We start from the raw sequence: 115343 nt of genomic DNA, 5'->3' as shown, positions 1-115343 counted from the left end.
GTACGGTTCACCTTCCGCCTCTGCCATTACAATTTTTTGTAGCAGAAGCAGTTCTTCTTCGGATACTGCGTAGCGCCGGGTTGCTTTACTTTGCTGCTCCTGGCTTAATAGCTCGGTCCGAGAGAAGTACAATGTTGTGAGGGGGTTTTTCTGAGATGCTGAGGCTGTCTTAACTACAGTCTGAGCACTCTTTGTTGCTGTTTCCGCCAATTGCGTCGCTTTCTGCGCAGTTGGACTAGATTGTACTACATCAGCCTTTACCCGAACTATGGAAGCTTGCGATGTATTTTGTAGCTTTATTTTATTCTTACTAAGCCATTCTACACCCTGCTCTGGTTTCCAAGCGGAACTGAACAGGTTAACTGTGTTATAAAGCTTATTCGTTTGTGAAACTTTATTAGTGCCCCTCGTCTTACTAGCTGTTGATTCTTCTTGCAAATAACTAATTATCGATGCTCGGCTGGTGGATTGCAACTTATCCATCTGCACACTATCTATTTTCCCCTCGGCAACCTGGTTAGGTTGCATTAAGCTTATGGCAGAGAAACACACTAGTATAACGCCAACAAGCAACGCGATATAGCGGTTTTGTTTAAAGATTAACATGATATTCCTCCTATTTCACGGCACATTCCTATTGTATGTAACCGAAAACGGAAGCTTTGAAAACTAAAATACCGATTTTAAAATGTAATATTTTCAATCATTTCATACATAGGAATGGCATACATTCTGGTAGCATACAACACAAAACTATCAATCGTCCAGTCTCTATGAAAGATTTCTGATCTTTTTTCATCATCCAATTTCAGTAAGTTTTCCAGCAATTTATCATCAAATGAAATTTTTCCAAGGTACTTTCGTGCCACTGTGAGATGCGGTTTGTACTCCCTAGATTCGGCTGAAAATCCTAATGGAAGTGTCGCAGTGTGTACTCTCTCAGCTAGTAAATTCAGCTCCTCTAATTCGCCAGAAACCCCTACCCATAACACTCTTGGAGCCTTTGGAAGACCAAATGTATTCCATTTGTCCAAGGATAGTTTAAAGGGGCGGCATTGCCCTGCCATCTGCTTCAACGCCATGATTAAATCCGGGATCTTCGTCTTTGGAGTGTCTCCCAAAAATTGCAGGGTAATATGATAATCCGCTGGATGAGTCCATTTTGCAAAATGAAACTCTTGAGATAGTTTAGAGCACTCTTCCGCGACAACTTGTTGAAGTACTGAGGGTAATTTCACAGCAATAAACAACCGTTCTGAATCTTTATCCGACACGTTAGCGTTCATATCAATTTCACCTTCTCCTATAGATTTGGTATCCTTATCCTATAACATTATCCATTTTCATCAAACCGTAGAGCAGGAGGAATACATCATGACTAAGTCCATAGTATGTTTACAACCACTTACCGCCGAGCAACAAGAAAGGGTCAAAGCAGCAGCACCCGGTTATACATTCACTCAAGGAGACGGGAAAAATCCGGATTTGCAGCTGCTCGCTGATGCTGAAATCGTAATCGGTTGGGGCAAAGGCATCGCCGATACCCTTCTTCGTCCAGATTCTCCCCTTCGCTGGGTTCAATCCTGGTCTGCAGGAATTGAGAAGCTTCCGCTGGAGCGTTTTAAGGAACGTGGAATCCTGTTAACTAGCGGGAGCGGAGTGCACGCCGAACCTATTTCTGCGGTAATCTTCGGCTTCATGCTTCTCTTCACGCGTAATTTGCATACAGCTGTTCGTAATCAGATGAACCGCTACTGGAATTCTGACGGCAGTGAAAGTGAGTTATTCGGTAAGACAGCCGTTATTGTCGGGACTGGAGCCATCGGCAGCGAAACAGCCAGAATTGCTAAAGCTTTCCGGATGAAGACGATCGGAGTAAGTCGCTCAGGCAAGCCACTCGCTGATTTTGATCAAGTGTATACCACGGACCACCTGCCAGAAGCTGTGAGCCAAGGTGACTTTATTATCAATATACTCCCAATTACCGATGAAACTAAGCATTTATTCGATACTGCAATCTTCTCTGCCTTCAAACAAGGCTCCTACTACATTAACGTTGGACGTGGTGCAACTACGGATACTGAGGCTCTAATTGATGCACTGAACCGCGGGCAGCTTAGAGGTGCCGGATTAGATGTATTCGAAACCGAACCGCTTCCGCAGGATCATCCGCTTTGGACTATGGACCAGGTAGTCATCACTCCTCATTCCGCTGGCGTAACCGATCAATACGCTAATCGGATCGTAAATATTTTTACCGAAAATATGAATTCCTATTTATCTACTGGCACTCCATCCCTGAATCTCGTTGATTATGCCCGCCAATATTAAATTTAACATTTGATTTTTAAGAACACTTGTTCTATAATGAAAAAAATCCTGGGATCACACTTAAAGAGAGCTTAGCTATAAACTAACCATACGAAACAGTCCCTGCTATCCATTAGGACAATCCTAATGGATAGCAGGGACCCTTATTTCACACATAAATCGCAGTGCTCTTATTTAGAAGCTATAATCTCGTCAATATAAGCTGTAGCCGTACCAGCTGTAGAAGGTGTAACAAACTGAATGCCAATAGCGTCTACTTTTTTCAAATTCGCAAGAGATAGATTGCTGAGATCAATTGTGAACTCCGTGAATCCATCTTGAGAAGCTATCTTAGCACCCGAATCTACCCATACTGCATAGCCTCCTAATTGAAGATACAGCTTAGCTTGTACGTCAGGATGATCGGAGACGATTCTAATTTTAGCAGCAAGCTTAGAGAATGAGCTCAGATCAAGAGCAGCTGCTTTTGAGACTGCTATAAAAGGATCTTTATCCTCTCCGTTCCATGTGAAATCAAGTTTCAAAGATTGCTTCCCTTCCGCATACACATCAGAAGATACTGTAGCTGAACCAGAATTCAAGGACCAGCCTTCATTTCCTGTTTCGAAGCCATAATGAACAGCTGGGACAGCTTTCTCCAGAGATACTTCCTTCAGATATAGATTCGAAGTTCCTCCATCATTGGAAACTTCTTCAATGATAATCCCAATCGTCTTCACAGCAGCCAAGTCTACTCCTGCGGTCGGTAGTGAGATAGATAATGTCGTATAACCCGTTGAATCTACAAGAACAGGATTGCCACTATCGGTCCATTTCCAGTCCGCACCTGTCTTGATGAACAGACGCGCTTTAGCTGTACCACCCGAAAGCTTAATCTTAGCACTGATTGAATCCAACCCTGTGATATTTAGCTTCTCAGGATTAATAGCAAGTTCAAAGGATTCTTTGGAGCTGCCATTTGCATTATTACCGGTATTAATCAAATCGAATTGTACACCTACCGCTTCTTCATTGGCATCAAATACTGGAAGCTGAGCATTGGCAGACGAGTGGTCTATAACCCACCCTGCAATATCAGATTGTTTAGTGAAGGCGTATAATACGCCAGGCGCATGTCCCTGTGAGCCTCCATTTCCTTCTTCCGACATATCCGGAAGTGTCCCATCATAAACCGCTTGAATATCATCAAAGTAAAGCGAACCTTCGTGGCTCTGTCCGTCCATCGCATTCACATACAAATTGAAGCTCTGAACTTGCTTCAGTCTTTCCTGAGTAAGCTCTCCGGCTTTTCCCCAGCTCATCTCAGTCAAATTCTTCAGACTTAGTACTATTTTACCGTTCTTGTCAGGATTAATGACCGGATAAGCTTCGAAATATCCTCCATCAATGACAAGCTGTACTACTAGCTTAAGCGGCTCACCTTTCTCAGCATAAGCGTTGTCTCCATCAGAAGCTACCCACATACTGAGTGCATTATAGTCGGACCAGTCCAATGAACCAAGACTTTTACCTACTCCGGTATAACCTGCATTATTAATCGTATAGTGCAACTGCATCCCGTAATCCCCGGATGCTTTATGCTCAGTACTTAAAGATACGCTCACATCATCTCCACCAGCCTTAGGATATTTCGCTGCTAAAGCTTCATTACTGGAGCCATAAGCTTCAAAATTATCCACCAGCGCCTTATCAGCAACAGGAGCAGTATACGTATTATAAAGACCGATTTGATCTACGTAGATTGGCAATTCACCTTCGACTTCCAAACCACTGCCAACAATAGATATTGCTAGTCCTGTCGCTTCCGCTGATTTAGCGGCATTATCCAGATCAATCGAAACATCAAATTTATAATATTGTGTTCCATCTACGATAACTTTCTCTAAATCGGACAAAGATTTATAGGATGAGTCCATGCCATACTTCGTATCCCAATCTGGCGGCAACTGAATCACACTGCGTACCGCAGCATTGTTAGCGCCATTTTGTGCAGTCTCCGGAATCAACACTGTGAACTTCACACGTGTAACTTGGGAGAGATCTACTCCATCCAGCGCCAGATCATTCAATTGTAGCTTCAATTCCTGCCAAGTATCCTCGGCGGATAGCCCTTCTGTAATGTTAATAACGAGCTTACCGTCAGCATCAAGTGACGCATGTTGTAATACAGTCTTGATCGTTTCTGCGTTATTTGTAAGCCCAGACCAAGTACCATTGTTTTGGATTTGCTCCAAATCCTTCTCCGTATCAAAAGTAATCACTTTTATTGGCACTTCTTTGATTTTTAAGAATACGGAGTTAGTTTGCGTAAGAGTAGCATCTCCGGTTCCGTATGCTCTCACTGTAATCTCAGTTGAACTGCCGTTGAGACCAGCGTCTGGCTGCCATGAAGCGCTATAGTAACCATCCGCACCTAGCGTCATTTCCACCTCTACTCCAGAATCAGCCACAGTATAAGTCACTTTGCTAGGCACTGCATTTAATACCTTGGCCCGAATGACGGTTACGGCATCTGTTATTGTACTGATATTATTTGGAGTTACGATGTGCATGAAAGGTTTCTTTCCTGCTACTTCAACCTCGAGATTGTACTTATTATCATCCTTCACATCACTCGCAAATGCCGTGAAATCATCTTTATAGAAATTCACAAAATCGGGAAGCAACTCATGATCTGCTTTGTTAGGAACACTCTTATAAGGAACATACAGATTATTACCTTCACCGAAGTTTGCCCAAGTCAGCATATACGATATTTTTGCCGCATCAGGGTCAGCCTTGATCGCATTCAATACTTTAGTGAACCATTCCAGCTCATTATTGCCTGTTGTTTTCATACCAGCTGCACTATAACCATATTCAGATAGGGTAACAATCTTACCTTTGTCTTGAGCAAGCTGAGAAATCATCTTAAGGTCTTTAACAAGACCACCCAGGAAAGCTTCCGAACCGGCATTATCCTTATTGTCATACTGGTCCATTCCAAGAATATCAACAAATTGATCACCTGGATAAGTCGTTAAATATTCGCTTTCATTTCCGTTAAAAGATCCGTTTGGTGAGAAGACATAAAGGAAGTTATGAACGCCTTTAACATCACGCAGGTATTCAACTGTATATCTGTACAGTTCCGCGTATTCACTCTTCGTCGTTGTAGCCGCACCCCACCAGAACCAGCCTCCGTTTTGTTCATGGAAAGGTCGGAACAGGACTGGAATCAGGTCGCCCTCATCATCTTTTAGATTATTGGCAAAATTAGCGATACGATCGAGGTATTTATTAAGCTCTCCATTCTTATCTCCGCCCGGCAATATACGCGATACCACCGAATGACTCGCTCCCGGAGTATTACTAGTATCCTTAAAATCTCCACCCGTCACCATGTTATAAGGATGTGTACTTAGCGTAACAATACCACCCAAATCATGTGCCTGCTTCATGGCAGCGGATAGTCCTAATCTACTCGCTTCATAATCTCCGCTAACTCCAGGAGGATTCTCATATCCATCTAAGCTAAGTGTATCCCAACCAAAAACTGCAGGATAATCACCGGTGGAGCTGTATACGTCAGAAATAACATTTCCATTCTTATCCTTACCAGCAAAAGAGACAGTAGTATCATGCTGATGCCCGAACATGATCTGTTTGCCGCTCATGCTGTCCAGATAAGCAAACAGCGATTTGGTAGCGGCCGATGCATCAACGTCAACGATATGAATTCCAGCTTCCGGTGTTGCCGTTGGAGCAACTGTTGCCGTAGGTTCTGGAGTAATCGTCGGTACTGGTGTTGCTGTAGGCGCTATACCCGTACCCCCTGAGCCACCAGGTGCTGGCGTGCTTGTTCCTTGTCCAACAAGAACTCCATCCTTCACAGTGTATGTTCCCGCTACTAAAGTCACTCCATTAAAGACAACAGAGGAAGCACCTACTACAAGCTTACTAATGGTACCTTTAGTTGTAATCAATGTTCCCGTAGCAGCACTACCAATCACAAGCTGATCAATTATAGAACCTGAACCTACTTCTATAATTGAAACGCTATCAATAGTCAACTGAGTGATTACTGTCCCGCCATCTACAACGACCCGTACTTTCCCTTCAGGACGATTCACTTTTACAGAAGCCAATTTAGAGTTTTTCAAATGAATCGAATGCTCTCCACCACCAGATACAAAAACATTACCTTTCACAGTTGCATCCTCTAAAACACCCTCACCATTACCTATCCCGGAGGTTAAATAAAGATTACCTGAGACAGCCGCATTCTTAAGTTCAACCCCACTACGGTTTATGACAACATTCCCTTGGATATCTCCTCCAGTGAATGTACCCGCTGTATTGTAGTATCCGCTAACCAATCTGTCCACGATAGTAACTACCTCTGCTCTTGTAATCGAGTCGTTTGGACGAAATGTACCGTCTGGATAGCCGGATAGAATTCCGCTCAATGCCCCGATCGCATCTTTAGCATAAACGCTGATGGATGCTTGATCTGCAAATGTACTCGCTTTAGTCCCTGGCTCCAGTGAAAAAACAGAAGCAAGTAATGTTGCGGCATCTTGACGAGTGACTTCAGCATCCGCTTTCGCTTTATTGTCAGGAAAACCTTTATAATAACCAGCTTGTTTCGCAATAGATAAAGCGCTTGCATACCAAGCTTTAGCAGGCACATCCGAGAATGACGTTTCCGAAAGAGTGCTAAATCCAAATAGCTTATTAATGATACTTACAAGCTCAGCACGCGTAACTTTATGATCCGGCTTAAAAGAACCGTCCGGATAACCTTGAACAACACCGTTACCTTGCCACTTATCTACACTTTCTCCAGCCCAGTGCGTCTTGAGGTTTTCTTTTGTTTTTCCGTTAGCTAACGCAGGTGCAGCCATTGTAACAAGCATTATTGCTGTAAGAAATAGAATCAAGCTTTTTTTGAACCTCTTCATTCAATTTACCTCCTGTTTTGTAAAGGTTTTCATTTTGTTCAAGTACAAAACTCGACTTCTTTATCAACCTCCCAATTTATTTCCAATAACAATTTAGTTATTATATTAGCACCAAACACCTATATTAACAATAACTTATTCACAAAAATAATAGTTTTGTTAGAAAATAGAGTCGTTAAGCGGGTTAATTGGCATTTATACATTTAAAGAATAGCTAACAAAATACTAACAAAATATATATGGTTCACCAAAAGACAAAAAAGCAGGTCTCCAATTCATTGGAGACCTGCTTTAATCTTCACCTTTATTTAATCCAAATCATAAATCGATCCGACTTTCAATCCATATAGCTCATTATATATTTTTTCAGCAAAGGCATCCGTCATCCCTGCGATATAATCAATCACCATATGTTCCCAAGTCCAGATGGGATTGGCTTGTTTCTGATCTTTCTCGAAGCGTTGCAGCCAATCTGAGGGAATAATGGCTTTGGACGTCTGCGGATCAAGAAAAGCTCCCCATAAACGGCGTAAAATCCACTCACTACGCTTCTGTAGCCGCTGCACACGTAGATCACGAATCATCGTAACCCAAGCAAAGCTTTTCAGCACGCTTACGGTCCGCAGCATATCCTCATCTTCTTTTCCTTCCTTTATAAAGGTGACCTTCTTCCAGTCTCCATCAGGAATCACACCTAAACTTGCAACAAAGGTGCTTACCCAATAAGCCTTAACTTCACGCCGAGTTCTGGAATAGTCATTCTCGCAAGTTGGCATCTTTTCCATCCATACTCTAAGAAATGAACTAAGCACCTCTTCAACCTTAGCGCGAATACCTTCCTCCTCCCAACCCTTCCAAAAGAAATCCTCTAACGTTGTGATCTTCTCCACGATTAGTCGTTGAATATAGGAATCATGCATAAAGTGTTCATGCACTTCAATCTTTCCAGCCTTAATTCCATCCTCCAAATCATGTGCAGAATAGGCGATATCGTCGCAAAGGTCCATCAGTTGAGCTTCCAACGTTTTCTTCCCTGCCGGGATTCCCCACTCTTTGCGAATCTCCGAAATATATGCCCACTCATGAAGGTACATCCCCTTTTTTAACGAGGTGCCGGGAAAAGGATATTTGTTAACTCCGAGGAGCACGGCATCCGACAGATTTAGTCCATCAATGTTCTCACGCTTCTCTAGAAACATAATCAATCGAAAGTTATGAGCGTTGCCTTCAAAATGTTCATAGCGCTGCTTCATCTGCTCATGAATGAACAACTTATCAGCACCCGTTGCACCAGCTTGTTGTGCAGCCTCATTCGTCTTTTTTTCAATTAGCTGCTCCAGTATGCTATCTAGCACCTCTTCCCCTTTATGACCGAAGGGCGGATGACCAAAGTCGTGTGCTATGGCCGCGCATTCTACGACCTCTGGATCTATAACAAGCCCCGGATTCTCCGCCTTACTTGTCTCCACCTCTGGGTAAGATCTAAGCAGACTTTTCGCTGCCTCTCGAGCAATTTGTGCGACTTCAAGTGAATGAGTTAGGCGTGTCCGGTAATAATCACCCGTGCCAGCCCCGAACACTTGAGATTTGCCTTGCAGCCTACGAAAAGTAGGCGAATGAATCAAGCGTGAGTAATCACGCTCATAAGCAGCTCTCGACGTTTCTAGGCGGGTAATTTCCGGATACTGCCGGTGTTCTCTTTTCTCAATAAGTGTCATAATCCCACCCCTAACCAAATGTCTGTATATTGAACTTCATTATAAGGCATTTTCATAACAATTTTCACATCAAAATACAATTGCTATGCCAATCCCAAACTCCAATGGAAGTAATCCACCAATCTAAAAGCAACTGAAATGGAGATATTAATCTTCGTAGGGAAAAAACATCTAGGAGGAATCCACTAAATGATTATGAAGAAATTGTCCGTAGCTCTTTTATCCACTTGCTTAATGCTATCCGTTGCTTCTGCGGCTTCCGCTGCACCAGTCGAAACGAAACATGAGAAAAAAGTACATGCTGAGAAAATAAAGAAAGAAAAAGAACATAAAATGCATGAAAAGAAAATGAATATGAAGAGTCACTCCACTAAAGGAATTCATGCAAAGAGCATGAAGGCTAAGAGCTTAAAAGCAAAAAGCATTAAAACTAAAAGCATTCAAATGAAAGCAACTAAAATGCCAAAAACAGGCCACGGCGGTGCTAGCGAACAAACTGAATAGGGAGGATGAAAGAGGGGGAATCCCCTCTTTCTTTTCTTAAACATGAAAAAATGGATATATTCATTAATCTTGATTGTCATCACTTTAACCACTGCCAGTTGTAATGACTCACACTCACAGGAAAGCAGTCCAGAAACTAAGCCGTTGCAAACAAAGCAACAAGAAATGATAATAACTCCTACTACAGCTATTCGAAAGAATGATATTAATATTAAACCATCATTACCCAAACCTATTATGCCTACTCAGCTAAACATTCCAGCGATTAAGGTAAGCGCCAAAATAGAACCGGTTACTTTGCTCTCTGATGGACAAATGGACGTCCCTACAGACACCAATATTGCCGGAATTCTATACCCAGGAATTTTGCCAGGTGCAAAGGGCAATGTAATTATAGACGGACATGTGGACAGTTATATAGGTCCAGCTGTCTTTTTCAAACTCAAAAAGCTCAAGCATGGCGATGAAATTACCGTCTCTAATTCAGACGGACGAAAACTAACTTATATTGTAGAGTCTGTAGAAATCTTCAATACTGCTGAAGCACCCTTGGAACGAATTTTCGGAAAGTCTACTGAAGCTAGAATGAATCTTATTACTTGCACAGGCAGATATAGCAGAAAGAAGAAAGAACATGAAAAAAGGCTGATTGTCTTTGCAAAACTGAAACTATGAATATTTTGACCATTCAAAGGAGCATTCTAAAATAAAAAAAACAGGTGAATTCATGAAAACTAGCAGCAAAATTATGATGACTACCCTCTCTCTCTTGTTATGCTTCACGAACTCTGCTCTAGGTAGCCCAAGTAAAAACCGCGACTACTACGAAAAAAGAGGAGACATGATTTGGGAAGTACATACTAACCAAAAAGTGATTGCATTGACGTTTGATGACGGTCCTGACCCTTCTGAAACCGATCAAATATTAAAGGTATTGAGTCAATATCATGCAAAATGCACCTTTTTTGCTATTGGAAAAAGAATTGCAACATATCCAGATGTGGCGAAACGAGTCATTTCCGAAGGGCATGAATTAGCTAACCATACCTACAATCACGTTTATTTTAGAAAACCTATTAATAAGGCCCAGTTTGAGCGAGAGCTGAAATTAACTGAGGAAGAAATTATAAAGGTCTCTGGAAAGCATAGCTCTTTGTTCAGACCTCCAGGTGGAATGTATGATGAGACACTAGTTGATATTTCGAATAATATGGGATTAAAGCCTATTTTATGGTCCTGGCATCAGGATACACGGGACTGGAATCGCCCTGGGGTTCAGAGTATCGCGAATAAGGTTATTCGAAATGCACATAATGGCGACATCGTTCTGTTTCATGACCATGTACATGGTCAATCTCAGACCAGAGAAGCGCTTAAAATTATTTTACCGGAATTAGAAAAGCAAGGTTATCGATTTGTCACCGTATCAGAATTGATCAAATTATCCAACACACAGCAGGCGGGTAAACCACAATAGCCTAATTGCACAGGACTTCAAAATAAGGTAGTCTTGTCCTATTATGAAGTTCTGGAGGCTTTTATCATGTCTGATAATACATCCTATACGGCTGAGGAAATCGCACGCTTACTAAAGATCTCTAAATTAAAAGTATATGACCTGATCAAAAAAGGGGAGCTTCCCTCCTACCGTGTAGGAAAACAGATGCGAGTCGATCAATCCGATTTAGAAGCTTACAAACAAAATACCCGGAGTGGCATTGCCCCATCGACATTACCACTGACTTTTGCTGGGGCGAATCTAACTCAAGTTGCCTCACATTCTGGCCACGTTAACAGTAAAGCTGCAGGACAGAGCCTCGTGATTACGGGTCAGGATATGTCACTCGATATTCTAGCCACATATTTGGAACGTTCCTTGCCTACTGAGCGCCCACTTCGTTCCTACGCGGGCAGTCTCGATAGTTTAATTGCCATGTATCATGGAGAATCGGACATCGTTAGTACTCATCTGCTCGACGGCGATACTGGAGAATATAACCTTCCCTATATCCGTAAAATACTTGTGGGCTTCCCTTATGTTGTAGTCCGTCTGTTGACTCGGAGTGCAGGATTATATGTTCAAAAGGGAAACCCTAGAGGTCTCCATGAGTGGTCTCATCTCCAACAGGATGGACTTACACTGATCAATAGAGAACGAGGCGCAGGCGCACGCGTCTTATTGGATGAACAACTTCGATTGCACGGCATTCCTGCTGCAAGCCTATCTGGATATGAGCAGGAAGAGAATAGCCATTTAGCGGTCGCTGGTAAAGTGGCACGAGGAGAAGCCGATGTGGCCATCGGTACCGAAAAAGCTGCCAAAATTGTCGACGGCATTGATTTCATCCCCTTGATTCAAGAGTGTTATGATCTCGTAATGCTAAAGAAACCGGAGCATGAGCAGTGGATCACCGCCGTGATTGATATTTTGCGCTCGCCAGCCTTTCAAAGTGAGCTTGGGTCCATTCACGGATACGATCTCACGGAAACAGGGACGATTATTTACGAGACTTGATAAAAAGGGTACATCCGTTAAAAGTATAAAGGAGCTATTCTCCAAATTACCGGAGAATAGCTCCTTTATTTTTCTAATGAATGATGGATTAACAGTCCGTTCGCGGAGCCACTTCTCACGCCCCAAATTAAGTACGCCGGTTCACAAACATCAACATCACAGCAGACATAACAATGATGGAGCACACCCACATCCAAGCAAGCGTCATGTTGCCGCCATCCACCGCGACATAGATCGCTGTAGGAACAGTCTGTGTACGGCCAGGAATATTACCAGCTACCATGATCGTAGCACCGAATTCTCCTAGCCCTCTAGCAAAACCCAGCACATACCCTGCAGCTAGTGAGCGACCTGCAAGGGGCAATGTGACATATCGCAGTACCTGAAGTTCACTCGCTCCCTGTGCACGCGCCGCATCTTCAAGATCCGCTTCCACGCCTTCAAAGCCCGCCTTCACCGTACGGTAGACGAGAGGAAAGGCTACAACAACCGCGGCGATAACCGCAGCCCCCCATGTGAAGAGAATCGTATGCTCCGTCATCTGTTCATACCATCTGCCAATCCAGCTGCGTCGACCTAAAACGACCAACAGAACAAATCCTACAACGGTCGGCGGCAATACGAGAGGGAGTAGCATTACAGTCTCGACCAAGGTATAACCTGGGAATTTCCGACCTGCCATAGCCTTCGCTGCAGCTGTTGCCAGAATGAACACAATAATACTGGTAATTACTGATATTTTAACGGAAAGCCATACCGGGGCGAAGAAATCAGTCCAGTTTATTTCCATCCTTATTCACCCCGATTCTACTCATGATTTCATATTAAGGAAGCAAGAAGCCATAGCTTGTAAAAATATCACTGGCTTCCTTGCTCTGAAGATAACTGTAAAATTCCTTAGCTTCCTTCTGATTCTTCGAATTCTTCACGATACCTGCCGGATAATTAATGGCTTTGTGAACATGCGGACCCACGGTAAGAGCAATTTTCGTCTTCTTTGAAGTCAATGCATCTGTCTTATAGACAAAGCCTGCATCGACATTCCCCGTTTCGACGTAAGAAAGAACCTGACGGACATCCTTCGCGAATACAAGCTTGTTCTGCAGCGTATCCCATACCTTCTTCGCAGTTAACGATTGCTGAGCGTATTGACCTGCGGGTACAGATTCAGGCTGTCCTACCGCTATCTTCTTAAACGATTTGTCCGTAAGCTGAGTGATCGTATTTAATGAAGCTTTTGAATTCGAAGGGACGACCAGAACCAACTGATTCTTAAGCAGCACCTTATGGTCAGAGATCAGTCCAGCATCCACTAACGCATTCATCTGTTTATCCCCGGCAGAGAAGAATAGATCAGCCGGAGCACCTTGTTCAATCTGCTTCTGTAATGTGCCGGATGCAGCATAATTAAAGACCAAATCAATATCGGGATGCTTCTTCTCATAGAGAAGCGCCATTTTATCTAAACTATCCTGCAAGCTGGCTGCAGCCGATACTATAATCTCTGTCTTCTTGGCGGCTGCCTCTACCTCTACCACTGCGCTCGCAGATAAATTCACAACCAAAAAAATTGCTAATGCGCCAAAGATCCGGATTGACCATTTCTTAAACATTTCCATTCCTCCCATTTTCATATGTATATATGTAGATGCTATTCTAGCATACGTTTTTTCGATTTTCTATAGATTGAGTTGTGTTTAGTTATGTTTAGTTATATATTGTTATGATTAGAGAGTTATAAAGGTTTACATCTTCGACCTACTCGCAAAAAAAGGATGCCTCCGGCAACCATTTAAATGGTTGCACAAGCACCCCATCTTTCGAATTGAACGAAGGTCAAATGAGCGTATCACTATTTATAGTGCGAACTCCATTTTTCCAACTGCTGCCTGATTACTTCACGATAATAGTACGGTTCAATGATTTCCGCTTCCTCTTCAAATCTCTTAATCCAGCGGACAAATCCTATATCTTGTTCCACTGAAACCTTAAAGTGAAAGCATCTAGCTTGACGATCCACTTTACTTGGCTTAAAAGGCAATTCGTCCTTCTTAATTCCTTCCATTATCCGTTCTGAGAATTTCACTTTGAATTCTACCTGTAAACTATCCCGATCGAGTGACCATTTCTGCTTCATAAAGGCTTGCACATCAAATGCTTCCTTCGAAAAAAAACGATTTAATGGCTTCACATTAGAAAAATCGTTGATATGATATGTACGAATAACACCCTGGCGATGACAAAATCCTATGAGATGAAAACGACTTTCCAGCGGGACCAGACAATAAGGATCAATAGTGATCCCTTTCTCTTCTAATGCATTTTCACTATAATTCGCTTGTATACTCTTTTGCTTTAATAAAGCCTCCAGGATCGGAGTAAGAAAAGAGTGTTGTTCCATCTGCGAACTGTTCCTTTCTGCCCACCCCACCCCTACTTCTCTTCTTGCACGTTCTATTGTTTCTTCTCTTTCCGCCTTCCGTTTATATTCAGCTGCGACTACTTTTTCATACGCGCTTTCAAAATCTATAGGTAGTACCGGTTTTATATCTTTCATAATATAGCGTAATTGCGAAAATGCGGTTGCTTCTTCTTCCGACCAATCCAAGGGATAGAGTGCAAAATTCCCAATAAAAGCATAACCTTTTCCATGCCCCAGGTGGGTTATGGGAATATGCATGGCGCTAAGCGCGTCCATATCCCGGTATATCGTTCTCTCGCTGTTGCCGCAGCGTTCCGCCAATTCACGGGCTAATATCCCTGGCTTGGCTTGAACAAGTGTAATAATGCGCATCAGTCGGATTAATCGGTCTGTCATATTCAGTTCCCCTTGATTTATGGTTAAATAGACCCATTATTTTATGAAAAAAAGTAAATTGTGATAGAACTTTTTTACTATGTTACCACATTTTATATTACAATTCTTCTGAATATTTTCCGCCGAATCCGCTTGAAAATCCAATTTATGTATAGGTCTTTTTTCGTTTATGTGCATCCCCGATCAGCATGTCCTATATTAAATACCACCAACGGCTTTACTACGAAGCTGATGCTCGAAACCTATCTGCTTATACAACATTTCAGCCTCTTTCAGCAGCAAAGGATCTCCAGAGCGTACCGCGAGCAGCAAAAGCTTATCCGCATGACGATTGAGCTTCTCCCGAGCTTCACTATACTGTCCTTTATTTCGTAACGCAGCAGCCTCCTCAACCGTTTCAGACGTCTTTAGCAGTTCCAGATGCTTCTCAACATAAAAGCAGCAAGTATCGCTCAGAATGCGGGTATGATGCGCGTACTCCAGCTCAAGCACCTTCACAGGGAGTTCACGAACACGCTCTACAGTTGGCTTTTTATACTTCCACTGTAGGGAGAGCGCCTCATATTTACCGGCTACAGAACTAGAGGTACTGAACTCCAGCCCTATGAATTTGCGTTGTCCTGTTTTTATTTTGCCAAGTTTAAGCAAGAGCGAATGACCTTCTCCAGCCTCCATCTCACATCCATAACAGCGCTTAAAAGTTAGATGCGGCTCAAGCCAAACTTGTAGTTCAATATCACGTGCTACCACCTTATGGCTCATAGGTCGGCTATGTTCTGAAGGCATATTTCCTTTCCATTCGACAAGCAAAACAGCATCGCGATTGCCACCTGCAAAAATACGATCTTGACCCCACGTAAATGTAGGATGAATACTTTCCATCATATTTTCCACCTCTTTCTTTTTTTGGGTCTTCTATTAATGTACCAATAATGGCGGACAACTCCATGTCATGGAATGTATGTTCGGTTCTATATTATCGACAAAAAAAGAGCCATTCTACATACTAAGTAGACTGACTCTCACAAAAATAACCCCTTTTGTCTGTTTATGACGAAAATTTTAAGCTTTTTATCTTTAACGGCTCTGAAGTTTAGGCTGCACTCGTTCCCGCTTAAAAAATAGGCCCAGCGCCCATTTGGCGCAAAGCAGAGAAAACATAAAAAATAGGATTGCCCAAAATATGGCCGGCACCGAAGTCATCCTTGCCAGATTACTGGCATCTCCCGCGCGAGACGGGGATACAACGGCGGCGTATACCAGAAATAAACTCCCCATTACAGACTCTTCCAAGGTCAAAAAAGCTAATAACAGATAATAAAATTTGCTGGCCTTTTTCCAAACCACCAGCATTAAAACGTTCAGCGCAATAAACCCACTCAACCACATCATTCCGAAGCTTCCCCGAACGTACATTAACAGCATCATCAATGCAACCGTAGTAGCCAAGATAAGACCCCAGTCATGCCGTCCTTTACTATAGAAATAGAAGAGCAGCAATGCGAATAAGGATGCCAGCAAATAACCGGACAGCGATACCAGAATCGCTCTGCCTCCATCTTGAATAGCTGAATAAGTGACACCGCTATGGTCCGCGTATAGCTCAATCCGCAGCACACTGCCTGACAACAGTAAAGTCACCAGCGCATGACCAAATTCATGTATCATCGTGTCTAAATTCCGAAACAAAGATGAGAACGGAATCAACCTCGTCAAAAAAGCAGATCCGACCAAAAATAACATTGTCTTAAGCCATTTATTCACTTCGCAGCAGCCCCTTCCCGTCCAAAGTATACGATAAATAGTCCCTCTTCTCAATCATGAAGACTCAGCCAAATAGAGCTCTATACGGAAGTGCAAAATCATTTCTAGCAGGCAAATATTACTGACACTAGATACACCATTCACGCTTAGCGTACGCTGTCAGAAGCTGTCAAGCTGTGTTAAAATAAAAGAAATAAAAAGCCTAAATCGGGTGGTGATTATATAGATGAAACAACATAAATACCGTAAATATCTACAGCTGTTATGTTCGCTCCTGCTTCTGCTGACCGTTTCCATAGCTCTTCCAGCCCCAGTAGCAAAAGCTAATATATTCAGTGATATCTATAATGGATTCAAAAGTTTCTCTGAGCTTCCAAACGAAGTCAATGAATTGAAAGAAGGATTTCAGCAGACAGCAGAAGAGCTACAGCAAGCTAAAGATAAGCTTGCGAATACCATGCAGGAAATGGAAGCCTACCGGACACAGAACGAAGCCCTGCAGGAACAGAATCGCCAACTGACGCAGATGGTTGATGCATTGCAAAATGACCGGACCGCACGCGAAGAATATTTTCATAAAATTAAAGTGACTATTTTTACGGGGATCGGTCTGATTCTAGGGTATTTTATACTCATCCGGATTATCCGTTTCAGCATGCTTCACCGTTCTAGAAAAGGAGACCGTCTGCGCTAATCTTGAACATTTAGTAAAGCTAACGCCTACAGCATGAGGGAGATGAAATATGAACATCGATGTCCAAGATGAAAGCGACAGCGGGAGCGGACAAGCCGTAGCCTTCACTCTCGTGGAGAAGGAAGAGGTTCATGTGCTGCACCCACAGCAAATTATCGCTTATCAAGGGCCTGCCACTGGACGAGCAGACAGATTTATGGATGTGAAGGGCATCTATCGCAAGCACAAGTTAATTCGTTCAGATATGTCTGGTCCTTGCCATTTTGTCGCCGCCCTTCCACCGGGTTATCGGGTAAAGATTCTACAGCTTGATGGTAAGAGCGATTTGTTGTACGACTTTAAACATCTCTTCTTCTACAGCGAAGGAGTTACGATGAATACACGGGTACTGAGTATGAAGAATGTGCTCGTTACAAGAGATATTGTGAAGGTAAAATTTACAGGTAAAGGTATCATTGGCATACTGACTGAAGGAACGGTTTGTGAAGCTGAGCTTCATCCTTACAATCCACTCTATGTGGATGCAGGCAGCATAATTGCCTATCCTGAGAACGCGAAGCTGGAGCTTACCGTTTACGGCAACCATTTAGCTAGCCAGCATATGAGTTATCACTGGAAGATGACGGGCCATGGACCTGTGCTTTTTCAAGCTGGACGCCAGAATCGCCGATTTGAAAGAGATAATAACGATGATGGTATTATTAAACGATTCCTGCGCGAAGCCGTGCCATTTGGTGGAGTATTTATTAAATAGAAGTATTCAAAAGAAAGAGCGCCATGCGTTAACGATACGCAGGCGCTCTTTGTATGTTCTATCCCTTATAAGGATATTGTCTTAACCGATAAAAGCATTCAGCATCCAAGCATGTTTCTCAATGCTGCTTCTGATGCCAATCAACAGATCCGCAGTTGGTTGATCACCTAGTTCTTCTGCAGCTGCAATTGCTTCTTGCAGTTCTTTAGCAACCGTCTTAAAGTCTCTAACGAGCTCGAGTACCATACCCTTAGCATCTTCGCCACCGCGTGCTTCTTGTAGGTCGGACAGTTCAAGATATTGCTTCATCGTGGAGGCTGGTTGTCCACCAATAGAAAGCAAACGCTCAGCCAAATCATCCGCATAACCTGCAGCTTCATTATATAACTCTTCAAACTTCTCATGCAGTGTAAAGAATTGAGATCCGCTAACATACCAGTGATAATGATGAAGTTTTACTCCGAGCAGGAACCAGTTTGCGGTTTGGCGGTTCAATGCAGCTTGCAGTTCAGTATGGCTCTTTAGTTGTGTTGTCATTAATAAAACCTCCTATGGTTCATTTATTGTAATTGTATTTAGACTCGTTCTAAATCTATATACAATTTAACACACTCTTTTGCGTTTTGCAACTATTCTGGAGATTATATATATTGTGCCGATTCTAGCACAACTTATGTTATTAGGCCTATTATGTGTGTCACACTTTGGAAAAAAGGTCCTCTTCTTTAGATTAAAGAAACATCCTCCTCCGCGGTCTTTCCTTTTCTACTGCGGAAGAAAGCCCTCATCTCATCGCGTTTACTCTTTGGACTTAGTACATACACAGTATCCCCAGGCTCAATAACAGTACTGCCATGAGGGGTGACAATCTTTTTGTTGCGGATAATTGCCGTAAATAAGATATCGTCTGGCAGACCTATTTCTGAGATTTTCTGTCCAGCAATCGGCATATTAGGATTAATTCCAATATGATTGAACTCCGAGTCTGTCTTGCCAAGAGCAACCAGCTCCATCAGTGAAGGCTGATCTGAATCTTCTTGCCCCACAAGCTTCAATCGGGAAGCTAGCGGTGAAATACTAGTTCCCTGAATCACCGCCGAGGTCAGCACGACAAAGAATACAACATTAAAGAATAGTCGTCCGTGTGGCAGATCAGCCAGCAGCGGATAAGTCGCTAACACAATCGGAACGGCTCCACGCAGTCCGGCCCAAGAAATCAATGTCTTTTCACGAATTGAGAATTTGGTAAAATGCAGGCTTATAAATACACCGATTGGCCTTGCTACAACCATCAGAATGACGGATAACAAGATGCCTTGCCAAGCCACTTCCGCCAGTTCCTGAGGAAATACTAACAAGCCCAGCAGGATGAACATGAATATTTGCATCATCCAAGCAAAGCCGTGACTAAAATTCATAATGGTACGGTGATACATGAGCTCGGAATTGCCAAGAGTAAGGCCCATAACATAAACAGCCAGCAATCCGCTGCTGTGTACCCATGCAGATAAACCATAGGTCAGAACAGCAAAACCAATAGCCATTACCGGATAAAGACCTGTTGAATCCAGATTAATTCGATTGATGCAGTAAACTGCGATCTTACCCAGCACAAAACCCAGTACTAAGCCAATTCCCATCTCCCATATAAAAGACAACAAAAGCCCCCATATCGCAATATCCGGATGCTGTATCCATTCGATCAGCGATACGGTTAAGAAAACCGCCATTGGATCGTTACTTCCTGATTCCGCTTCTAGCGTAGAGGTCAAACGTTTATCAATGTTCTTACCGCCAAGAACCGAGAAGACTGCAGCCGCATCTGTCGATCCAACGATCGCTCCAAACAGAAAGCTTTCTGCCCATGACACATCGAGAATTAGCTTGGCGAATACCCCTACGATGACTGTCGTCATTATTACGCCTACCGTTGATAAGGATAATGCTGGACGAATAACAGGCTTAATATCCTTAATATTCGTCTGCATCCCCCCCTCGAATAGAATGACAACCAGTGCGAAGATCCCGGCCATTTGTGTTAAGGAAGCATTGTTAAAAAAAATAAATTGGCTCAGCACCATACCCGCAGCAAGGAACAGTACTAAAGCCGGCATTCCAAATTTAGTGGAGAACTTGGTGGAAAATACGCCTACAAGCAGGAGCGCAGCCAGTAATAATATAATATTATCTGCAAGTTGGGACACCGATTATTCACTTCCCTTTCACTTCTAGCTTAAAATATAAGAAGCTTCCTTATTTATGTACTTTATTACCCTTATCCATATCCTTTTGAGACATTGAATAATATAAACAAGATTGGAGATTTCATTCCCCTGGCCTTATACTTTATGTAAATGCTTTCTCCCCATCGTGTGTACATATAGGAGGCTGAATGTTATGCAATTGAGATTAATTAAACCTGCGGAGCTGGATCAAGCAGCTCTGCTTGCAGATTCCATCTTTCGTGAACCGGGTGCCATTTCAATGAAAGAACTGTTTCCACTTATTTTCCGCCCGGGACTCAGTCATTCGTATGCGGCTATTACCGAGGACGGAACGGTTGCAGCTTTCATGGGACTCGTACCCTCTACGATCAAAACTGGTGATGCTATTCTGAATGTATTTTCCATAGGTGCAGTCTGCACCGCCCCTGCATTTCGTGGACAAGGACTAGCCGGTCAGCTACTAGAGAAATGCCAGGCCCATGCTGCGGAAGCGGGCGCATCGCTGATTTTTGTCTCGGGTGATCGCTCACTGTACACCCGAGCAGGATGCGTACCGTTCGGAGGTACGCAATTTGCCGAGCTGAACGAAGGCTCGGCTCAGGCACTTGCAGCCGCAGCAGGGGAAGAATGGACCCTGCGGCCGATGCAGCCGGGCGACTTCTTCGCCGTCAACCGGCTGCTGAATGAACGCGAAACCGGACATGTGTATAGTCCGGGTGAGCTGGCGCTGCTGCTGGGGACCGAGGCTTACGCGGGTGTGCTGGGCTTAACCCAGCGCACACTAGTAGCCGTTCGGGACGGCAGCATCGAGGGGTTCGCCGCGGTGGCTGTGCCAGCGGCGGCAGATGTGCCCGCACCGAGCACGGCGACGGCGGTGGAATGGGCCGGCCAGCCGAGCGCGGTAGCGGCGCTGCTGGCTAAGGCGGCACTGTGCGGCGGCGTAGGCGCGCTGCAGGTGCCAGTGCCGTGGCAGGAGCGCGGCTTGCTCGCGCTCCTGCGTAAGGCCGGCGCCTCCTTAAGCGCCGGCGCGAACAGCGGGACGGTCTGCATCGCAGACCGGCCAGCGCTTTTGCGGCAGACCGAAGGCTGCCGCAAGGGTCACGACTTGTCGTCCGTCCAGGACGACAAGGAGCTGATATCGCTGCTCTTTGATCCAGCGAGTCCGCTTCACACCTCTGATCCCTCGGGGGAGTCAGAGGCAATTCCCTTACCTTATATGTCAGGTCTCCATTTTATTTAGAAGCAACTTAAAGCATAAAAATAACCTCTGCGAGAGAATTGTCTCGCAGAGGTTATTTAGTATGCGCTATAAATGATTACATAAATTCAAATGGTAGCCTTATTCTCTGGAATACACCTGAAGCTCTTGAATGGACCAATAATTCCCGCCAGCTCCGTTCTGTACAATCTTGATATACCTCGTCTTCACTTTAGAGAAGGATATTTTAGTAAGCTCTTTCGTGCCTTTTCCAGAGGTAAGTTTGTTCCAGTTCTGAGCATCGTCAGAAATATAGACTACATAGTCTCTTGGATAATCAAAAGGTGAAAGCGTGCTATCCAAATCTATTCTTTCAATTTCATGTGCTTCACCCAGATCAATCTGAAAATACTCTCCGGAAACCTGATGTTTCCCCGTATCCCAGCGCGTGCGCCGATCCCCATCGATGGCAAGACTCGGAGCTGAGGCTGCCGTATTCACATTTGAGGTTACCTTCCATTTCGTACGATCCAGAGGAACCAGTCCGGTGGCTGTAATCTGAACTTTATCGGACAGTAAATTGGAGCCAGATACCCTTACCGCGTAGGTATATAACGTCCCTTCACGTAAATTATGATCCGTATATTCTGTAAGCTTCACATCAGTAGCTGCCACCTTCATTTCCCCACCGCTACCTTCAGCACGAAGCAGCTCGTAGCTTGCTCCCGGTGCCTCCAGCCAATTTAATTTCACAGATAAACCTTTTGTTGCCGCGGCTTTGAATCCCTTAGGCGCCGACGGTTTTACTTCAGAGGAAGGCTGCAAAATATACTGTACAGCCTCTCCCGGAGCAAGTTTCTCCGTAAAGGTTAACGTGGGAGTAGCCTTTTTCCCTGTTACATAACTTCTTGCTTTTTCATACGTATCCCCGTTTCCAAAACGTTCCCCTTCATATATAACGTTTTTCGGCATAGTCACATTTACACTCACGGTCTGCGGAGTAGACTCAAAGTTAACGAAATTAACCAGTACCTTATTCGAGGTCGCTCCGCTTCCCGCAAGAGGCTTCAACGTGGAAGTATCCACGGCCCGAACATAAACCAACTTATCGGCTAACACATCTTTATTTGCAACTTGATAAGTTAATGGAGCTCCATGCGTAGCATAAGCAAGACTAAGCCTTCTCATGATGCTGACACGTGAATCCTCATTTTCTTTTGTATAATAAATCTCTGTGGTCGCCGGATCATGTTCTTCTAAATTAAACCCGTATTTGAATAAACTGAAATCCTTAAAAAAAGCAGCATGCTGCACAAACATATCCGCATAACCGATATGTGCACGCATGATCCGATCGAATACCGCGGCTGTCCGCTCCGTTGCCCCGTATTGATAGGCGTCCACATGACTGTCCGAGGTACCAAATTCAGTGGTCAGCATTTTTTTGCCGAGTCCATTGTCTGCGCCAGCGAAAGTCTTCAAATTCTCTGTAAAGCTTCCCCCGTTACTAAAAATATAAGAGTCGCCGTACGAGTGTCCATTGGTCAAATCCGTAACCTTCTCCAGCTCCATACGCTGCTCTGGATCACGTTCCCATCCATCCGGATCTCCACATGCCTTCTCAGTTCCCTTCTGATTACCGCAGGAGTCCTCACTGTAGCCCGGCCAATACGCCCATCCTGGAGCAACAGTTTGTAAATGGGGCGCGATTTGCTTGCCCTTTTTATTTAGCCAGTCCGCAATCGCCAAATTTACTGCCTTAGAACGATTGAATAGCCCTGGCTCATTATCTACCTCATAGTATTGAAAATAGGGGCTATATTGTTCAAAATAATCTGTCAGCTTTTTCTCCGCATCAGCAGGCAACGATCCATCTGTCTTAAGCTTAATATCACCAGTATGCAAATACAGAGCAACCGCCTGCATGTTGTAACCCTGCAATACCTTGTAATATTCCATCATATTCGAGCAGGATCTCCCGACATCACTAGCACAGCTGGTACGCATCACATTACCGCTATAAGCCATACCTAGCCATTTGATAACATAAGGCAAGTGCGTAACTGCACCTTCATCAAAATAAAACTGCTTATTATTCACTACTGTTCCGGTCAGTGTGTAGCTGCCATGAATAGGCTCGGAAATTGGAGCGTTAAGAGACTCTAAACGGAGATTATCCCATGTCCACCAGGAATATTCGTCTTCTTTGTCACTGCAATATAAACAGCGAACCGTTTGCAGCTTCAATTCGTTTGATCCTATCTTTAATTGCTCCTTGGGGATATATAATTCATAGGTCTTTTGAAAGCTATATTTACTTTCTGTGCCAGCAACGCCCGCAATTTGAATGATCCCCGACAATTGATGATTGGAAAACACACTCATTTGCGGCACAGATTTATAAGCGTCTAGAATACCTACGCTAAATAAGACCCCGTTCTCCGGGATCTTATTTAGCTGATATGTGATCGTTAATTCCGGCTGGGTCTTTCCATTCAAGCCTGCAGGCAAGCTCTGAAAAGCCGATGATTTGAGCACTGAAGAAGTAACATTAAATTCCTTCTTGCTGCCGGAAGTGCCACTCGCAGCAAATTCAGCTGCTGAGCCATCATGTTGTCCCAGATTCCAGATCACAGTACCATCCGGTATTTCTGCTGCAAGATCACTTCCTGTAGACAGTCTCGGTATATTGGCACCTACCTTATAATCATTCGTTCTATTCGTTCCGAAAACTGAGACAGACAACAGAAACAAGACGGTTAATGCGGCGAATTTTAGTAATAACAGTAATGGTTTGTTTGCTGATATCTTATTTTTTCTATTAGATATTCTCCTCGTTATTCCCATCCATAGGTCCTCTCTTTCTTTCGGAATGTCTTGCCCTATCATTTCATTAGATTAAGGAAGGTACAATGCCCCTTGTGGAATCACCTGCTGCTTCTGGCTGGAACTCTCCCATAGCAAGCGAAGATTGGCATCCCCTTCATTCTCATAATATTCAATTTGGATATCATAAAGCGTTCCTGCTGTGAGCGGGATACTACCTTTATGAAGGGTTGAACTTTGATTTTTCCAATTGTCGATAATCAGCTTTCCGTCAATCCAGACACGGACTCCATCATCAGAGGATGCCGAAATCATATATTTTTCACTGAATTTGGGTTTGAGTTTCCCTTTCCAGCGTACAGAAAAGTGATCTTCATTTATCTCTGATGCAGGTGACCCACCATGCCAATTAAAATCAATCTTACGGTCATTGCGGATAAGCACCGGTTCTCCCTCTAAATCAGTATTGTTATAGTATTCTCCAGTTAAACCCGTTGGGGTTACCGGTGCTATCGAAGGGACTTCTGTTGTGAGAACATAATCCTCTCTCGATACTATAAACGAGTTATTCATGAAGCTTTTGATGGACTGTGGCGTATTATTTTCTGTCAGCAATTTGCCCCAGGTCATCATATAAACCCATTTATTTTGTTTGTTGGTTAATACATCCGGGTTCGGCAGCTGCCCACTTTCCCCGATTCCGATAGGTTTATCTTCAGCAAGTGTGAGCAGGTCCTCATAGTAGGACTGCTTATAATCATTATTGTAGATATCCGCAGCCAGAACATCGACTTTATCTGCACTGGGATAATAGGCGGCATAAGAATCTGCCCATTCATTCGGCGCGTTTGGATTCCACACCCACAGTAGATTATTCAGTTTGTGTGTGTTTACAAAACGATCATAGACAATATTCCAAAGCGCTGAAAAATTGTCCTTTTTCCCCCACCAAAACCAACCGCCATTCATTTCATGGTAAGGTCGCCATAAGACTGGAACCCCAGCATCACGCAGCTGTTCTAAATATCCAGCGATCTCATCTAGATCAGAGATTAGACTCTTATACTGAGCCGTCCCAGGCGTAACATAAGCATTAAACTTCTCTTGACTGAGACTTCTGTTTACATTGGACCATTCTGGAGAAGTTCCTGGCAAACTCTGATGGAATGTCATGGCTACAATGCCACCCGTCTGATTCCACTCCATTGCACTGTCAATTACTGCTTGCCGCTGTTCGGCGATTGTCCTTTTGGATTGATTATTAATCGCCCCTAATTCATAACCATGTAGAACGGCATTTTGTCCCGAAGTATTCTTCAGCTTATGAACCAGTTCATCTGGACTTTCTAGATAATCATGCTGACCAGACAGGATACCTTTGCCACGTAGATTCACCAAATTACTCAACAGTTGCTTGGCTTCTTCAGAAGCTGATGGATTGCTTGGTATAGCCGGGGGAAGAGAGGAAGAAACACTCATAGCCTTCGGAAGACTCTTAACCTCTCCCCAAGGCAGCAAGGAAAAAATAATAAACACCGGTAATATAGTAAACAACAATCTGTTTTGCTTATAATATTTACGCAAATAAATCCTCCTTTCGGTAGCTGTACTGCCTCCACAGGTAATAAATAAACATACCTGTTATCGGACAATCGTCTTCTGACCTAATGAGGACTATAGCTTAGTAGCTCTGCAATAACGCAGAGCTACTAAGGATCGACCTTTAATTTTCATCAATCAGGAGACATCCGGAAGAAAAAGCGCACTTGCTGGAACTGTCTCTTTAACTTGACTAGCACTTTCCCACATCAAGCGGACTCTCGCATCGCCTTCATTTTCGTAATACTCCACCTTGATATCATATAGCTGACCAGCCTTCAGCGTAATATTGCCCTTACGCTCAGTGCCACTTTGCTTCGTCCAACTATCAATCACAGATTCCCCATTCACCCAGACACGGATGCCATCATCTGATGTAGTGTAAAATGTATATTGTTCATCATATAAGGGCTTAACTTTACCGCTCCAACGTATGGAGAAACGATCAATCCCAAGGGCGGCATCCGGCGATCCTTGCCGCCAATTGAAATCGATTATTGCATCGGTTCTAATAAGAGCTGCTGCTCCCGATAGCTGCATGTTGTTGTAATACTCTCCTGCAAGCCCCTTCGCGAGAGGAATTGCTGCCTCTCCCTCTTCTTCGGGAGGTGCCGGTGCGGCGCTAGGTGTGGGTACCAAGCTATTATTTAATTTATCTCTAGTCAGGGTATAGCTGCTATTCATAAAAGTTTTGATTGTATCTGCACTGTTATTCTCATAAAGCATTTTTCCCCAGCTCATCATATAAGTCCATTTACTTTGTGATTGTTGAAGCTTCTCCAGATTAGGCATTTCACCATTTTCCCCGATCGCAATCGGTTTGCCCGCGGCTAGACTCAACAAGCTATCATAGTATTTTTGCTGGTAATCATTTTCGTATATGTCTGCTGCCAGGATATCTACTTTATCAGCTCCTGGATAAGTTAACGCATACGGATCTGACCAAACATTGGGAGCATTCGGACTCCATACCCATAGCAAATTATTTAATTTATGAACGTTAACAAAACGGTCATACATAATATTCCAAAGTTTAGAAAAGTTATTTTTCTTCCCCCACCAGAACCAGTTCCCGTTCATTTCATGATAGGGTCTCCAAAGTACCGGGACGTTCGCATCTCGCAAGCTTTTTAGAGATACTGCCACCTTATCAAGTTCAGCAATCAGACTGTTATATTGCTTGGTACCCGGTGTAACGTAACTATCGAATTCACTTTGGCTAAGCGTTTTTTTAACATTATCCCAGTCATAAGAGGTGCCCGGCAGGTTAGCATGAAAAGTCATAGCTACGATTCCGCCCGCTTTATTCCAGTTGATGGCGCTGTTTACCACATTTTTACGCTGCCAGGACATCGTTCCTTCAGACTGGCCACTGATCGCACCCATTTCATAACCGTGAAGAGCTGCATACTGTCCGCTGGTTCCCTTCAGCATATTGTTAATTTCATCTGGACTTTCTAAATAGTCATGTTGGCCAGCAAGGATTCCTTTTCCTGAGATTGAGTAAAAATAGTTAAGCAGCTTTACGGCTTCAGGTGAGGCTCCTGGGGTAACTGGCGTTCCAGAATTTGAAGCAGCTATGACAACAGACGGCGAAATTCCAACAGTAAGCGGAAGTGCAGTCAGAAACAGGACGAGTGACAGAAATGCACCAAACAATCGATACGTACGGTAAGCTTTCAAAATAATCTCCCTTTCGGTAGCCAGGCTGCCACTCTTTCGAAGGCCCTATAGCTTTGCGTCCCTACCTTTCGATAGGTTTGCCTTTTCAATTTAAGAGAAATAATCTCTCTTACCGTAAGTATCGACGACAATTAATGATATATTTAGTGTTTTTATGACTTTTTTTGATAATTGAGTCAATTTACCTGTTTTAAGAAATTCCGAATTGGTTAAATAGATAGGTTAGACCTATGAAATGAATTGTTGTAGTTCTATATCATTCCAGTCTAAAGTAATACGAATATTATCTTCTTCTACTAATTCAGAACCCGTCTGTACCTCTATAAACTCAACATCCGTCAAAGCAAGGATTGCGTGCTTCGTTCCTTCCGGTATACGTACCACGTCCCCAGCCTTCACATTATGTTTTTTCTCATTCAGCACAATACTTGCTTCGCCGCTGACGATTGTCCAAATTTCACTACGTTTGCGATGTAACTGATAGCTGATATTATTCCCCTCGGATATAAAAATCCGTTTAGTCAGCACTTCATTGCCCTCGTCATATTTCACATAATCAATAACTTTGTAATGGCCCCAGCGGCGTTCCTCGTACATCGGTCTCTGTTCAAAGGTCTTCAGCACTTCTTTAATCCGTGGACTCTCGGCTTTATGGGTAACTAGAATCCCATCCGGGCTAGCCGCGATGATCAGATCCTTCGCACCAATTACCGTAATTGGAATATCCAGCTCATTAATCAAGCAAGTCCCCTCAGAATCCGCCGTCACAAAACCCTTGCCTACATGCTTGCTGCTCATTTCCTCTGTTAGCGTATTCCACGTTCCAAGATCCTTCCAGAATCCATCATACGGCTGTACCACAATATGTTCTTCTTTCTCCACCACTTCATAATCAAAGCTGATGGAAGACAATAGCTTATATTGCTTCTGCAATTCTTCATATCCTAAAGGCAACCCTTTACGCTGCAAAATATCTAACAAGTACCCTAGACGGAAGGCAAATACTCCGCAATTCCACAATGCATTTTGCTCGATAAGCTGTTCTGCTTGTATGCGGTCTGGCTTCTCTTGAAAGTGACTCACCTTCATAAAACCGTTCTCCCCCGCCTCTTCGGTGGTAGGAATGATATATCCGTATTTCTCTGAGGCGTGTTCAGGAATAACACCCATTAGAGCCAGATTTGCTCCACTTTCTAGCATAGTCCCTTCAAGCATAGCTATGGTATCGAAAAAGGATGCTTCTACATAAGGGTCAACAGGCAAAATCGCTACCGTCTCCGCTGGAGAAACACCTGCAACCGAATAAAGATAGGTAGCTGTTAAGGCGATAGCCGGAAAAGTATCCCGACGCTCCGGTTCAACGATAATCGGCACATGACTTCCCAGTTGGCTTTGTATCATTTCTACTTGGCCGCGGCCGGTGGCCAGATAAGATGATTCTGCCATTCCCGCTTCCTCCAGCTGTCTCCAGACACGTTGTACCATGGATTCTGGTTCACCTTGAGGGCTTTCAAGTACCTTTAGAAATTGCTTTGAACGTGAGTCGTTGGACAACGGCCATAACCGTTTACCTGAACCGCCTGATAGAAGTACCATTTTCATAGAATGAACCCTCCTTAATATATGGAAATCGAGCATAATTGAATTGTTATCAAAACGTATAGCTTCCGCTTAGCCTTAGTTCGAGCGGATGCATTTTAAAAAAATTTATTAGGTATGAACCACTCCAAGGGATTTTGGACTTCCGATCGCTGTTATCCTCAGATTTCCTGATTTGAACCGCCGCCAGCGGTAGAAATCCGAGGATAGCATATGCTTTCGAAGCTAGCTTTCCTACGGAAATCTTTCGGGCGAACACTCCGTTTCTACAGTTCCAAATTCCCTTTCCGTTCTTTACCTAACCAACTGCTTCTTAATTCTAATCCGTGCTGCACCGAGCTGTGCCAGCCGGAAGCAAGCACGTTTTTCTAAAGATTGGCTTCTGCTCCTATGGAGGCAGCAGCCAACGCAAGTACTACTACAACAACAAGGTTATCTGCTACTGCGATAAACAATCAGAGTACCTAACTTTATAAATTGCTTAGAAACTTAAGATAAGGGAATGGAGTGACGGAGGGGAATTTTGGAACTGTAAGAGCGATAGCGTCCGCCTAAAAGCTTTCCGTAGGAAAGCTCACTTCGTAAGCATAAGCTTTTCCGGATTTCTACAGCTATTAGCGGTTAGAATCAGGAAATCTGCAGACAACAGCGGCTGGAAGTCCAAACATTCACCGCAGTTGCGACTGACACTTAACACAAAAATCTCAAGTTCAATATATATAGATTAAACCGCTCCAGCCACACTAGCAGAATAACCGCTCAATCCACCCATCTGCGGGCGGCCGACAGAATGATAAACGAGGCCGGTACCCTCGATTTGCTCCTTGGAATACACATTGCGTCCATCGATCAGCACCCCATTACGCATGCTTTTCGCCAGCTGATGCAGATCAATGTCCTTGAGTAGGCTCCAATCGGTAAGCAGGCATACGGCATCGCTGCCCTCAGCCGCTTCCTCTGGCAGATTGCACCAACGAAGCTGCGGATGATCATATTGCTGCCTAAAATTTGTAGCTGCGATTGGATCATACAGTTTAACCGTAGCCCCTTCAGCCACCAGCGCCTCTACAATCTCTCTGGCGGGAGCTTCGCGGACATCATCAGTGTTAGGCTTGAAAGCAAGCCCCCAGATCCCAATCGTCGAACCGCGCAGACTGCCAAGTGATTCATGCAGCTTGGAGATGATCATAAACCGTTGTCCTTTGTTCACTTCGACTACAGATTTCAATAATTTGAATTCGTAATCGACGTTGCCCGCAATTTGAATGAGCGCATTAGTGTCTTTCGGGAAACAGGAGCCTCCATAACCGATGCCAGCCTGCAGGAAGGATGACCCGATTCTTTGGTCCATACCCATTCCTTGTGCTACTTCGGTTACATCAGCTCCCACTTTTTCGCAAATATTGGCGATCTCGTTAATAAAGGAAATCTTCGTGGCCAAAAATGCATTCGAAGCATATTTGATCATTTCAGCACTGCGTATATCTGTTACAAATACATTTACTGTGAAACCCTTATGAAGCTCGCGCATAGTTGGTTCCAGCTCTGGATTATCGAGACCAATGACAATTCTATCGGGATGGAGGGTATCGCGAATCGCTGACCCTTCACGTAAAAACTCGGGAGCAGACACGATATCAAAAGAATGATGGGTAGATTTAGAAAGTATGTTGGAGATTTTCTCATTTGTTCCTACGGGAACTGTAGATTTTGTCATTATAATTTTGTGCCCTTCCATCGCTTTAGCGATTTCAACAGCTGCATTCTCAATGTAGGTTAAGTCTGCTTCACCATTAGGCAACGATGGCGTACCTACTGCAAGGATGATAATATCTGAACGACGTACCGAATCCTGCAGATCCGCAGAAAAGGATAATCGTTCCTCACGAAGATTCAGTTCAATCAGTTCCTCAATTCCCGGCTCATAGATGGGTGATTCCATCCGTTTCAGCTTCTTAATCTTTTCCTCGTCCTTATCCACACAGATGACATGATGTCCGCCCAGTGCAAAACATACGCCAGATACAAGACCCACATACCCAGTACCGATTACTGTCAGCTTCATACAATCATCCTCCTTTTAGAAAATTGACGTAGGCCTGCTCAACATACTGCTTGAACTTAACCATAAACGCCTGCTCATCAAATTTACGTGCATGCTCCATAATTTGATCGATATCCCAAGCGTAGGACTCTACCTCGTAAATAGCCTTTAGTAGATCCTCCACTTCTTGATGCTGAAAGAACACACCATTTACATAAGGAATAATAGTATCTAGTGCACCACCTGCTTGATAAGCAATGACCGGTCTTCCCGCAGCGTTCGCTTCCAGCGGTGTGATTCCAAAGTCCTCTTCTCCCGGAAAAATAAATGCTCTACACTGTGCCATCATTCCGGTTACTTGCTCATCCTCTAGCCGGCCTAAAAACGATACATTGTCCTTAGCCATGCCTTCGAGACGTTTACGATCTGGTCCATCCCCTACGATGTACAGCTTAAGACCGTTACGGTTAAAAGCCTCTACAGCTAAATCAATCCGCTTGTAGGAAACAAGTCGAGATACTATTAAATAATAGTCACCAATGCTAGAAGAGCTTGTGAAACGGGCTGTATTAATCGGTGGAAATATGACATCTGCATCCCGGTGATAATAGTTCTGAATCCTTGTCTTCACTACTGAAGAATTGGCTACGAACTGATTCACATTTTTAGAAGTCCGCTGGTCCCACGATTTGAGCTGCTGCATGTATACCTTAAGCATTTTCTTGAACAACCCGGAATTCGACTGACGTTCCATGTAGGTGTCATAATCCCATGCAAAGCGCATAGGCGTATGGCAGTAACAAAGATGAAACGTATGTTTAGGAACTTGAATACTTTTCATAAAAGCACTGCTGGAACTCAGGACGATATCGAAACCGCGAAAGTCCAAATCACGGATGGCCATTGGGTAAAGTGGCAGCACCCCTTTAAAATTGGTCTTTACCCCCGGTATCTTTTGCAGCCAAGAGGCACGTATATCCGCATCTTTGAGATTGTCAGTAAGGCGGCTTCCGTTAAAAACCGTTGTGTAGATTGGAGCCTCGGGATACATGTGATGAAAGACTTCCACCACTCTTTCCGCGCCGCCCATTTGGATTAAGTAATCGTGCGCTATCGCAATTTTCATGTGAATCATCCTCAAAGTTTTATGGAGCATCATCTTCAGAATTACCGTGTCATCTCATCTGTCAGGTGCTCGCCAACAAACCTTTATAGTAGTCAACGATGTCCTTGACCGTATTCTCGATAACAAACTGCTCTTTCACTCGTTTCATCCCATTGTCCGCCATCCGCCGTCTTTCTTCTGGGTGATCCAGCATCCATTTAATGGAGTCTGCCAGTATCGCCGCGTTTCCAGGCTCTATCAGTAATCCTGTCTCACCTGGAACTACAATTTCTACTGGCCCGCCTTCATTGGAGGCAACAACCGGTAATCCTGCTGCCATTCCTTCAACGATCACTTGGCCAAAAGGCTCAGGAGTTACCGAAGTATGAATCAGTAAATCAGCGGTATTCATAAGGCCTTGAATATCATCCACATGCCCTAGCATGCTTACATTAGTAAGCTCGTCGTTTTTTATCTTTTGAAGCAATTCCTGCTTATAAGCCTCTTCTCCAAAGAGAGCGTCTCCGGCCAGCCAGAACTTCACGCGAGGTTCGTTCTTAAAGCTTTTTGCGGCTTCCAGCACAATATGCTGGCCCTTCCAATGCGCCAATCGACCAACTAGCAATACGTTAAATTCCTTCTGATCCCGCATGCCGATCCCATTACCAATCGCTTTAGCGAATGCGGAGTATACGACCAGCGTTTTCTTCGAACGCGGCAGCTCCAAAGCATTCAGCGTAGAATGTGAATTCGCGATGACTCCATTGGGGAGCAGGCGCGACAGTAAACGAATTCCTTTAGCAACAACAGGCTTTAAATAAGGAGCTCCAATATGGTCCCGGATGTGCCAAATCAATGGAACGCCCGCTATTTTAGCAGCGATGGCTCCGTATAATGCAGATTTCAGAGAATTGGTGTGCACGCAATCTACCTTCTCCGCTTTTAAGAGCGGAGCAAGCTTACGACCGTAAGCCAACAGCTTGAAGGCTGCAGCAGGTGCTCCCAAGTTGACTGCATTTCTACCACGACTTCTGATGCTCTCATCTAGCGGAATAATACGGACATCCATTCCCTTTTCACGTAGCCGTTCAGCCAGCGCACCATCCTCGGCCAGGATTACAAGTGGATCAATCTGTTCTCCAATATGGGTAAGGATGTTAAATAGGGCAACTTCTCCACCACTCCATTTAGCAGTGTGATCTATATAGGCCACTCTAAGCATTACGTGGTCACCTCCTCTCCTAAGGCTTGTAGGAACACGGATTCTACTTGATCCGTAACATGCTCCCAGGTATATCTCTCCAGTACATGTTCTCTACATTCATCCCGGCTCGGAAGCAGCTTTCGATTGCTAAGCATATGGATCATGCCTTCGGCCATGTGGTCACTACTTGGACTCTTAAATAGCAATTCCGGCCGGAAGCCTTGCAGGATTTCCTTATTGCCGCCAATCGGTGTAGCCATCACTGGCAATCCTGAAGATAAGGCTTCAACGGTAATCAAACCAAAGCCCTCCAATGCCTGTGAGGGAACCACGAACATGTCCGCTGCCTGATAATAAGAGGCTAGTTCATGATCGGGAATGTAGCCTAGCAGTCTTACCTTGTTGCTTAAGCCATAGTCTGCGATCTTTTCTTCAAGTTCCCCCCGCAGCGGCCCTTTGCCACCAATCAGCAGCATCGCATTCGGGAAACGCTCCGCAACTTGCTTCCAAGCTTCAAGCAGCTGGAGTAGTCCCATCCGATTGACCAACCGCCGGACAGTCAGCACGGTTGTTGCTCCCTCAGGTAAATTTAAGCTTCGGCGAATCGCCAATCGATTCGTAGCGGGAATAAAACGTTCCACATTAGCTGCTCCTGGTATCACTATAATTTTGTGTAGAGGCACTCCGTGCAGCTTATGGAGAATATCGCGGAACGTCTCACTAAGCACGATGAACTTATCCGCTAGCTTATAAGCTCTATGTTCAATGGATTTGGCGATAGTTGTCTTGACCCGGTGCTTAATGCCTTGGCCTTCAATTTTCATTTCTTCATTCCATGGACCATGAAAAGTCATCACTACAGGAATCCCACGTTTTTTTGCTTCCAGCGCTGGACCAATACCGTAAGGAGCGAAGTGAGTGTATAAAATATCTATACGACCACTGCCCTCTCCCATCAGATCAGCCGCTTTACGCTGGAAAGCATCCTTACGTTTCCAGATCCCATCCTTTGGATCTCCGGCATTGTGAATAATCAATTCCTCGGGTGTAGCAGGCGTTTCTTGACTGCAAATCAACGCATGCACCCGATTACGTGAGGAGAGTTGCTCGCAAACGGATTTGAAATACGTGTTAAGCCCACCCGGCTGTAGCGACGGCCAGCTAAGACCAGTCGTCATAATGTTCAATCCGTCACTGTACGGCATAGCTTCTCTCTCCTTTATTCTCCTTCTCAATCTGACTCTTCTTCGCATTGTGCTGAGTCAGCTTTCCCGATCTAATTAATTCGTAAAGCTTGAAGCCGACCATGAATTCATACATGACCCAGAATACGGATACACCGAAACCTGACATTCCCTTCTTGAACAACCCGTGTAAGAAATACTTTTGCAGGAACCGGGCTGGCGGTCTTACCAGCAGATGACTGACCCGAAATCGTTTGCCCTTGGCATACGCACTTTCAGCTTCCAAGTCAGTGTACTTATTGAAGCGTGCCACATGATCGTTAATACTGCGGTACCCATAATGCCAGAGCGTTCCTGTCAAACGTATAGTTCGCTCTTCAGAAACCTCGGGCATTTCGTGCACCAAGCTGTTTCGAATGCCATAAGCTTTACGGTTGTAAAGGCGCACTAGATATTCGCCACGATCCAGCCATCTGCCCATAAAGTCGCCGATCCGATAGATAGAATAGGCAACCGATTGATCGATAAGCCCCGGTTTCAGTTCAAGAATACTTGCGGCCAACTCGTCGCTCACCACTTCGTCAGTATCAATAAGGAAGACCCAATCATGAACCGCGCGTTCTACTCCGAACTCCCTCTGTTTCGCATATCCGGGCCATGGGTTGACATATACTCGACAATTTAAGCTTTCGGAAAGCTGTACTGTCCCGTCCTTGCTGCCTCCGTCAATCACAACCACTTCGTCGGCGAATAACCTGCAGGATTGTATGGCTTTAGATATTCGAACTTCGTCATCCTGAGCGATAATGACAGCCGATATTGGATAATCGCCTTGGCCGCCTACCACGCTTTTTACTGAATCCATGAAGGTTTCCTCCTTTGTCTTTCGCATTATCCATTCATATCCATCGGTTTCTTGCGAATGTAAGAATTCATCGTCGTCTTCATCCACTGGATGTCCTCCCGGGTAATGAGTAACCGTGGAAGTTTAACTTTTAAGGTGTACTTTATATTGAGAACAATGAAGAAGAATCGCAGGATTGATGATGACAACATCGCTATCCCTGCTCCGAGTAAGCCAAATTTAGGGATGAGCAGGAACAACATTGGGATAACCAAGAGTAAGCCGAAACCTTGAAGCATCGAAACAATTTTCGGCTTGCCTAGCGCCATAAAGGCCTGCGCCAGAATGATCGTCCCTCCGCTAATGGTCACTTCAAGGAGCAACAAGCGAAACACGGTTAATGCTGCATTGAAGTCTTTGCCGTACATCAGCGGAATCACTAAAGGGGCTAAGAGCATCAGGACTACTCCGCCAAACATGGTGAAGGTCGTACTTATTCGGAAGGCTTTGAATGTTAACTCAACTGCCTGTTCTTTTGACAGCTCAGAAGCCTTAGGAAACAACACGACCGTAATCGAGCTTGAGAAAAAATTAACCATTCGCGATAGACTCACAGCCACTACATACAGCCCCAGATCAGCAGGTCGTAACAAACCGGCAATTACGATCTGATCGATATAGGTAGAGAAATTACCAAGCAAGTCATTGCCGTAAGAACCCAGCCCGTAAGTGAATAATCTTTTTAAATTCTGAAAGGCCCCTCTCATCTTCACCTTATAGGTGCGAAGCAAGGAAATCGTCATTCCGATAAACAGTGGCGCTCCCGGAAGGAGATAGGCAACTGCAGTTGTAAAAGGATTCATCTGATCCAGCGCGATCAATATCCCAATCATTATCAGTGTAAGCAATGGGACTAGATAGCGAATCCAATTAAACCTCTTGTATTCTCCTCTGAATTGAAAAGCTGCATTGTTAATTTGAGAGATCACTATAATCGGACACAGAATCATAGACCACTGAGCAAAGGTCACGACCTCCGGACTGAAGGATTTCAGCCAGTAAGGCAAGACCACGATACCAATAATCATCGCTATGACCCCAAAAATGATACCAAGCAGCAATGCCATACGATAAAGCACTCCGGCATCATCCGGGTTTTTCTTAGCGTTATAGATCAGAGCTGACGGAATCCCAAAGCTCATGCTAAACGCCAGAAACTGTGACCAGTTAATCATTGCCGTCTGTTCCCCACGCCCTGTCGGCCCAAGATAACGGGCGGTCAGTACACCCGTTAACATGTTAATCAGTAGGATCATGACACTGACAAACATAGTTTTTACGGCTGCCGAGCTGTTGTCCTTACTCTTTGTGAACATTCTAAAGGATGACCAGATTGTTCTAGTGGGGAGAGACTTTGCATTCAACTGCTGCATACGGTGTTCCCTTCCTTCTACTCTGAGTAATCTCCCTTGCGCTGAGGCCAAGACCGATTAGCATCCAGATTAAGTATCCCTTGAGTCCGGGAAACCCATTATCTGACACCAGACTGACTATCGCACCGGTCCAAGTAGCTAACGCAAGTCGGGCGTATGGCTGCAATTGGTCCCTTCTGATTACTCTAGCGAATATCTGTTTGACAACTGCGCCTAAAGCTCCGAAGAAGAAAATAGCACCCAGAACACCAAAGGTTAGCAGTAAGGCGATAACTCCGTTATCCATAATTCCATACTCTCCAAGCTCACCGTCGTTACCAAGCTTAGTCCCTTGACCTACACTACCAATTCCCTGACCTACTGGATTGGCGGCGACCATCGGCAGCATGTTTTGCCATAAACTTAGTCGTTCATTATAAGAGTGATCTTCCTGAACAGAAGAAAGTGTCTCTACCCGGGCCACCAGTCCTTCGGCACCAGGCAATTTCGGTACTACCCAGAACAACGCAGCAGCCACAAAAACTAATTGGATCAAGGTTTTCCATTTTCCCTTAGAAGGAGAGGTTCCAATGTACATGAGCAACATCACCAGAAGTATCAGCCATGCCGCGCGTACTAAGGTAGTCAGAAGGCAGATTACAACCAGCAGAACACCAATCCAGCGCAATGTTCCCCGCCATTTTTTCTCCAGTATCATTGGAACTAAAGCAAATGCTAAGAATGTTGCAGCCGGACCCGGTGAGTTGAGTGTGGAGAACACTCGAATTTCCAATGGATATGGATTTCCGATGGACATCATGTCCGCATGTTTCATCCAGAACACATCCCAAGGTGGCACCGTCAAATACTGAACAATCCCGTAAATGGCAACTAGGACGGCAATATTGGAAAAAGCCTTAAGCAATCGATCGATATCCCTCGGCTTGAACTTTGTGACGGCAAAGTACGGCAATAGCAGCAGTGGCACAATATAATTTGCTAAGTCATAAACTGAGCCCATACCATTCTTGGCCAAGCCGATTAAAGCTCCATAACCCAGTGCAACTGCGAACAGTAACATGATCCGCGTGGAGGCTTTTTGAATATTGTGAATCTCCTTCAGCAGCGGAATAATCAAGGTTACACCGGTTAACAAGGGGGCTAAACTTAGCAAGGATACAGAGTGATACACTCCTTCTGACCAGTCAGCAATGCGGCGTAGCTCTGGAGCAACTGCCCAGATTAGCAAGGTATACGCAACCAGCATTTTGGGTCTAAGTATGGCTAACAAGAAGGCTGGGAATAGGATGGCTGAGAGAATGGCTCCCTGCAGACTGTTCGATGAACTCAGCATCGCACTGGAGAATCCGATGATCAGCGGAAGAGAGACACCTACAGCAACAGTTCCCCCTGTTATACCAGCTGCCTTGATAAACCTAACAGATGGGGGCGTAAATACACTCATTCCAAGCCTCCTTCCTTCACCTTATCCCGCTTACGCAGTTCCTTAAGTAATAAAAGTAGAAATTGTGCATCATCTACAAGATATCTTTTCCAGAGTCGACCCGGCTCTTGGCTAAGCCGCCAGAACCATTCGAACCCTGTTTTTTGCATGAAGCTAGGCGCTCGTTTCACTGAGCCTGATAGAAAATCAAAGGTCGCTCCCACTCCGATCGATATCGGAGCTTGATAAGAGGTATAGTGGCGATAAATCCACTTTTCCTGCTTAGGCGCTCCTACACCAACAAACACGATATCTGGTTGGCACTCAGTCAGCATCTCTATAATGCGTTCATTCTCCTCCTCATTGTGCTCGAATCCATAGGATGGAGAATAACAGCCAACCACATTTATTCCGGGATGCGCTGTTTTCAAATTCATCGCTGCCCGTTCCGCTACGCCTTCAGCTGAGCCTAAGAAGAACAGCCGGTACTTCCTTTGCTCAAAGGCGTTGCCCAATCGATTAAATAGATCCGCTCCGGATACCTTTTGCTTAAGCGGCTTGCCTAGCATTTTGGATGCCCAGATCAGTGGCATTCCGTCAGCAACAACTGCGCCTGCCTTCGAATACACCGTTTGAAATTCTTTATCCTTACGAAGCTTGATCACATGGTCTACATTGCAAGTGAGGATATAAGACTGATTCCTCTCCTGAATGGTTTTATCAATGTAATCAAGCAGATCCATAAAATCATAATTATCAAAATTGACATCGAACATATTCACTTGATTCATCGTATCACTTCTTTTTGTGGGGAATCGGTTGGCTGTGAAGATCGATACAGGCAGTTCAGGTACCAACAGAACGGAATAATAAATTGGACCGTCGACAGCGTGTTATCGGAGAATGAGTAGATTAAAAACGCTGCAATAAATAACAGATAATAAGGTTTGATCGGCGGAGCCAATGCTCTGTACACCAGAATAAATACAGCCAATAAAGAGAACATCAACAGAATAGCGCCAATATATCCCCCATCGAAGTAAAAGCGGATATACTCGTTGTGCGGAACTACAAAACCCTTGTACAACGTTCCATCATTTGCTACCGTCACTGCTCCAAGCCCTCTGCCAGACCAAGGAGAATCCGCAGCCTTATTTAAGAAATACTCCCATGCCTCCGACCTTCCTGATAAATCAACAGCCGTATCTGTCTGTCTCTCAAAGGAACGTTTCTCAAAATTATCGAGCTGCCAGAAGACAGCGACCATAATCAGGAAAAATGCACCCAACAACGGAATTAGCAGATAGGTTCTACCCTTCAAATATTGACGAAGAATATCATAGAAGTAATAGAGAACGGTAAGTCCAAGTGCCAATATAGGCCCTCTTGTTCCTGTTCCAATCAAGATAAAGAAATTTAGAACTAACATGATATAGAAAAAGCGTGCTTGCTGCGGATTCCGCTTCACCTCTATAAATGGAATCGCTACTCCCATAAAGGCCAGCATCGCTAGATGCGCAGGAATATTAGCCCCCTGAATCCGTACAGCGCCTGTATACTCGATGTTGAGAAAATTATGAACATGCGCAAGCTGCAGCAACAAACCAACCACTACGCTAACAAGGGGAAGCATACAGATAATTTTGATTTGCAGCTCGGCTACATTCTTTTTCCAGTTAATTAATAAAAATACGAATGGAATAGATAGACCGATAAAAGCTTTAACAGCAATGGATGAGGTCATTTCTGGCAGCCAAATCGAAGATCCAAAGGTAATCACTAGAAGCGCCACCATTGCCCACAAGGGGTGACTCAGACGAAACCGCAAACCATTGACCAGAATACAAGGAACAAGCAGCATCACGATAACCAATTTATAAAGTGACAGTATTTCCATTCCGAACATGCTGCCATCATATAAAAAGTTAATCGATATTGCCGTCGTTATTAAAACGAAATAACTGATCCACTCCGGCCGTGAAATCGAGATTCCCAGCAAAATAATCAGAAGCACTGCAGCTATCGCAATCATCGGCTGGTAGATGACCGCCGTTCCAAAGAACAGGGCCGACATGAGATAGAGCATCCCGTATGGCAAAACATTTAATTTGGAGCCCCACTCAAAATTAGTCATGTTAATCCCTCACCCCGCTGCGGAATGCCTCTCCCGATTGAGAATCATATGAAGCGTTCCACGAATACTCTCCAGCCTGCATTTGTTCAAAAGTCTTCTCCCTTTGCTTCGTGAAAGAATAGAATCAGCCAGGATATACACGAGCTTAGCGGCTGTTTTTCCCATTAGAAGCAGCTTGCCTTTTATTCCTTCGCTTTTCATAGCATTTGAGATTCCTTGGCTATAATACCGCCTCATGATCCAATCTTCCGTCAAACGAGCCGCTGGAACAAAATGATCAACGGCCATTTCCGGATGATAAAGAATGGAATGCCCTTCTTTTTGAATCTGTCCGAATAACCAGGTCTCTTCCCCAGAGAGGAGAGAATCTCCCTTCCTTCCTAGGTCTAAAGGAAAAAGACTGATGTCGAATACAAGCTTCCGCATTGCCATATTGGCTCCACAAGGGTGAAGCTGCTTGGGATATTCCTTAATCCGGCTGCCTAAGTCAACAATGGTGTATGGAAGTTCGAAGGGCTTAATCAACCAATCCGGACGTTTACTTTCGAAGATAGGAGAGATTTTGCCTCCCATAGCCATAACCTCCGGTTTACTCTGAAAAGTACTGACAATCGTTGTAATCCAACTCCGGCAAGGTATCGCATCATCATCTAGGAAGGCGATCAGCTGGGATTTGGAAGCCAGAATCCCTGTATTCCTAGCCGCTGACAGCCCCTGTATAGGTTCCATCATGTAGCGGATATCCACATCAGCTCCATGGGTTCTTATGAACTTTTTGACGCACGCTTCAGTATCATCCTTGGAACAGTTATCCACAACAATGATCTCCGCCTGCTCTAAGTAATCCAACTTTAAAAGTGACTGAAGCGTCTTGATCAATAAAGGTGCTCTGTTGTAGGTACAGATGATAATGGAAAGCTTAGGAACGTCTCCGTATTCACGCATCGGCATTCACCTAATTTCCACATTATTAATAAGCATCTTTTGAACCGAGTAACATCAGTCCGGTTTTAGCAATGATTTTTAGATCCAGCATGGTGCTCCGAATATGGATGTAGGTTAAGTCCAGCTGTACCATTTCGTCGAAGCCGACACTGTTTCGGGCATTCACTTGCCAATATCCGGTACAGCCTGGTGTAACCGTCAAACGCTGTTTGTCATATTCCGTATACTGAGCCACCTCTTCAGGCAGCGGAGGACGAGGACCGACCAGACTCATTTGACCTATCAGCACATTCCACAGCTGAGGCAGCTCATCGATGCTCGTCTTGCGCAGGAATCTCCCTATTTGTGTGATCCGAGGATCGTTCTTAATCTTGAACATTGCACCGCTCACTTCGTTATAGGCCATCAGGTTTTCCTTTAACTCCTCAGCGTTGCTAACCATGGATCTGAACTTATACATAGGGAACTGCTTTTCATTCTTGCCAACCCGGTTTTGCCGAAAGAACACTTTACCCTTCGGATCTTCCAGCTTGATCAGAATCGCCACGACAACAAATAATGGCATTAACACGAGAAGACCAAGAGCGGAAAAAAAGATATCGATCATCCGTTTCATTATCAGATAGGACTCCGCTTCTTTCCTTCTCTCATCGGTATGCAGCATGTAAAGTTTCGGCAGGACCGCCTCGTAGTCTTCCGGCAGTTTTTGCATGCTCATCCTCCTCATCTAAAATTTTGCGAACTCAACTTAACTACTCAAGCTGGTTTGTCCCATTTTATTCAGCCATTCCGACATTGCGTCCATTACCGGATAGCGCAAATCTTCGCTCTGCAGTGCAAATTCAAGTGTGGTCAAAATATATCCAAGCCGCTCGCCGACATCATATCTTGTTCCGTCAAAATTATAGGCATATACCCGTTCGCTCTGATTCAGCTTCTGAATAGCATCTGTCAACTGGATCTCTCCGCCAGCGCCTTCTTCCATCAAATCAAGATACTTAAAGATCTTCGGAGTAAACACATACCGGCCCATGATCGCCAGATTGGAAGGTGCCGTACCAAGTGGCGGCTTCTCTACAAAATTGTTAACCCGATACAATTTACCGTCCTGCAAATCCGGTTCAATAATACCGTAACGATTCGTGAATTCATCAGGAATCTCTTGAACTCCGATAACCGAGTTTTGTGTTTCTTCATATTGATCGATCAGCTGCTTAAGGCAAGGTACGGCTCCTGTGACGATATCATCGCCTAACATGACACCGAATGGCTCATCTCCGATAAATCGTCTTGCACACCATACGGCATGACCCAGACCCTTTGGTTCTTTCTGGCGGATATAGTGAATTTCTACTTTGGCTGAACGCTGAACCTCTTTAAGCAGATCCAGCTTTCCATCTTCCAGAAGCCTAGACTCCAGCTCAAACGCATTGTCAAAATGATCCTCAATGGCTCTTTTACCTTTACCAGTAACAATGATGATATCTTCGATACCGGAAGCAATAGCTTCCTCCACAATGTATTGAATCGTTGGTTTATTGATAATCGGAAGCATTTCTTTAGGCATGGCTTTCGTTGCAGGAAGAAAGCGCGTACCTAGTCCTGCCGCGGGTATGATTACTTTTTTTACTTTTTTCATCGCACTTTACCTCCTAAAAGTTTTGTGAGCATTAGCTTCAATGATTTCACTTCGAGCAAAACTCACTTCGAAAGCATAAACATTTACTTCGCCTGGTTCATGGCAATTCCGATTAGATTAGAGCCGGTCTGTTCAAGCAGCGTCTTCGCTTTGCGAATCGATTCCCGTTTGGACTTTCCGTATCTGGCCACTAAGATTACGCCGTCCGCTTGTGGTGCCAATATACGAGCATCACTGAAGTCGACAGCCGAAGGAGAATCCAGTAGGATCAGATCGTAGTTTTCTTTTAGTTCCTCGAGCAAAGCGGTCATTTTAGGGTTACCTAGCAAATCCGGCGGACTAACCTGAGTCTTACCCGCCGGGATGACCGAAAGATTGGCCAGATTTCCGAGGACAGCGATGTTATCCGCTTCCTCTTGCCCACTTAAATAAGCCGCAAGCCCGTCACTACCCTCTACTTCAAACACTGTATGAAGACCGGGATGTCGCAAATTGCAGTCCACCACCGCTACCTTCTTCCCATCCTGGACGAAAGACACCGCCAGATTCGACAAAATCGTTGTCTTGCCTGCTCCAGCTTCTGCTGACGTAAAGAGCAGCACTTTTCCTCCGCTATCCTGTGCTAATCCAAGGTGGCGTATATATGTGCGTAGCGATCGGAACGATTCCGAGATATGCGAGGATGGATTAACGTCCGTAACCAGACTCTTATTTAGCCGTAACATAAGCACCCTCCTTCACTCTTGTGTTGCCGCCTGCCGCCTTACCCAAATCGCGTTTACGAATGGTTGCGATCGAAGCAATTACCGGAAGACCAAGGTCATATTCCGCTTCCTTTTCAGACCTTAATGTGCCGTTAAGTGTTTCCATCAGCAAAATAATTCCTAGAGCAGCCATAAGCGATACAACAAAGCTTATAATGAGATTCATCGCAAACCCGCCGTTCGAGGGCCCTGGAACATCAGTCGGATCGGCCGGTGTCAGCAAGGTAACATTGTCTACCCTCATCAGCGATGGCAATACACGAATGAATGTCTGCGAAACCGCATTTACGATCCCGGCAGCTTTGGTGTAGTTTTCATCCTGTACATTTAGGTTGATCACCTGACTCTTCTCTGAAGTTTTAATCTCAAGCTTCTGACTTAGTTCATCAGCCGTCAGACCAAACTCCGGGTGATTTTCTATTACGCTTTTCATGATGGTCGGTGATTTCATAATTTCCTTGTAACTCTCAATTAAATTCAGGCTAAAGCTCAAATCGTTAAGATTGTTGCTCTCGGGAGCCTTGGCAATGTTGTTGACCAGCAACTGTCCGGAAGCGGAATAGACGGGTTCAACGAAGTTTTTACTAACATAGTAAGTCGTAGCACAGGAGATCAAAACGAACACCATGATGAGCCAAAACCTTTTTTTAATCAGGTTAATGTAATCCAGAATCGTCTTTTCCACAGTAACCCTCCTTCCGCATAAATTACATTCTGAAATAATTCATGAAAGTTTCAGTTGTTGCTTTAATTCTATCAATCCACATCATTCGCCACATGGGTCATATCATTACTTTCCTGTTCACTTTGGAGTAAGGTGTTTTACACCGTAAGAGGGGGTGATGGTATACTTTAGTACCATATTTAGGGCTAATTTAAGTTTTGACGCACAAAAAAACACGGACATCCTGTCCGTGTTCATGTACAATGCTTATGAATTATTTCAATTTTCACTCATAAGACATTTCATATTTGGTTAAACCGACAGCATTTGCATAAAGCGCCGCCTGTGTACGATCAGCCACCTGTAATTTTGCTAAAATCTGACTGACATGCTTCTTCACCGTAAATTCGCTAATGAAAAGGCGTGAGGCAATTTCTCTATTGCAAGCGCCCTGTCCCAACTCGATCAGAACTTCCTTCTCTTTGGGTGTCAATTCATCCGTTGGGCTGCTTCCGCTCATGCGCATTTTATCTTCCATCAGACCAGGATCGTAATACTTCCTGCCTTTGTGCACTAATTGGATAGCAAACAGTAACTCCTCCGGCAGCGCCTCTTTCAGTACATATCCATCTACCAGTACCTCTTCAGCCTTCAGGAAATCTTCTCTGCTCGCAGATGACGTCAACAGAATGAACTTACTAACGATACCACGAGCACGTGCTGTCTTGATGACATCCAACCCCGATTCATCTGCTAGCTTAAGATCAATCAGTACGAGATCAGGCTGCGTCTCCTCAATCACAAGAAGCGCTTCTTGACCATTCGTTGCCTCACCTGCAAACTGCACATTCGGTTGCATGGAAATGACAGATGCCAGTCCTCTTCTAACTAAAGGATGATCATCAACAATGACGATTTTCACAGAAACGACCTCCCGCCTAAAGTTTATGCATTCTTTAATTCAGCTACACCGACAGGAATTGAAATCATAATTCTTGTTCCTGAACTTTCATTACTGGACAACTGAAAGTCGCCACCGAGCGACTGGGTCAAATATTGCATATTCTTCATGCCTAGCCCGCTTACACTATCTTCGGATTCAATCCATAACAAATCAGTATCAAAACCAACACCATTGTCACAAATCAATAATCGGATCCAAGTCGGCTTCAGAGATAGCTCTACATCCACTCGACTGGCAGCGCCATGCCTGATGGCATTTCCAGTGGCTTCAGAGATAATCCGAAAAAGCGCCTTGTGGTAAGGATAAGGGAGACTAAAATCATCTCCCGTTATTTTTAAATCAATATCAACATCATTTAATCTGGATAAGCTCTTCAAATGTGATCTTACCATGCCCAACCATGTAGGCCCGCCGCTCTTCTTGGAGCTAAGACTGTAGATCGTGATCCGCAGTTCTTTAGCAACCTTGGTAGCAGAGTCATGAATAAGCTCAATTTGTTCTTCTAGCTCATGATCTGACATTCTCTTCCACGATTCCTTCAGCGAATGCGTCGCATACACAATGCCAAAAAGGCTCTGCGATACACTGTCATGCATTTCATCCGCAATCCGGTTCTGTTCGTTCGTGATGATCAACCGGTTCTCGATCACACCAAGCTCATGCCTTTCAAGAATATTCGCACTTAGCTCAGATAAGAATATCAATTGTTGAATATACCATCTGCGGCCTTCCAGCCCCTCTGCAGACTCCAGCCTGAGTCCAATCATCCCTACAAAACGGGTGCTCATCCGTACAGGCATCAGCAGGAAATCTCCTAATCCCGGAAGATTTCTAAAAATAGGCTCTCGCTGCAATCTCCATTCATGCTCATGTTTTCCCAGCTCTGAGAATAGGAACTGTTCCTCTTCCTGCTGCCAGCCGGTCTGCCTGCTCTGCGGAGCTGGTTCTCCGCTTTTCTTGGCGAACCAAAACAAAGCCTTGTCTAGCTTCGTTAGCTTAACAACATAATCGGTGATCACTTGACCGATATTCATGAAATCATGTTGGCTTGAGGTTTCCACGATATGGTACAGCGATTTGATATGCTCCATCGTCTCTTTCGTGCGAGCATTCGATTCTTCACGTTGCCGCTTCATCCGATTAACGATCTGCATTATTATAACCGTAAGTACCAGTGTTAGAAACAGATTCCCATTTACAAATACAATTTCTAGAAAAGTTTTGTTCGCAGAATTGATAACAAAATAACAAAGCACCGCGAAAATACTGATGTAACTTAAGAGCAGCGACCATCCAAAATAAATGGACAATGAGCCCGCAGCAATCAATACAGGGTTTAGCACATAGAGCCTAAACGAACTCTCGTATCCACCGGTAAACAAGGTCAATGCAATAATTCCCACCATCTCTACACTAACAGCCAGGACGAGACTCTTTGGCCTGCTTCGTAACCTCCGATAACAAAATGAGAACGTTTGTGCAAACAGAAAGAGTATGGCAATAACAAGGCATTTATAAATTACGGAAGGTCCCGTTTGATCTAGAAGATACATGAGCGATGTGAGGGACAAAGAGAAGTACCTGTAATACGCAATCAGTTTGTCTTCTGCAGTTGGCTTGATTCTCATCCCACCACCCTATTCTCCAGTTTTTTGGAAAATGCGAGATTGTACTGTGTTCGATAAAAGCATCATACATGAGAAAAATCACAATAACAAGTTGACATTATCCATGTTTGCGCTTCCATTTGAAAAATAGTTACAAAAAATTTATTATTTTTTTAGAAGGATTTATTCCTAAATTTTGGTATTTATTCCGTTATAGTTAATAAGAACTAACATATATATGTAAAATACATCCATTATTTTCAACATAACTTATAAAACGACACCATTATACAAATAAAAATAATTGTCAATGGGACTCTAGTAGAGTCATGTCGTTTTATATGTTGCTTCGGCAAAGTTGCGGCGCGATCCCCATATATTTTTTAAATAAACGTGAAAAATAGAACGGATCATTATAATGAAGCATACCAGAGATTTCTTTCACTTGTAATGAGGTGTTGAGAAGCAGCTTTTTAGCCTCTGCCATTTTAAGACGGTGAATAAATTCATGAAGCGGATAACCGCTACTACGACGAACAAGACGACGAAGTGTAGACATCGAAATATGATGTTTAGCCGCGATTTGTTCTAGGTCCATTTCACCATAAATGCATAAATTCAGGTCCTCACGGATTTGACGCATATAATCTGCCTGGGCATTCCAACTTTTTTCTTCTATTATAAATGAACACTCCAATAGCATTCTTTCAACGAGTAATGCGGCCCGATCCGCATCTGCAGGTTCTCCACTCTCCATACGCTCTAGCACTTCTTCAAATAAGGTCGAAAGACCCATGATCGAATTTGCTTGGAACACATTCCCGCCAGCAATTAGACCCGACTCCAGCCATTCCGATACACGTGTCCCATTAAAGTTAATATAATACTCATCCCAGCTCCCTCCAGATGGTGGACCGAAATTGTAACTGTATCCTGGGCGAAAAAAGAATAAGCTGCCTTCACGCACCTGCTGTTCTTTCCCCGAAGTTTCCATATAGGTGCCGCCACCTGATACTATGTAAACAATTGCCCAGTGTTCAAAGATTACGCCTGACCGGAATAACGTTCTTCCCGGCAAATGACCGGCTTGTCCTACTCTTATATTTTTAAGCTTCAGCCTAGAGGACTCAACCTTCGGATCAATAATTCGTATTGGATATGGACTGATCATATAATCCATGTGCTTGGACATTATAGACATTCCTCCCCTTGTTTAGTAGTGATAAGGTTATTGTGAAGTTGATCATATTCTACATGAATAAGAGGTGTCCACGCTATGCTTAATCATTCTACACTACTGCTTGTACCTAATCCGCGTGAAATCACATTGTCCCAAGGTTCATTCCGTTTCCCAATAATCGGAAGTATCGTGCTTCCTAGTACGGGAGAACAAGGTGCAATGCCGGCTGCACAAAAGCTGCAAGCTGTGATTAAACAAGCCTTGAATCTTCATTTGACCTTATCCATTGGCACACGCCCAACGGTAGTATCCGCTTGTATCTTTAGCTATGTGCCATCCTTATCTAAGCAGGCATATGAGATTGTTATTGATCAAAGCGGTATCGTTGTCTCCTATAGCTCACCTGTCGGTGCTTTCTACGCCATAGCAACCCTGAAACAAATTATTGAGCAAAGCGGAAGATCTATTCCTCATCTGCATATTCACGATGAACCTGATTTTGGAGCTCGCGGGATTACCATTGATATCAGCCGCAATAAAATTCCGAAGCAAGAAACCTTGTACCGAATCATTGACCTTATGGCCGATCTGAAGATGAACCAAGTTCAGCTATATATAGAAGGTGCTCCGTTCGCGTATGAATCTTTCCCTCAAGTGTGGGAGCTTGAAACTCCGATTACTGGCGAGGAAATCTTGCTTCTAGATGCCTATTGTAAGGCGCGATATATTGAGCTTGTTCCAAACCAGAACAGCTTTGGACATATGGAAGGCTGGCTTTCCCGTCCTGAATTCAATGCTTTGGCGGAAATTCCAGAGGGATTCATGCTTCCTAAGGAATTGTACATGGCAGATGTATATCCAGAAGGGTTATTTATGCATCCCGGTACGTTTGACACCGAAGACCCTGCCGTACTCCCTCTGCTAGAAAAAATGTTCGATGATCTGCTTCCTTACTTTACCTCTAATCAGTTTAATGTAGGCTGTGATGAGACGTATGAGCTAGGTCTTGGCAAAAGCAAAGCGCTAGCTGAATCACAAGGCAAAGGTCAGATCTATTTATCTTTTCTTCAGAAGATTTATGAACTCGTTACGAAACGCGGCAAAACGATGCAATTCTGGGGTGATATTATTATCCAGCATCCTGAGCTGATTCCTCATCTTCCTAAAGACATTATTGCAATGGAATGGGGATATAGTGCGGAACATCCTTTCGAGTCGGATACCCTCAAATTCCGTGAAGCAGGTATTCCTTTCTATGTCTGCCCAGGCACCAGCTCATGGAACTCCATTACAGGGCGTAGCGACAATATGTTTGCCAATCTGCGTAGCGCTGCTATTCATGGCAAGAATAACGGTGCCATCGGCTATCTCATTACCGATTGGGGGGATCACGGACACTGGCAGCATCTCCCAATCAGCTATACTGGATATGTTTACGGTGCTGCACTTGCCTGGAATGTAGATAACAATCTAAAAGTGGACACTGCAAAGTACCTAAATACATTCATCTTTGCCGATCGCTCCGAGGGTATTGGTCAACTACTCCTTGATCTCGGCAATTACTATCAACTTGAATCCGAGATTATTCGTTCAAATGATACGGAAATGTCCCTGCTTCTTCGCACTAATCTCGACAATTTGTTAATTGTAGAGAAACTTACCGAAGAACATTTCAACAATCTCGAAGAATACATGCTCTCTATCGAGGCACGTCTCTCGGGACTTGATCTACAATGTGATGATGCTGATCTTGTCCTAAAGGAACTGAGTAACGGAATCCATTTTGTGAAACACGCTGTGCAGCTTGGCAGAATCAAACTGCAGCTGGCATCCTCACCAGATTCGATTGACCCTAACCTGATTACGGAGCAAATCAATGATTTGAATGTTCTTCTTCATCATTATCGTCTATTGTGGACCGAGCGCAACCGACTCGGTGGCTTGGATCAAAGTATTTGGAGACTTCTACGTCTAAGAGGTCAATACGAAGCATTGAAATCGAAGTAATTTCCTCATCCTAGCTGCGCTTGGCGAGTTTAACGTTAAATCTAGCGTTTTCGACTCGCTAAGCGCAGCTCTTCATATTGATTTTCAAGCATCTCCCGCTCCCGCTCCTCATGCTTTTCTCTGCCAATTCCCTCTTTCATACTTTCCTCATCCTCATAGATTTGCCACAAATCAGAGAACAAATAATCCTTGATTTCTACTGTTTTTCCATTCAAGATCCCGTTTCTCCAAATAAGACCCGTAGAGGTACGCATCACAATGCGGCCGTCTGGCGTTTCAGCCTTTTGCCCCATTCGAATCGTCATAAGCATTTGACCCAAAGTATAGCACTCCATTTGTCCTGAAACCTCCTAAATTTTAGTTGTAATGGAATAAAGAGAAGGATATAATCAGGGCGAAAGAACCAGATTTTTGTAATTTCATTAGAGGAGAGATGCAATGGATTGGCTAAATGATTACGAAGAAGAACTCCGCTTAGTATTTCAAGAGAGCAAAAAGATCATCTCCGAATTTCCAGCGCCTCTAAATTCACAAGGCATGTCCTATCTTGAACATTTTAACGTATTTAATGCGGAAAGCCACAAAAATTACATATGTTATTTATTACCCTTTTGGCTTCAGAAAGGCTGCGGACTCTCAGCAGAAATTACCCGTCAAATGTCGATGGGCAATGTCTTCTTTATGCTATATTTTTTCATACAAGATGACCTGATGGATAGCAAAGAATCCTCTACATACGAAGGACTACCTTTGGCGAACCTGCTCTATGTTGAATTTTTGAATATCTACAGAGGTTTATTTCCGAATGACTCCTCTTTCTGGACTTCATTTAATCGCTATATTGCTCAATGGGCAGACAGTGTTAGTAATGAATCCACCAGCGATTATTTTCTTAGCGATCGAATCAAAATCTCTTATAAAGCCAGTCCGCTCAAATTATCCAGCACTGCTGCCCTTCTTCTATCTGGTAAGGATTCTCTTGTACCGCAGACTGAGGAAATGATCGACTCCGTTCTACTTACCCTACAAATGCTTGACGACTATGAAGACTGGAAAGAAGATTTAGCAGAAGGCAGCTATAATTGTATACTCTCACTTACACGGAGTAATCTATCCACTGATAAAGAAACCTCACTCACATCGAACGAGGTCGAATTTTTCCTATTCACTGCAAGCGGATTACATACCTATACCGAATTAGCGCAGGATACACATCATAAAGTGATAGCTTCCAGCTTAGATGTACCTCATCTTCTTGCATTTCATTCTATGCTAGTGACGAACTTACAACAGATCTCTGATTCAATTGAAGCAGAAAAGCAGCTATTACAAGGTGGAGGCTTATTTTATTACCTTTCAAAAAATATACAATAATTCTATTATTTTGTAGAAAAAAGAATAGTATTAGCACAATTGCTATGTTATATTATTTAAGGTAAATATATACATTTCGGAAAGGGTGATTATTATGTCAGAAGCAGTTCTTAGAAATCAAGTCATTCAAAAGGCATGGGAAGATCCAAGTTTCAAGCAAAGACTACTCGCAGATCCAAAAGCAGCTCTCCAAGAAGCGCTAGGCGTAATCATTCCCGACAGCGTTACCTTGAAAGCCGTTGAAGAAGGTTCAAATGAATTCTATCTTGTAATCCCACCAAGTCCATCATCAGATGTATTGAAAGCAACCGCAGCACCACGCGGTTCTTGGTAAGACAGCAAGATTAACCTCATAGGGAGTAGGAATCATCCGGAGCTTCTGCCAATGGCAGTATGGTGATGGATTCGGTTCCTACTCCTTTTTTGCTTGTAAATCTTACTTCGCCATGCATAGCTTCTATGATACGAAAGGTGACCATCAAGCCTAATCCTGTTCCTTTATTTTTCTTCGTGAAATACGGTTCTCCGAGTCGGTGCAGAACATCAGCGTCCATTCCCTCCCCATTGTCCTTGATGTGAATAATCACTTTATCATCTTCGCCGTACACCGACATATAAATGAACCCTTCCTCCCTGAAAGATTCAATGCTGTTCTTGATAATGTTGATGAACGCCTGTTTAAACTTCGAGGAATTTCCTTTTACCCATAATGGACCGGATACATCCAGAATCATCTTTCCTCCATTGATGTGACAAAGAGGCTGCATAATGCTCTCAATATGCTTAAATTCATCATATAAATTCAGGCTAGAGATCGTCTCAAATTCCGGTTTAGCAAAGGTCAAAAAATCGGTAATTATATTAGATGCGCGATCAAGTTCGCTTAAGGCCATTGACATATAAATTTGTTCTTCGTTAACGGACTTCTCGCTAATCAGCTGAAGGAAGCCTCGAGTTACTTGTAGTGGGTTTCGCACTTCATGGGCTACGGATGCAGCAAGCTCGCTAATGATCTCCATTTTTTCTGAACGCTCCAATTCATTATTGAAACGCTCTAATTCTCTAGAATAATTAACAACCTGTTGATGGCTATAGGCCAATCTCCGCTCCAGAATTACGATCAAGGAAATAATGAAAACAACAAGCCCCCACTTCCACAAGAACAAATCATAGTTCCCTTTTTGGATGTAATACCATAGTAGCTCTGCAACTACTGTAAACGCAGCGATCCCAAATCCAATAGCAAAAACATCAGCATCTTTATTTCCTTTAAGTGAGAACATCACCACACATACGATTAATAGGATGAATTGGAGAATGAAGATGAACCCTATAATAGTGGTAGAAACAAAATAATAGAACTCAATATAACGATTATTCGATAGGAGATTGATAAAAAGACATAGGAAACAAAAAGAGGAGTAAAGGACTTGAAATTTACGGAATTTTTGAATGATACTGAACTTACCGCAACCGAATAACTTTTCAAATAAAAAGGTGAGGGCCGGTAAAAGTGAAAAAAGGGCTAAGTCCAAGCAGACATTGCTGATTGGTCCCAATTTACTGTAAAAGGTATAAATGAAGGGGGAGTAGGTTAATGAAAGGATGCCTGTAGACGCTATAACCACTGCTAATGAGGCAACACTGGAGAAATATTCTTTGTTTATGTAAAAGGCACTTATAAATAGAACGATGGCCACCAGAAAAAAAGCGCAGCCCAGAATCACATCGCTTAGTCCATTCTCAATATATTTATTTATTAATTGACTGTGTTCACCAATCACAACACTATCTTTAATTCCGATTCTGTCTTGCATCGTTGCTGTCCAGATATATAGTGTTTTCCCGTTATCTTCTTTACTTAAAGGCAACAGCAAAGAATAATTATCCTTGATATAATTACGATCTTCCTCGAAGATCAAACGGTCCTCCACATAAACCTTCACATCAAGAGCATATAAAGTATCGATATACACCGAAGGAGATACATATGTAAGATCAGGTAAGGCAATACGGGTCCAAGATGAGGATACCCCTGAAGGTAAATCTGGGATTCCCTTCTTAGAATCTACGTTCATCCAGCTTTGCTGGCCTTCACTCCACGGAACCTCTTTTTCTGTATTTCCTGTTTCAGGCCCCCATTTCATTTGCCACTTTGTAATTTCTTGAGATGAATATGGGTTTGCCGCCGATACAATAATAGAATCTAAACCTATCCAGAGGAAAGAAAGGATGATAACAATGTGGAGTATTTTAACCATCAAGCGCATATAGGCACCTCAGAAGGAAGTTTCAGAAACAATATTCTGTGTGTACTACTTCGCTCACTACACTACCCTTTCCTCCTAAAAAACGGAATAATCATAAATTTCTCCTAAATTTTTCTATACTTTGGTAACTTAATGATAATCTCCGTCCCTTCTCCCTTCTCACTTTGAAACTCCGTTGTCCCTTCCATCGCTTCAATAATTCGGAAGGTGACCATAAGTCCAAGCCCTGTTCCTTTTGTTTTATTAGAGTAATAAGGCTCACCCAATCGGGCTAGTTCACTTCCATTCATCCCTTCCCCGTTATCACGTACACTGATCATTACATGAGCTCCGAATTCCCAGGCTGTAACTCTAATCAGTCCATTATCCTGCAAAGCTTCGATGCTATTTTTTATAATATTAATAAAGGCTTGTTTGAATTTGGCAGATGACCCAATTACGCAGAGATCTGACTGTAGGTTGAGTTCAATCACTCCCCCTTGTAAATTGGCAAGCGGAGAAAGAATACCAGAAACATGGCGTAACTCTTCGGATACATCAAGCCTTTCAATAGTCTCCAAGCCCGGCTTAGCAAAGGTAAGGAAGTCTGAAATAATAACTGTGGCTCTATCCAGTTCTGCGATGGCCATCTGCATATATTCCCTCTCCTTATGATCTGACCGTTCCCCTAGGATCTGAAGGAAACCACGGGTCACCTGCAAGGGATTTCGTACCTCATGCGCTACAGAAGCCGCTAATTCACTAATAATCTCCATCTTCTCGGAGCGCTGCAAATCATTATTGAACTTCTCAAGCCTACGAGAATATTCAACGAGTTGTTCATGGTTTCTCGTAAACCTTCTCCCTAGAATGACGATTAAAGATAATACGAAAAACATCAACCCCCACTTCCACCAATATAATTGATAGGATTCTCTGGATATGTAGTACACGACCAATTCAGTAAGAGATACAAAGGAAAATATAGTAAACCCTGTAGTGAAAACAATGGCATCTGCATTACCGCGATAAGTATGAATAAACGCCAAGCTTACCAATAATATAAATTGCAAAATCATAAAGATGCCTAGAACGTTAGTTGTCATAAATCTATAAAAGTCTTCCAGCTGATACGACAGAAGGATATTAACAACCATTAGAGAAAAACAGAATATAGAATAAACCATTTGAAATTTACGGAATCGGGTGACGATTTGTTTTTTCCCTGAACCGAAAATTTTCTCAAAATAAAATGTTAAGGATGGTAATAAGGTATACAAAGCTAAATCAAAAAATACAAGCACGATTTTCCCATAATCACCGAGGACGATCGGCAAGAACGAAGAATACGTAACCACTATTACTCCAATGGATAAAAGAATTAGCACCAGTAAAAATCCGTCTGTAAAAAATCCTTTTCTCATGAATAGCGAGCAAATCAAGAGCACAATAGCTACAAAGATAAACGTCGTCCCAATGATGATATCCAGTAAGCCCTGCTTCACATAAATGGACAACAACGTACTATAACGATCTACTCTAATTTCGCCTTCAATCCCTAAATCCTTGCTTCCTCCCTGGGTCCATATGTATAGTTTTTGCCCTCCATCTTCTTTGGATAGAGGAATTAGAATTTTGCTGCCGTTGAAATTATACTTATCCTCAGAATCGTATACTAACGCGTTATTCAGATAAGCCTTAACGCTATTTCCATATATCTTATTAATGAACAATGCTGATTTGTCACTTAATTGCGGCAAAGAAAACCGGAGCCACGCTGAGGATACACCTCTTGGTGTCTCTGGTTTATTATCTTGAGGCGTTACGCGAATCCATTCATCATCTGAAGCTGCTACAGCTTCTTCGACAGTCTCTACTTCAGTATTTCCAAATCTAATTTCCCAACACGGCAGCGCAGAGTCTGATGATCCAGCACTCACTATCGCCGCACCGTAAGGCACTATTGCTGTTAGCAATAGAAATAATAGCAAAGTAGCCGCTATCTTTGGTTTTGGCAACTTCATCGTAGCACCTCAGTAATTCATTAGTTGTTTAAATGATCATATATGATTCTTAATTTCGACAACGTTCGCACTATTCCTGCCTATTCTTGTAAATTTTCTCGAAAAAAGACGTTATTTATCAGCGTTAATTCCCTGATTATTTGTAAAACGATTCGATCATAGGCATTCGGGTAAAGATACATAAGAGAAGTCCAAATCTTATCCTACTGAGGGAGTGAACGGCTATGGAAGATACACCTAATAAAACTGAAGCCGATTTTGTATATGAGCGTTATATACAAGCAGATATTGATGTAGATGATGTTGTCAATGAAGATGCCGACCCCGTGTTGGTTGGAGATAAATATTTGGCGGCGGATATTGGTTTAAACCAACCTGAGGAAACACTCGAAAGAAATGACTTACTGGAATCCGATGCATTCCTGGCTGCTGAAACGGCAGGACTAACAAGCAGGGATATGGATGATGCTGAGGACGAGGAGCTACTAGAGATGGAAGAGGAGGATCCGCCACTGGAGGATATTCCCGATGCAGATGAGGTGTATCCTGGATCCATCATCGATCCTGCTTCACCGCCAGTGGATGGCATGCCCGGAACAGACGTCTTAAACGGATCACATGGAGATTAGAATAAATAAAGCCGCCGGGCTAGAATCCGGCGGCTTTATTTGTTTTTCAATACAAGTGCTGACCTCAGTAAGGGTTACTATTGAAGCACTATGGTTATTCTGCTGAACGTGCTGCTGCGATTTGTGCATCCAGCTTGCGGGTCTTCACCAATACCGCTGCTACAAGCAGCATCACCCCATTGATTACAAACACCCAACGAATCTGGATAAATGCCCCAAGTAAGCCGCCTATAATAGGCCCGGCCATTGTCGCGAGTTGAGATGCCGCTTGATTGAGACCAAAAGCACGTCCACGAAATCCGGGCTCAATCACTTGTACAATCATTGCATTTACAGATGGAAGTACACCGGCATAAAACAAGCCATAAGCAAAACGAAGAACGGCGAATTCCACATAACCTGTAACAAAGAACTGCAGAATATTACCGATACCTCCACCAATTAAACCAATGAACAAGATCATTCCAAAGCCCTTACGGCTTCCGATTCTACCCCACTGCGGAGCCATTAGCACAGTAGCAATACCCACAGCAGAGAATACAATTCCTGAGCTAAGCGAGGCTCTGCTTTTGGCGATTCCCATGTCTAGCAAATGTATCGGAATAAGCGGCTCCAGAATCATAACTGAAAAGGTGCTAATCCCCGCCAACAATAGCAAAGTCATAAATGCGCGATTACTTCTCGCTTCCTTGATATCATCACTTACATGGGATCTCGGAGCAGATCGATCAAAGTTCTCCTCCTTAGCAAAGAAAGTAGCGATAAGTGCCGAAACAAGCACAATACCTGCTGAGAATAAAAAAGCAACCCGATTGCTAGTGTAAAAACTCACTAAACCGCCGATCAACGGACCAATGATACTACCTGTTGCTCCGGCCGTAGACATAATACTCAGCGCGTATCCTGTCTTATCTTCAGGAGTGTTCGTGGCCACCATGGCAATCGCAGCGGGAACAAATCCAGCGAGCAGCCCTTGCAGTACGCGCACGATTAGAAAGACATAAGGATCATGCACGAAGTAATTAATCAGATATAAGGCTGCCAAACTAAAGCCCGAGCGAATAAGCATCGGCTTCCGACCGTATTTGTCGGCGAGGGAACCCCAGTAGGGAGAAATTAAAGCGCTGGCTAGAAAGGTTATGCCAAAACTAACCCCAGACCAAATTTCCAAATGATTCGTAACCCCAAGCTCGTCACTCAAAAAAATAGAGAGGAACGGAATAGAGATCGAATACGCCGTACTACAAAAAAAGACACCCACCCAAAGCACGATTAAGTTCCGTTTCCATGAAAAGCGCATGATCTACACATCCTTTCTTGATGTTCTCGCGGAAACATTCCTATTATTGTAAACCTCTTTTAAGAATGTGCCAATCCCACAAGTCACAACTGACCTTTGCATGTAAAGGGACAAAGAGGTTATTATGAGAAGTACCTACGAGATTATTCAAGAAAAAGGAGAGATTGATTAGTGAAGTTTACAAGAGCAAGATCTGCTATCCTAATGGTCATGTTATGCCTGGTGATGGTTATTGCAGCGGGTTGCGGGAATAAGCCTACCAATAACAATGCCAGCAGTAATAATGGAAGCAGCAGCGGAGCAGCAGGAAATAACACAAGCACTGAGACAAATTCCGGGGCTAACGAAGGACTTCCTTCAGCTACAGCAAGCCACCCCATAGTGACCATTGAGATGGATAACGGTGGCATCATCAAAGCCGAGCTTTATCCTGAAGTTGCCCCTAACACTGTGAACAATTTCATCTCACTGATTCAAAAAGGATTTTATGACGGCACCATATTCCATAGAGTAATTCCTGACTTCATGATTCAGGGCGGTGACCCTGATGGTACAGGTATGGGTGGCCCAGGGTATAGTATCGCTGGAGAATTCTCCGGAAACGGGTTTACTAATAACTTGTTGCATACAGAGGGCGTTCTGTCCATGGCAAGATCACAGGCTCCAGATTCTGCCGGTTCCCAGTTCTTTATTATGGATGCAGCGTATCCAAGTTTAGATGGAAGCTATGCTGCTTTTGGTAAAGTTACCGAAGGCATGGACGTGGTTAAAGCTATTGTTGGTTTGAAAACAGACAGTTCAGATCGTCCGGAAGAGCCACCGGTGATGAAGAAAGTAACCGTCGACACACTGGGCGTCACTTACCCGGAACCACAAAAGGTACAATAACGAGCAAAAACGCCTTCGGCGTCCTTAACGGACGGTAAACGTTTATGCGAGAAAAAATATAAGGATAATATATAGCGTGAAACTTATAAATTCTTATATTTAAAAAAACTCGGTATGCTCCCATCCGGAATGTGATTCGGAGGGACTACCGAGTTTTTTTTGAAAATATAAGCTTACCGTCCTTTAGGGACGACAATGGCGCTTTTATGTGAAAAGACTAATTTAAGTACCTATGCAACTTATCCCCGTAGTGATCTTCTGCTAAGAGCATGTTGGCCGTTACGCAGGAAAGTACTACGAGTATTTCTTAATAAGGATATCCGTTCCTCTGCAAGCTGATTTGCCGCGACAGAAGTTGGAATCCCATTTAGACGTGAGATTTCCAGTACGCGGGTGATGTTATCATAAATTTTCGAAACCTGCTTAAACGCACGCTCCCTATTATAACCGTTCAACTCATCCGCGATATTAATAACGCCACCGGCATTAATCACATAGTCAGGAGCATACACAATGCCCATTTCATGAAGAGTATCGCCGTGATAGGCCTCTTTTAACTGATTGTTGGCCGCACCTGCGATTACCTTCGCCTTAATTACCCGAAGAGACTCATCATTGATCGTTGCTCCGAGTGCGCATGGAGCATAAATATCACAATCTGCACTGATAATATCTGCGGGATCGACGGCTTTAGCACCATAAGCCTCTACCGCGCGCGCCACAGCTTCTTTATGAATATCGGTTACAATAAGCTGAGCGCCCTCTTCATGAAGGTGCTTGCAGAGTGAAAAAGCTACATTTCCAACGCCTTGAACAGCGACAGTCTTCCCTTCGAGTGAATCATTGCCAAATGCCGCTTTGGCCGCTGCCTTCATCCCTTGGTATACGCCATAAGCCGTAGCTGGTGACGGATTGCCCGAGGAGCCGTATGTAGGTGATGTACCTGTAACATAATCTGTCTCCTGATAGATTATGTTCATATCTTCTTCTGTTGTGCCAACATCTTCGGCAGTTATATAGCGTCCATTCAAGCCCTGTATGTATCTTCCGAAAGCACGGAACATCGCTTCGTTCTTATCCTTCTTGGGGTCTCCTATGATTACTGTCTTCCCACCGCCTAAGTTCAGACCCGATACTGCATTTTTGTATGTCATTCCTTTTGCTAATCGAAGTGCGTCAACAATTGCATCCTCTTCTGTAGCGTAGGTCCACATCCGTGTACCACCCAGTGCGGGCCCCAGTGTTGTGTCATGAATGGCAATGATAGCCTTTAACCCTGATGCTTTATCCTGACAAAACAACAGTTCTTCGTAATCGTCCCGCTCCAATGCTGCAAACAATTCCATTCTTAATATCCCCTGTCTTTTTGTTATATTCCACATGTTGGTGATTACTCTTACCTCTCAAAGTATTGTAGCAGAATGCGTCGTAAAACAAAAAGAACCGCGTCACCCTCATAACTTCTAATGGATGACGCGGCTCTTATATGAATGCTACTGCACAGAATAGAGTGCAAGGGTCAGCATGCGTTACAGCTTAGCAATGGTTTCTGTAAGAACAGGTACGATTTGCGATTTGCGGGATACTACACCTTTGAGAAGTGCCTTATTGTCATCAAGCTTCACGTTGTACGCCTGTTCTACTGCTCCTGCAACACGGCCCAGAGCCAGACCTACGGAATCGTTATTGAGGATATCTGTAACTACGAACAGGAACAGATCCAATTCTTTTTCAGCAATAATGGAAGTAAGTGCAGTTTCCAGTTCGGCTTGCTTGGAGAGAACATCATTAACATCCACCGCGTTTACTTGTGCGATTTCTACTTTGTATTCACCCATTTTAAATTCCTTTGCATCCAAGGAAATCAGTTGAGCGATACTCTTGTCGCTAAGGTCTGCGCCAGCCTTCAGCATATCAAGACCGTAGCTTTCTGCATCTACACCAGCGATTTCAGCAAGCTCGCGTGCTGCTGCTACATCTTCCGCTGTGCATGTCGGTGATTTAAACAACAAGGAATCGGAAATGATGGCAGACAGCATCAATCCAGCGATTTCTTTAGGGATAGCAACTCCGTTTTCTTTATACAACTTGTTAAGAATAGTAGCTGTACAGCCTACTGGCTCAGCACGATAGTACAACGGATGTGCAGTTTCAAAGTTTGCGATCCGGTGATGGTCGATAACTTCAACCACACGTACTTGATCAATGTCATTCGCACTTTGTTGGCGTTCGTTATGGTCAACAAGAATAACCTGATTGGCTTCACCAGCTACGTTCTCTACCAGACGAGGAGCAGCGACTCCGAAATGATCAAGCGCAAATTGCGTTTCACCACTAACGTCGCCCAGACGAACGGCCTCAGCATCCCAACCCAATTCCTTTTTGAGTGCAGCATAAGCAATTGCAGAACAAATGGTATCCGTATCCGGATTTTTGTGTCCAAAAACCAAAGTTTTTTCCATTTCCAATCTCCTTACTATGTTTTAGTGAGATTAATATACCATACATTGATAGCGGCTTCCAGATTGTCCAGTTTGAAAAAATGCTTTATGACCATTCTAAGGCTGTTCACGTCTAGTCTTTGGAAGCGGATCTGGTTTGGTTTCACCATGCAGCGGTTCATTGTCCGAGAAAAGATCTGGATTTTCCTTCAACATCTGACTCAGAATATTCGTAGTTTCTACCGTCCCGCATACCCTAACCAGCGCATCTCCAAATTTCCCCTTTCGCATGGCACCACCTTCCTCAAGCTCGCGTTCCACTTTCCAAAAATGCTCCGACCAAGAGAGACCACAATGTCTGCGGGAAGGCACCATGATTTCATCTCCATCCGGTGTCACCGTGTATAACTCCTCATGACTATCCGTCATTCTACCTGGAATATCGACCCACTCTTCAATGCCATGAATGAACGTATTCCGCCGCAGATCAACGCCCAGCAGTACAATTTCCGCCTTCCGATCAAGCAGCTTGCCCCATGCTGAGCCACGGGCACACGGCGTATCCCAGCGTTCATCCCCCGTAGTGAACTGCTCAGCATCTGCACCTAAAGCCGCTACAGAATGTGTCGGATGCCAAGAGCGAATGACATCAGGACGTTTACGAAACAGTTCCGGTAATATACCTACACAAGATGGGGAATCTAGAACTGAGAACCGCGGATTATCCGCATTAATATAAGCCCATGTATGAGTTGGCAATACGAGCAGTCCGTCCTTCATATATTCACTGAGTACATCCAGTACTGTGTTCGCACCTCCATCTACTTCGCCAACGCTTTTTAATGAAGAGTGGACCAGAATGGTTCCGTGTGGATCAAGCTTCAGCTCCTGCAATTGTTTCATCAAGCTAGTTGTTGTGTGCATTGTACGCTCTCCTTATGTATGGATTAGATTTTGCGATTCATAAATATAAACTTGCAATTGTTTTAATTTACTATTAAAATTATAGTAACTTAATAATATTCACTAATTATTGAACGATCACAATATAACTTGCTCACATTCAGCATTTACACGGAGGTAATTTCACATGACTTTAACATTAAAAGGACTGCACCACGTATCCGCAATTACAGGCAAAGCGCAGGAAAACTTCAAGTTCTACACCGAAATCCTTGGACTGCGTCTCATTAAAAAGACAGTAAATCAGGATGATATTTCAGTGTACCATTTATTCTATGGTGATGAGAAGGGTAATCCCGGAACCGAATTAACTTTCTTCGAACTCCCGATGGCGGGTCGCAACCGTGAAGGTAATAACAGCATCTCCGCGCTCTCTCTTCGAGTACCGAGCGATGCCGCACTTACCTATTGGGAGCAACGCTTCACTGAGCTTAACGTAGAGCACGGAACGATTCAAACACTCGGCGGTCGCCAGACTTTATCCTTCCGCGATCACGAAGGGCAACGTTTCATTCTCGTATCTGACGAAAATGATTACGGTGTAGCCGGCGGAACGCCTTGGGCCAAAAGCCCAGTACCTGCTGAGTACGGGATTATCGGTCTAGGTCCCGCACATCTTACTGTTGAAAGTGCAGAGCATACAGCGGTTGTACTGGAGCAATTGCTTGGCTTCCGCCGCAAAGGCACTTATCCTTCAAGCGTAGCGGGCCAGCCAGATGTGCTCGTATTCGAGACTGGAGAAGGCGGATCGGGCGCAGAAGTTCACCTGGAGGAACGTAATGATCTAGATCAGGAGCATTTAGGACGAGGTGGTGTGCACCATGTCGCATTCCGCGTGGATAATGAGGAGGAATTGAAGCAATGGGTCGAACATATACGCACAGCTCAGCTTCCTAACTCCGGATTCGTGGATCGTTTCTACTTCCGCTCCCTTTATTTCCGTGAGCCTAACGGTATTCTTTTTGAACTGGCTACTGACGGACCTGGTTTTGCTACTGATGAACCGATGGAAAGCCTTGGCGAATCCCTTGCCTTGCCACCTTTTCTTGAATCCAAACGTGAGCAAATCGAAGCTTATCTTAAACCGCTGAATACTCGGCAGTAAGATTCTTCAGTTCGTTTAACAAAAGGTGTGAGTCGCTTATGCGCTCACACCTTATTTTTCATTAATGATTAGCCATCTTCCCTACAATGTCTAATAGCTCCGACAGATCTCGAATTTCATATTTCGGTTGAACAGCCGATGTGTTCTCTTTACCCAACGGGTTAAACCAGCAAGTATCGATCCCATAATTGATTCCGCCTTGGATATCAGAGGTTAAGGAGTCACCAACAATCAGCACTTTTTCCTTATCCGAAATCCCCAATTTAGCAAAAGCATAATCAAAAATCCCTGTCTCCGGCTTCTGACAGCCAGCCTCCTCAGAAATAATGATCTGCTCAAATGTTTCACTAAGCGGCGAACCTTGAATTCTGGAGGTTTGCACTTCTTTAATTCCGTTCGTGATGATTGCTAATCGGCAGTCCGCAAGTTCCCCGCACAGCTCAATCGCTCCCTGAATCAGAAAAGTTCCCTCGCCTAAGAAACGTAGATAGGCTTCACTAAAAGCCTCAGGATTCAGCTCCAGCGCATTTGCAGCAAATAACCGATTGAACCGTTCCACACGTAATGCCGCCGAACTAATCTTCCCTTGCTCCAAATCCCGCCACAGCGCATGGTTGATCTCCTGATAACTGGCAGCATAGTCCTTAGCACCTGTTGGCAAACCAAAGTGTAAGAATGCGTTAGATAGTGCGTGGCTTTCTGCCATTCCGTAATCAAACAGTGTATCATCAGCATCGAATAAAATAACGTCGTATTTCATACAATATCCCCCAAAACTCTTTTCTCAAAAAGGTACTACAGTGATACAATCAAGTCAACTTATCAGCCAGACGACAAAAATTTACTTTTTTAAGGTAGTTTTAAGCGAACTGTGTTATTTTAAAAAGAAAACGGTGGTGAGCGTCATATTATACGTTTTATCGTTTCTAATGTCTTTTTCTATCGTATACTTTCTAATTCCGCCGCTCGGCAGACTGGCTTTCCGGCTTGATTTTGTGGACAAGCCTCGTCAAGACGTTGAGCGTAAAATCCATAGAGAACCTATACCGCTAACGGCCAGTTACGCCATATTCATCGGATTCTTTATCACTTATCTGGTATTTGCCCGTGAATTCTCCATGGAGACCGTCGCACTGTTTGCAGGAGGCGTGCTGCTGCTAACCATAGGTACCATAGATGACTGGTACAAAACAAAAGGTAAAGATTTCCCGGCACTGCCAAAAATGATTGTTCAGGTTAGTGCGGCTGTCCTTGTATATCTTTCTGGCAACGCATTTACAGGCTTCTACAACCCCTTCTCAGGGGATTATATCGTTCTACCCGTAGTATTACAGTTTCTGCTGACGATTATCTGGATCTTTGGCGTAACCACTGTCATTAATTTCTCGGACGGCATGGATGGTTTGGCTGGTGCTTTGACTGCTATTTCAGCTATAACACTATTTATTGTCGCATTAACTAAGGGGCAATCCTCTTCTGCGATTATGGCGATTGCACTCGTCGGCGTTACCATTGCTTATCTACGCTATAATAAACCGCCTGCCAAAATCTTTATGGGCGACGCCGGGGCAACCTTCCTCGGTTTCATTCTTGCGGTAATAGCACTCGACGGCGCGTTTAAGCAAGCCACAGCCCTGTCGCTATTCATCCCGATTCTGGCGCTGGGCGTTCCGATCTTCGACAATATTTTTGTCGTCGTCAAGCGCTTTATCCAAGGCAAGTCTATTTATCAGGCTGATGCTACCCAGGCTCATTACCGCCTGCTCCGTGCAGGTCTGAGCCAGAAGCAAGTCGTTGCCGTGTTATGCTTGATCAGCGTTTGTCTATCTTTATCCTCTATCATTCTGTTGTTGATCGAGACTTGATGTATTGTTAGCGAAGGAATATCGTTATAAGCAAAGTATCATCAAGAAGGCCATTGAAGGAATAAAAACGAGCAAGTTTCCAGTATGGAGACTTGCTCGTTTCTTGTTTGAAGCTATTTGAAGGTTCCGGATTATTAAGGTCCTCAGGATCTAAGTTGGGCTGTGGTGCGCACGCCGATCTAACCAAGCTTGGGGCTATCTGACCCAGGAGGCGTTATTCGTCGACGATTCCCTTCCTATAACGACACCTGAGTACGTTAGCTACACTCGCAAAGTCTCAATTCAATGATTCCACTAATCGCACCTCTACTTAGTTCACTAATCAATGTTCTCTTCAGTGTATCTACTCATATCCCAAATTTAACTCCCTGCCTACGCATCCAAACACATCACATCATCTCAGATGTCACTTTCTTGCGTAAACTCAGCCAATCTACTGTAAATGCCAATGATCTCATCCATCGGCATTCTAACCAATCCACTGGAAGAGGGGGCGACGAATTCACGTACACCATCTACCGTAGGAGACACATCTCCTTGGAATCCCCAATCGACTTTTTTCCTCCGGCTAAACTCTGTATATACACCTTTTCCAACGAAGCAAGCCACCTGTGGGCGATATAACTCCAGCTTGGAGCGAAGTAATTCGCGGCCCTCATTATATTCCTCACGAGTAATATCATCGATTCCGCGTGTAGGCCTAGCAACAATGTTCGTAAAACCATAACCCAGCTTAAGCAGCTCCCCGTCCTCAGAAGCGTCGTACAACCGAGGCGTAAGTCCCGACTGATGCAAGATTCTCCAGAAATTGTTACGCGGATTTGCGTAGTGATGCCCCACTTCACCTGAGCGGATACTCGGGTTAAAACCTATAAATACGATCTGTAGTCCGTGATCTAAATGATCTGGAATTTCATCCATGTGATTTTACCTCCTACCAAACGACGTTCTTATTTCGCTATTGGGTGTAAACACTAAGACAGGAAGGCGGAACTGGTTCCGCCAGCCAGACCTCATTGCCTGCATAATAAAAGGTTACACCCATTTGACCAGCGCTAATCGTATCAACTGTCAGCAGAATCAATTTCCCTCTACGACTTCCAGCCAGACTGGCAAAATGAGTCCCTTCGGACAAATGAACATACTGCCGTCCCATTGGTCGGAGTCCTTCCTCCATAATGACAGGAAGCGCACCAGAATGGGTTCCGTGATATAGCGTAGGTGGAGGAGTCCCCGGCTCATAAGTGATTTTCGTATGGCTATGCCCATACCGCGCTTTGATTCGTTCACCTTCAATTTCAAACCGTTGCTTCTCACAGCCTGCAACCACTTGCCGAATATCTCCCGCAGTTACCTCAGACCATCTAGGAGACTTCACAAGCACGGACATCAATTCGTCTAACGTACAGGAACCATCCTCAGGGTCCAAAATAAGGCCATACTGCTCTGGAGTATGCCGGAGCAATTTAGTCATAAATTTACTTAACGACACTTCTGTAGCGTTGCTCAACATTATATTACCACCTCTATTCACAACTCATTTCTATTCTTCTACAGCCGCATTCCGGAGCTTCTCCTCCATTTCCATTATCCACGAGGTAACATCTCGCCCTGATCTTTCAGCCTCACGCAGCTTTCCCAATAGATGTTCCCGATCTAGTAAAGCAGCTTCAGCGACATGGGCATTTTGGGAGGAAATCAGCTCGCGTGCTTTCAAGTTACACGGTACGATCTCCGCGTCTAGGAGCAGCAAATCGGTGTTATTGTTCGCAAAATAATTCGCCGTACGAGATCTTCGTTCATCCTGCGTAACACTTCCGATTCAGTATCCCTATCAAAAAAAGCTCGGCCTGTACGTGTATAAATCGTGCCTAGCGTCGGTCTGCCCATATGTTTTTTCTCCGCAATCATTGCCTTAACAACCTGCACCTGTCGCCTTGATGATCAAATGCATAAACTTCACCTCTCCTTAATTAACAATTATTGAAATTCTGATTTACCAGCTCCACTGCCCCGTTTCCCCCCAGACCTCTATCAGTGCTGATCGGAACAAGACATCTAGCGCTTCATCCATAACACCCACGCTCTGTTCAAAAGCAGAAGCAACCGCCTCATAATGAACAATTCGTTCCTCCAAGTACATGTTGATTACATCCAAGCGCGGCTCCAGATTTAGTTCCTCACCTGACATTTTGCGAGATAACAGGTTCTGTACGGTTTCCTGTAATTCAGAACCATGCGGAATCAGATCCTGTACAAGGAAGTTAAAATCGAGTGGTGGCACTTCGTTATATTTTTCAATCCAAGCGCATGCTAAGAGTGGTCTTAATACGTAAAAATATTTCTTGATTTTAACCTCACTGCCTTGCAGATAATCCCGGTAATTTCCCCGCGCCATGTTCAAATAGTGGTAAATGCATGATTTTGGTGAAAAGCTTTGTGGTGAGAGCGCACGGATCTTTTCGGCTACAGCGTATTTCTCTTCATAGCGGATAGGAGACTCTAACCATTCCAACAGAGGCGGATTAGATTTACGAAATAGATTAAGCCCCTTCTTCAAGTCCCAACCGTTAATATCAAGCATCTCATTGATCGGCCGCTCTATTACATCTCTGTGCTCAAAAATGGATAAATACACCTCAGGTCTCCGTATGTATAGGAATCTAACATCATAATCACTATCCTTGGATGGAAACCCCCAGGCCCGGCTACCCGATTCACATGCATACAGAATGCGAACATTTTCTTCAGATTCGATAGTCCGAAGCTGCTGAATGACCGATTGATGAATCCCCTTCATCTTAATTCCTCCCTTTTAACTTCTGAATATGCAAAAAAGACCACGGACTCCATCGTCCATGGTCGGGCTTCAACCTGATTACAGTTATATTTACCGAGTAATAATGAAATGTTATTTATCCGGAAATGAATACACTGGTTCTGAGGTTGACCTGTAAGCCAAGGTGAGAGATGGACGAACATATGAAAAAAAATTATACGAAAACGAAAGCTGATTATTCTTATTCTCATTCATCTGTCCTTACCCCCTGATCATTTTGTATACACTCAGTTCCATTTATTACCTAACATATCTCCAAAAGCATAATCTAACTATCCAGTTTCTGTCAACCAGTAGTCTTTTCTCTGTAGTCTTCTACTTACCACTATCCCTTACCTTATTTCAGTAATGCCTTCAATTCAGGCGTCATATCGGACGCTTTTAACATAACGAAATCACTATAACCCTCTTTATACAGCAGCTTCACAATATAGTTGCCATTCTCAACTCCATAATTGAAACGATGATCTAAAATATCCGTTAATAGCGTCTTATCCTTCGTAACAACTGTACGATTCTTTTCACGTGCAAGCACTACTCTTTGTTCAGGACTGGTAGGATTCTTAGGTGTTTGCTTATCCATAAAGTCATCTTTTATTATCTCTGCCGATTGTATATCTTCAGCGGTTGTCCGGATTTTATCCGCATATCCTTTATCAATCATCCATTTCTCTAACTCATGAAAAGATGACTTCCACGGATAATAATAACCATAACTTGAAGTTGGCTGATTACTTTCCTCTTTTACCTTTACCTCAGTTTGGATATTAGCCACATCAGGTTTTCTGTCCTTGTCTATCTGCACTTCGTAGGACATATTCAAAATTTCACGTTTAATAATCGCCTTTAGCTCTGAAATTTGTAAAGGATCAGAGACCGCCACCTTCTTATTCCTGTTGGTAATCCACATATAATCTAGATCTCTATCTAACAGAGTTAAATTATACTTTTCTTCCTTGAAGTCCTCGGTCTCCTTAATCGTCTTAAGTTCTGCTTCGAATCCCTTGTTAGGAATCCAGTATTCCCTCACTAGCTTGTCACCGTTCTCCAATTGATAGGCCAGAGTAAAATATTCATAAACGTATTGTTGTGAATTAAGCTCTGGGCGTACTGCAACTACCGCTTGATGAAGTTTACGGACAGCTTCTATATAATCTTTATTATTGGAAAATGGGTCCTGTCCCATATAGGGTGTAGTGTACAAATCATCCGTTGGGGTATACATCCGATAGTTAGATCCCATATAAACACCGCTAATCTTATCACTAGAAGGCACTCTAGCTTCATACCCGGTAACACTTGATACTGGGATATACACAAGCAGCCCTAACATTACTGCATAAACTGCAAACTCGGCTACCACTTTACGCGTCATAATCTGCCAAGTTTTCCGAATAATCATTTCTGCAGCAATATAACCAATAATGGCTCCAATGGCATATCCACTAATCACCCAGCCCATTTGCTGTTGCTTCATTTGCGCAAAATAATTACCGGAAATAAGCATGGCACATAACATAACCCCTGCTTTAAACAGCGGGTTGAAATATCCAAAAGCGATAGCCTGACCAGCTTTTTCCGTATTACGTTTACGGTATAAAAGATAGGATAGTCCAATAAACAAAAGTGACAATACACCATAAACCCATAATTCTGTATTGGTGAATGGTTTGCCGGTATAATAATATACAATATGAACAAATGGAGACCACATCTGCAAACTAGAATCACGTAAGTTTACATTTGCATTCGCATAACCATAAAGATACATGGCTAAATGACTATTGATTAATGAGATCAGTACAGCAGGTAGAATAAGCAAAATATAAATGATAATTCCCTGAAGAATAGATTGACCTGTGCATATTCCCACAAAAACACTAAAGCAGAAGAGAAACAAAGTCAGAATACTAACTGTGATACACCATTGCCAAATATCTGCGCCCTGAAAAATATAAAAATTACCACTCCATGACTTAACAACCGCAACCACCCCAGCAGTTAACCAAACCGGTAGCAACAGTAAGGTAAGTCCACTTGTCAGATGAGCTGTAAATAAATGCTCTCTGCGTAAAGGCAAGCTATGCCAAAGATCTGAGGGTGATTTCGCCTGAAGGTATCTAAATAAGAATAGTCCAGCCGCAACAGGGACCGTAATAATGAACAATGCTTGCACACTACCAGCTATTCGAAATAAATGATCAATTTCCTGCGGCTTTGCATTCGGATTATTGCTCATGAAGAGCTGCAATGGAAGTGCGAACAATAAGCCAAGTGCATATATAATCCCTATCCAGCCGTGCTGGCGGAAGTTTTGACGAAAAACACTGCTATTAAAGTAGTAACGGCTGCGCGTCATATCCGACATCCCCCATTTCATAAATAAAGATCTCTTCTAACGTCAATGGAAGCAAATCGAATACGTATGGCTCGTATACCTGAAAAGCCGCTTTGATCCGTTCACGGTCCCCTTTTACAATGAATAGGTTCACACTTCCCCGGCGCTCTTGATGCAGAATTTGCAGCTTCGCTGCTAACGGAATTTCATGCCGTTCATCTCGGAATGCCACTTGAATCTTATGTGTATCCGCCTTAAGATCATCGAGATCCTTCTCAATCAGCATTTTCCCGCCGTGCATAATTCCGACATGATCGCACAGGTCCTCAATCTCACGAAGGTTATGCGAGGATATGATTACTGTCAGCTCACGTTCAGCTACCTCCTGAAACAGCAGATTTTTGATCTGACGCCGCATGACTGGATCTAACCCGTCAATCGGTTCATCCATAATAAGCACATCCGGCATACAACTTAAACATAACCAGAATGACGCTTGCCGCTGCATTCCTTTGGAGAAACGACTAAGCTTACGCTTCTTATCGAGCTGAAATACAGTTCCCAAATCTTCAAAACGCTTCTGATTCCAACTCGGATAGATCGAGCGATAGAAGGCTGCCATTTGCAGCATTGTAGATTGCGGGAAAAAGTACGGAGAATCCGGCATAAAAATAACCCGTTGCTTAGACTTCGGGTGTTCGAACACCACTTCACCATCCACCTTCACAGTCCCTTTATCTGGAGAGTAAATGCCCGCCAAGGTCTTCAGCAGCGTAGTTTTACCCGCGCCATTAGACCCGAGCAGCCCATATATGGTTCCTTTATGTACTGTTAAAGAGATATCGTCGACTGCCTTCTCGCCTTGAAATAACTTGCTGACTCCTCGAATCTCAATCATCGCTCTTCCCTCCTTCTCTCTGCTTCCCCACTTGTTCGTACAATGAACTAATCTCAGCTGCGGTGAATCCAAGGTATACCGCTTCCGCCATCAGTCTGAGGAGCGCATCTCGGACTTCAGCTTTTTTGGCCTCATTTTGTTCTTTTTTCATTGGGGCTACAAAACTGCCTTTCCCCTGCAATGAATAGATATACCCTTCACGCTCCAATTCACGATAAGCCTTCTGAATCGTATTGGGATTCACGGTTAGCTGTTGGGATAATGTCCTTACCGAGGGCAGTTGTTCATCAGTCTGCAAAATACCATGTAAAATCATCTCCTTGACCTTGTCGGTCAGCTGCTCATAAATCGGCTTGCGACTGCGAACATCCAATTCGAACATAATCTTCCTCCTCCCACTATCTTACAATAAACCCATTATGACGTGTATTAACTGTACTACTATTATTAATACAGTTTGTTCTTTATGTCAACGCAAAAAATCCCAGCAGTTATATAGCCACTGCGGGGATTTTTTCTCATAAATAGACAATTTATCAGCTGAGGTATTCACACCCTCGATTCTTGGCTCAGAAAAACCCGGGTTCGCTCCTGCTGCGGATTGTCAAAAATCTGCTCCGGTGTTCCAGACTCCGTTATCTCACCGTTATCCATGAATATCACACGATCCGCTACGTCACGAGCAAAGTTCATCTCATGAGTGACAACAATCATCGTCATCTTCTCCTCAGCAAGCTGACGGATAACACGTAGCACCTCGCCTGTAAGCTCGGGATCAAGCGCGGAGGTGGGTTCATCAAATAATAAAATATCCGGATTCAACATTAACGCTCTCGCAATGGCAACCCTCTGCTTCTGTCCACCGGAGAGATTAGCAGGATACACATCCGCTTTTTCAACAAGACCTACCTTAGAGAGCAAGTCCTTGCTTCTAGCCGTAATCTTCTTCACGCTCTCCCGCTTCAGCATCCTTGGAGCTAGCTCTAGGTTGCCCCGCACCGTTAGGTGTGGAAATAAGTTAAAGTGCTGAAACACCATTCCCATGGACGCCGTGATCTCACGAATATTTGCTCCACTAGCGTATTTCCCATTCTCAACGAGCGGCTTGCCTTGGATCGAGATGCTTCCGCCTGTAACTTCCTCTAGATGTACTAAACTACGTAGCATCGTACTCTTACCTGAACCCGAAGGCCCGATAACAGCAATAGCTTCACCCGCCTCGATATTGAAACTAACCTTCTTCAATACATCCAAATTGCCGAAGGATTTCTGTAAATCCCTTACTTCTATCATGCTACTCATATTCGGACAGTCCTTCTACTCAAATTTAAAACGTTTCTCCAGTGCTTTGAAGAATAAAGTAAGCACTAGCGTCATCAGTAAGTAAATCACGCCCGCTACTACAAAGGGAGTTACTGTAAAGTCTCGATTTACTGCTGTTTTGGCATAGTTCAGTAGCTCAGGTACAGCAACGGCATACAGTAGTGCCGTATCTTTTACTAATGAAATTGATTCGTTGGCCACAGCTGGCAAAGCTACTCTGAACATTTGTGCCAGAATTACCTTACGCAGCGTTTGCCATTTACTCAGTCCTAGCACCTTAGCTGCTTCATGCTGCCCTTTATCAATGGAGAGCATGCCCCCACGGAAGATCTCTGCAAAATATGCTCCATAGTTAAGAATAAATCCAAGACTCGCAGCAACGAAGCGATCCATAACCAGATACTGACCAATCACCGGAATCTGTGGTAAGCCAAAGCAAAAAAATAACAATTGCAGTAAAAGAGGGGTTCCCCGCATGACATAAATATAAGTATGTGCAATCCATGCCAAGGGTTTGATCACACTCTTCGCCATCAAAGTGACTAGGAACCCGAGCGGAATCGACACTAAAATAACAATAAGGAACAATAAAACAGTTGTACGCGCGCCTTCTAACATCGGCCCGGAAATTTGTATAATATAATCCATTTTCATTTCTCCAATAAACTCTGTATATTGACCTTCTATTTCAATACCTTATTTTCACCAAACCACTTTGTGGAGATCTTCTCAGCCGTTCCATCGTTGTTCATTTCATCCAAAGCCTTTTGAAGTTCTTCTAGCAGGGCTTCATTGCCTTTCTTTATTCCAATACCGTACTGCTCAGGAGCAAGCGATTCATCTAGCAGCTTAAAGGTATTCGGCTCTTTTGACATATAATATCTAGCTACAACTTCATCAATCACAACACCGTCCAGACGCTTAGTCTTCAAGTCAGTGAGCGCTAGGACGTTATCCGGAAATTCCGACAGATTAGCAATTTGGTCTTTAATCGGATTAGCATTTAAAGCATCGGAAGCGGAGGATAGACTTTGAAGCCCTACCTCTTTACCAGCCAAATCCTCAAGCTTTGAAATAGAGGAATCCGCTAATACGACTACTACCTGACTATTCTCAAGATAAGGCTTCGTGAATAATACCTTTTCCTTGCGTTCATCTGTGATGGTATAGCCATTCCAAATCATATCAATACGACCACTATTCAGTTCTGACTCCTTAGCGGACCAGTCAATAGGCTGAAAAGTAATTTCTTTACCCATTTTTTCAGCTGCAGCTCTGGCGTAGTCGATATCAAACCCAACAATTTCATTGTTCTCATCTCTAAAGCCCATCGGAGCGAACTTATCATCAATCCCGATCACCAGCTTTCCATCCTTACTCCCAGAAGATGAGCAGCCTGATAAAGCTCCAATTACCATGATCATAAATAAGATTAGCAATGCATTTTTCTTCATCTCTTTTATCCCCCATCGTTGACACAACTGCGTGTGCTTTAGTTCGCTAATACGTTATCAGAGTATCATGATAACACGACAGATTAACTACGTCGATAGATTAGAGAAGCCTACATGTGTCAAATCTACAAAGATTCAGACAACAAAAAGAGACGACAGATTAGATCTGTCGCCTCAATGATAGGAATCATTTGATCTTAGTATCCAGAATTAACGTTTATCATTCCAGAAGTTGTTAGGTTCCATATCCGAAGTAATAATATGAAACGCATAGCCTTCTTTCTTCAGTGTCTCTAGGATGCGTGGAAGAACTTTAAGTGTAGCCTTTTGATCATGCATTAGAACCACTGGGCTGCTCTTCTTCAGATTATGAACCTCTCTCATAACCGTATTATAGATGGAGTTACTATCATTCTTAAATCTCCAATCCTCAGAGTCAACGTTCCAATCCCACAGATGATATCCTTGTGTTAGTATCTTATCTCTATAAGATTTGGTTAAATAAGGTTTACTACCATAAGGTGTGCGAATCAATGTTGTACTTTGACCCGTAATCTTCTTCAGAATGGCATTATCGTCATTCATTTCTTTTAACGCAGAAGCAGGAGAAGCATAAAATTTATCTTTCACATGTGTCATACCGTGTAAACCAGGTGCATGTCCTTCCTTCACTAATCGTTTCACTTGAGACGCATGTGCGTTCATGTTATTTCCTAGCATGAAGAACGTAGCTTTCGCATCATACTTAGCTAAGATATCAAGTAGTTGAGAGGTTGTAGCGGATGGGCCATCATCAAAGCTAAGATAAACAACTTTACCGTTCGTGCCTGTAGTTACATTTTGTTGCAAAGCTTTTTTATGTTGATTCACAAATGCAGCGTCGTCTAATTTAGCCCCGGAATTATGAACTCTTAATAAAGATTGAGCTGGTTTAAACGAAATTGAGAATCCAAGATAAGTTGTCATTTTCACCGGAACCATAGTTCTTCCATTTTTAATAAATGTATTCAGGGCGATTGTCTTTCCATTAGGAAGAAGAGCTGTTGCGTGATCATTCAGCAGTTTAATAGATCCATTATTTCCCTTAACATTAATGCCATCGCCCTGAGCGATTAGATGAAGATTCAGTTCCACAGACAAATCACGTAACGGAACAAAATATGTATCTTTTATCGACACTGCATCAATGTCAGTTAATTTATCATTTACACCTAATTTCAGGGATCCTGCACCAGCAGCATCTACTGAATCTATTTCTCGTACCAAACCAGTACATACGAACAATACTATAAATAATAGCCACACTTTCTTTTTAAACATCTCAAAAAATCTCCCATCTCGTATATTTATCTATAACATTACCATAGATTAATAGAAAGAAATTTGAGAGATTGTAACTTAATACATAATAATTTGTTACCCTTTTTGACACTCACAGATATTTCGACATTTTTCGCAAATGACGTATTCTAACTAATTCCTAACACACCAACAAAAAATGGTTAAATTCCAGTCCTTTTGCGCAAAATAGATGTGTCCAAATTAGCAACTTTAGTAAATTATTGAACAAAGTTTGAACGGATTTAAATAACCAGCAAACGCCGTGGCTACAGTGATCTTTATCATATCATTAGGAACTTGTAACAAATTGATCACACATATTTAACTTGATCGCCATTTTTAAGGACTATTGTGGCTAAAATGGCAAAATAAGTCTTTTGCTTTCTTTCTCATTAATTCTTACTATATATGAAGGTAATGATGAGGGTTAATTAATAGAAGTATTGAAGGAAGGAGCTTAAGCATGAAGAAAAAGGGACCGTTATACGCTTTATTTCTCAGCCTAATTTTACTCTTGCCAGGATGCAGTTCAATCGCTGTTCTGAATCCGAAGGGGCCGGCTGCGAGAACTCTGTCTGACACGATCATCCTCTCCATTGTTGTGATGCTCGGTGTTCTAGCAGTTGTCTACATCTTATATGTCTTCGTACTATTGAAATACCGCGCTAAGAAAAGTAACGAAGATTATATTCCTCCTCACGAGGAAGGAAACAAATGGCTGGAGGCCATCTGGATTACGATTCCGATTATTATCGTGGCATTCCTCTCCGTGGTCACTGTCAAAACGACAGTAGATGTAGAAAACGTTGCAGCGGATTATAAAGATCAGAAACCGCTTGTAATCTATGCTTCCTCCTCCAACTGGAAATGGCACTTCAGCTATCCAGAGGAAGGTATTGAAACTGTAAACTACGTGAACATTCCAGTTCACCGTGCTGTCGAGTTCAGATTGTACTCTTTCGGTACGATCTCAAGTCTCTGGATCCCACAATTGGGAGGACAGAAATATGCGATGAGTGACATGCTTACAACACTGCATCTTTCAGCAGATACTGTAGGTTCTTATACCGGAAGAAATGCGAACTTTAATGGTAAGGGTTTTGCCCACATGGAGTTTGAAGCCCTTGCGATGACTGATAAGGACTATCAGGAATGGGTAAAAGACGTTAAAGAAACAGCAGGTCCATTGACCGAAGATGAATTCAAAAATCTTTTGAAAATGGAATATGTCGGACGTAAAACGTACACCAATACTCACTTATCCTTTAGCCCTCCTCCGGGAGATCATGGCGACCATATGAGTAATAATGGCACCGAAATGGATATGGATAATGGAACGACGGAACACCAGGATAATAAAGAAATTCACCCGACTCCTGCACCATCTAGCGAGACGGAATTCAACAGTGAACCTAATCCAGAACTGGATGAACAAAGCACTACACATGACGGACATTAGTCAATGTTAATTGAGCAACTTGAAAGGAGCGATTCCTAATGGATTGGGATAAATTTAAGGTCCACGGCGAACCCCTGATTTACGGGGCAATGGCAAGTATTGTTCTGGCTACAATCGGGATTATCGTCGGCCTAACCTATTTTAAAAAATGGGGATATTTATGGCGCGAATGGTTAACTACTGTTGACCACAAACGTATCGGGGTTATGTATATCCTCGCTGCGCTACTAATGCTTTTCCGCGGCGGCGTTGACGCTATTATGATGAAGCTACAAACCGCAGCCCCAGACATGAAATTTCTTGACGCACAGCATTACAACGAGGTATTTACAACACACGGCTTGATCATGATCCTCTTTATGGCCATGCCGTTTATTATCGGTCTGATGAACGTTATCGTACCGCTACAAATCGGTGCCAGAGACGTTGCCTTCCCACGTCTTAACGCCGTCAGCTTCTGGCTCTTCTTCTTCGGAGCAATGCTGCTTAACATCTCTTTTGTTATCGGGGGATCACCAGATGCTGGTTGGTCTGCGTACTTCCCGCTGGCAAGTATAGAGTTCAGTCCAACGGTGGGTAACAACTACTACTCGCTCGCGCTGCAAATATCAGGTATCGGTACACTCATCACAGGCGTTAACTTTATTGTAACGATTCTGAAGATGCGTGCTCCTGGCATGAAGCTGATGAAAATGCCAATGTTTACATGGTCCGTACTAATCACGAACGTAATTATCGTATTCGCATTCCCAGTGCTTACGGTAGCGCTCGCTTTGATGATGTTCGACCGGTTATTCGGCTCTCAATTCTTCACGATGGCCAACGGCGGTATGGATATGTTATGGGCCAACCTTTTCTGGGTATGGGGACATCCAGAAGTATATATCGTTGTACTACCTGCCTTCGGTATTTATAGTGAAATTATCGCCACCTTCTCCAAAAAGAACCTGTATGGATATACATCCATGGTCTTTAGTATGTTGATCATCTCCCTCTTGTCCTTCTTAGTATGGGCTCACCATTTCTATACAATGGGTCAAGGCGCTATGGTTAACAGCTTCTTCTCGATTACTACCATGGCCATTGCTGTTCCAACAGGTGTGAAAATATTTAACTGGCTATTCACCTTACGAAAAGGGCGAATATCATTTACGACGCCGATGCTATATTCGCTCGCCTTTATCCCGATCTTTACGATCGGTGGGGTAACAGGTGTCATGCTGGCCATGGCCAGCGCCGATTATCAGTACCATAATACAATGTTCCTAGTAGCGCATTTCCACTACGTTCTCATTCCAGGTGCTGTATTCGCCGTAATCGCAGGTTTCCACTACTGGTTCCCTAAAGTATTCGGCTTCCGTCTAAACGAACGTCTTGGTAAACATGCCTTCTGGTGGATTATTATTTCCTTTAACGTATCGTTCTTCCCACTGTTCCTTCTCGGACTTAAGGGAATGACACGTCGACAATACACTTATTCTGCGGATACCGGATTTGGTCCGCTCAGTATGGTCTCGTTCATAGGGGCGATAGGTCTTACAGTCGGATTTGTAATTCTGGTGTATAACATCTACTGGAGTACACGTTATGAACCAAGAGATACAAATGGAGATCCATGGGATGCACGTACACTGGAGTGGGCAACGAAAAGTCCGATTCCAGCTTACAACTTCGCAGTGGTTCCAACCGTAAAAACACGCGATGCCTACTGGTTCTCTAAACAAGATAAAGTACCTCTATACGAAGACAAGATTACTAAGATTCATATGCCAAGCAATACAGGAAAACCATTTATTCTGGGTGTTATCTTCTTCGTTGCAGGATTCTCTCTGGTATTCAGTCTCTGGATTCCAGCCATTATCTCCGGAGTTGGTATCCTCATCGTTCTAGCTGCTATGTCCTTTGATCGGGATCACGGATTCTACATCCCAGCAGAAGAAGTTATTGCTACTGAAAAGAAATTGCGGGGTGAGACAGTATGAAAATAGATGCGTCTAAGCCGCTTGAGTACTCAACAGAGGAGAATAGTAATAAAATCTTTGGCTTCTGGGTCTTTCTAGGAGCAGAGATTGCACTGTTCGCTACGTTGTTCACTGTTTACTTTGTAATGGTAGACCGCTTCGCTAGCGGCCCTAGCGGGCCGGACCTCTTTGAAATTGGTCCAGTGATGATCGAAACATTGCTGCTCTTGACAAGCTCGTTTACAATCGGTCTTGCAGTACATGCCATGCGGCATGGCTACCAAAAAGCCATGATGGTCTTCTTCGGACTAACCCTGTTAATGGGTCTCGGCTTCCTTGGTATTGAAATCACGGAGTTTGTCACTTATGTTCACGAAGGGGCTACACTTCAAACCAGTGGTTTCCTATCCAGTCTCTTTGTACTGCTGGGAACACACGGAGCTCACGTATCGTTCGGGTTCCTGTGGGGTGCGGCTATTCTAATCCAGTTGAAGCGTCAAGGTATTAATCCGGCTACGGCCAATAAATCCTTTATCTTCTCGCTGTACTGGCATTTCTTGGACGTTGTCTGGATCTTTATTTTCAGCTTCGTCTATCTGAAAGGACTGATGTAGCATGATGAAGCAACTGTTTCCAATTCGCCATGTGATGGGTTTCTTAGCCTCTCTTGTCCTTTCTGTGGCTGCACTTGCCGTAATCTATCTGGATCTATCCAATACTGCAAACATGGCTATCCTGCTTGTTACAGCCCTCATTCAGGCTTCCCTGCAGCTCTTCCTGTTCATGCATATTGGAGAATCAGCGGATACCAAGAAAGAACTTTATATCAATATCGCCTATGCCTTATTCGTTGGCTTAGTTACGATCTTTGGTACGCTCTTCATCTTCGTATGGGGCTGGTATGCTTAATTCCATTCATTAACACACAAAAGGACGTCTCCAAAGCCTAAATGGCTCTGGGACGTCCTTTTTTTTTCATTTCGCGTTATAATCTAAATCGTGCTAAAGTCTTCTGCAGATCTTCCGCCAGCACCGCTAAATACTGAGCTGATGCGGACATTTCCTCCATAGCAGACAGTTGCTGCTGACTAGCTGCACTGGTGTCCTGAACACCCACTGCCCCTCTATTGGATATAGCATTGACCTGTTCCATTGCTGCCGCTACACCTTGTGACTCTAAAGAGACATGCGCAACCGCCTCTCTAATCTCTTCCGTCTGCAGCGTAGCCTCTTTAATGGAACTTTGAATCTCATGAAACGCTTGAGATACGAACTGACTTTGAACTACGCCGTTAGAGACTAGTTCAGAGCCTGAAGCCATTGATTCTACTGCTTTTTCAGTTTGCTTTTGAATATGCGTAATAATATCTGTTACTTTCAGTGAACTGTTTCGCGTCGCTTCTGCAAGCCCCCGAATTTCTCCAGCAACTACAGCAAAGCCACGTCCATGTTCTCCAGCTCTCGCTGCCTCGATAGAAGCATTAAGCGCCAGCAAGTTTGTCTGTGTTGCAATTCCGTTAATCGTAGTAATTATTGTATTTATATCCTGAGACAGCTCCCCAAGGTTACTAATAATCTCTTGGCTCTGAGTTACGCTGGAGTCGATTTCCTTCATCTGTTCAATAATGTTATCTACGGCGATTACCCCTCGATCTGTTGAACCAGAAGCAACTCCCATAAGGTCGGACATTTCAAAACTGCTACTTTCTACGGCCGAAATATTATTAGTCATAGCTTGTATAGACTGAGAGGTACGATTAATGCTTTCCGTCTGTTCATCAAAGCCCGCTGCAATCTCACCTGAAGATTCGGCGATCATTTGCGAAGCCAGCGAGGTCTGCTCAGCACTAGCGCTCATCTCTTGCGATGAGGCTGATAACAACTCTGCACTCTCCGCGATACCTTGCATCATCTTTCGTAAGCTCTCCAGCATATTGTTAAATGAGCTATTAATTTGGCCGATTTCATCCTTAGCGGTATACGTTGCTATGACGGTTAAATCTCCATTTTCCGCCCGCTTCATTAAACCTTGCAGTTCCTTGAGAGGTTTCGTAATCAGTCGAATGATTGCTACACTAAGCACGATACAAATAATCCAAGAGAACGATATCAATACTATACTTTTAGTCCTCATTCTTTCAGCGGAAGCAGTGGACTCTAAGTTATATTCTCCAGCTCCCTTTAGCAACGAATCGCTTATTCCTTTAAGCATATTGATCATTTTCTCACGAGAAATACTAAAATCCCCCGTGAATACTTGAAAGGCCTCTTGTCTACCTTTGCTATCGGCAATCTGAATAATACTGTCCCTTTGTGCACGATAGTCTGTTAGGGAGGACTCATATTCCTTTATTTTGCTCAAAATGGCACTATCATTGTACTGGACGGTCTTCAGCTTGTTCAATAGATCATTATTTTCCTGAACTTTTCCCTTAATGCTCTCTAACAAGTCTTTGTTCTTGTTTGCATCAACGCTAATCAAACGCTCCAAAAGAAAGGCTTCAATGGCCCGATTATTTGTACGCATTTGCCCCACGTAAGAAATTGGCAACAAGTTTTCATTGTACGTCTCTTTTGTTTTTTGGGTCATTTTGTCCATGGTGGTAAAGCCAGTTACCCCCACGATGTTCAACATGACTACTGAAAATACTAAAAGAATTCCAATCTTGAACTTCACTTTCATATTCTTCATCTACATTCCGCCTTCACATAATCTAACTCACTATCTATTTTTATCGGTTAAAGAAGTGAATTGTTTGATGATTTTAAATAAAATTATGAATGAAATTGTCGAAAAAAAGTGTCTGTTGTCAAATATTGCAACGAACAAAAATAAAAACGGACACTCGATCCGCTAATACTCCGAATCGCAGTGCCCGTCTTACGAATAATCAAACGTACTTATTCACCCGATGAATAGTACCAATATACCGTATCACCGTTCTCTAAAATGTAGCTGTCTGCACTTATACTTGGATCAGCATCTCTATTCGTCTTGTACTTCCATCCACTGCTAGGTCCGCCATCAAATTCGGCCAAACCATCTATAGATTTCACGTATTTACTACCAGCGTTTCCGGATGATACTACCTTATCCCCTAATTGACTGATCAGTAAGCTATAAGCTGTCTCACCTTCTTTTAGAGCTACTGTAGTATTGTTAAGGATCGTTCCCTTCTTGCTATCCCCAATGACTGACAGGGTGGCCGTAGCTTTAGCAGGAGTAACAACACCTGAAGTCATGTTTAGTGACTGAGTATAACGCGCCACACTAGGCACACTATCTTTAGCATATCCGGTAACAATGATCGTATAGGTATTCGCTGGTAGACCTTGGTCAAATGCAGCTACACCCTTAGCATTTGTGATCGCCTTCTGATCACCGATCAAGACCTGCACGCCAGCGGCTGGAGAAATCACTGGATCGGAAGTAAAGGTATCCTTATTCCACACCCATTTTTTCTGAGAAACTGTTACTGTGAAAGCTTCACCCGGCTTCGGCTGTGCGGGAGATACAACAGCAGTATCAACAACCTGTGTGGTTTCTCCGGCATAATAGACAAGAACACGGTCGGATTCCTGTAATTCAAAGCTGTCCATGCCCACACTAGGATAGATCCATTCTCCGCTGCGCCATACAACGAAGCTCCACCAACCGTCATAAAGACCTTGCGTAATGCCATGAATGCCAGATACAAAATTACCATACGACGATTTCGTGATATCTACTTTAAAATCCTTAGACGCCGCCAATTGCTGCAGTGCTTCAAGCGCATTGGAAGCCTTTAAAGTCCCCTCACCGATCAGGCCTTGCGGACCTTCAACGGTAAGTGAAGCCGTTACATTCTTTGGAATCACCTTTAGATCTTGAGTATATTTAGCAATCGATGGTGCTTTTCCTTCACGATAGCCTGTTACAGTCAGCTTGTAGTCACCTGCTGGAACATTCCCTGAGAATAACGCTTCACCTTTTGCGTTCGTTGTTACGATGCGATTTCCAATTTGGACCTGAACGCCAGAAGCTTTGGCGATTACCGGAGAGGACGTATTCGTTACAGCGTCCCATTTCCATGTCTTACTAGTCACTATTACAGTAAAAGAATCGCCCTCTTTGAGGCTTGGCTTGGACACCGTTACCGAATCAACAAGTTTAGTATCATCTCCGGCATAATAGACCAGAACCTGATCTGAATCTTTAAGCACAAAATCGTTCATTCCAACATCTGGATTAATCCATTGACCATTACGGGATACAACATACATCCAACCATCGTAACCGCCATAGGTTCCAGCCAGAATATTTCCAATTCCAGTGACATAAGCACCGGAAGGATTCGTGATTGGCAATTTCGTCTGAAGAGCCAGCTTTTCTAGTGCACCTAATACGTTGCCAGCATATCCATATCCCTGTGCTAAAGTACTCTCAGGACCCTCTACAGTAATCGGTGCATAGATAAGTGCATTCTGAACGGATGACTTAGAAAAATCGTACAGTTTACTGTTGCTGCCTTTATGGAGTAGATTGTAAGCTACAAGCGCCTGAAGGCCCTGTTCTGTAGCCAGAATATTGCTGCTTCCGCCACGGCTATGAGCGAAGCTGCCGTCAGCGAGACGGTAGCTCAGTAGATTACCGATCAAACTCACTTTATTCTTGGTATATTCTAACCCACTTGGATCTACACCAAAGGATGTGAGACCTAGAATAGCTTGTGCTGCACTTTCAGCACTATCTCCGTAACCTCCATGGCTATCCTGAGCTTTGGATAACCAAGATACGGCTTGTAGTCCTGCTGTGTAAGCTTCCGGATTACTCTTATGTGCCGATAGAGCGGTCAAAGCTATTGCTGTCATATCGGGCTCACTGGCGCCTGTAGTTAAGGCAAAGCCACCGTCTTGATTTTGCTTGGAAAGAATCTCAGCAAGAAGCTTATCCGTTGTCCATTTAGCATCTTTAGGAATATTATATTTCCCTGAGTCCAGTGCGAGCAAAGCATAAACCGGATTATTAAGCGTCTGTCCACTGATTTTGTCATGATTATAGATCTTCTCTATTAAGTTATAGCCAGGACTTGTTCCGCTTCCAGCAAAGCTGGTAGGATCGGCTCCTATTGCTCTTACTGCGAGTACGATTCTCGCGTAATCCGTTACGCTCGCGAAATTCCCCTCTGCATCTTTCACCTTTTTCTCAAGAGCTGCTCGATAACTTACTGGCAGCTTGTATCCCGCTTGAGCCAGTCCAATCGCTTGCCAATCCGACTGCACGCCACCCTTTAAAATAAATTCCGCAGCCGTATAGGTCGCATCCGCAACATTAATCCGTTCTACATTAGCAGCAGAATCGCCAGATGCTTCCTGCCCGGAGCTAACGCCCGCCTCCGCAAAGATGGTTCCTGCCGGAGCAAGAGATGTTCCAAGAATCGATATGACCATGAATACGGCCAGTCCAAGTACAAAAAACCTGGAGGAGAATATTTTCTTCATTGTTCAGCCTCTTTCTTTAAAGGAATGGATACTACACAAAATAAGAGCGCACAACATAAAGACCGCCCCTATGAAGGGCGGCCCGGGAAGATAACAAATCGAGGCTGGGGCGCGTGAACCTCTACGACCACACAGTCTATCTGTATATGTTCCACATTCTTACCCCACGAAGAATAGAAACGCTCACGAAAAAGGCAGGTCTCCTGGCTAATGCTTCATTGCCGCTCTTCACCTTCCCGTCCTAACTGCTGACAGTGGTTCATAGAAGAGACGCTCCGCATTTACAGTGGCGGGACCGCGCCGGAATTTTACACCGGACTTCCCTTTTAAGCAGACTCTGATTTAGGGGAGTCTGCACCTTTTCCAATATGTATTATCTTATTTTCATAATCATATCTATTAATACACAGCATGTCTATAGAAAAGCTTTGTATGAGCAACAAAAAAAGAACAGCAGAACCAAACCTTTCGGTATCGTCCTGCTGATCAGAAATTACTTTATTCGGCTGTTCCTTCCGGACTTGCAGTCGCTGAAGGTTCAGCACTTGAGTTAACACCCGTTGTATCCTTTGGAGCGGGATCTACGATCAACGTAAATCTACCAGCCTTGATCATGCTATGATCGACGATTGTCGCACCCGGCTCCATAGTAACCTCCACCTGATAGGAAGGTTGCTCACCTTCTGTAATAGCTGTCGCGGACGGCACAACTGTGCTGCCCTCTGCATCAGAGGAAGGTGTAGGAGATGGAGAGGCCTCGTCTGCAGTATTAGTAGCATCTACGCCTTCCGCCGTCCCCGCAGTCGTATCAGCGGCGTTCGTATCGCCAGATAAGTCTCCATCCGTTGACGGCACTGAACAAGTCCCAGTGCTAGCAGCAACCTTAAAGCTCTTATCCACTACATCGGATGAAGTCATTAAACTAATCTCCGTCGGATTAAATTGCACACAATCATCCGCGTTGGCAAACGTGAACACCAATACACTGCTTCCTTTATCTCCTTCGGTACCTAGATCCTTCAGGTATACGGAAGCCGGAGGAAGCATACTGCCTGCACTCTGAACAGGTGTCGGTGCAGGGGTTGTCCCAGGCAGGGCCGTCTTTGGATCTTCCGGACGCAGCATACTGAATACGATAATTGCGATAATCACCAGAATGCCAGTGATGGAACCGGAGATCAGGAGTCGAAATCGGCTGCGGCTGATCCAGCGCGCCAGCGGGGAAGCCAGCTGGGAGCGAGCCTCATTGTAGACATTTTGTAGAGCAGGCCGAGCTGTAGCGACATAGCTTTTACGAAATTCACGATTCTTGAATGCCTCGCGGTCACTGCTCTGGAAATACTTCAGAATCGCCCGGCGGTATCCCGGGTGAAGCTTTTTATTCGATATCGTAAATAAAGAATTTCCTTGAGACCATGCGAAGAATCGATAGATCACATCCTTGTCGTTACCAGCTTTATGCTTAACTAACTCCAGCAATGCGTCATAATCCAGCGGACCACCCTCGCGTTGACTCGTGTAGTAGAAAGCTAGTGGAAGACGTTCAAACGGTTCTAACACCCGAGCTTCCTTTAGTAAACGGCGACCGAGCAGCTGTACATCATCCAGCTCCTTCGGAGACAAGCCTGCAAATATCTCTTCATTCGGCTTCTCTTCACCAAACCAGCGATAAGCAGCGCGGAGTGCATTTTCTTTCTGCTTGCTAATTCTATCTAGTGGCGGCTGCCAATCCACAACATTGCCATAACGTAAGAAAACAACCTCTAATAAGTCCTCCTGCGTCATTTCAGTAAGAGATAGCCGATTCAGCAAGAATCTGTCTGCAGATGCTGCAAGATCCTGCATGAGCGAGAGTACTTTAGGAGATACGCCTGTCCCTCTACGTCGATCTTTCTCCGCTTTATCTACAGTGCTATGAATTTCCGCCACCGCAGCAACCGGATCCGTCTCCAGTTGTAGCTTTTCCAGCAAGTAATCCCTTACTGCATCCTGAGCAAAAGGTTGCTCTAACGCAGCTGGCAGAAAACGGCCCCAATGGAGTACAAAATTCAGAATGTCCACAGATTTAGATGCAGCAATTAGTCTTGACTCCATATAAGGCTCTAATAACTGCTTGCGGAAATACGATTCAGACATTACCCGTTGAAAAAACGCAGCACTTAGCTCATCATTACTTTCAATGATCCCGTAAGCTGCATTAAGAACATCTTTGCGTCCCGCTTCCACGCTATGAAGCATTCCATTAATGAAATAATCAACGATTCTGACTTTGTAATTATGATCCTTGAGCATAAAATAATCTTTAAAGCACTCCATAATAGCAGGCTCTGGAACATTCCTTTGCCGGACTAAATCAAATTCTCGGTCGAACCGCTCCAAGAAAATATCGTTCAGTCGGATTCTGGAATGAATAGCACCCTCCGCCTTAAGGTAAGAGAGCAATCCGCTTAGCACCGCGCTCTTATTCTCTGTATATAAATGCTCATTCCCCTGCTCAATCTCATAAAATACAGCTAACTCATTATAAAAAGCGAGCGATAGCTTATGCTCAGGGCTTTCTCCACGCAGGATCTGATCAGCAAAACTTACGAAATCGTCAAGATCCCCTGGATTTAGAAGTAACAGCTTCCAAACCAAATCAGCATACGGCTGACGAGACTCTCCAAAATCCACATTCCCCATCCGACCTGAAACCAAATCAAATGTAAAATCCTTCTCGATGTTGCGATCACCGGGACGAAGCGAACCTTTTTCCACAAAGCTAAGATGAATATATTTACGGCTTTGCGGTTCATTGGCATACGTAATCACGCCTAATCTACGGCGGAATTCATACGGCAGCACGCTATATAAAATCTCTGTAAGCTCCACCGCACGTGCGGACAACTCCGTGATAGATACATTAAGGGCAATATAGATTTTTTTCTTACCTGCCACAGAGAGCATCACCGCTTGCAGCAATGCCTTAAATATTCCTTCATTAATTCCTAACAAGCGTAAGCCCGCTATAGGATCAGGGCGACGATCCGTACGTATAACTGGAATATCAGACAGCTCCGGCAAGGTTCCGCCTAGCTCTCCGTCATAGCTTCTTGCGAAATCAGCATGTAGCCAATCTCCGTAGTTCTGAACAATCTCTTCTGATCGTGAGGCAGGAACTACAAAGTTATGTGCGAAAAAAGCGCTGCGTTGGCCCGTAAAATCCGTTGCTTGATAACGACTCATCCCAATGACTGTGTCGCCATTCTCTGCATGGAACAGGTGCAGCGCACTAGGATATACAGACTCATCCTTCTCTCCGCGCGCAGCCAGCTCAGCCGGAGCATCATAGAGGCAGAAGGGATGCAGTGTTTTTTTGATAAAATTATTGTCTAGACTGTCCGACTTCGCGACCGTATCAAAGCCTTCTGTGGAACGAAACAATCCGCGGCGTTCGCGGGTGTACATCTGTTGGGCGATCTTAGACCCTGAGAATGCATTCACGGGCCGTCGCTCCCCTCAATATACTTCAGCTTATGCAGCAGCCAAATAAATGGCTCGTCTACACGAATCGGGCTTACCACACCCTCAATCTTCTGATTTACAGGATTACTGCCCAGAGCAGATACCGCAAAATAGCCCGTATTTGAGAAGTAAACATCCATCGTATCTTTAAAAGGTCTGTCCACTTTACCAATAAATCTGCGAATCTCTCCGTCGATATTATGGAACTCATCCATATTCAATGTTTTGCGATGAACATAGTTATTGAATACATTACTGTTAGACTTGATGTAATCGCCATCCTCATCCTTCAGCGAATGCAGCATATCACTTTTTGCAAGAACGACTGCTGTTGGAATGTCTGTTTTGCTCTTTTCCTGATAGGCGATAAAATCACCGAACATTGTCAGCACAACGTCACGCGGCTCGTCATATTGCGAGACCCATTCTCCCGGACGATCGCCGATATTAATATGAATCTTCTCACGGATCGAACGGATTTGCAGCGGATCGACCATAAACAGAATACCGGCAGAGTTCTTGATATGCTGACCATGTAGTCCCAGATAATCCTGATCCACCATACCCTCACCTGCTACATCGAAGAACACGAGTGTCAGCGGCGGCTTCTCTTCATCCTTAAAGACGAATTGAAAAATAAACGGCTCTTGCATTTTTTCCTTTTGTGTAGAAGCAAGCAGATCCCCACGCTCAAAAAGCGGTTCTTCATATAGCGTACGGAACTTGCGGCTAATCTCTGCATTAAGCGGCATACAAGCGGCATCAAAATGTCCTGCTGTCGTATGCTGCAAGGTATGAATCAGCGCGGTCATATACACCGACTTCCCGACTTGGGAAGCACCGATAATCGAGATAATGTTACTAGGAACTTTACCTGCAGTCACAGGCAGCTCGTTATGACAGGATGGACAAAGCCGTCTGCGTGTGAGCACTCCATAGCGATCCGTAAGCCCTGTTAACACATGATCGGTATAATGATGGTATTCTTCCGGAATATCCGCCGGATTAATGATCGCTTCTATGTCATCCACCGTATCGAGCCCAAAGCGCTCACGGTATTTATTTAAGGCGTCATCCTCGCCCAGCGCGTAATTCTCATCGTCCTCTCGGCTATGCATAGCCCGAAAGACCACATCCTCCGGAGAGAACTTGGTGAAGCAATAAGGACACACTATATCGTAAAAAAGCGGCCTTGGCTCCGGCTGATTCTTTTTCATAAAACGGCTAAAAAAAGACATCTACTCATCCTCCCAAAAGTTGTATCTGCGTATCTTGCTACGGACAGGCAATGTCCAACATTCGCTTGTACGCGTAGACTGATATCTTACTCCGGCACCAACTCGTAATAAAGCCCATACTTAGGACCATCGGTGAAAAAGATGCGTACAAAATCATCCTTACCGATCTCGATCGGCGGGAGTACGTTTCGTCCAGGGGCGAAATCTTGCACAAAGGGAAAGAGAATACCATCCTCTTTCCCTGCGGGATGTCCTCCCCGTTTCTTAACATAACAGAGGACATCCCGGGCTACTGGAACTTCTGCCGTAATTGCCATATGTACGGTCTTTTGTTTTCCGAATAATCCTCTTTTTTGTTGAATGGAATAATAAATTCTGGCTTTGCCTGCACTGACCACCATACGGTTGGCACCGTCACTTTGCCTCACCAGCAGTGTCTCTCCGTTCTCAGCAAGGCGAGCAAATATGGTATAGGAGACTAGGCCGATCTCATCCAATCGGTCACGGTATCCATTGTTAGACTTGTATTCCTCACGAGTATAGAGCTTCATTCCGACCGGCGGAATATCTCCTGTTCCCATGGAAGCCTCTTCTGCGGAGGTCTTGTGGATGTACACTGCCTGCACGCCGTCCGGCCAGCGCCATCTCAGCGTACAGAACCGGTCATCCACTTGAGATGTCACATCCGTTATTACCAGAGCGGAAACATTATCCTCGGCGTACCTCATTACTGTAAGCCCCTTTCAACTACTAAAATCCTTTGCTGTTCCGATTTCTCCGTCGGCCAGGAAAGCTTTCTGACGTTGGAGTTGACGCTGCATTATTTCTTTTATTACGGTAAATACGTCCTTCTCCTACCGGAATGACGCCTGTAAATAATGAGATGATTGCAGCCAATATAAGAACAGCTAGGAGGCGAATAAGTCCATCAGTGAAATTATGACCGCTAAGTCCGAATTCCAGAACAAGTCCTGCGAACAACCCTGAGATTACGCCGCCAATCCCGAAGCTTTTTGCTAAATGACGATTATCAAACATAATGCCAAGTCCGAGTCCAAGTCCAGCACCGATTAGCATCAGCGACAAAATACGAACTGCAGCATAGTATGGACTATCTGCTGTAGCATCACTGCGCACCGTAAGCAATGTACGATCTCCCAAACGATCATAGATTTGCTGGAATACATCACCCAAAAGGGCCGTATCTGTCACATCATAATAGTGACCGCCTGTTATTTTCGCAATATCCTGCAGCAACTGGGTACCCGCAGGATCCTGCATCCCCAGACCAATGGTATTTACAGCAATTCCACGATCTATATAGGTCTGCAATTCTCGTGAAGTATCGAAATTGCTCACGCCATCCGACAGCAAAATGACCATAGCGCCCTGATTTTTTTTGCCGTCACTGTCTATCTCTTTAAGTGCTTCCGAAATCGCACCGCTAATGTTCGTGCCACCCTCAGTTGGCTTCAAATTATCAATTGCAGTCAGCACCTTCTCACGATTCTGCGAATCTGAGAGTGGTGTTAACGGCTGGACGACTACTGCTTCGTGGTTAAATGTCACCACCGCTACCTGATTGTCGTTGTCCATTCTCGCAATTAACGCCTTAGCGGCTGAATAACGGCTGTTATCAGGATCACTCTGCGCCATACTGCCAGAGTCATCGATAGCCATAACTACATTCTTAATCGGCTTCACACCGCCAAAATTCAGCTCATAAACAAACTCCGTTAATGCACCTACCCCAAGTGCAAGTACAAGCATTATTGGCAGCAGCTTCCAGGATAGACCTAGGTAGCGCTGCTTCCATGAGGCTCCGTTTAACCGAGGCGAGATCATCTCCGCTAGCAGGCAACCGATACCGATACCGAGCGCTACTATGGCAAAATAAATGCCTACGAGCAAAATGGAAGGCATATCATTGTACCAGCTTAGCAGCCACTCTCCAAAAAGAAAGGCGACCCCGCCGCCGATCAGACTGAAGAAGAGCAGGAGCAGATTGATTTTTCGCTGCATCTTTATACTTCCTTTCCGGGAGAAACCTGAATTGTACTCCTATGGTTTTAACATTGTTCGGGGGTTATGCTGCCTGATAAACGGGCTACCCGGATGTGTTATCATCCCCCAGATTGCACTTTGTGCAATAGAATGGAACAGAAATCACATCTATTTCAATTCTATTGCATAATGTGCATTTGAAATAAGGAGAAATGTCCCTATTTCAGATATCTTCTTAAATCTAATGTACTAAATACAATAGAATTCTAATTAAAGGCTGTATCCGATGATTCTATTGCACAAACTACAATAAGAGACTCAACATGAGAGTACCTATCTATTACGCCATCAGCGCATTTCTGGAAGCTGATCCTCACTCAATCCATGAAGCTGATAGCCATTCTGAGCGTACGTTTCATAATAAACCTTACCATTACGGTAATAGAGCAGATCCTCTAAATGGAAACCGCCCATCAGATTTAGCTTCTCAACACCACTTCTACGCTGCTCATGCACGAAGCCTAAGCGGTAAATGCGAGTCGTCTCATCCACACCAAATGCGTAACGCAGGAATTCAGATGCGCTGTCTCCGAAGAAATATTTTTCCTCATGACGATGCTCTTGCGTGTATTCGAACAGACGAACATTGATCGTCGCGCCATCCTCCAGATTATGATACAGACGCTTGAACAGCTCTTCCTTCGATAGAACCTGACGGTTCTCATAAGCAGCCGCAACATTCGCACGCCGCAGAAGCTCTTCCTCGAAAGATAGGGCAAACGGATCTGCCGCTAATATTTCCCGTTGGCAAATGCTAATCAAGCGCTCCGCTACCGCTTCTTTGCCTTGCTCTAAGAGCTTAGAAATGCTGCCCATATACTTCTCACTGAAGAAAATTCCTGGGCCACGCCGAGTTTCGATCTCTTTCATCACTTCTTCTGTGACGACTCGGTAGTATTCCATCACGTTCTGGCCAGTGGTTTCGTTCGTTCGCCCAATGCTGTCCATCACAGTAATACGCAGCTCTTCTTCGAGCGTCTCCATAGCTTTCACACGAGCCACACTTTCCACATGAAGCTGCTCAAGCGCAGATTCCAAACGACTGCATAGCGCAAGCTCACTTTCCATACATAACAGCTCATATCTTTTACCATAAACCGCTGAGAATAAATAATGAATGAAGTTACGTACCGTTCGTTTGTCAAAAAGAGGCACTCGCTGGAACGGCTGGCGCTCCACACTTTCCGCATAAAGATCTTCAAGCTCATCCTGTGCGGAGACCATTGCTGAACGTAGTCCAGTCATATGCTGACGTAAAGCATGCAGCACACTGCCACCCTCATCGCGATCAGCTGTCCACTCTGCAAGCTGATAGAATGTTACTGCTGGCGTAGCTGTTTCCTGTGCCGCCAATATAGTGCGCCATCCACGAAGCGGATGAATACCTTCTACTCTCCGGTTAGACTCTGCGACAAAATTATTGCGGAAATAAGCTTCTCCCCCGTCACCGAACAGCTGCTGTTCAGCTTCACGTAGTGATAACTGCTTCAGCTCATTGTAGGACGGACGCCCGTGGCTCATTAGCCCCGTCATTTCACTAAGGCCGTCTTTCTCCGGAACTAGCTGCGTCGCATGCTCCCGCAAACTGTCAGGATCCAGTCCTAATAGGGATTGACGCTCACGCATAGTCCACGGACTCCCCTCACGCATATCCGCTGCAAGGCGCCGGAAAGCGTGATACAGCACTGCCAATGCAATCTGAACATTAGGTCTTCTTACTCCAGAAAAGCCCGCAGAAGCATACCCTTGTCTTCCTGTACTGCCTCTGATACCGCTTTTGAAAGTCATATTGTTATAGCCACCGTGTCCGGTTGCCTGATCAGAAGTCGGACGGACACGATTCTTAAGTAGACTGATATGGGAGATGATCTCATAGTTATCATCCATGCCGTGAGCAGACATCATGCCGCGCTCATTCTTATCAGAGAGCAAATACACAAGGTCAAATAATGCAGAAGGACCATGGCCAACCGGAATCGACAGACCATCTTCGGTTACAAGCAGCGGTGCATTAAACGTATAGTCCGTTGCTTGCATTCTGTCCAATTCACGCAGAAAAGCCAGCCCTACCGAGCTGGAATATCCAAAATTATCCCCTTGCTCCCGCTCATTGATTAGAGCGTAGAGATCCGTCTGAACCGACTTAAAGGACTGGCTGAGTATTGCACGAGCCAGCAGTGTAATTTCCGGCAACAATACATTAAGCGGGTCATCGACCCGCGTAATGATTGAAAGATGAATCACGTCAAAAGATGAATATAGACGTCCATAATCCGCTATACTGTTGCTCAGCCGCCGGACAACTTTATTCATTTCAGCAAGATAACGTGTATCCTCATGAAACTTGCGGTAAAGCTCATGACGCACAGTCCGTGGATCTGACCCTGCCATATCCGGCAAGGCCATGGCCAGCACCCGGTCTCTTCCTCCCGCATCAGATCCACTTTTGCTTCTGTCTGTTCCCTCGCTCTTCGCACCTGAGACAGCATGTAATGCCATAACACCGCCGGCGTTATCCCATTTCCGTTCGCAGCTATCCAGCACCGGACCGATAGCCGGAGCAACCTTGTCGCCTACGAACAGAAACAGGGCAGGGTAATGGATGCTGCTGCGTCCATCCCCCATGCTGCGCCTTGCCTCTTCCTGTGCCGCATATTGTTCACCATAAGATAATACCTGTGTTTTGATCATAGGATTATTTCAACTTTCTGCGGATACTGCCCAGCTTACTTGTCATGCTCTTGTAGAAGCTGTACATTTCATCGCCGCTCTCATACTCTACCCGTTCGTACTCCAAGCTGTCGCGTGCTTCCAGGAACGATACATACAATCCTTCCAGCTTATAGAGCAATGGAGTAACATCCTCAGCAGCAGTCATTTCACTTGCACGACGAGCTGCCTTACGCAGCAGAACGCTGCGGCTCTTCTCATCCAGCTCCCGGAAATGGCGATACACGGCATATTCCACGTAGCTGCGCTCTTTCATCAAATTGGCAAACGGCTCCCAAGCGTCCTCTTCTTCATCACGATCATAAACATAGAGAGCGCCTTTCTTGATAATGCTGTCCGTGTAGAGCGCCTCGATGAATTGATCCATCCACTTATCTTCATCCAAATATTGATGGAGCAGACTTTCAAGCTCAGCAGCTTTGGCAGTCAGTTCAGCATACTTGGCTAGCTCCGCGCGAACACGAGAAATGAGCTGTGGTGAACGTATAAGATTCTCCTGCGCCATTTCTTTGTTAATGCTGCCAAAGATATCTTTAATGCTTTCCCGCTCCAAGCCCTTCTCACGCAGATTCTTAAGTTCATCAGCCGCCTTCTTCACTTCGCCGAGATTCGGACGTGAAGAATTCAACTGCAAATCAAATCCGCTCAAAAGAGCATCCATATCAAATGGTTTCGTGAACACTACAGAATATCTGTTGCTTGTATTCTCGTCTACACCTTTTTCGATAATCACGCCGCTGGCCAACGCTTTTGCAAAGTCTGCACGCACACGGGCGTTATAATCACGGACCCGGGCATTAACATAGGTGTCACCCCATGATTTTTCCGGAATCGGAGAAGGCAGGTACGTCCAGTTGTTCTTATCCGTCATCACCAGATGGCGGCCGATCCCTTCCTTATCAAGAATGGTCCGCTCATAGTTCTCTTCAAACACCCGCAGCGGCGTGTATACGAAGAGTGGCACACCATTACGGGTGTTAAGCCAGAAAATACGGTTTTTCACTTGGCTTTCTTTGATCGTAAATTGCGATTTACCCAGCGCATTATTCTGATAATTACGAATCCCCTTCAGAATGCCAGGTGCTTTAACAGGCACGGAAACGAAGCCCCATGATGGAAAATGCAAGCTGCCTGAGCTATTACTAAGGTGGAAGGTAGGCACAGCCTCTTCGTCCAACTTACCTGCGATAATTCGCTCTACGAATTTATCTAGCGGTTCTTCATGACCGAATTTCATCACAAGGAAGTCTTCCATCGAACGGGTGATCAAATCCCCGAACTTATCGCTTAGGAACTCCGAAATCGAACGAACGATATCAATCTCCTGTTCTTTGACCCAACGTCCGGAATGCTTCAGCATTTCACGGGTGAAGTCGCGAATCAGATCGTCGCCATCCTTCTGATCCATGATTTTGGAGATGGTCGCCGAAATGTCCGGCACGTTAACAATGTTCCAATAATACGTTTTGTTTCCTTTATAATCCGCCTGCTCTTCACCATTGATAAGGATGTCTCCATTCTTGGCAAAAATCGAGCTAAGCGCACTAAGAATCTCTGTAAACACACCATAAATCCGATTGTTTTCATCATTTAAGAGCTCATATAAGTCCTCATAGAATTGAATCATTTGCTCTGTGCGTTCTACATCGGCATGCAACCAATATTCATTGATTTTAGCTTCAATATAGGCATTTTTCTTCTTCTCTTTGGATACAAAAGCGCTGCGAGCATCGCTCAGCTTCTCATCCGCACTGTCCTGTGCCGTTTCAATATCGCGTGGCAAACGCAGCAAGCTTTCACGTAACGCTTCAATATAAGACTGAATCAGCTTCAAAATACAGAAGCCCTTCTCAGTGTACAGCAAACGGGAAACGTAGAACGGCCCTTGCTCTGGGTGCAGGAAGATGCGCTCCAGCTCTTCACTGAAACGTCCTACTATTTCGCCAGGCAATTGTTTTTTCGATTTGATATATTCTTCACGGGCACGAGCCAAGAAGTTCTGCTCCAGCTCTGTATCCATGCTCACAACCTGATTCTTAACTACGTTGGCATGGCTCAAGCGTTCACTGTTCTCGTAACCTGGCAATGGCTCAGGCACACGGGATTCAAACGTCTTAATCATACTGTCGAGATCTATCCCAAGCTTGCGCGCGAATTTCTCTACATCCTCTTGACCAGGCGCCTGCTGGAACATTTTTTCCATTTTATCAAACAAGCGGAAGGCCAGATAAGTCGTCATTTCCTCAATCGGAAGCACGGCAGACGAGGCACCGATAATGTTGTACTCATAGTTAGCCGGATATGTCTTATTCATCTGCGCGATATTCGTGCGGATATTACTGATATAGTCATGGATCGCGAATTCTTCACCAGACTGCTTTTCTTCACTTGCCATAAAGTTCGTGATGTTCTCCGCCGTTACATTCATACAGTAATCGTACGCATTCTCAAGCAGCTTACCTTCGGTATTCGTTGCAGAGATCAAATGGCATAGATTAAACGGAGGCAGCGGTGAATTTACCGTCAAAATATTACCGTATTGCTGTTGGAATCGCTCGCCACGACTGTCTACATTCATCCAGTAATCCAGCTCTTTTAGCGCCGCATAACCGTTCTTGCGAATATATTCACGCGTATGCTCACTTAGACTTTTATTAGACAGGTTCACGTCCGGTGTAAAGAGATAACCCAGTGTGTTCACACGGTCAATACCGGCTGATCCATAATCACGTTCAATAATACCGCGTACGATATACGCAATATCAAGGAAAGCTCCACTACCGGTACCCCCTGACAGTCCTGTCAAAAGGAAGACCATCAGCTTTTTGTTAGTGCCTACGGATAACGTCTTAATTTTCTTATCAATCGCGCCTACCACCTGATTAATCTTGGTGAACAAGAGCAGACGTCCGGCCTGGCGCACACCAGCGGCACCGTTCATACCATCCGTAATGCTCAGCTCAGGCGACAGCCAGTCCGTAATATACGAGTCAAGAATACTGCGGTTCTGCAGCAATCCGCCGATCTCAGCATTCGCTAGTAATACAAATTCATTCTGAGGATCGAGCCCGATCCCTTTGTATTTTTTTCCGCGGTCCTGTTCATTCGTCTCAAAAGCTAGGAACTCTACATTATCCGGCTTGTCCCGCTTCTTCTTGGATATCGGATCTTCCGGCAGCTTAAAGCGTCGGTTAATCTGATATTTAAGACGCAGCAGGGCATCAATGCCCGTGCCGCCTAGTCCAATAATCAGGATCGGATTATCAATCGTATCCACCCTGATCTTATCACTGACAATCCCTCCGCCTAGTGATACATCCAATTGCTGTATATGCTCTCTTACTACTGGTTTCATATGCTTATCCTCCTAAAAGTTTTGCGGAAGCTGTACTTCAGATCTCTTGCAAAACCACTTCTTTGGCATTTGATGCCTGCTATACTAAATATTCGAGATAAATCGTCTTATCTACCGTGTGTAGGGATACCGAAACGCGGTCACCACTCTTCAGCTCCAAACCACGTGAGGCATCCGCAGCACGTCCGGATCTCTCTACAGTAACACCTTCTCCGCTGCGTAGCAGCAATCGGTCGTTCTTAGCTGGTGTGAAAATAATACTCTCGCTTTCCTTCAGCTCAGGCGCTAATTGCAGCAGCTGATGAAGGGTAAACTTGCCTCTGAATCCAGCAAGCTTCTTATATTGTGGGTAGGTCTTCTCACCCGTATTGCCGTCTTTAACCTCGACTACCAGCTGTCCAACAAAACCGCGTGCCGATTTTTTATTCAGCACATACCATGCAGCAGCGGCAGCCAACACCAGAAGAATTCCGCCTATAATGTAATACAAGGTTTTGGACGAAGCTTCTTTCAGAGGTTCTTCTGTGCCAGTCCCTGTCGAAGGACTTGTAGTAGCAGTGCCACCTGTCTTCGCGCTGATCTTTACAGGAGCACTTTCACGATAGAAACTGCTTTCCTCTGCACGAACCTTCAGCTCATAGTCATGGCTTTCTTTTACCTCGAAGGTGCCCTTAAAAACATTCCCGGAGTTATCCAGTTCGATTTCCTGTACATCACCTGTATCGATATCTGTAGCAAGCAGTACCGCCTTCATATCTTGATACAAATTACTGAGTGTTACCTGAGTACCATTGCTGAACAGGTGGGAGGTAATATCAATTTTATCACCTTTTTTATAGGTGGCTGATGGCAACGCATCGATCTTAAGCTCCAAATCATAGTTAAAAACTAGATTAATATCAATTTTATCCTTTGGCACACCTTTGACCTGAAGCTTCCAATCTCCTTCCTGCGGTGACAATAGCTTGATCAAGCTATAAGTGGAAGACTTCGACAGCACAACATCCTTGGACGGGATGGCGACAGCATTTCCTGAAGGATCAGTTAGCTTCGCGGTCACAGGCTGTGACGACATAATTGAGATATTGGCTTCCAAAACACTGCCGTTAGGCACGTTGACGGTCACATCCTGATAATCCCCATTTGCAGTGATCGACTGCACAGGAACTACCTTCAGCTTCAGATGACTAGCAAAAATCTCACTGAGTATTTGCGGAAGATCATCCGCGGAGTCTGTCGAAAATGCTTTACCACCTGTCTCATTGGACAGATCGGCGAGTTTCTGTTTATTCAGTTTGCCGTCTGCATTAAGCCCAATCGTATAAATGGGATAGCCATTCTTCTTGGCGACCTCCACAGCGGCATTCAGTTCTTTATCCGATTCGCTCTGCGTCCGGCCTGTTGATTTGTTGAAATCGTTATTGCCATCCGCTAGCATTACGATGATTGGCTCATGATTCGGATCGCTGCCATTCTGGAGCACCTTCACAGCCTCTTCTACACCGACAGCAATGTCGGTATACGCTCCGCGGTCCAGTCCGTCAATAAAATCCTTCAAATCCTGCTTATCTGTCTCTGAACTAATTTGCAGCAGAGCTTTCTCCCGCTGCACTTTGTCGGTATAGGCAACAATACCTACTTTATCACCTTGGGTAGATAGCATATCTATGAACATTTTCATCGCTTCATTCGCGACCTTGTTCTTGTCACTAGTCTTCATGGAGTTGCTGACATCGATAAGAAGCACAGCATCAATGTGAGATTGCGCAGACGTTGCCGCATAGGCCTGAACAGCTGCAAAAGGTGAGGCAGCAAGACATAGAGCCAGCAGTAATGCCGGGAAGATACGTTGTAAAAGCGTCTTAGTTATTCTGTTACTTTGATATTTACGAAGCATAAATAGGGCTCCTCTTGTGTTATATTAGGCACATATGACAGGTTCAGCACTGTCGCTAAAATCTGTAAATAGTATGCCATTATGATATAATTAAACCTTGTAAACTTCAACTTTAGGACCGCCGGACCAAAGTAGCAATGCTGCATAGAATGATCATTCTATGCGCCATCCAGACTGCGAGGCGTCCATGAGAAAGGACTGTTCCATGATTTCATACGTCATTCTTGGGATTACGTTCCTAATTGCCGTAATTCAGATTTCCATCTATGCTTCACGCCAGCGTAAACCACTAACACGTGATGATATTAACGACCGCCTACTGGCCGCTTTGAACGGAGGCGATAAAGGCCGTGAATAAGAAAAGACCTGTTACCTTTCGGCCTTTCAAGGCCCCTCGTTACGCTTATGACAAGCTGCGCATTTGTCGCCACTGCGGGCAATACACCGCTCTCGGTGAAGATCGATGCACCAAATGCGGCAGAGCCTCACTTATTACGGTAGAGCAGCAAGCCGCATCCATTGCAGGAAGAAAAATGCATACACGCCTCCTATTCATCTTACTGCTCACATTAGCATCCGTCTATTTTGGAAATAGCATAGAGCAGATGATCCTGTGTGGTGCCGGAGGGGTTCTCCTCGCTGGACTATTGTACTATACGCAGCGAAAAGTACGGCAGAACGAGAATCTTCGTTCTCTTAACGAGCTGCTTGGCCGAGGGATCGGCATCATCAAAGAGGGGCTAGAGATCAACCGCCAGGAGGCTGTCTCCGTACTCCGTGAGGATGATGTCCTTGCCTACGAGAAGCTGCGTGAACTCTCCATCCTGCTTCGTGGTGACCGGATCGCACGGCAACGGATCGCCTTGCTGCATGGTTTTTTGCTTCGCAAGGACATGGATTTAGAACTGGAACAGCTACTTCTGAAGGATTTCGAGCCGCTGCTGGCCGAATATATCGGCGAGATCGCTAAAGTCCGCCCTGATCTGATCAAAGATCGTACACTGCGATACGTAAAGAACTATGAAGAAGAAATCCGTCATATGGATAATGGTATGACCATCCTTACGGGAGTTGCCGGAGCCGCAGTAAGAATGAAGCGTTATGCCCTGCTCTACTCCAGTATGATCAGCCGATACGTGCAAGATCTACCTAAAGACCGCTTTATGCGGTTGTCCAAACTCATTGCTGCGAATCCCCATGAACCATGGAACGGACTGGACCATAGAGTAGCTGACATTCGAGAAGCTAAATATCGCTGGGACCCGGAAGTTCAATAGACATTCTTATATTTCAAGAAGAAACGGCATTGGCATCTGTTATGGATGACAATCGTTTCTCGTAGAAATATAAGGATAAAGAATGATGTGAAACTATGCTTTCTTATATTTCGAAAAAAGAGGCTACTCTATATGACGTTCAAACAATTAATAACCCTGCGAAACTTTATGATCATTTTGTGTATAAGCATGTTTGTGTTGCTTGGACAGAAGGCTTTTCTCATCGCTGATAAAATACAAATAACCAAGGAAGCCGACCGTCTCTATGCTGCTGGCGATCTGATTAGTGCAGAGAATCAATATCGCTTAGCGGCAGCAAACCATTCCATTCTTTATATGGAAGAGAAGGTTGCGAAGCGGCTTGATGAGCTGTCACCCATTACGGCCATCCGCCAAGGTTTGAATGCCTTGGTATCATCCGCTAAAGCACAAGCAGCGACTAAGGATTTTACCGGATTCATGAAAAGTTATGATACTCTCCTCAGCTTAAAAGCTACATATATGAAGCCCGGTGGGCCTTATGAATCCTATTATCGCCAGTTATCAACCGCTTCAGGCATTTCTGACCAGTTCACAACCTACTTCCGTGAGTTTAAGGAGCAATTTCTTGCCGAGCTTGCTCAGAATCAGAGTGGAAATACGAGTGAAGAGGACACTTTTAAATGGAATCTATTGCTGATTATTCCCGATGCTTATTACGGAAGCGCCGCTTCCAAGAATGAGTTGCTAGCCTCCAAGTTCAAAAGCCATGATACAGCTAAATTAAAAAACTTAGCAGGCACAGGAAACTTTTCAGGCATGCTGGAGAGCGCACTCTCTATGATGAATGCTTACAGCCAGCATAGTTACGATGCTCCATGGGTACTTCTACAGACAGAAAGCAGCGGAAAGACCATCCTGAACAAAGACCTAGAGGGCAATAACATAACCGCTTTTGCTGGGCATGCTGTAGCCTATCGTAATTTTGCGGGATCTGCGAATATCACCTCATCTAAAGTACTAACCTTAGTCGATACTAGTAAAGCTCAACTACTGAAAAATGCCAAGCGCATGATAAGTAAAGGTCAATATGCTGAAGCTATCCAGCTATACGGCGATCTGGCTCCGCTAGAGGATACTTCTTCCATCATTGCCGCTACAAGGTTGGCTTGGAATATCGCCGAACCTGTGCGCCTCCTTCCGGGCGGTGAAGAGCAAAACAAATATGGGAACGTCATCTCCAGCAAGGGACTACATGGTACAAAGGTCATTGTGGCTGGAACAGATAGCAATGGTGTACTCTATTATGCAGCAATGAATAACGACGAAAGTGTCATTACTTTAACTGGAAATATTTTACCGAATTTCGAGAGCCTTCGCAGTCTTACTTTTAATGATCAGCTCACTGCCTCTTCAGGCTCTGGTGCCCCCGTAGTTCTGGCTGAATCCGAGGTCAAAGGTGGACGTACCCTTTTTACAGCATATGAAATGAAATCGGATGGTATTTCCCAGTTGTTCTCAATGTCTGGCGATAGCTACGAACTACAGTCCGATGATTCCATACTCGTACCTAACGCGGATCTCGGAGACGGTGTCGATGGACAGACGGCACGTTACCGTAAAGTAGACGGCAGCTATCAGTTTGCTGAGATTGTTCAGGAGTATGCGGTAATTTCAGCTTCCGATGTAGCGCTTCATCCTTTTGAAAAGGTATCTTTTCACTGTGAAATCGTCGCAGATAACTTCGGTAATATGCTTGCTTACTCAAATGGAGTTTATATTTTGCTTCAAGGAGACTTGGGTTCCGTTACAGGTAACGCGTTAGTTAGTGGTCAATATCAGAACGGTTATCAGCTTGTTGGAACGGACATGGGAGAGCAATATGTGCCTGTGTTTGTGGTGGAATCCGTGGGTAGTATGAGTTTTGGACAATAGAACATATGAGATAACTGCTTAGTCGAGTTGTGGGATCGCTCGTCGTGACAAATGAGAGTCCCTTCAACTTGTGACGTAGATGTATAGCCTGGGAGAGCAAGCCCATGGGAACAGTAATCGGCTATAGTGATTTACAGGAGCAAGCCTAAGATTAGTAAGGTTATTTTACAAGATACATAAACCTTGGAGCGGCCATGTCCGCTCATTTTTTTTGTCCAAGGGGTGTTGGTAGTCCGTCTATACTGGTGCTGTTCTTCTCTTGTCTATATTCTTTTAGACCTGCTTCACCTTTTTGGATAGACCAACGTTGTAACGTATCTCGCTCACCATCATAACTCATAAATGGGACCGAAAATCCACAGGAAGTCTGTACTTTATGAACATCGATTAAAATGATCTGTCTAGCTCCCGGCAGAGGTGTAAACATAGGGTACAGCGTTTCCCATTCCAATGATCCAGGCAAAATTACCGCCCCCGTTCCATACAGTCTCAGAATGTTCGGCGGTCCTTGAAACGCACAAAACATAACCGTCACTCTTCCATTTTCCATCAGATGTGCGCTGGTCTCATTACCACTACCGGTCATATCAAGATAAGCCACCTGATTAGGAGACAAAATCCGAAAGCAATCATGACCCTTAGGCGAAAGGTTAACATGCCCTTCTTCAGAAAGGGGCGCTGACCCTACAAAAAAAAGATGCTGGCGAAGAATAAACTCCTCATGTACAGGTAGCATAGCCGCGAATTGTTTTCCCATTTGGCATTCTCCATTTCTTTGTGGTTTATGTGTTGGCTGTTTGTACGAAATTTTCACCCGTTCACTGGTTTACAGCACATCTGCCATAGAACGAAGAGTCCTTGCTCATTCCTTTTGTTGATATATATTCGTTTCAATCGTTGAGTAACCCTTCTCCCGAGGTATTCAGCTCATCGGCGCGAAAAAGGGAGCTCCCTCTCGGCAGCCCCTAAATTCCCATGAAACATTTCATTTAGCTGAAAAATCCCTCACCGGATCTACTTAATCGCAATATAAATCTCAACCTGCGTGTTAGCAGGATCAAAATTCCGAGAATCGTAAATTTCAAAATCGCCCGTATAGGTTCTTACCTCCGTAGACGCCTCAAAATACGCCCAAATCTCCCCCCACGCTTGCGCGACTACTTCGAATACCGGTCCTTTTTTCGTCGTAAACACCATGTATTTGCTCTCCGGAACAGCCGCACACACGAGACCGCTACCCTCTACATGACTCTCCACAGCGACTTCATGCCCAATTACAACGGTATACGCACCCGACGCATCACTCTCATAATCTGTATACAAAGAATAGATATACTCAGGCTGAGCCGTATCTATCTGCCCCGCAATATTACTCTGAAAATACGTTTCCCACAGCTGCGACAAGCGCCCATCAGGTCCCATTTCCACTTCATTAGTCGTGCGTATGCTAACTCCAGCCACGGTCATTTTCGGTTTTTGTACAAAATAAGTATCCATAATTCTCCCTCATTTCCTGTGATTGAGCTTAGTATACACAAGGAAAGTGGACAGCTGTCTGTCCAGTTCATCTTACAATTAGTAATTTGGGTTATAAATGCTTCAATGGGGTAATTAATAGTATGGAACTACACTCGAAGGGAATGACAACACCATGTCTAAAATCAAATTAGCCGTCATCTACTACAGTGCCACAGGAACTAACTACCAGCTAGCACAGTGGGCCGCGGAAAGCGCCGAGAAGGCGGGGGCTGAGGTAAAACTTCTGAAGGTACAGGAGCTGGTTCCCGAGGACAAAATTGCCGCCAATCCGGCTATGAAAGCCCTAGCGGAGAAAACAAAAGATATCCCCGTGGCAACACCCGACGATATTGTGGAGGCAGATGCGATTATTTTCAGTTCTCCTACCCGGTTCGGTAACATTGCTTCTCAAATGAAACAGTTCCTTGATACAACCGGAGGCATTTGGGGCAAAGGACTAACGGTAAACAAAGTCGTCAGTGCCATGAGCTCAGCACAGAATCCACACGGTGGACAGGAAGCTACGATTTTAGCACTCTACACATCGATGTATCACTGGGGAGCGATTGTCGCAGCACCAGGTTATACCGATCCAGTCACATTCGGTGCGGGAGGCAACCCCTACGGAACAAGCGTCAGTGTAGATGGAGACGGTAAAATGATTGAAGATCAGGATCGGATCCGTGACGCTGTTTTTCATCAAGCGAAGCGTACCGTTGAAGTTGCAGGCTGGGTCCTAGCAGGCAAAAACGCCAATAGTCAGAACTAGGCTTCCACCTATCGTTCGATATAGCAAACACCCCTCGGAGCTACCTTAGTAGCATGTAAACCGAGGGGTGTTTTTTTTTTGAAAATTATTCTCCAGGATACTTAAGGCCCCACTGCGCACGTATTTGATCCAGCAGTTTCAGAATCGCTAAAGACTCATCGAGTGACATCACCAGACTCTCTGTAAGTCCCGCCTGGAGACAACGTCCTACTTCCTCTGCTTCAAAGCAATATCCGATAGAAGCTCGATCATCCACAAAGCTATCTATCTTCTCATCTCCTATATAGAGCGAAGCAGATTTCGGGTTCACTAACGTTCCTTCTACAATAATACGGCCTTCTGTCCCAAATACATGTGCTTCCTCCAGCATATTAAGACGAATACCGCCGTTCAATGAAGCGGTTTTTCCATTACCGTAAGACAGCAGCATAGAGAAATGCTCGTCCACACCAGTCTCACCAATATGCACAGTACTGGCTATAGATTCAGGATGAGGCCCAAACACCATCGAGGCAAAAGAAACCGGGTAAATCCCAACATCCAGCAGTGCGCCTCCGCCGAGCTTCGGATTCAGCAATCTGCTCTCCGGATTCCAGTCGGTGCGAAATCCTAAATCCGCCTTCACCAAGCGAACTTCACCGATTCTACCCTCTGCGATCCATTCTCTAACCTTAACAATCGCCGGAATATAGCGACTCCACATCGCCTCCATCAGGAACAGCTTATGTTCTCGCGCATAGGCCACTACTTCTTCCAATTCTTCGCTATTCACGGTAAAAGGCTTCTCACACAGGACAGCTTTGCCTGCACGCAGTGCCAATAATGCATTTTCTTTATGAAAAGGATGTGGCGTTCCGATATAAACCGCATCTACATTCGGGTCATTTACTAATTCCTCATAGGTTGCGTAAGCATGCGGTACTCCATGATCTTGTGCAAATTTATCCGCACTTTCCTGAGATCGCGAACCCACGGCATATGCCACACCATTGCTGGCATGAACTAAATCAGTAACAAACTGATGGGCAATCCAGCCTGTACTAAGAATTCCCCATCTTACCTTGTAAGCGTTGTCTTTATCCATTATATTGTCCTCCTCGTCCTACTGGTTCTACTGTTTGATTCTATCAGACCATTCTAATGAATGTATAGGAACTAATGCCCGCGAACACAACTGTCACCACCAAAATAGCGATATTCCATATCCTGCTCAAAGCCTCTGAATGCTCGTTAGAGCTCTGAGCAAACGCTTTTTGCACAAGGAACTGCAACAGTTTCATGATTATAAATCCCAAACATCCAAGCCCGCTTTGTAAAATAACCTCCAGACTAGACTTACTTACAAATCTATCAGCCATGTTCCCATCGTAATGGATCGGGACCATATCCGGCATTTTGGAATATAAAAATAGATAAATAGCTACAGGAATCAAGGCTACCACACTACTTAAGATCATCGTCAGTTTGGTTTTGAACAACACTATAACCTCCTTGAGCATGAAGATAGGATCTAACCTTCTATTCTCCTTCCACTTCAATTAAAAATACCCGATCCTTAAATCCACCACGACGTTCAGCCTTCTCCTCACGAAGCTTCTCCAGCTCTGCACTATTACTCCCGTGTGTCTCTGCCAGAGCCTGAATCACTTCCAGCATATCGGCAAGCTCCTCAAGAGCTTCTTCATCACTAGCTGCCTGAAAATACTCCTCGGACTCTTCTTTCAATTTTTTACGTAGTTCAGTTATGTATTCTTTAGGCTCTAGTGTCCTTACTCTATATTTTTCACCTTGAGCAGTGATTAAGTTGGGGATTCCGTCACGCACTAGCTTTTGATATACAGGTATTTGAGTTCCTCCTTTCTTCTGCTATGTATTCTATCTCCTTCAACCTGACTTCGATTCCATCACTAGACGTTCTACAAAAGGAAGATCTGCAGGAGCAAATGTAAACTGATCCAGTTCAGCCGGAAGCACCCACTGATATTCGTCATGATCGACAAGATCAATTACACCTCCCTGATATCGGGCTTTCCAAGCAAACAGTCTGATCTCGACGCTTCCATAGTTGTGCTCGTTCACGCCAAAGCTTTCATAGGGAAGGATTGTTATCCGCATCTCCTCCTGAAGTTCTCTTTGCAGACAATCTGCGATGCTTTCATCCTGCTCTATTTTGCCGCCAGGAAATTCCCACAGACCTGCCTGTGATTTACCTTGCCTGCGCCGAGCAATAAGAATCTGTCCTACTTCATTATGTATAATCGCTGCCGCCACCCGGATCACAAGGAACACCTCCTTTATTGCAATTAGTAGACAGATACTTCTATTAAAACATACATTTCATTCCAAACCAAAGAGACTCTCCCAAAAGCCATTAGGCCCGGGAAAGTCTCTTCCGTACAGTCTCTCTATAAATTTCACAGTAAAGTCTTTCTTACGGAAAGACTGCTATTTCGTCAACACAAGCTCCAAGCGAACCTCAAGATTGTTCTCCGTATCCAGCACAACGGTGTGTGGATTGCTTAAGCCAAAATCAGAAAAAGCTACTGTTGTCGTTCCCGACAGCATCAGCTGTCCCCCGCTATACGCGGCTTGAGACTGGAAGGTGACATCCTTTTCCACACCCTTCACTGTAAGCGTACCTTGCATTTCAACCGGCACAGTTGCTCCTTCGGTCCATTCCGCTGGCAGCTCCGAGAATGATTTCACTACAAACGTAGATTGTGGAAATTCCGTAACGGAGAGGAAGTCTTCTCCTTTTACATGCTCATCTCTTTGACCATTGCCAGAGTCCAGAGCGCTCATATCCACGCTTCCTTCCCCCGCCATCGAAGTAGAATCTTCTATATTAACTATCCAGGTACCTTGAACTTTGTTATCCACGAAGTTGACTGTTTCTTTAGAGGTTGTTACTGACCAATATACTTTAGAAGCGTCTGCAACTGTCCAGTCACCGTTTAATTGTTCAGCTGTAACCGTCGCACCTGCTGATGCTCCAGTGTTATTTGTGCTCTCTCCATTACCTGCTGTGGTGGCTTGCCCTGGAATCACGGACTCGATCTCAACATTATTGCCCAGTGATTTATCCAGCAATGTATAACCCGTGACTACTCCTACGATAATAACTCCGGCCGCGATCAAGGCTATTCTTTTTCTCTTCATCCTGTTCCCTCCAATATTCAAATATTCTGTATATTTTTAAGCTCGTCCCTCATTCTAACAAAGCAATATGTCGGGAAGAAGTCAGAGCAGAACGAGCTATGATGTGTTAAAATTGTCGTAATTTTATAGACTGGAGGCCCAACCACCTGATGAAATCCATTCTAATTGTTGAAGATGAGGAAGCTATCTCCAGGGTCCTCAGTGCTTATCTGAAAAAAGCAGGCTTTCATGTCACCCGTGTAGCCGATGGACGCGCTGCGCTGGAGTCTTTTGCTATATCACCTCCATCATTAGTATTACTCGACATCATGCTGCCAAACATGAACGGCTTTGAACTCCTCAAGCTCATCCGTAAAAAAAGCAGCTGCCCCGTGATCATCCGCACCGCCGTCGAGACCGGCTAGCCGGTCTCGACGGCGGTGCGGATGATTACATGTCTAAGCCCTTTATTCCAGAGGAAGTGGTGGCACGTGTGAACGCTGTATTACGCCGTCCCTCGCAGTGGTCTGATGGTAGCCAGAAACGGCATTATGGCAGTTTGTTTATCGACTTTACAGCGCGTGCTGTCTTTTTGAACGGGGCTGAGCTGAACCTTAGTCCACGCGATATGTCGGTCATGTTATTTTTAGCCGAAAGGCCAAATCAAATATGTACTCGGGAACAATTAATAGAGCATGTCTGGGAGATGGATTACGAAGGAAGTGACCGAGCAGTGGATTTGTCTATTAAAAGACTTCGCCAAGCGCTGTCGCACTGGCCAGTAGATGAAGGGGAGATCCGTACCTTGAGAGGCACTGGATATCAATTATGGACAACTTAAAGAAAAGCAGCCCCAAACGTACCTCCATCCTCTCCTACTGGACGGTTCGTTACTTGCTCATCATCAGTGTCGGTCTCCTGCTAACTGCGCTAACTACGTTCTGGTGGATCCAACAAGAAGCTATGAGCAACCGGATGCAGACCACCGGATTATTAGCACAGGAGATTGCCGACCGGAGCGTAAATCATGAGGGTTCAATCGAGATCAGCCAAAATCTTGGAAAGCTCATTGAAGATCGAAAACGTTTCTTCAAGCTAACTGTAGAGATGTGTGTAATTATTACGGATCAACAAGGCCAGATGTTGTTCTCTATGCCGCCTCTAACTGACGATGAAATGAGGCATAAACTTAATGATAGCTTGAACGATTCACGTAGTCCGGAATTCAAAGCCGCAGTTGCCCCAATTAGTTCAGATAACGAAACACTGGGACAGGTGATTGTCCTTCAATCCAAGAAATCGCTGCGGCATATTCCGCAGGAGGAAATCATTTTCTTCTCCGTTCTGCTGCTATTTCTAATCATATTAAGTTGGTTAACCATTTACCTCCTGTCGCGTAAACTGGCAAAACCGATTCAGAAGGTTGCGGCCGCGGCGGCACAAATCAGCCATGGTCGATATGATATCGTACTTGATAAGAATGCGAAGGAACGAGAAATTCATGAGTTGATGTTGTCTTTTGAAGAGATGGCGGGCAAGTTACAACAATTTGAGCATTCCCGTGCTATTATGTTAGCCGGAGTATCCCATGAATTAAAGACACCAGTAACCTCTATAAAGGGTCTAATCCATGCCGTCCGTGAAGGGGTTGTCGAAGACGATGAGGCTGTGGAATTTCTAGATATTGCCTTGCAGGAAGCTGGACGATTGCAGCGGATGGTGGCGGATCTTCTGGATTACAACGCACTGACTGCAGGGATGGTTTCTGTCCGTCACGACCGACTGGATGCCGTGCCACTGTTATCAGAAATCGTGTATCAATGGAAGCTGACACAAGAGGAAACAGTTGCTGAGCCTGTGCTCCATATGCCGAGAAATTCATTGTTTTTGCGTGGAGACTCGCTTCGGATTCAACAAATTATCGTTAATTTGCTTAATAATAGTGTACAAGCAAAAGCTCCAGATCGAAAAGTACAGCTTACGGTAGAATTGCTTGAACAGCATAGCCATGGGTTGGCCGAAATCCGTGTTCAAGATAATGGCCTTGGCATCTCATCGAATCATAGTGAGCATATCTTCGAGGCTTTTTTCCGAGGTAGCGACAAACAGAGCACACTACGTGGTCTGGGACTTGGTCTCACCTTCAGCCGTCTGCTGGCGGAATCTATGAATGGGAGCCTTGTGCTTGAGAAGCACTCCGAGGAAGGCTGTATCTTCGTACTGTCTCTGCCGCTTGATCACTAAAAAATAGTCTGCGGGCCATCGTCATGGTATAATCATGTGCACAATCACACCGAAAACCGGAGGCTGTATATGCTTACTTTTGAACAAAAATTAGCGATTCTCGACTCTTACCCCCAACTGGAGCGTAAAAATGTATCCCTTGGGCGCGTGAACTATCACTACGAGGAAAGCCAGCATGATAAGAAAACTGTTGTTTACCACCTGCATCCAAATGGGAATGGTTATGTGTTCGCAGGATTACTGCGCGGCTATGAAACAGATGATAAGGGCTTTGTGAACATTCGCGATTACTCGGAATCCGAGCTGCGGAGTCTGCTAGATGCCTCCATCACCTCACTGTCTATTTACATTCCAGAAGCTCCTGTAGTCAGTAAAAGAAAGAAAAAGACTGCAGCTGCTGCCGATTCAATCTGGACTAATGATGAGGGACACACGCTGACACTTAAGCTTGAGGATGATTTATGGTATGTCTATGCCGACCTCAATCTGGAAATGGCCTTTGAAACGCATGAGGAAGCTAAAGAATATTTAGCCGAAGAGGGATTTACAGCGCAGGAGTAATAATAACTTCGATCTGACAAAAAATAAAAGGAGGTGCCCTAACAGCCATTTTGCGTGGCGATTCGGGCACCTCTTTTTCAATGGAAGGCGTCCTTAATAAACAGGTTGAGTATAAAAAAAGCTATAAATTCCTAAATCAAGCTCAGAAACCACTTCATAATCTAATTTAAACTCTATAGTTTTATTTATAATGCCACTAACGGAATAACTTCCCTCCACAGCTAATCTAGCTTCTCCTCCAACCGGTGCTACTAATATCAGTTGCTCGGTGCGATTTGCCGGTATTATAAAATTTTGCAGACCTCCCGATGAATCTTGAACATATCTACGAACGGACACGAGGTTACTGCCTACTACAGAGAAGCCTGAATTATTTTTCCGCCATTCTTCAAAAGCATCTTGTTGAGCTTGGTTTGAGCTGACACAAGCCTGGTTCAATGAAATCTCCGGGATATTATATATTTTCCCGCCAATATTATCGATTATTACTTTGTTAGTGGCTTCCGAACAATTTTCTAGCTTTTGAATGGGCATGGGGTCTTTTTCTTTTGTGATCGTTCTTATTAACTTTTTATCGCCGGACATTAAATTTATAGAAATCTCTTTATTGTCCATATTAGAGAACTCTATCAAGCTATACAGCTGATTATTTTTGATTCCATAATGTTTTACTATGATATCAAATCGATTTCTTTCATCCGTCAGTGTTTTTGAAACTTCTTGGGCTCCCAATGTAATTGTTCTATTCACTGGCGGAACGACTTTTTCTTCAACAACTGGTGATGTAATGTAAACTGAATGCGCTCCTTCATCCCATGAGACCTTGCTGCCCAAAACTTCGCTAATAAATCTCAGGGGAACGAGTGTATTATTTTGAAGGCTGACCGCCTTCATTACTTGTGCATTCTCCTTGCCGTTAACAAATACCTTACCTTCCTTAATCATATAAAAAACGTGAATATCCCCTCTTACGGCTGAAATCGTCTTTGCGGTATTATTCCATTCAATAACTGCACCTTGAGCTTCAAAAATCGCCCGCATCGGTACATATGTAACTCCCTCTTTCACTATAGGGCGTACCTCAAAATGCAGTAGCTTACCATCTAAAAAACATTGAATATCCTTGTCTTCAGCATATGTTGGAATGGAAGCACAAAAAGTAAACGTTAGCATCACAAAGATAAGGATGATGACTTTTGAAAAATAGCTGTTATTATTCATGTTCTGTCAGCTCCCAATTTATAGGATTAAAATCTACATTTCAAACCTGAATATACCAAAAGACAATTCATAATGTAAATCTAAAAAGAAAACTACCCACCAAACCCAAATTATGGTTAGATGAAGAGGAAGCTATATCCTATAGGGAAAGAAGCGTGAACGCACATGAGTTTTGAAATCGTAGAAGCCACTATACCGGAGATCCAAGCTGCATTAGAATCCGGAGATATCACGTCAAAACAACTAGTTCTCATGTATTATGAACGCATAGCTGATCATGACAAAAACGGCCTGACGATTAACTCTGTGCTGGAGATCAACCCGGATGCATTATTTATCGCAGAATCTCTGGATGTGGAACGTGCGATTAAAGGCTCCCGCGGCCCCTTGCACGGCATACCTGTGTTATTGAAGGATAACATCAACACTGGGGATAAAATGCATACTAGCGCGGGTTCGCTGGCTTTGGCAAATTCTTTTGCCGGAGAAGATGCGTTTATAGTTACCAAACTGCGTGAAGCCGGAGCAATCATTATGGGGAAAGCCAATATGACTGAGTTCGCCAATTTTATGACGAACGGTATGCCCTCCGGTTACAGCTCCCGCGGCGGGCAAGTCCTTAACCCCTACAATATATCTACACCCACAGGCGGCTCCAGTGCTGGCTCAGCAGTAGCTGTAGCCTGTAACTTCTGTACAGTCTCTGTGGGCACAGAAACCTCAGGATCAATCCTTAACCCCGGTAACTTGGGCTCCATTATTGGGATTAAGCCAACCGTTGGACTGCTCAGTCGGTCGGGAATCCTTCCGCTCTCCAACACGCAAGACACTGCTGGCCCAATGGCCAGAACGGTTCGCGATGCCGTCCTGCTGCTAAATGCAATGCTGGGCAACGATAATCACGATGCAGCCATGGGAACAAATGTAGGTAAAATCCACGAAGATTACACTATATTCCTAGACGAGAACGGCTTGCAAGGTGCCCGTATAGGTATCCCGCGTGATTATTATTTCGAAGAGCTAACAGATGAACAACTCGCACTGTTCAACGCTTCCGTAGACAGGATGAGAGAGCTTGGAGCAACCATCATTGATCCTGCGGATATTAAGACCGCCCGCGAAATAAGTTATTCTTCAGTGGTATTGAATGAATTCAAAACAGCACTAAACGCTTATTTATCTCGTTTGGGACCTGGGGCACCGATGCGAACCTTAAAGGATATTATTGATTTTAATCATGCACATCCTGTGGAGACCTTGAGATATGGTCAAGCTACGTTAATAGATGCGGAATACACCTCTTCCGGCACACAAACCGAACCCAAATATTTGCGACACCGCGCAACTGACCTGAAGCTATGTAAGGAAGAAGGCATCGACGCCACCATGAAGGAATATAATCTGGATGCCCTGCTGTTCCCCGCCGATTTTGGTGCCAGAATTACCTCCAGAGCAGGTTATCCGTCCATCGTTGTGCCTTCCGGATATACTTCAGCCGGCGCTCCCTTCGGAGTAACTTTCTCAGCGAAAGCTTATCAGGAGCCTACCCTCATCAAGCTCGCGTATGCCTATGAGCAGCATTACAAGGTACGAAAAGCACCTTCGCTAAAAAGCTTTATCTGAACACCGCTTATCTCTAAAAGCCCGTAAACAGTGATTGTCTCATCCACTATTTACGGGCTTTTTCATTTTCTATACTCTACGAATGCTTACTCATAGTCACGCTGATTCTCTTCATCGGCAATATTCTGAATTTCATCGGAGTGAATTAGAAACAACTCATACTCCCCTTCAGCATGCAGCTTCAGCGCCCGCTCTTTAAAAAACTTCGGACTTCCCTCCGCCGCATCCTCATCATAAAAGAGCAATATTCCGTCACTTTTGCGGAACAACAAATCATCCCTGGCCCGAAACTGCCAGCTGCCGTCATAAGGAGCATTACTGACTGCGCCAAAAAAATCCGCACCCGCAATAATACGTCGATACTCGTTCTGCTTCTCTTCCTTCCACTTCTCTTCCTGTCCGGTATGCGCTGTAATGATTCCTAATTTTAATTCAGGATATTGAGTCTTGAGTTCACTTACCACCTCACAAGCCCAAAGATCCACACCATATTGTCCGGGTGTAATCACCCATTCCACGCCTTCTTCGATCAATGGTTTTAAACGATTAGCGAGTGCCTTTTTGATATAAGGAATCCCTTGATGCTTATTGTCAAAAATACCGAGCTCGTGCGCACGATACCCCGTTACTAGTAAAGTCTTCATGTGCTGCCTCTTTCCTGAATGTTGGCTTATCCTTTAACTATATATATTGGTTCATTATATAACATTTGCATCCTTCATTTCTTTAGGCAAACTTTCAGCTAATATTAAGTAATCTTTCAGAACCATTTGTTATATTTCTTCTAATCTATCTTTAACCTACTAAGGAGGAATAAAAAATGAGAAAGTTAGTCCCTATTCTAATATCGGGAAGCCTACTCGCTTCACTATTATTGGCTGGCTGCAGCGCGAATTCCGAGACTGAAGAAACAGCTGCTGCAAATGACCAAGCAGACACGGGTTCATCAGCTCAGCAGACACAAGCTAACAGGAATCAGCAGAATGGCGGACCTAATATGTCCATGAATTTCGGCAAGATTAAGAGTGTCAGCGATACTACGCTTACCATTTATACATCTGACATGCCTACAACACCACAGGGTGCTGGGGAAGGTGGCGAGCAAAACAGCCGAGGCGGCACGCCGCCGGAAAGACCTGATGGCGAGCAAAGTACAGGAAATGGCGCTTCGCCGGAGGGCGGGATGCCACAGGGGGAAATGCGGGAGGGCGGTGGACAAGGTCGTGGACAGGGAGGCAGAATGCAGCAAAGCTTCTCCGATGAAACTATAGACATTACGATTGATGCGGACACGAAAATCGTAGCGGTTACCTTCGATAATGGCACGCGTCAAGAAAATGCGATCACCTTATCAGAGCTGAAAGCCGATGATATCATCCAATATACGCTTAAATCAGATTCCACCGTGGCGGAGAGCATTACTTTAAGTAATGGTAATCCCGGAGGAACCGCTCCAGATGGCAGCACGAGCAACAGCAGCAGCTAATGAAATGCTGCACACAAAAAAAAGATCTCCGGGGACAAGCTGGTTCCCCGGAGATCTTTTATATACATCAAATTATTTCTTATCCGACAAAATTAATACTCCACGGGCTGGCACAACTGCAGAACCGCTAACCTTATTGCCAGTCAGAAGATCCGTACGCTCAGCAGCACCAATATCCGCACTCAAATCACCAGTGGTGTGGTTCAGCAAGAATAGGTAGGATACGCCTTCCTTCACACGTTGCACAGATTCGATACCTTCCGGTGCAGTTACTAGCGGCTGAATGTTCTTTTCGGCACACAGGTTGGCTAAGAATCCCTTCAGGAATTCAGCTTCTGGGCTGGTAGCCACGTAGTAAGCTTTACCTTCACCAAAGGTATTCACAGTCAAAGCAGGCATTCCTTTATAGAAATCAGATCCGTACTCTGCCAAAACCTCAGCACCCTCGGCATGAATCAGATCGCAGAGCAGATCACATTTGTAAGAACCACTCAAATCACCCCATGCTTTGTCCATCACAATCTCGTTGCTCATCCCTGGCAGCAGTGCATCAATTTCCT

The 115343-nt window shown here is 44.3% G+C and carries 96 protein-coding genes, 2 pseudogenes and 2 riboswitches (2 of these 100 running past the window's edge); of the genes and pseudogenes, 28 read left to right on the top strand and 70 right to left on the bottom strand.

Annotation, left to right across the window (positions count from 1 at the left end; genetic code table 11):
• Positions 1-606: the 5' portion of a cell wall hydrolase gene (locus ACN6MV_RS05120; RefSeq protein ID WP_419885845.1), read on the bottom strand. It extends 300 nt beyond the left edge of the window; 606 of the gene's 906 nt are visible here — the first part of the coding sequence; its start codon is at positions 604-606; its stop codon lies beyond the left edge, outside the window.
• Between the two features lie 77 nt (positions 607-683).
• Positions 684-1286 carry an RNA 2',3'-cyclic phosphodiesterase gene (gene thpR / locus ACN6MV_RS05115; protein ID WP_419885844.1) on the bottom strand — a complete coding sequence of 201 codons (603 nt, stop codon included), beginning with the start codon at positions 1284-1286 and terminating at the stop codon, positions 684-686.
• A gap of 88 nt (positions 1287-1374) precedes the next feature.
• Between thpR and ACN6MV_RS05110 the strand changes: the two genes are divergently transcribed.
• On the top strand, positions 1375-2331 hold the full coding sequence (locus ACN6MV_RS05110; RefSeq protein ID WP_042124481.1) for a D-2-hydroxyacid dehydrogenase: 957 nt from the start codon (positions 1375-1377) through the stop codon (positions 2329-2331).
• Positions 2332-2501: 170 nt separating this feature from the next.
• On the opposite strand, the gene ACN6MV_RS05105 is transcribed toward ACN6MV_RS05110, so the two are convergent.
• Entirely contained in the window at positions 2502-7274 is a 4773-nt protein-coding gene (locus ACN6MV_RS05105) for a glycosyl hydrolase (RefSeq protein ID WP_419885843.1), read from the bottom strand.
• 308 nt (positions 7275-7582) lie between these two features.
• Positions 7583-8992: a deoxyguanosinetriphosphate triphosphohydrolase family protein gene (locus ACN6MV_RS05100; RefSeq protein ID WP_042124479.1), complete on the bottom strand. Its 1410-nt coding sequence runs from the start codon at positions 8990-8992 to the stop codon at positions 7583-7585.
• A gap of 189 nt (positions 8993-9181) precedes the next feature.
• Between ACN6MV_RS05100 and ACN6MV_RS05095 the strand changes: the two genes are divergently transcribed.
• From ACN6MV_RS05095 to ACN6MV_RS05080, 4 genes are all read left to right on the top strand, one after another.
• Positions 9182-9496: a hypothetical protein gene (locus tag ACN6MV_RS05095; protein ID WP_052414463.1), complete on the top strand. Its 315-nt coding sequence runs from the start codon at positions 9182-9184 to the stop codon at positions 9494-9496.
• 144 nt (positions 9497-9640) lie between these two features.
• Positions 9641-10171: a class F sortase gene (locus tag ACN6MV_RS05090; RefSeq protein ID WP_419885842.1), complete on the top strand. Its 531-nt coding sequence runs from the start codon at positions 9641-9643 to the stop codon at positions 10169-10171.
• Positions 10172-10223: 52 nt separating this feature from the next.
• Positions 10224-10973, top strand: a complete 750-nt coding sequence (locus tag ACN6MV_RS05085) for a polysaccharide deacetylase family protein (RefSeq protein ID WP_052414462.1) — start codon at positions 10224-10226, stop codon at positions 10971-10973.
• Positions 10974-11039: 66 nt separating this feature from the next.
• Positions 11040-12011: a substrate-binding domain-containing protein gene (locus ACN6MV_RS05080; protein ID WP_042124475.1), complete on the top strand. Its 972-nt coding sequence runs from the start codon at positions 11040-11042 to the stop codon at positions 12009-12011.
• Between the two features lie 127 nt (positions 12012-12138).
• Here the strand turns inward: ACN6MV_RS05080 and modB are convergent, their stop codons facing one another.
• From modB to ACN6MV_RS05055, 5 genes are all read right to left on the bottom strand, one after another.
• Positions 12139-12801 carry a molybdate ABC transporter permease subunit gene (modB, locus tag ACN6MV_RS05075; protein WP_419885841.1) on the bottom strand — a complete coding sequence of 221 codons (663 nt, stop codon included), beginning with the start codon at positions 12799-12801 and terminating at the stop codon, positions 12139-12141.
• Positions 12802-12835: 34 nt separating this feature from the next.
• Complete coding sequence (gene modA, locus ACN6MV_RS05070; protein WP_339289392.1) at positions 12836-13624, bottom strand: molybdate ABC transporter substrate-binding protein; 789 nt, start codon at positions 13622-13624, stop codon at positions 12836-12838.
• 239 nt (positions 13625-13863) lie between these two features.
• A complete protein-coding gene (locus ACN6MV_RS05065; protein WP_042124470.1) occupies positions 13864-14829 on the bottom strand; it encodes a helix-turn-helix transcriptional regulator in 966 nt (321 codons plus the stop codon).
• Between the two features lie 198 nt (positions 14830-15027).
• Positions 15028-15714: a hypothetical protein gene (locus tag ACN6MV_RS05060; RefSeq protein ID WP_042124468.1), complete on the bottom strand. Its 687-nt coding sequence runs from the start codon at positions 15712-15714 to the stop codon at positions 15028-15030.
• Positions 15715-15906: 192 nt separating this feature from the next.
• Positions 15907-16593 carry a M50 family metallopeptidase gene (locus ACN6MV_RS05055; protein WP_419885840.1) on the bottom strand — a complete coding sequence of 229 codons (687 nt, stop codon included), beginning with the start codon at positions 16591-16593 and terminating at the stop codon, positions 15907-15909.
• Positions 16594-16819: 226 nt separating this feature from the next.
• Here ACN6MV_RS05055 and ACN6MV_RS05050 point away from each other — a divergent pair, with 226 nt between their 5' ends.
• Together ACN6MV_RS05050 and ACN6MV_RS05045 are read left to right on the top strand one after the other, a co-directional pair.
• Entirely contained in the window at positions 16820-17287 is a 468-nt protein-coding gene (locus ACN6MV_RS05050; RefSeq protein WP_419885839.1) for a hypothetical protein, read from the top strand.
• Between the two features lie 49 nt (positions 17288-17336).
• Positions 17337-18041 (top strand): AIM24 family protein, encoded by a 705-nt coding sequence (locus ACN6MV_RS05045; RefSeq protein WP_419885838.1) that lies wholly within the window; start codon positions 17337-17339, stop codon positions 18039-18041.
• An 81-nt stretch (positions 18042-18122) separates the two neighbouring features.
• Here ACN6MV_RS05045 and ACN6MV_RS05040 read toward each other — a convergent pair whose 3' ends face one another.
• Together ACN6MV_RS05040 and ACN6MV_RS05035 are read right to left on the bottom strand one after the other, a co-directional pair.
• Positions 18123-18578, bottom strand: a complete 456-nt coding sequence (locus tag ACN6MV_RS05040; RefSeq protein ID WP_042124459.1) for a Dps family protein — start codon at positions 18576-18578, stop codon at positions 18123-18125.
• Between the two features lie 188 nt (positions 18579-18766).
• Positions 18767-20245, bottom strand: a complete 1479-nt coding sequence (locus ACN6MV_RS05035; RefSeq protein ID WP_419885837.1) for a potassium/proton antiporter — start codon at positions 20243-20245, stop codon at positions 18767-18769.
• A 193-nt stretch (positions 20246-20438) separates the two neighbouring features.
• Here ACN6MV_RS05035 and ACN6MV_RS05030 point away from each other — a divergent pair, with 193 nt between their 5' ends.
• Positions 20439-21506 carry a GNAT family N-acetyltransferase gene (locus ACN6MV_RS05030; RefSeq protein WP_419885836.1) on the top strand — a complete coding sequence of 356 codons (1068 nt, stop codon included), beginning with the start codon at positions 20439-20441 and terminating at the stop codon, positions 21504-21506.
• Between the two features lie 99 nt (positions 21507-21605).
• Here the strand turns inward: ACN6MV_RS05030 and ACN6MV_RS05025 are convergent, their stop codons facing one another.
• The 21 genes from ACN6MV_RS05025 to ACN6MV_RS04925 form a co-directional block, all read right to left on the bottom strand.
• Complete coding sequence (locus tag ACN6MV_RS05025; RefSeq protein ID WP_419885835.1) at positions 21606-24311, bottom strand: discoidin domain-containing protein; 2706 nt, start codon at positions 24309-24311, stop codon at positions 21606-21608.
• 51 nt (positions 24312-24362) lie between these two features.
• Positions 24363-25874, bottom strand: a complete 1512-nt coding sequence (locus tag ACN6MV_RS05020; RefSeq protein ID WP_052414461.1) for a glycosyl hydrolase — start codon at positions 25872-25874, stop codon at positions 24363-24365.
• Positions 25875-26027: 153 nt separating this feature from the next.
• Positions 26028-27572, bottom strand: coding sequence for a glycosyl hydrolase (locus tag ACN6MV_RS05015; RefSeq protein ID WP_042124452.1), 1545 nt, complete (start codon positions 27570-27572; stop codon positions 26028-26030).
• 12 nt (positions 27573-27584) lie between these two features.
• A riboswitch (cyclic di-GMP riboswitch) is annotated at positions 27585-27664 on the bottom strand.
• A 136-nt stretch (positions 27665-27800) separates the two neighbouring features.
• Positions 27801-29174, bottom strand: coding sequence for a sugar phosphate nucleotidyltransferase (locus tag ACN6MV_RS05010; protein ID WP_042124450.1), 1374 nt, complete (start codon positions 29172-29174; stop codon positions 27801-27803).
• A 721-nt stretch (positions 29175-29895) separates the two neighbouring features.
• Complete coding sequence (locus ACN6MV_RS05005; protein WP_419885834.1) at positions 29896-31236, bottom strand: UDP-glucose dehydrogenase family protein; 1341 nt, start codon at positions 31234-31236, stop codon at positions 29896-29898.
• 4 nt (positions 31237-31240) lie between these two features.
• Complete coding sequence (locus ACN6MV_RS05000; protein WP_042124446.1) at positions 31241-32341, bottom strand: glycosyltransferase; 1101 nt, start codon at positions 32339-32341, stop codon at positions 31241-31243.
• A gap of 61 nt (positions 32342-32402) precedes the next feature.
• Positions 32403-33542 (bottom strand): glycosyltransferase family 4 protein, encoded by a 1140-nt coding sequence (locus ACN6MV_RS04995; protein ID WP_419885833.1) that lies wholly within the window; start codon positions 33540-33542, stop codon positions 32403-32405.
• Positions 33542-34729: a glycosyltransferase family 4 protein gene (locus ACN6MV_RS04990; RefSeq protein WP_339289382.1), complete on the bottom strand. Its 1188-nt coding sequence runs from the start codon at positions 34727-34729 to the stop codon at positions 33542-33544. The genes ACN6MV_RS04995 and ACN6MV_RS04990 overlap by 1 nt, the downstream gene beginning before the upstream one ends.
• A complete protein-coding gene (locus tag ACN6MV_RS04985) occupies positions 34716-35573 on the bottom strand; it encodes a glycosyltransferase family 2 protein (protein WP_042124442.1) in 858 nt (285 codons plus the stop codon). Before ACN6MV_RS04985 ends, ACN6MV_RS04990 begins: the two co-directional genes overlap by 14 nt.
• A 26-nt stretch (positions 35574-35599) precedes the next feature.
• Positions 35600-36985, bottom strand: coding sequence for an oligosaccharide flippase family protein (locus ACN6MV_RS04980; RefSeq protein ID WP_042124440.1), 1386 nt, complete (start codon positions 36983-36985; stop codon positions 35600-35602).
• Positions 36951-38429, bottom strand: a complete 1479-nt coding sequence (locus tag ACN6MV_RS04975; RefSeq protein WP_042124438.1) for an O-antigen ligase family protein — start codon at positions 38427-38429, stop codon at positions 36951-36953. Before ACN6MV_RS04975 ends, ACN6MV_RS04980 begins: the two co-directional genes overlap by 35 nt.
• The gene (locus tag ACN6MV_RS04970) at positions 38426-39199 is read right to left on the bottom strand and encodes a WecB/TagA/CpsF family glycosyltransferase (protein WP_042124436.1); all 774 of its coding nucleotides are present in this window, start codon (positions 39197-39199) and stop codon (positions 38426-38428) included. The genes ACN6MV_RS04975 and ACN6MV_RS04970 overlap by 4 nt, the downstream gene beginning before the upstream one ends.
• Entirely contained in the window at positions 39196-40542 is a 1347-nt protein-coding gene (locus ACN6MV_RS04965) for an O-antigen ligase family protein (RefSeq protein WP_042124434.1), read from the bottom strand. The genes ACN6MV_RS04970 and ACN6MV_RS04965 overlap by 4 nt, the downstream gene beginning before the upstream one ends.
• 9 nt (positions 40543-40551) lie before the next feature.
• Positions 40552-41487 carry a glycosyltransferase gene (locus tag ACN6MV_RS04960; RefSeq protein WP_042124432.1) on the bottom strand — a complete coding sequence of 312 codons (936 nt, stop codon included), beginning with the start codon at positions 41485-41487 and terminating at the stop codon, positions 40552-40554.
• 25 nt (positions 41488-41512) lie between these two features.
• On the bottom strand, positions 41513-42205 hold the full coding sequence (locus tag ACN6MV_RS04955) for a sugar transferase (RefSeq protein WP_042124430.1): 693 nt from the start codon (positions 42203-42205) through the stop codon (positions 41513-41515).
• 30 nt (positions 42206-42235) lie between these two features.
• Positions 42236-43126: a UTP--glucose-1-phosphate uridylyltransferase GalU gene (gene galU, locus ACN6MV_RS04950; protein WP_036676615.1), complete on the bottom strand. Its 891-nt coding sequence runs from the start codon at positions 43124-43126 to the stop codon at positions 42236-42238.
• An 83-nt stretch (positions 43127-43209) separates the two neighbouring features.
• Positions 43210-43851 carry a CpsD/CapB family tyrosine-protein kinase gene (locus tag ACN6MV_RS04945; RefSeq protein ID WP_076119863.1) on the bottom strand — a complete coding sequence of 214 codons (642 nt, stop codon included), beginning with the start codon at positions 43849-43851 and terminating at the stop codon, positions 43210-43212.
• On the bottom strand, positions 43835-44575 hold the full coding sequence (locus ACN6MV_RS04940) for a YveK family protein (protein ID WP_042124427.1): 741 nt from the start codon (positions 44573-44575) through the stop codon (positions 43835-43837). Before ACN6MV_RS04940 ends, ACN6MV_RS04945 begins: the two co-directional genes overlap by 17 nt.
• Before the next feature lie 265 nt (positions 44576-44840).
• Positions 44841-45476 (bottom strand): response regulator, encoded by a 636-nt coding sequence (locus ACN6MV_RS04935; RefSeq protein ID WP_036676623.1) that lies wholly within the window; start codon positions 45474-45476, stop codon positions 44841-44843.
• Positions 45477-45499: 23 nt separating this feature from the next.
• The gene (locus ACN6MV_RS04930; RefSeq protein WP_419885832.1) at positions 45500-47146 is read right to left on the bottom strand and encodes an ATP-binding protein; all 1647 of its coding nucleotides are present in this window, start codon (positions 47144-47146) and stop codon (positions 45500-45502) included.
• 316 nt (positions 47147-47462) lie between these two features.
• On the bottom strand, positions 47463-48317 hold the full coding sequence (locus ACN6MV_RS04925) for a helix-turn-helix domain-containing protein (RefSeq protein WP_419885831.1): 855 nt from the start codon (positions 48315-48317) through the stop codon (positions 47463-47465).
• 84 nt (positions 48318-48401) lie between these two features.
• Between ACN6MV_RS04925 and ACN6MV_RS04920 the strand changes: the two genes are divergently transcribed.
• Positions 48402-50312, top strand: coding sequence for a beta-N-acetylhexosaminidase (locus ACN6MV_RS04920; protein ID WP_419885830.1), 1911 nt, complete (start codon positions 48402-48404; stop codon positions 50310-50312).
• A 41-nt stretch (positions 50313-50353) separates the two neighbouring features.
• Here ACN6MV_RS04920 and ACN6MV_RS04915 read toward each other — a convergent pair whose 3' ends face one another.
• The gene (locus tag ACN6MV_RS04915; protein ID WP_042124418.1) at positions 50354-50647 is read right to left on the bottom strand and encodes a hypothetical protein; all 294 of its coding nucleotides are present in this window, start codon (positions 50645-50647) and stop codon (positions 50354-50356) included.
• A gap of 103 nt (positions 50648-50750) precedes the next feature.
• On the opposite strand from ACN6MV_RS04915, the gene ACN6MV_RS04910 reads away from it, so the two are divergent.
• Together ACN6MV_RS04910 and ACN6MV_RS04905 are read left to right on the top strand one after the other, a co-directional pair.
• Positions 50751-51686 carry a hypothetical protein gene (locus tag ACN6MV_RS04910; RefSeq protein ID WP_419885829.1) on the top strand — a complete coding sequence of 312 codons (936 nt, stop codon included), beginning with the start codon at positions 50751-50753 and terminating at the stop codon, positions 51684-51686.
• 94 nt (positions 51687-51780) lie between these two features.
• On the top strand, positions 51781-52020 hold the full coding sequence (locus ACN6MV_RS04905) for an NHLP leader peptide family RiPP precursor (protein WP_170880314.1): 240 nt from the start codon (positions 51781-51783) through the stop codon (positions 52018-52020).
• 16 nt (positions 52021-52036) lie between these two features.
• Here ACN6MV_RS04905 and ACN6MV_RS04900 read toward each other — a convergent pair whose 3' ends face one another.
• Entirely contained in the window at positions 52037-53947 is a 1911-nt protein-coding gene (locus ACN6MV_RS04900; protein ID WP_419886715.1) for an ATP-binding protein, read from the bottom strand.
• A gap of 113 nt (positions 53948-54060) precedes the next feature.
• Positions 54061-55959 (bottom strand): ATP-binding protein, encoded by a 1899-nt coding sequence (locus tag ACN6MV_RS04895; protein WP_419885828.1) that lies wholly within the window; start codon positions 55957-55959, stop codon positions 54061-54063.
• A 224-nt stretch (positions 55960-56183) separates the two neighbouring features.
• Here ACN6MV_RS04895 and ACN6MV_RS04890 point away from each other — a divergent pair, with 224 nt between their 5' ends.
• The gene (locus tag ACN6MV_RS04890) at positions 56184-56588 is read left to right on the top strand and encodes a hypothetical protein (protein ID WP_042124412.1); all 405 of its coding nucleotides are present in this window, start codon (positions 56184-56186) and stop codon (positions 56586-56588) included.
• A gap of 94 nt (positions 56589-56682) precedes the next feature.
• Here ACN6MV_RS04890 and ACN6MV_RS04885 read toward each other — a convergent pair whose 3' ends face one another.
• The gene (locus ACN6MV_RS04885) at positions 56683-57888 is read right to left on the bottom strand and encodes an MFS transporter (protein ID WP_042124410.1); all 1206 of its coding nucleotides are present in this window, start codon (positions 57886-57888) and stop codon (positions 56683-56685) included.
• A 204-nt stretch (positions 57889-58092) separates the two neighbouring features.
• Here ACN6MV_RS04885 and ACN6MV_RS04880 point away from each other — a divergent pair, with 204 nt between their 5' ends.
• Positions 58093-58776 (top strand): peptidylprolyl isomerase, encoded by a 684-nt coding sequence (locus ACN6MV_RS04880; protein ID WP_042131856.1) that lies wholly within the window; start codon positions 58093-58095, stop codon positions 58774-58776.
• Positions 58777-59015: 239 nt separating this feature from the next.
• Here ACN6MV_RS04880 and ACN6MV_RS04875 read toward each other — a convergent pair whose 3' ends face one another.
• The 3 genes from ACN6MV_RS04875 to ACN6MV_RS04865 all read right to left on the bottom strand — a co-directional run bounded on the left by ACN6MV_RS04875 (position 59016) and on the right by ACN6MV_RS04865 (position 62141).
• Positions 59016-60122, bottom strand: a complete 1107-nt coding sequence (locus tag ACN6MV_RS04875; protein ID WP_419885827.1) for a Glu/Leu/Phe/Val family dehydrogenase — start codon at positions 60120-60122, stop codon at positions 59016-59018.
• Positions 60123-60305: 183 nt separating this feature from the next.
• Complete coding sequence (locus ACN6MV_RS04870; RefSeq protein WP_042124406.1) at positions 60306-61238, bottom strand: manganese-dependent inorganic pyrophosphatase; 933 nt, start codon at positions 61236-61238, stop codon at positions 60306-60308.
• A 96-nt stretch (positions 61239-61334) separates the two neighbouring features.
• Positions 61335-62141 (bottom strand): AAC(3) family N-acetyltransferase, encoded by an 807-nt coding sequence (locus ACN6MV_RS04865; RefSeq protein ID WP_076119854.1) that lies wholly within the window; start codon positions 62139-62141, stop codon positions 61335-61337.
• Positions 62142-62307: 166 nt separating this feature from the next.
• Between ACN6MV_RS04865 and ACN6MV_RS04860 the strand changes: the two genes are divergently transcribed.
• On the top strand, positions 62308-63285 hold the full coding sequence (locus ACN6MV_RS04860; protein WP_419885826.1) for a ring-cleaving dioxygenase: 978 nt from the start codon (positions 62308-62310) through the stop codon (positions 63283-63285).
• Positions 63286-63346: 61 nt separating this feature from the next.
• Here ACN6MV_RS04860 and ACN6MV_RS04855 read toward each other — a convergent pair whose 3' ends face one another.
• Positions 63347-64045, bottom strand: a complete 699-nt coding sequence (locus ACN6MV_RS04855; protein WP_419885825.1) for a YjjG family noncanonical pyrimidine nucleotidase — start codon at positions 64043-64045, stop codon at positions 63347-63349.
• Positions 64046-64214: 169 nt separating this feature from the next.
• Here ACN6MV_RS04855 and ACN6MV_RS04850 point away from each other — a divergent pair, with 169 nt between their 5' ends.
• Positions 64215-65150 carry an MraY family glycosyltransferase gene (locus ACN6MV_RS04850; protein ID WP_042124401.1) on the top strand — a complete coding sequence of 312 codons (936 nt, stop codon included), beginning with the start codon at positions 64215-64217 and terminating at the stop codon, positions 65148-65150.
• Positions 65151-65549: 399 nt separating this feature from the next.
• Here the strand turns inward: ACN6MV_RS04850 and ACN6MV_RS04845 are convergent, their stop codons facing one another.
• The 11 genes and pseudogenes from ACN6MV_RS04845 to ACN6MV_RS04795 form a co-directional block, all read right to left on the bottom strand.
• Positions 65550-66071 carry a mismatch-specific DNA-glycosylase gene (locus ACN6MV_RS04845; protein ID WP_042124400.1) on the bottom strand — a complete coding sequence of 174 codons (522 nt, stop codon included), beginning with the start codon at positions 66069-66071 and terminating at the stop codon, positions 65550-65552.
• 37 nt (positions 66072-66108) lie between these two features.
• A complete protein-coding gene (locus ACN6MV_RS04840) occupies positions 66109-66663 on the bottom strand; it encodes an RNA 2'-phosphotransferase (protein ID WP_419885824.1) in 555 nt (184 codons plus the stop codon).
• A 30-nt stretch (positions 66664-66693) separates the two neighbouring features.
• Positions 66694-67040 (bottom strand): annotated as a pseudogene (locus ACN6MV_RS04835) (hypothetical protein).
• A 106-nt stretch (positions 67041-67146) separates the two neighbouring features.
• Positions 67147-67950: a nucleotidyltransferase domain-containing protein gene (locus ACN6MV_RS04830; RefSeq protein WP_419885823.1), complete on the bottom strand. Its 804-nt coding sequence runs from the start codon at positions 67948-67950 to the stop codon at positions 67147-67149.
• A 376-nt stretch (positions 67951-68326) separates the two neighbouring features.
• Complete coding sequence (locus tag ACN6MV_RS04825; RefSeq protein ID WP_419885822.1) at positions 68327-70348, bottom strand: hypothetical protein; 2022 nt, start codon at positions 70346-70348, stop codon at positions 68327-68329.
• Complete coding sequence (locus tag ACN6MV_RS04820) at positions 70323-71225, bottom strand: ABC transporter ATP-binding protein (protein ID WP_419885821.1); 903 nt, start codon at positions 71223-71225, stop codon at positions 70323-70325. The genes ACN6MV_RS04825 and ACN6MV_RS04820 overlap by 26 nt, the downstream gene beginning before the upstream one ends.
• On the bottom strand, positions 71218-71607 hold the full coding sequence (locus ACN6MV_RS04815; RefSeq protein ID WP_076119847.1) for a GntR family transcriptional regulator: 390 nt from the start codon (positions 71605-71607) through the stop codon (positions 71218-71220). The genes ACN6MV_RS04820 and ACN6MV_RS04815 overlap by 8 nt, the downstream gene beginning before the upstream one ends.
• A 167-nt stretch (positions 71608-71774) precedes the next feature.
• Positions 71775-72527 (bottom strand): amino acid ABC transporter ATP-binding protein, encoded by a 753-nt coding sequence (locus ACN6MV_RS04810; RefSeq protein ID WP_419885820.1) that lies wholly within the window; start codon positions 72525-72527, stop codon positions 71775-71777.
• Positions 72528-72542: 15 nt separating this feature from the next.
• Positions 72543-73202, bottom strand: coding sequence for an amino acid ABC transporter permease (locus tag ACN6MV_RS04805; RefSeq protein ID WP_042124383.1), 660 nt, complete (start codon positions 73200-73202; stop codon positions 72543-72545).
• A gap of 29 nt (positions 73203-73231) precedes the next feature.
• Positions 73232-74002 (bottom strand): amino acid ABC transporter substrate-binding protein, encoded by a 771-nt coding sequence (locus ACN6MV_RS04800; RefSeq protein ID WP_042124381.1) that lies wholly within the window; start codon positions 74000-74002, stop codon positions 73232-73234.
• Between the two features lie 210 nt (positions 74003-74212).
• A complete protein-coding gene (locus ACN6MV_RS04795; protein WP_042124380.1) occupies positions 74213-75322 on the bottom strand; it encodes a polysaccharide deacetylase in 1110 nt (369 codons plus the stop codon).
• Positions 75323-75806: 484 nt separating this feature from the next.
• Here ACN6MV_RS04795 and qoxA point away from each other — a divergent pair, with 484 nt between their 5' ends.
• From qoxA to qoxD, 4 genes are read left to right on the top strand one after another with little or no spacing between them, the layout of a single operon-like run.
• Positions 75807-76802 carry a cytochrome aa3 quinol oxidase subunit II gene (qoxA, locus tag ACN6MV_RS04790; protein WP_042124378.1) on the top strand — a complete coding sequence of 332 codons (996 nt, stop codon included), beginning with the start codon at positions 75807-75809 and terminating at the stop codon, positions 76800-76802.
• Positions 76803-76840: 38 nt separating this feature from the next.
• Positions 76841-78784: a cytochrome aa3 quinol oxidase subunit I gene (gene qoxB / locus ACN6MV_RS04785; RefSeq protein ID WP_042124376.1), complete on the top strand. Its 1944-nt coding sequence runs from the start codon at positions 76841-76843 to the stop codon at positions 78782-78784.
• Positions 78781-79377: a cytochrome aa3 quinol oxidase subunit III gene (gene qoxC, locus ACN6MV_RS04780; protein ID WP_042124373.1), complete on the top strand. Its 597-nt coding sequence runs from the start codon at positions 78781-78783 to the stop codon at positions 79375-79377. The genes qoxB and qoxC overlap by 4 nt, the downstream gene beginning before the upstream one ends.
• 4 nt (positions 79378-79381) lie before the next feature.
• Positions 79382-79672: a cytochrome aa3 quinol oxidase subunit IV gene (gene qoxD, locus ACN6MV_RS04775; RefSeq protein WP_036680878.1), complete on the top strand. Its 291-nt coding sequence runs from the start codon at positions 79382-79384 to the stop codon at positions 79670-79672.
• A 76-nt stretch (positions 79673-79748) separates the two neighbouring features.
• On the opposite strand, the gene ACN6MV_RS04770 is transcribed toward qoxD, so the two are convergent.
• The 9 genes from ACN6MV_RS04770 to ACN6MV_RS04730 all read right to left on the bottom strand — a co-directional run bounded on the left by ACN6MV_RS04770 (position 79749) and on the right by ACN6MV_RS04730 (position 99032).
• Positions 79749-81455, bottom strand: a complete 1707-nt coding sequence (locus tag ACN6MV_RS04770) for a methyl-accepting chemotaxis protein (RefSeq protein WP_375104872.1) — start codon at positions 81453-81455, stop codon at positions 79749-79751.
• A gap of 209 nt (positions 81456-81664) precedes the next feature.
• Positions 81665-84244, bottom strand: coding sequence for a DUF4430 domain-containing protein (locus ACN6MV_RS04765; RefSeq protein WP_419885819.1), 2580 nt, complete (start codon positions 84242-84244; stop codon positions 81665-81667).
• Positions 84245-84419: 175 nt separating this feature from the next.
• Positions 84420-84621: riboswitch (cobalamin riboswitch) on the bottom strand.
• A 121-nt stretch (positions 84622-84742) separates the two neighbouring features.
• A complete protein-coding gene (locus ACN6MV_RS04760) occupies positions 84743-87727 on the bottom strand; it encodes a hypothetical protein (RefSeq protein ID WP_419885818.1) in 2985 nt (994 codons plus the stop codon).
• Positions 87724-88986 carry a hypothetical protein gene (locus tag ACN6MV_RS04755; RefSeq protein ID WP_042124368.1) on the bottom strand — a complete coding sequence of 421 codons (1263 nt, stop codon included), beginning with the start codon at positions 88984-88986 and terminating at the stop codon, positions 87724-87726. Before ACN6MV_RS04755 ends, ACN6MV_RS04760 begins: the two co-directional genes overlap by 4 nt.
• An 86-nt stretch (positions 88987-89072) precedes the next feature.
• Positions 89073-89714: a beta-mannanase gene (locus ACN6MV_RS04750; RefSeq protein WP_076119838.1), complete on the bottom strand. Its 642-nt coding sequence runs from the start codon at positions 89712-89714 to the stop codon at positions 89073-89075.
• A gap of 22 nt (positions 89715-89736) precedes the next feature.
• Positions 89737-91008, bottom strand: coding sequence for a vWA domain-containing protein (locus ACN6MV_RS04745; protein WP_042124364.1), 1272 nt, complete (start codon positions 91006-91008; stop codon positions 89737-89739).
• A 330-nt stretch (positions 91009-91338) separates the two neighbouring features.
• Positions 91339-93741 (bottom strand): transcription initiation factor TFIID, encoded by a 2403-nt coding sequence (locus ACN6MV_RS04740; RefSeq protein ID WP_076119836.1) that lies wholly within the window; start codon positions 93739-93741, stop codon positions 91339-91341.
• Between the two features lie 4 nt (positions 93742-93745).
• Entirely contained in the window at positions 93746-97135 is a 3390-nt protein-coding gene (locus ACN6MV_RS04735; protein ID WP_419885817.1) for a tubulin-like doman-containing protein, read from the bottom strand.
• A gap of 79 nt (positions 97136-97214) precedes the next feature.
• Entirely contained in the window at positions 97215-99032 is a 1818-nt protein-coding gene (locus ACN6MV_RS04730; protein WP_419885816.1) for a vWA domain-containing protein, read from the bottom strand.
• Between the two features lie 187 nt (positions 99033-99219).
• Here ACN6MV_RS04730 and ACN6MV_RS04725 point away from each other — a divergent pair, with 187 nt between their 5' ends.
• From ACN6MV_RS04725 to ACN6MV_RS04715, 3 genes are all read left to right on the top strand, one after another.
• Positions 99220-99390: a hypothetical protein gene (locus ACN6MV_RS04725; RefSeq protein ID WP_231574047.1), complete on the top strand. Its 171-nt coding sequence runs from the start codon at positions 99220-99222 to the stop codon at positions 99388-99390.
• The gene (locus tag ACN6MV_RS04720; protein WP_076119833.1) at positions 99383-100309 is read left to right on the top strand and encodes a hypothetical protein; all 927 of its coding nucleotides are present in this window, start codon (positions 99383-99385) and stop codon (positions 100307-100309) included. Before ACN6MV_RS04725 ends, ACN6MV_RS04720 begins: the two co-directional genes overlap by 8 nt.
• 132 nt (positions 100310-100441) lie before the next feature.
• Complete coding sequence (locus ACN6MV_RS04715) at positions 100442-102223, top strand: hypothetical protein (RefSeq protein ID WP_419885815.1); 1782 nt, start codon at positions 100442-100444, stop codon at positions 102221-102223.
• Between the two features lie 202 nt (positions 102224-102425).
• Here ACN6MV_RS04715 and ACN6MV_RS04710 read toward each other — a convergent pair whose 3' ends face one another.
• Both ACN6MV_RS04710 and ACN6MV_RS04705 read right to left on the bottom strand, forming a co-directional pair.
• A complete protein-coding gene (locus ACN6MV_RS04710; protein WP_042124354.1) occupies positions 102426-102980 on the bottom strand; it encodes a pyridoxamine 5'-phosphate oxidase family protein in 555 nt (184 codons plus the stop codon).
• A 257-nt stretch (positions 102981-103237) separates the two neighbouring features.
• Positions 103238-103720, bottom strand: coding sequence for a GyrI-like domain-containing protein (locus ACN6MV_RS04705; RefSeq protein ID WP_419885814.1), 483 nt, complete (start codon positions 103718-103720; stop codon positions 103238-103240).
• A gap of 154 nt (positions 103721-103874) precedes the next feature.
• Between ACN6MV_RS04705 and wrbA the strand changes: the two genes are divergently transcribed.
• On the top strand, positions 103875-104510 hold the full coding sequence (wrbA, locus tag ACN6MV_RS04700) for an NAD(P)H:quinone oxidoreductase type IV (RefSeq protein WP_042124350.1): 636 nt from the start codon (positions 103875-103877) through the stop codon (positions 104508-104510).
• A gap of 85 nt (positions 104511-104595) precedes the next feature.
• On the opposite strand, the gene ACN6MV_RS04695 is transcribed toward wrbA, so the two are convergent.
• From ACN6MV_RS04695 to ACN6MV_RS04675, 5 genes are all read right to left on the bottom strand, one after another.
• Positions 104596-105594 (bottom strand): Gfo/Idh/MocA family protein, encoded by a 999-nt coding sequence (locus tag ACN6MV_RS04695; RefSeq protein WP_042124348.1) that lies wholly within the window; start codon positions 105592-105594, stop codon positions 104596-104598.
• Positions 105595-105637: 43 nt separating this feature from the next.
• A complete protein-coding gene (locus ACN6MV_RS04690) occupies positions 105638-105988 on the bottom strand; it encodes a DUF1648 domain-containing protein (RefSeq protein ID WP_052414457.1) in 351 nt (116 codons plus the stop codon).
• A 40-nt stretch (positions 105989-106028) separates the two neighbouring features.
• A complete protein-coding gene (locus ACN6MV_RS04685) occupies positions 106029-106355 on the bottom strand; it encodes a phosphoribosyl-ATP pyrophosphohydrolase (RefSeq protein ID WP_419886714.1) in 327 nt (108 codons plus the stop codon).
• A gap of 39 nt (positions 106356-106394) precedes the next feature.
• A complete protein-coding gene (locus tag ACN6MV_RS04680) occupies positions 106395-106790 on the bottom strand; it encodes a (deoxy)nucleoside triphosphate pyrophosphohydrolase (protein ID WP_375104865.1) in 396 nt (131 codons plus the stop codon).
• A 165-nt stretch (positions 106791-106955) separates the two neighbouring features.
• On the bottom strand, positions 106956-107669 hold the full coding sequence (locus ACN6MV_RS04675) for a YceI family protein (protein WP_419885813.1): 714 nt from the start codon (positions 107667-107669) through the stop codon (positions 106956-106958).
• 149 nt (positions 107670-107818) lie between these two features.
• Here ACN6MV_RS04675 and ACN6MV_RS04670 point away from each other — a divergent pair.
• The 3 genes and pseudogenes from ACN6MV_RS04670 (at position 107819) to ACN6MV_RS04660 (ending at position 110453) form a co-directional block, all read left to right on the top strand.
• Positions 107819-108489, top strand: a pseudogene (locus tag ACN6MV_RS04670) (response regulator transcription factor).
• Positions 108477-109892 carry an ATP-binding protein gene (locus ACN6MV_RS04665; RefSeq protein ID WP_419885812.1) on the top strand — a complete coding sequence of 472 codons (1416 nt, stop codon included), beginning with the start codon at positions 108477-108479 and terminating at the stop codon, positions 109890-109892. Before ACN6MV_RS04670 ends, ACN6MV_RS04665 begins: the two are co-directional and overlap by 13 nt.
• A gap of 69 nt (positions 109893-109961) precedes the next feature.
• Positions 109962-110453 carry a hypothetical protein gene (locus ACN6MV_RS04660; protein ID WP_419885811.1) on the top strand — a complete coding sequence of 164 codons (492 nt, stop codon included), beginning with the start codon at positions 109962-109964 and terminating at the stop codon, positions 110451-110453.
• A 93-nt stretch (positions 110454-110546) separates the two neighbouring features.
• Here ACN6MV_RS04660 and ACN6MV_RS04655 read toward each other — a convergent pair whose 3' ends face one another.
• Positions 110547-111674 (bottom strand): copper amine oxidase N-terminal domain-containing protein, encoded by a 1128-nt coding sequence (locus tag ACN6MV_RS04655; RefSeq protein ID WP_339289328.1) that lies wholly within the window; start codon positions 111672-111674, stop codon positions 110547-110549.
• A 165-nt stretch (positions 111675-111839) separates the two neighbouring features.
• Between ACN6MV_RS04655 and ACN6MV_RS04650 the strand changes: the two genes are divergently transcribed.
• Positions 111840-113297: an amidase family protein gene (locus ACN6MV_RS04650; protein ID WP_042124335.1), complete on the top strand. Its 1458-nt coding sequence runs from the start codon at positions 111840-111842 to the stop codon at positions 113295-113297.
• Positions 113298-113383: 86 nt separating this feature from the next.
• Here the strand turns inward: ACN6MV_RS04650 and ACN6MV_RS04645 are convergent, their stop codons facing one another.
• Positions 113384-113941, bottom strand: a complete 558-nt coding sequence (locus tag ACN6MV_RS04645) for a DUF1273 domain-containing protein (RefSeq protein ID WP_042124333.1) — start codon at positions 113939-113941, stop codon at positions 113384-113386.
• Positions 113942-114117: 176 nt separating this feature from the next.
• On the opposite strand from ACN6MV_RS04645, the gene ACN6MV_RS04640 reads away from it, so the two are divergent.
• A complete protein-coding gene (locus ACN6MV_RS04640; protein ID WP_419885810.1) occupies positions 114118-114783 on the top strand; it encodes a hypothetical protein in 666 nt (221 codons plus the stop codon).
• Between the two features lie 72 nt (positions 114784-114855).
• Here the strand turns inward: ACN6MV_RS04640 and ACN6MV_RS04635 are convergent, their stop codons facing one another.
• Positions 114856-115343 carry the final stretch of a beta-galactosidase gene (locus ACN6MV_RS04635; RefSeq protein WP_042124329.1) on the bottom strand. It continues 1543 nt past the right edge of the window, so only the last 488 of its 2031 coding nucleotides appear in the window; its start codon lies off the right edge, out of view — the gene reads right to left on this strand; the stop codon is at positions 114856-114858.

It is taken from the genome of Paenibacillus sp. B-A-8, from assembly GCF_048572915.1.
GTDB lineage: Bacteria > Bacillota > Bacilli > Paenibacillales > Paenibacillaceae > Paenibacillus_AQ.
This window is presented reverse-complemented; position numbering and strand designations above follow the sequence as displayed.

Bases quoted from the DNA above. Each gene is read 5' to 3' on its own strand.
- ACN6MV_RS04810 (WP_419885820.1), bottom strand. From the start codon at position 72,527: ATGAGTAGCATGATAGAAGTAAGGGATTTACAGAAATCCTTCGGCAAT.
- ACN6MV_RS04865 (WP_076119854.1), bottom strand. From the start codon at position 62,141: ATGCACACAACAACTAGCTTGATGAAACAATTGCAGGAGCTGAAGCTT.
- ACN6MV_RS04645 (WP_042124333.1), bottom strand. From the start codon at position 113,941: ATGAAGACTTTACTAGTAACGGGGTATCGTGCGCACGAGCTCGGTATT.
- ACN6MV_RS04850 (WP_042124401.1), top strand. From the start codon at position 64,215: ATGTCTTTTTCTATCGTATACTTTCTAATTCCGCCGCTCGGCAGACTG.
- ACN6MV_RS04660 (WP_419885811.1), top strand. From the start codon at position 109,962: ATGCTTACTTTTGAACAAAAATTAGCGATTCTCGACTCTTACCCCCAA.
- ACN6MV_RS04745 (WP_042124364.1), bottom strand. From the start codon at position 91,008: ATGCAGCGAAAAATCAATCTGCTCCTGCTCTTCTTCAGTCTGATCGGC.
- ACN6MV_RS04970 (WP_042124436.1), bottom strand. From the start codon at position 39,199: ATGAATCAAGTGAATATGTTCGATGTCAATTTTGATAATTATGATTTT.
- ACN6MV_RS05045 (WP_419885838.1), top strand. From the start codon at position 17,337: ATGAACATCGATGTCCAAGATGAAAGCGACAGCGGGAGCGGACAAGCC.
- ACN6MV_RS04805 (WP_042124383.1), bottom strand. From the start codon at position 73,202: ATGAAAATGGATTATATTATACAAATTTCCGGGCCGATGTTAGAAGGC.
- ACN6MV_RS04890 (WP_042124412.1), top strand. From the start codon at position 56,184: ATGGAAGATACACCTAATAAAACTGAAGCCGATTTTGTATATGAGCGT.
- ACN6MV_RS05110 (WP_042124481.1), top strand. From the start codon at position 1,375: ATGACTAAGTCCATAGTATGTTTACAACCACTTACCGCCGAGCAACAA.
- ACN6MV_RS04715 (WP_419885815.1), top strand. From the start codon at position 100,442: ATGACGTTCAAACAATTAATAACCCTGCGAAACTTTATGATCATTTTG.
- ACN6MV_RS04640 (WP_419885810.1), top strand. From the start codon at position 114,118: ATGAGAAAGTTAGTCCCTATTCTAATATCGGGAAGCCTACTCGCTTCA.
- qoxA (WP_042124378.1), top strand. From the start codon at position 75,807: ATGAAGAAAAAGGGACCGTTATACGCTTTATTTCTCAGCCTAATTTTA.
- ACN6MV_RS04880 (WP_042131856.1), top strand. From the start codon at position 58,093: ATGGTCATGTTATGCCTGGTGATGGTTATTGCAGCGGGTTGCGGGAAT.
- ACN6MV_RS04695 (WP_042124348.1), bottom strand. From the start codon at position 105,594: ATGGATAAAGACAACGCTTACAAGGTAAGATGGGGAATTCTTAGTACA.
- ACN6MV_RS04980 (WP_042124440.1), bottom strand. From the start codon at position 36,985: ATGCAGCAGTTGAATGCAAAGTCTCTCCCCACTAGAACAATCTGGTCA.
- ACN6MV_RS04705 (WP_419885814.1), bottom strand. From the start codon at position 103,720: ATGGATACTTATTTTGTACAAAAACCGAAAATGACCGTGGCTGGAGTT.
- ACN6MV_RS04930 (WP_419885832.1), bottom strand. From the start codon at position 47,146: ATGAGAATCAAGCCAACTGCAGAAGACAAACTGATTGCGTATTACAGG.
- ACN6MV_RS04650 (WP_042124335.1), top strand. From the start codon at position 111,840: ATGAGTTTTGAAATCGTAGAAGCCACTATACCGGAGATCCAAGCTGCA.
- ACN6MV_RS04905 (WP_170880314.1), top strand. From the start codon at position 51,781: ATGTCAGAAGCAGTTCTTAGAAATCAAGTCATTCAAAAGGCATGGGAA.
- ACN6MV_RS04915 (WP_042124418.1), bottom strand. From the start codon at position 50,647: ATGGAGTGCTATACTTTGGGTCAAATGCTTATGACGATTCGAATGGGG.
- modB (WP_419885841.1), bottom strand. From the start codon at position 12,801: ATGGAAATAAACTGGACTGATTTCTTCGCCCCGGTATGGCTTTCCGTT.
- modA (WP_339289392.1), bottom strand. From the start codon at position 13,624: ATGTTTAAGAAATGGTCAATCCGGATCTTTGGCGCATTAGCAATTTTT.
- galU (WP_036676615.1), bottom strand. From the start codon at position 43,126: ATGAAAAAAGTAAAAAAAGTAATCATACCCGCGGCAGGACTAGGTACG.
- ACN6MV_RS05025 (WP_419885835.1), bottom strand. From the start codon at position 24,311: ATGGGAATAACGAGGAGAATATCTAATAGAAAAAATAAGATATCAGCA.
- ACN6MV_RS04740 (WP_076119836.1), bottom strand. From the start codon at position 93,741: ATGATCAAAACACAGGTATTATCTTATGGTGAACAATATGCGGCACAG.
- ACN6MV_RS04885 (WP_042124410.1), bottom strand. From the start codon at position 57,888: ATGCGCTTTTCATGGAAACGGAACTTAATCGTGCTTTGGGTGGGTGTC.
- ACN6MV_RS04895 (WP_419885828.1), bottom strand. From the start codon at position 55,959: ATGAAGTTGCCAAAACCAAAGATAGCGGCTACTTTGCTATTATTTCTA.
- ACN6MV_RS04770 (WP_375104872.1), bottom strand. From the start codon at position 81,455: ATGAAGAATATGAAAGTGAAGTTCAAGATTGGAATTCTTTTAGTATTT.
- ACN6MV_RS04945 (WP_076119863.1), bottom strand. From the start codon at position 43,851: ATGTTACGGCTAAATAAGAGTCTGGTTACGGACGTTAATCCATCCTCG.
- ACN6MV_RS05050 (WP_419885839.1), top strand. From the start codon at position 16,820: ATGAAACAACATAAATACCGTAAATATCTACAGCTGTTATGTTCGCTC.
- qoxC (WP_042124373.1), top strand. From the start codon at position 78,781: ATGAAAATAGATGCGTCTAAGCCGCTTGAGTACTCAACAGAGGAGAAT.
- ACN6MV_RS05095 (WP_052414463.1), top strand. From the start codon at position 9,182: ATGATTATGAAGAAATTGTCCGTAGCTCTTTTATCCACTTGCTTAATG.
- ACN6MV_RS04825 (WP_419885822.1), bottom strand. From the start codon at position 70,348: ATGACGCGCAGCCGTTACTACTTTAATAGCAGTGTTTTTCGTCAAAAC.
- ACN6MV_RS04985 (WP_042124442.1), bottom strand. From the start codon at position 35,573: ATGGATTCAGTAAAAAGCGTGGTAGGCGGCCAAGGCGATTATCCAATA.
- ACN6MV_RS04655 (WP_339289328.1), bottom strand. From the start codon at position 111,674: ATGAATAATAACAGCTATTTTTCAAAAGTCATCATCCTTATCTTTGTG.
- ACN6MV_RS04800 (WP_042124381.1), bottom strand. From the start codon at position 74,002: ATGAAGAAAAATGCATTGCTAATCTTATTTATGATCATGGTAATTGGA.
- qoxD (WP_036680878.1), top strand. From the start codon at position 79,382: ATGAAGCAACTGTTTCCAATTCGCCATGTGATGGGTTTCTTAGCCTCT.
- ACN6MV_RS04830 (WP_419885823.1), bottom strand. From the start codon at position 67,950: ATGAAGGGGATTCATCAATCGGTCATTCAGCAGCTTCGGACTATCGAA.
- thpR (WP_419885844.1), bottom strand. From the start codon at position 1,286: ATGAACGCTAACGTGTCGGATAAAGATTCAGAACGGTTGTTTATTGCT.
- qoxB (WP_042124376.1), top strand. From the start codon at position 76,841: ATGGATTGGGATAAATTTAAGGTCCACGGCGAACCCCTGATTTACGGG.
- ACN6MV_RS04910 (WP_419885829.1), top strand. From the start codon at position 50,751: ATGGATTGGCTAAATGATTACGAAGAAGAACTCCGCTTAGTATTTCAA.
- ACN6MV_RS04710 (WP_042124354.1), bottom strand. From the start codon at position 102,980: ATGGGAAAACAATTCGCGGCTATGCTACCTGTACATGAGGAGTTTATT.
- ACN6MV_RS04755 (WP_042124368.1), bottom strand. From the start codon at position 88,986: ATGTCTTTTTTTAGCCGTTTTATGAAAAAGAATCAGCCGGAGCCAAGG.
- ACN6MV_RS05040 (WP_042124459.1), bottom strand. From the start codon at position 18,578: ATGACAACACAACTAAAGAGCCATACTGAACTGCAAGCTGCATTGAAC.
- ACN6MV_RS05105 (WP_419885843.1), bottom strand. From the start codon at position 7,274: ATGAAGAGGTTCAAAAAAAGCTTGATTCTATTTCTTACAGCAATAATG.
- ACN6MV_RS05085 (WP_052414462.1), top strand. From the start codon at position 10,224: ATGAAAACTAGCAGCAAAATTATGATGACTACCCTCTCTCTCTTGTTA.
- ACN6MV_RS04815 (WP_076119847.1), bottom strand. From the start codon at position 71,607: ATGTTCGAATTGGATGTTCGCAGTCGCAAGCCGATTTATGAGCAGCTG.
- ACN6MV_RS05000 (WP_042124446.1), bottom strand. From the start codon at position 32,341: ATGAAAATTGCGATAGCGCACGATTACTTAATCCAAATGGGCGGCGCG.
- ACN6MV_RS04995 (WP_419885833.1), bottom strand. From the start codon at position 33,542: ATGCTTAGAGTGGCCTATATAGATCACACTGCTAAATGGAGTGGTGGA.
- ACN6MV_RS05010 (WP_042124450.1), bottom strand. From the start codon at position 29,174: ATGAAAATGGTACTTCTATCAGGCGGTTCAGGTAAACGGTTATGGCCG.
- ACN6MV_RS04925 (WP_419885831.1), bottom strand. From the start codon at position 48,317: ATGTCCAAGCACATGGATTATATGATCAGTCCATATCCAATACGAATT.
- ACN6MV_RS05080 (WP_042124475.1), top strand. From the start codon at position 11,040: ATGTCTGATAATACATCCTATACGGCTGAGGAAATCGCACGCTTACTA.
- ACN6MV_RS05065 (WP_042124470.1), bottom strand. From the start codon at position 14,829: ATGACAGACCGATTAATCCGACTGATGCGCATTATTACACTTGTTCAA.
- ACN6MV_RS04840 (WP_419885824.1), bottom strand. From the start codon at position 66,663: ATGTTGAGCAACGCTACAGAAGTGTCGTTAAGTAAATTTATGACTAAA.
- ACN6MV_RS04990 (WP_339289382.1), bottom strand. From the start codon at position 34,729: ATGCCGTACAGTGACGGATTGAACATTATGACGACTGGTCTTAGCTGG.
- ACN6MV_RS04725 (WP_231574047.1), top strand. From the start codon at position 99,220: ATGAGAAAGGACTGTTCCATGATTTCATACGTCATTCTTGGGATTACG.
- ACN6MV_RS04975 (WP_042124438.1), bottom strand. From the start codon at position 38,429: ATGAGTGTATTTACGCCCCCATCTGTTAGGTTTATCAAGGCAGCTGGT.
- ACN6MV_RS05005 (WP_419885834.1), bottom strand. From the start codon at position 31,236: ATGAAGCTGACAGTAATCGGTACTGGGTATGTGGGTCTTGTATCTGGC.
- wrbA (WP_042124350.1), top strand. From the start codon at position 103,875: ATGTCTAAAATCAAATTAGCCGTCATCTACTACAGTGCCACAGGAACT.
- ACN6MV_RS05060 (WP_042124468.1), bottom strand. From the start codon at position 15,714: ATGATGGAAAGTATTCATCCTACATTTACGTGGGGTCAAGATCGTATT.
- ACN6MV_RS04765 (WP_419885819.1), bottom strand. From the start codon at position 84,244: ATGAAGAAAATATTCTCCTCCAGGTTTTTTGTACTTGGACTGGCCGTA.
- ACN6MV_RS04855 (WP_419885825.1), bottom strand. From the start codon at position 64,045: ATGAAATACGACGTTATTTTATTCGATGCTGATGATACACTGTTTGAT.
- ACN6MV_RS04750 (WP_076119838.1), bottom strand. From the start codon at position 89,714: ATGAGGTACGCCGAGGATAATGTTTCCGCTCTGGTAATAACGGATGTG.
- ACN6MV_RS04735 (WP_419885817.1), bottom strand. From the start codon at position 97,135: ATGAAACCAGTAGTAAGAGAGCATATACAGCAATTGGATGTATCACTA.
- ACN6MV_RS04795 (WP_042124380.1), bottom strand. From the start codon at position 75,322: ATGTTTAAAAAGAAAGTGTGGCTATTATTTATAGTATTGTTCGTATGT.
- ACN6MV_RS04955 (WP_042124430.1), bottom strand. From the start codon at position 42,205: ATGAGCATGCAAAAACTGCCGGAAGACTACGAGGCGGTCCTGCCGAAA.
- ACN6MV_RS04845 (WP_042124400.1), bottom strand. From the start codon at position 66,071: ATGGATGAAATTCCAGATCATTTAGATCACGGACTACAGATCGTATTT.
- ACN6MV_RS04730 (WP_419885816.1), bottom strand. From the start codon at position 99,032: ATGCTTCGTAAATATCAAAGTAACAGAATAACTAAGACGCTTTTACAA.
- ACN6MV_RS05030 (WP_419885836.1), top strand. From the start codon at position 20,439: ATGCAATTGAGATTAATTAAACCTGCGGAGCTGGATCAAGCAGCTCTG.
- ACN6MV_RS04665 (WP_419885812.1), top strand. From the start codon at position 108,477: ATGGACAACTTAAAGAAAAGCAGCCCCAAACGTACCTCCATCCTCTCC.
- ACN6MV_RS04820 (WP_419885821.1), bottom strand. From the start codon at position 71,225: ATGATTGAGATTCGAGGAGTCAGCAAGTTATTTCAAGGCGAGAAGGCA.
- ACN6MV_RS04965 (WP_042124434.1), bottom strand. From the start codon at position 40,542: ATGACTAATTTTGAGTGGGGCTCCAAATTAAATGTTTTGCCATACGGG.
- ACN6MV_RS04900 (WP_419886715.1), bottom strand. From the start codon at position 53,947: ATGGTTAAAATACTCCACATTGTTATCATCCTTTCTTTCCTCTGGATA.
- ACN6MV_RS05100 (WP_042124479.1), bottom strand. From the start codon at position 8,992: ATGACACTTATTGAGAAAAGAGAACACCGGCAGTATCCGGAAATTACC.
- ACN6MV_RS04875 (WP_419885827.1), bottom strand. From the start codon at position 60,122: ATGGAATTGTTTGCAGCATTGGAGCGGGACGATTACGAAGAACTGTTG.
- ACN6MV_RS04960 (WP_042124432.1), bottom strand. From the start codon at position 41,487: ATGCGTGAATACGGAGACGTTCCTAAGCTTTCCATTATCATCTGTACC.
- ACN6MV_RS04920 (WP_419885830.1), top strand. From the start codon at position 48,402: ATGCTTAATCATTCTACACTACTGCTTGTACCTAATCCGCGTGAAATC.
- ACN6MV_RS04860 (WP_419885826.1), top strand. From the start codon at position 62,308: ATGACTTTAACATTAAAAGGACTGCACCACGTATCCGCAATTACAGGC.
- ACN6MV_RS04870 (WP_042124406.1), bottom strand. From the start codon at position 61,238: ATGGAAAAAACTTTGGTTTTTGGACACAAAAATCCGGATACGGATACC.
- ACN6MV_RS04675 (WP_419885813.1), bottom strand. From the start codon at position 107,669: ATGAAGAGAAAAAGAATAGCCTTGATCGCGGCCGGAGTTATTATCGTA.